This is a genomic window from Roseomonas sp. BN140053, assembly GCF_047690175.1.
Lineage (GTDB): Bacteria > Pseudomonadota > Alphaproteobacteria > Acetobacterales > Acetobacteraceae > Roseomonas.
Window position 1 is genome coordinate 55,631 of the sequence record NZ_JBLLEB010000011.1, and the last position, 86,628, is coordinate 142,258.

Genomic DNA, 86,628 nt, shown 5'->3' on the forward strand with positions numbered 1-86,628 from the left:
TGCTGCTGGAACTGCTGGTGTTCCGCCGTTTGCGCGGCAGCGTGCAGATGCAGATCGTCGCCTCGCTGGGGCTGATCCTGGTGATCCAGAACGGCATCGTCGCCGCCTTCGGGCCGAGCGGGCTGCAGATGCGGGTGCCCACGGTGGACACGCTGGTGCGGCTGGGGCCGCTGAGCTTCACGCTGCAGCACGTGCTGATCCTGGGCATCGTGGCGGTGTCGGTGACGCTGCTGTTCCTGTTCCTGCACCGCACGCGCCTGGGCACGGCGCTGCGCGCCACCAGCCAGCACCCGGAGGCCGCGCGCGTGGTGGGGATCAACCCCGACCGCATTTACCTGCTGACCTTCGCCATCGCCAGCGCGCTGGCGGCGCTGGGCGGGGCGCTGCTGGGGCCGCTGTTCCTGATCTTCCCGCAGATGGGCGACCTGCCGCTGCTCAAGGCGCTGGCGGCGATCGTGCTGGGCGGCATGGCCAGCGTGCCCGGTGCCATCGTCGGCGGGCTGGCGATCGGCATCGTGGAGGCGGTGTCCACGCTGTTCATCCCCACCGACTACCGCGACACGGTGGTGTTCGCGCTGCTGGTGATCGTGCTGCTGCTGCGCCCCTGGGGGCTGTTCGGCGTGCGCGTGCGGGGCGAGGCGTGAGCGCGGGGCACCCGGCGTGAGCGGGGCGGTGGAGCAGGGCCCGGCGCCGCTGGGCGCGCGGGTGCCGGTGGCACGCAGCGCGGCGCCGCGTAGCTTCGCCTGGCTGGGCATCCTGGCGGTGTTCGCCGCGGCCTGCGCCGTGCCGGTGCTGCTGCCCGGGCAGCCCTATCTGCTGCAGATCCTGACGCTGGCGCTGTGCTACGCCGTGCCGGCGATGGGGCTGAACCTGCTGTTCGGCTACGCCGGGCTGGTGTCGCTGGGGCAGATGGGCTTCGCGGGGGTGGGCGCCTACACCGCCGCCCTGCTGCTGAAGGGCGGCGTCCCCTTCCTGCCGGCGCTGGGATGCGCGGCGGTGGCGGGCGGGCTGGTGGGGCTGCTGGTGGGCATCCCCTGCCTGCGGCTGCGCAGCCACTTCTTCATCATCGTGACCCTCGCGGTCGGGATGATCCTGTTCTCGCTGTTCAACAACCTGGACGGGCTGACGGGCGGGGCCGAGGGGCTGCCGGGCATCCCGCGCCCGCAGCCGCTGGACCTCGGCTTCGCCGTGCTGGATTTCCGCCGGCCGCTGGGCTTCTACTGGCTGGCGCTGGCGGTGTTCGCCGCGGTGTTCCTGCTGCAGGCGGCGGTGGTGCGGTCCGATTTCGGACGGGTGCTGGCGGCGATCCGGCAGGACGAGGCGCTGGCGGCGGCGCGAGGCGTCAACGTCTTCGCGCACAAGCTGGCGGTATTCGCCCTGTCCGCCGCCATCGCCGGCATCGGCGGCGCGCTGAAGGTGGTGTTGCTGCGCGCCGCGGCACCGCTCTCCTTCGAGCTGGGCGAGAGCATCAACCTCGTGCTGATCGTGCTGCTGGGCGGGCCGGGCTTCCTGCTCGGGCCGTTGCTGGGATCGCTGCTGTTCGTGGCGCTGCCGGAGTTCCTGCGCGCGGCCAACGAGTGGCGGCTGATCGTGTTCGGGCTGGTGCTGGTGGTGCTGGCGCTCGGCGCGCCCAAGGGGATCTCGGGCCTGCTCGCCGGACTGCTGCGGCGCGTGCGAAGGGCGGCGTGACGGCGCCCATCCTGGAGGTTTCCGGCCTGGCGCGCGCCTTCGGCGGCATCCGGGCCGTGGACGGGGTGGACCTGCGCTTCGCAGAACCCGGGATCGTCGGGCTGATCGGTCCCAACGGCGCCGGCAAGACCACGCTGTTCGACCTGATCACCGGCCGGCAATCCGCCGACAGCGGCGAGATCCGCTTCGAGGGGCGGCGCATCGACGGGCTGCCCGTGCACCGCCGGGCGCGGCTGGGTTTCGCGCGCACCTTCCAGGAATGCCGCGTGCTGGTGGAGGAGAGCTGCCTCGATAACCTGCTCTTCGCCGCGCAGGACCAGCGGCTGGGCGGGGCGCTGGGGCGCGTGTTCTCCGGCCGGCGCAGCGCCGGGCGGGAGGCGCTGGAGGACGCCTGGCGGCTGCTGGAGATGGTGAACCTGCCGCAGTTCGCCCATCGGCCGGCCGGCGACCTGTCTTACGGCCAGCGGCGGCTGCTGGAGATCGCCTCCACGCTGATGGCGCGGCCCGGCGTGCTGCTGCTGGACGAGCCGGCGGCGGGGGTGAACCCCTCGCTGCTCAACACCGTGCACGACGTGCTGCTGCGGGTCGCGGCGGAGCGGCGCATCCTGCTGGTGGTGGTGGAGCACAACATGCCCTTCATCATGTCGCTAGCGGCCCACGTCGTGGTGCTGCACCAGGGTCGCGTGCTGGAACAGGGCAGCCCGGCCGCGGTGCAGAACAGCCCGCGCGTGGTGGAGGCCTACCTGGGTTGAGCGCGATGCTGGAAGTGCGCGGGTTGCGCGCGGGCTACGGCGGCGGCCGGATGATCGTGGACGGGGTGGACCTGCGCGTGTCCGCCGGCGAGATCGTCACGGTGATCGGCCAGAACGGTGCGGGCAAGTCCACGCTGCTGAAGGGCATCTTCAACCTGCTGCCGACCCGCCAGGGTGAGGTGCTGTTGGACGGCGCGCCGGTGGGGCGCTTCGCGTCGCACCAGATGCTCAGCGCCGGGCTGGCCTACGTGCCGCAGCACCACAGCGTGTTTCCCAAGCTCAGCATCGCCGAGAACCTGCGCATGGGCGGCTTCCTGCTGCGCGACCGGGCGCTGCTGGCCCGCCGCGTCGCCGCGGTGGAGGAAATGTTTCCCGTGCTGGCGCAGCGCCGCGATCAGTATGCCGCCAGCCTGTCGGGCGGCGAGCAGCGCATGCTGGAGATCGCCCGCACGCTGGTGATGGACCCCAAGGTGATCATGCTGGACGAGCCCTCCATCGGCCTCGCCCCCCGCATGGTGGACCTGGTGTTCGACACGGCGCGGCAGCTGACGCGGCTCGGCAAGGCCGTGCTGATGGTGGAGCAGAACGTGCGCAAGGCTCTGCTCGCCTCCGACCGCGGCGTGGTGCTGGAACTCGGCCGCGTCCGGCTGGAAGACACCGCCCGCGCCCTGGTGGACGACGCCCGCGTGGCGCAACTCTACATGGGCGTCCGCCAGGACGCCTGACCCGCTCTGCTCGGTGCGGTGGTGGCGTTGGGAGTGCGCTGGTGGTCGGGGGTGGTTCTCGGGTGTTCGGGCCTGGGCCAGAGGGGCTCTGCCCCTCTGGACACCCCGCGAGGAGCTTAGGCTCCTCGACCTCATGAGTGCCTCCGGCGGGGGCGGGATGGCCAACGTCGGTCATGGTGGACAATGCTGTCCAACCCGCCCCCGCCGGAGGCACTCAACGTGGGGTCCGGGGAGTTTAAACTCCCCGGCGGGGTCCAGGGGCAGCGCCCCTGGCCACGGTCAGACCACCGAAGAACCGCCCCCGACCACCAGCGGCCTCCTCAGCATCACCACCGTGCCGTGCAGGGCCGGGTCAGGGCGTGCGGAGGTCCAGGAGGGGTTTGGCTTTCCAGCCGCGGCCGGCGAGGAGGGTGTCGGCGGGGGTGGTCCATTGCACGGTGGGGGTGACGCCGCAGGCGCGGCGGACGCGGTCGGCGACGCGGCGGGCGGTGTCGGGATCGGGCGCGGCGGTGGGGACGGCGTGCAGGACGAGGCGGTCCATGGAGAGCGGGTCGCCCGGCACGTCCTTGTCTACCACGGCCTGGAACTCCGCCAGGGCGGGCTCGGCCATCAGCGCGTCCACCAGGGCCTGCGGGTTCACCAGCATGCCCTTGATCTTCACCAGCCCGTCCACGCGGTGAGGGATGCTGGTCAGGCGTTCCGTCAGCGCGCCGCAGTGCGGGCAGCGGGCGCGGGTCAGGCGGGCCACGTCGCCCAGGGCGTAGCGCAGCATCACCGTGCCGCGGCGGTCGAGGTGGGTGAGGAGGACCAGGCCCTCCTCGCCGTCGGGCACGGGGGCGTGGGTGTCGGGGTCCACCGCCTCGAACAGGAACTGGTCGGGGGAGGGGTTGTGATAGCCCGAGCCGGCCGTGCACTCGACCATGCCGCCCTGCATCTCGGTGCTGCCGTAGGACACGCTGACGCGCGGGTCCGGCGCGCCGAGGCGGCGCAGGCGGTCCAGCAGGTCGGCGCGGGCGTCCTCGCCGAAGCCCTCGCCGGTGACGAAGAGCAGGCGCGTGGCGGGGAGGGTGGCGCCGAGATCCTCGGCGCGGGCGGCGAGCTTGCGGAGGTAGCTGGGCACGCCCCAGAGGATCGTGGCCCGGGTACGGGCGGCGATGGCCACCACCTCGTCCAGCCGGTGGCCGATGCCGGGCTGGCGCGGGCTGACCTGGCCGGGCAGGGCTGCGGTGACGGGGATGCCGAAGGCGGCGGCGGCGTTCATGGCGCGGGCGAAGGCACCGTGCGGGTGCCGCGTCAGCGGGAACAGGTTGAGGATGCTGTCATCGGCGGTGACGCCGCGCAGGCGCAGCATGTTCCGCTGCAGCGCCAGGATGTTGAGGAAGTCGTAGCCGGTGGACACGAAGGGGGTCGGGCTGCCGGAGGAGCCCGTGGTGTACATGCTGTCCCAGACCACCGTTTCTTCCGGCTCCGCGGCGCCCTCGGGGCCGAGGCGGAAGGCGTCGGGCTCGGCCATGTAGTCGGCCTTGGTGGTGACCGGCAGTCGCGCGAGGTCGGCGAGGCCGCGGATGTGTTCGCGCCGCAGCCCGGCGGCGGCGAAGCGGCGGCGGTAATGCGGGTGGGCGGCGAAGATGCGGTCCAGCGTGGCGGCGAAGCGCGCGTCGCGCAGCGCGGCGAGGCCCGCCTCGTCGAGGTCGAAGAGCGGGTCGGGCGCGCTCACGCCACGGCCGCCGCGGCGCGTAGGCCGGTGATCATGGAGGAGCGCAGCAGGTGGGCGCGCGCCAGTTCCGGGTCGCCGGCGGTGCGCTGCAACTCGGCCAGCATGGCGCGGCGGCGGGCGGGGTCGCGCTCGCGCATGCGGGCGCGGTTGCGGTCGGCCTGGGCCAGGATCTCGCGCTCCGCCACGGGACGGCGGCGGCGGGTGTAGCGGTCGAGGGTGGATTCCTCCGCCTCGGCGCGCAGCACGGGCAACAGGGTGGCGGCGAGTTCCGCGGCGTCGTGCAGTCCGCCGTTCATGCCCATGCCGCCGGAGGGGGAGTTGAGGTGCGCCGCGTCGCCGGCGAGCAGCAACCGGCCGCGGCGGTAGTCGGCCACGATGCGCTGGTGGATGCGGTAGGGGCGCAGGTCCTCGACCTCGTAGGGTTCGGGGCGGGGCAGGATGGCCTGCAGCTTGCGCTGTACGGCCTCGGGCGTGGCGGCGTCCTCGGGGTTCTCGTCGGGGGCGGTGTGCAGGCTGGCACGCCATTTCCCGGGGACGCGGAGGAGGGAGAAGGTGCCGGAAAAGGCCGGGTGCTCGGTCCAGAGGTAGTTCACGTTGCTCAGGCCGGGCAGGTACTCGTGGAACGGAAAGCGCGTGGTGGCGAGGATGGTGGTTTCCGGATAGGTTTCGCCGCTGAAGCCGACCTCCATGGCGCGGCGCACGACGCTGCGGGCGCCGTCGCAGCCCACCACCCAGTTCGCGTGCAGCGGCTCGAAACCCTCACCGGTCAGGGTGGCGCCGTCGGCGTCCTGCGACACGCTATCCACCCGCGCGCCGAAGCGCACTGTGCCCGGCGGCAGGGCCGCCAGCAGCAGGCGCGACAGGCGGTGCTGCTCCACCTGCAACCGGTAGGGATGGGCGGTGTCGTCGCGCAGCACGGACAGGTCGAACAGGGCGCGCTCGCCGGTCTCGTGCAGGCGGATCTGCCAGTCCGGCGTTTTCAGCCCTTGCGCGATCAGCGGGGCCGCGAGGTCCAGCGTGTCCAGCAGGTCCAGGGTGGGCGGGTGGAAGGTGGAGGCGCGCAGTTCCTCGGCAATGTCGGGTCCGGCTTCCAGCACCGTTGCCGTGGCGCCGCCCCGGCACAGCAGCAGCGCCAGGCAGAGCCCGACCGGCCCCGCGCCCACGATCGCGACCTCGACCCGCATCTCTTCGCCGCTGCTCCTGTTTGCCGGTGCCAAGCGGCGCAGTATTGCGTCCGCCGGCCAAGCTGTTCAACCTGTCCGCAGGATATAACAAGTGGCGATCCGCGCGGGGCGTGCCGCTTTTCCCTGGCCGGCTGCCCGGATCGGCGGCAGGCTGCACCGCCCCGCAGCGCCGGCCCGGTTCGCCCGGCCGCGGTGCGGCGGCCCGGATCGTGCAGGTGCCGCAGCCTGCGCGCGCGGGACGCGGCCAGTGATCGGGATGAGGAGAATGGGCATGCCGGGTGAGGGTGGATCGGCCGGGGTGGCGGTTCTGCGACGGCGCGTGGCGCTGGGCCTGCTGGCGGCGCCGGCGCTGCTGGCCTCGCGCGGCGCGCGGGCCCAGGCGGGCGAGAAGCTGACGCTGATCACGCCCTTCGGCTTCATCGTCGATTTTCTGGAGATGATGAACGCCGTGGCGGGCGAGCACCTGAAGCGGCAGGGCTTCGACCCCGTGCTGCTGGGCGGCAGCGGCTCGGCGCAGGCGATCCAGCAGGTGGTGACGGGGCAGGCCAGGATGCTGCGCATTTCCGGTATCGACATGATGAAGGCGGTGTCGCAGGCCAATCTGCCGTTGATCTCGGTGGCCACCATCTACCAGGCCGGCGGGTTCTACCTGATCTCGCACAAGGATAAGCCGCTGCCGGACATCGCGGCGGTGAACGGCAAGCGGATCGGCGTGGTGTCGGTGGGTGGTTCCACCGAGAACTTTCTGGACCTGATGCTGCGCAAGGGCGGCTTCGACCCCACCGCCACGCGGCGCGAGGTGGTGGGCAACAACCCCGCCGCGCTGGGGCTGGTGCAGGCCGGGCGCATCGACGGCTTCATCGCCAGCACCAACGTGGTGGAAGCGCTGACGGAGCAGAAGGCCGCCTTCGAGGCCTGGCCGACCGATCGCTACGCCCCCATGCCTGGTCAGTGCTACGTCGTGCGGCGCGACACCGCCGAGCGGGAAGGGCCGCTGCTGGTGCGCACGCTCAAGGCCATGCGCGGCAGTGCCGAGGAGCTGCTGGCCCCGGACGTGTCGCCGATGATCCGTCGCGCGTCGCGGGAGTTCGAGATCCCCGGAATCCGCAACCTGCCGGCCACGGTGCGCACCTTCGAGGCGTCACGCCGCGCCTGGCTGACGGAAGGGCGGGAGAACCTGCTGCGCAACGTGCCGGCGCTGTTCGCCAACGGCGCCGCCGAGCTGACGGATGCCGGCATCGCCCGGCTGCCCGATCCCACGATCCTCTACACCAACCGCTTCGTGGACGAGGCGTTGGCGTGAGCGCCGCCGCGGCCGCCGAGATCGAGCTGAGCGGCGTCGAGAAGCGGTTTGCCGTGCCCGGCGGGGCGGCGGTGCACGCCCTGTCGCGCACCGACCTTTCCATCCGCAAGGGCGAGTTCCTGGTGCTGCTGGGTCCGTCCGGCTGCGGCAAGACCACGCTGCTGCGCATGGTGGGCGGGTTGCTGCCGCCCAGCGGTGGGGAAATCCGCATCGCCGGGCGGTCGCTGTGGCGCGAGGCGTCACGCGACCCGGAAGCACTGCGCGAGCTGGGCGTGGTGTTCCAGGATGCCAACCTATTTCCCTGGCGCTCGATCGAGCGCAACGTCGCCCTGCCCCTGGAACTGCGCGGCGTGCCCCGTGCGCGCCGGCTGGAACGCGCCCGGGCGCTGTGCCGCAGCGTCGGGCTGGCGGGGTTCGAGCGGCGCTGGCCGCGGGAGCTGTCGGGCGGGATGCGGCAGCGCGCCGCCATCGCGCGGGCGCTGGCCGGCGACCCGCAGATCCTGCTGATGGACGAGCCCTTCGGCGCGCTGGATGCCATGACGCGCGAGGCGATGAACCTGGAGGTGCAGCGCATCTGGATGGAAACCGGCAAGACGGTGATCCTGGTGACGCATTCCATCAGCGAGGCGGTGTTCCTGGCCGACCGCGTGGTGCTGCTCTCGCCGCGGCCCGGGCGGATCGACAGCGTGCACGCCATCGACCTGCCGCGCCCGCGCACGCCCGAAACCCAGACATTGCCGGAGTTCCAGGACCACGTGCGCGTGCTGCGGCGCCGCTTGGAGGCGGTGTCGTGAGCGAGACGGTGCTTCCCGCGGCGCCCGCCCCGGCGCGGCGCCGGGTGCGGCTGCCGATCGCGCTGGTCACCACGCCGCTGCTGGCCGCGCTGCTGATCGGCCTGTGGCAGTTCTACGTAACGTGGTCGGGGGTGTCGGCCTTCATCCTGCCCTCCCCGCTGTCGGTGTGGGACGGGTTCGTGGAGCTGCTGGCGACCCCGTCCACCTGGCGGCACACGCTGGCCACGGTGCAGGCGACGCTGTCGGGGTTCCTGATCGCGCTGGTGCTGGGCGTCGCCATGGGCGCGGTGCTGGCCAAGGTGCCCTGGCTGGAGCAGACGATGAACCCCTTCATCGTGGCGTCGCAGGTGGTGCCCAAGGTGGCGCTGGTGCCGCTCTTCGTGGTGTGGTTCGGCTTCGGCATGACCAGCAAGGTGGTGATCGCCGCGGTGATCGCCTTTTTCCCGATCTTCACCGGCACGCTGCGCGGGGTGAAGTCGGTGGATCTCGGGCACCGGGACGTGATGACGGCCTTCAACGCCAATCCCTGGCAGCGCGCCATGCTGCTGGAGCTGCCCTCGGCACTGCCCTACATCCTCGTCGGCGCGGAGGTCGGGATCGTGCTGGCCATCATCGGTGCGGTGATCGGGGAATATCTCGGCGGCAATCTCGGGCTTGGCTACCTGCTGATCGCCAAAATGAACGCCTACGAGACCGACATGCTGTTCGCGGTGATCCTGCTGCTGACGCTGGTGGGCTTCCTGTTCTACCTCGTCACCGTGCTGCTGCGGCGCGCGGTGATCCCATGGCACGAGAGCGTGGCGGGGCCGACGCGATGAGCGTGGAGTATGCCCCGCGCGGGTTGGTCGGCGTGCTGACGCCGCAGGCCAACACTACGGTGGAGCCGGAGTTCGGCATCCTGTGGCCGGCCGGCGTGGCCATGGTGAACGCCCGGCTGACCAGCCCGAAGTCCAGCATGGTGGACCGGTTGCTGGACTACCTCGGCTCGCTGGACGTCGCGGTGGCGCAGTTCGCCAATGCGCCGATCGGGGCCGTGGCCTTTGCCTGCACCGGCGCATCCTATTTCGCCGGGCCGGCGGAGGAGGACGCGCTGGTGGCACGGATCGAGGACGCGCGCGGCGTGCCGGTGATCACCGCCGCCCGCGCGGTGCGCGATGCCTTCGCCGTGCTGGGCGCGCGGGATGTCGGGCTCGTTTCGCCCTATCCGCCCGACCTGACGGAAGCTTCGGCGCGCTACTGGACGGCGCGGGGCTTCCGGGTGGCGCGGGTGGCGGGGGCGGAACTGCAGGGCGGCGCCTTCCACCCGATCTACGCCATGGCTGGCGCCACCGCCGAGAAGGCACTGACCGCCCTGGACCCTGCCGGGCTGGACGCGGTGGTGCTGCTGGGCACCGGCATGCCGACGCTGCGCCCCATCCTGGCACATCCGCAGGTCGGCCGCGCCCCCGTGCTGTCCTGCATGCTGGCCCTGGCCTGGCGCACCACCCTGGCCCTGGAAGGCCGCACCCCCGATGCCGCCAGCCTGCTGCACTGGATCAGTGCCGCCGAGTGGGGCCCCCGCTACCGCGACCGCCAGCGCCTTCCGGCGGCCTGACGCATCGCCCGGCTTGGCGCGTCGGCTCGGGGGCGGTGTTGCCGGGGGCTGGTGGTGCAGTTGGTTCCTGGATGAACTGGCCGTGGCCAGGGCAGAGCCCCTCTGGCCAAGGCCGGGGCACCCAGGACCAGCAGCACCACCAGAGCCCAGCAACCCCGCCTCCCAGGCCGAAACGTCAGGCCGGGCGGGTCGGCAGGGTCCAGGGGTGGGCGGCGGCGCGGGCCGTGGCGAAGGCTTCGATGGCGGCGCGGTGGCTGAGGGTGAGGTCGATGTCGTCCCAGCCGTTGAGCAGCTTGGTGCGCCAGGTGGGGGCCACGGTGAAGGGGAGGACCTCGTTGCCGGCGGTCACGGTGCAGGTTTCGAGGTCCACGGTCAGCTCGCGCAGGCCGGCGGCGAGGAGGTCCAGCAGGTGCTCTGCCTCCGCCTCGCCGATGCGGGCAGGGAGGAGGCCGTTGTTGACGGCGTTAGAGGAGAAGATGTCGCCGAAGCTGGGGGCCAGCACGCAGCGGAAGCCGCCATCCACCAGCGCGTAGGCCGCAGCCTCGCGTGAGGAGCCGCCGCCGAAGTTGCGGCGCGCCACCAGGATCTGCGCGCCTGATCGGGCGGGGTCGTTGGGCGGGAAGTCGGTGCGCAGCGTGCCGTCGGGGTTGCGGCGCAGGTCGTGCATCAGTTGCTCGCCGTAACCCTGGGCGCGGGTGCGCTTCATGAAGCGGGCCGGGATCAACTGATCGGTGTCCACGTTGGGCAGCGGCAGCGGGCAGACGAGGGCGGAAAGGCGGGTGAAGGGCTGCATCAGCCGCGCCCCTGCAGCAGCGGGCGCACGTCGGTCAGGTGGCCGGTGACGGCGGCGGCGGCGGCCATGGCGGGGGACATCAGGTGGGTGCGCGATCCCTGCCCCTGGCGGCCCTTGAAGTTGCGGTTGGTGGTGGAGGCGCAGCGCTCGCCGGGGCGGAGGAGGTCGCCATTCATGCCGACGCACATGGAGCAGCCGGATTCCGCCCATTCCAGCCCGGCGGCGGTGAAGATGCGGTCCAGCCCTTCCTGCTCCGCCTGCTGCTTCACCGGGGTGGAGCCGGGGGACACCAGCCCGGGCACCCGCGCCGTGCGGCCCTGCAGCACCGCGGCGGCGGCGCGCAGGTCCTCGATCCGGCTGTTGGTGCAGGAGCCGATGAAGACGCGGTCGATGCGGATATCCTCCAGCTTCTGGCCGGGGCGGAGGTCCATATAGGCCAGGGCTTCGCGCAGCTGGGTGGCGCGGGCGGGGTCGGCAGCCCGCTCGGGGTCGGGGATGCTGGCGGTGACAGGCAGCGCGTCCTCGGGGCTGATGCCCCAGGTGACGATCGGCACCACCTCGTTGCCGTCCAGAGAGACTTCGCGGTCGAAGACGGCGTCGGCGTCGCTGGGCAGGGTGAGCCATTCTTCCGCGGCGCGGTCGAAGGCGTCTCCGGCGGGGGCGAAGGGGCGGCCGCGCAGGAAGCGCAGCGTGACCTCGTCGGGCGCCACCAGGCCGCAGCGGGCGCCGCATTCGATGGACAGGTTGCACAGGGTCAGGCGGCCCTCGACGCTCAGGGCTCGCACGGCAGGGCCGGCATATTCCACGGCGCAGCCCTGGCCGCCATCGGCGCCGAGCTTGGCGATGATCGTCAGCGCCAGGTCCTTGGCCCCGGTGCCCACGGGCAGGGTGCCGGACACATGGACGCGCAAGCGCCGGGAGCGGCGCTGCCACAGGGTCTGCGTCATCAGCACATGCGCGACCTCCGAGGCGCCGATACCGAAGGCGAGCGCCCCCAGCGCGCCGTGGGTGGAGGTGTGGCTGTCGCCGCAGACCACCGTCAGCCCGGGCAGGGTGAGGCCCTGTTCCGGGCCCACGACGTGCACGATGCCCTGCCGCGGGTCGTGCAGACCGAAGAGCTGCACACCGAAATCCCCGGTGTTGCGCTCCACCCGTCCCACCACGTCGCGGATGGCGGGGTCGGCGATGGCGGCGCCGCGGTTGCGGGTGGGGACGTAGTGGTCGGCGACGCCGAAGGTCAGGTCCGGGCGCGCCACGCGGCTGCCGCGCGCGCGCAGCTTGTCGAAGCCGTGGAACGAGCCCTCGTGCACGTAGTGCCGGTCGATCCAGAGGAGGTCCTGCCCGTCCTCGCCGGCCACCACGCGGTGCGCGTCCCAGAGCTTGTCGAACAGCGTCCGCGGTTCGCCGGTTGCCTGTTGCATGAGCCTCCCTCGCCCGTACTCCGCCACGGCCGGGATCATCCCAGCATGCGGGGCGGAACTCAATGAGTTGTCCTCTCGAACATACAAATGGCGATGACCGGCCCGGTGTTGAACCCCCAGCGCCCAGCGCCAGTCCGAGCGCGCGGGCACTGTGCAGCAGCGGGGCGCGGAGCTTGGCGAGGAACTCCGCGATCCCCATGCGCGGCGATGCTGAGGGCGGCCGCCGGATAGCCCGAGGAGCAAAAGGCCGGGGGAGTGAACTCCCCCAGACCCCCTCCTTCTTTCGGGAGTTTGGGGGAGCACGACTGGCCAAGGCGCGCCCAAAGACTCCCGAAAATAGAAGGGGGTTCCGGGGGGATACTTCCCCCCGGCTTGCTGGCTTCACCACGTCCATACGAAGGCTCGATGGCGTGAGGGGCGAGCCCCCGCTTCGGGGCATCGCCCCCGGCATTCAGCCGGAGGTGGGGCGGCTGCCCTTGAACAACGGGCGGGTGGTGCGGGCGGCGTAGCGCCAGCGTCCATCCGCGCCACGCACGCATTCATCCGTCACCGCGCCGATCAGGATGGGCGGCTCCGACAGCAGCGGCGCTTCCCCGTCCTCGGCGTAGAGGCACATGGTCCATTCCGCGGTGGCGTGGTCCGCGTCGTGCACCGTGACGTGGAAGTTGTGGATCAGGTGCCGCGCCACGCGCGGGCCGCGGGATTCGCGTTCCGAATAGAAGCCGCGGATGGCCTCGCGGCCTTGGCGGGCCTTGTGGCTGGTGGTGTAGACGCCGTCCTCGGTGAAGAACTCGTGGGCGCGCTCGCCCCAGTTGGTGTCCACGTCGTGCCAGAAGGCGACGTTGAGGATCTCCAGCTCCTGCCGGATGCGCAGCTCGTCCATCGGTGTTGTTCCTGGCCTAGAGGTAGTCGGTGAAGCGGGCGGGGTCGACCGGCTCGCCCTCGTGCAACCCGCGCAGGGCGGCTTCCACCATGGCGATCCGGGCTTCCCGCGTGCTGGCCCCGGCATGCGGGGTGGAGAGCAGGTTGGGGTGGCGCAGCAGCCGGTCGTTGTCCGGCGGCTCCTGCGCGAAGACGTCCAGGCAGGCGGCCACCAGAGCGCCGCTTTCCAGCCGGTCGAGCAGGGCGTCCTCGTTGACGATGCCGCCGCGGCAGGTGTTCACCAGCACGCAGTCCGGCCGCAGCCGGGCCAGGGTGGCGGCGTCGTAGAGGTTCTCCGTGGCACGGCCGCGCGGGATGTGCAGCGACAGCACCTCCGAGCGACGCAGTAACTCGTCGAAGGAGACCGGGGTGACGCCGTGGGCGCGGTAGAAATCCGGGTAGTCGCGGATGTCGTGGGTGATGACCGTGCAGCCGAAGGGCTGGAGGAGGCGCACCACCTCCTTGCCGATATGGCCGCAGCCGTGCAGCCCGACCACGCGGCCGGTCAGGGAGCGGCCGACGCGGGTGCGAGGCCGCTCGCCCTGCCGCATCGCCAGGCTGAGCGGCGCCACCCAGCGCAGCCCGGCGATCATGAAGCACAGCGCCAGCTCCGCCACCGCCAGGCGGTTGACGCCGGGGGTGAAGCCAAGCCGCACGCCGTGGCGCTGGCAGGCCAGCAGGTCCACCGTGTTCAGACCGACGCCGAAGATGCCGATGTTGCGGATATCAGGCAGCGCTTCCAGCACGCGGTCGTTCACCACGTCACCGCCCATGATCGCGCAGTCGCAATCCGACAGGAAGGCGATGATCTCCGCCTCCGTCATCCGGTGGCGGATGTTCTCGTTGAACTTGGCGTCCGGGTACTGCGCCAGGATGAGGTCGCGCATGTAGGGGACGCTGCCGATGGCGCCGTTGGTGACGCCGGGGCGCCGGAAGGGGGTGGGCATCCGCGCAGCTTATTCCACCGTGATGTTGGCGGACCGGATCACCGGCCGCCACAGCTCGACCTCCGCGGTCATGCGGCGGGTGAGGTCGGCGGGCTCACCGCCCAGCGGCGTCAGGCCGAGCGGCGGCAGCAGCGCCTTGGTGTCGTTCAGCGCGAGGTACTCGTTGCAGGCGTCGTTCAGCTTGGCCGCGATCTCCGCCGACAGGCGCGCCGGGCCGAGGAGGGCGATCCAGCCGGTGGCCTGGTAGTCCGCCACCCCCTGCGCCTGCACCGGCGGCACGTTGGGCAGCTGCGGCACTGCCGCCGCGGCGGTGATGCCCAGGGCGCGGATGGAGTTGGCCTCGATATGCGGCAGGTAGGTGGTGACGAGGTCGAGCGCGATGTCCACCGAACCCGCCAGCAGGTCGTTGGTCAGGGGTGCGGAGCCGCGATAGGGCACGACGTTCATGCGGATGCCTGTACGGTACATCAGCAGCTCCGCCGCCAGGTGCGCCACGGCGCCGATCGGCGGCGTGCCGCAGTTCACCTTGTCCGGGTTCGCCTTGGCGTAGGCCACCAGCTCCTGCACCGTGCGGTAGGGCAGGCCGTTGCGCGCCACGATCACGATCGGCAGCTCCGCCAGCAGCGAGACCGGCGTGAAGTCCTTGAACGGATCGAAGGGCATCGACCGGAACAGCAGCGTGTTGTTGGTGATCGGGCCGTTGGTGGTGACCATCAGCGTGTGCCCGTCCGGCGCCGCGCGCGCCACGGTGGCGGCGCCGATGTTGCCGCTGGCGCCGGAGCGGTTGTCCACCACGAAGGGCTGGCCGAAGCGGTTTTCCAGGTTGCGCGACACCGAGCGCGCCAGCACGTCGGTGGAGCCGCCAGCCGGCCAGGGCACGATCACAGTGACGGGGCGGTTGGGCCAGGATTGCGCCGCGGCCGGGCGCGCGGCGGCGAGGCCGGCGCCGAGCGCCAGGGAGCCGAGTCCGGTGCCGATCCGGCGGCGGGTGATGCTGGGCATGGTGTGTGTTCCCTATCTGCCGTCAGGCGCCGAAATACAGGCGCATCGGCGTGTCGGCGGTGATCAGCCGGCGCGTCGCGGCGTCCGGCACCCAGTCGTGCAGGTCGGCAATCGTCTGGCCGTAGGTGACGCCGCTCTCGAAGGCGGCGAAGGGCCAGTCGCTGCCCCACATCAGCCGCTCGCCGCCCGAAACGCGCAGCAGCGCCTGGGCGTAGGAGCGCGCCGCTTCGCGCGAGGGCATGCGGAAGCCGGCCGAGAGCTTGACCCAGGTGCGGCCGCGCTCCACCGCCGCCAGCAGCGCCTTGAAGCCCGGGCAGTCCACGCCGAGCCGCTCGTCCGGCTTGCCGAAATGGTCGATCACCAGCTTGACGCCGGCCTCCTCCACCGCGCGGATCACCTCCGGCAGGGCGGGGCTGCTGACCAGCGTGTGCACGTGCCAGTCCAGGTCGCGCACGCGGCGCAGCAGCAGCTTGTACTCAGGGGAGTTGAGGTCGGGCGGGTCGGGCACGCGGCGGAAGAACAGCCGGATGCCCACGATGCCGTCGGCCTTCATGCGCTCCAGCGTGTACATGTCGGTGTCCGGCCGCACGAAGGCGGTGCCGCGCAGGCGCGGGTATTTCCGGCAGCAGCGGATCACGTAGTCGTTGTACTGGCCGTAGAGGCTGGCCGCCGCGACCACGCCGTAGCCGACCCCGTGCTGGTCCATCAGCGCCAGGAACTGCTCGGCCGAGGCGTCCTCCGGCGGGTGGTGCCAAGCCCAGGAGGTGATGGGCATGTCGCGCGTGTAAAGGTGGAAATGCGTGTCCACGAGCGGCGTGTCGGTAGCAACTGTCATTCGCGAGGGATCCCGGCGCGTTCGGCGATGGTTTTCCAGAGTGGCACTTCGGCGCGCATGCGCGCGGCCAGCGCCTCGGGCCCGTCCAGCAGGACGTCCGCGCCCAGCTCCGCCATGCGGTCGGACAGCACGGAGCCGCTGCGCAGCGGTGCCAGCTGGCGCATCAGGGTCGCTGAAACCTCGGGCGGCAGGTTGCGCGGGCCGAACAGCGCGAACCACAGCTCGATGCCGTCGTAGTTCGGCACGGCCTCGGTGATGGTGGGGGCCTCGGGCGCCAGGGCGGTGCGGCTGCGCGCGGCGGTGGCCAGCACCCGCAGCCGGCCGGCGCGGATATGCGGCAGCACCTCGATCGGGCTGAGGAAGCCGGAATCCGCCTCGCCCGCCAGCACCGCCGTGGCGGAGGGGGCGGAGCCGCGATAGGGCACGTGCAGCAGGTCCACCCCGGCGCGCGCGCGCAGCAACTCGCCGGCCAGATGCACGGTGGTGCCGATGCCGGAGGAGGAGAAGCTGACCTTGCCCGGCGCTTCCCGCGCCCGCGCCAGGTAGCTGCGCAGGTTGGGAAAGGGCGAGTCGGCCCGCACGATCAGCAGGATGGGCGAGGCGGTGGTCAGGGTGATCGGCTGCAGGTCGGCCAGCGGGTCGAAGCCGGGGTCGCGCTGCAGCGCCGGCAGGATCGCCACGGCGGAGGTGGTGTGCAGCAGCGTGTGGCCGTCCGTGGCCTGCGCCACGGCGCGGATGCCCACCGCGCCGCCGGCGCCGGAGCGGTTCTCCACCACGAAGGCCTGGCCGAGGTGCCGCGCCAGGTGGTCGGCGGTGATTCGCGCGGGGATGTCGGTGGTGCCGCCGGGGGCGAAGGGCACGATGATGCGCACGGTGCGGCCCGGCCAGGCGCCCTGCGCCGCGGCGGGGCGCGCGAGCGCCGCGGCGCCGGCCGCCAGGAAGGCGCCGCGCCGGGTGAGGCCGCGCGAGGGATGGGCAGCCGATGGCAGGCCGGGCGGCATGGGTTTCCTCCCCGGCGCGTGGTGTCCGCACCGTTGCGCGGCAGCCTATCAGGCCCGCCGGGGGCAGCCAGCGCTCAAGTGAGGCGTTCCGTCTGCCGGAATGGCGGCGCGCGGCGCCGTGCCGGTTCGCCCGGCCGTGCTAGGGGGCGAGCCCTTCGGAGGAACACGGCGGATGCGGGCGATCGAGATCAGGGGCCAGGGCGGGCCCGAGGTGCTGGCGCTGTGCGAGCGGCCGATCCCCGCGCCCGGCCCGGGCGAGGTGCTGGTGCGCGTGGCCGCCGCCGGGGTGAACCGGCCGGACGTGCAGCAGCGCAAGGGCCTGTACCCGCCGCCGCCGGGGGTGACGGACATCCCCGGCCTGGACGTGGCGGGGGTGGTGGAGGCGGTGGCACCCGGCGTGTCCTGGCCGCTGCCGGGGGACGCGGTCTGCGCCCTGGTGGCGGGCGGCGGCTACGCGGAATACTGCGTGGTGCCGGCGCCGCAATGCATGCCCGTGCCGCGCGGCTTCTCCTTCCTGCAGGCGGCGACCTTGCCGGAGGTGTTCTTCACCGCCTGGAACAACGTGGTCTGGCTCGGCCGGCTGGCGGAGGGCGAAACGCTGCTGGTGCAGGGCGGCACCAGCGGCGTGGGCTTGGCGGCGATGCAGATCGGCCGGCAGTTGCGGGACGCCACGGTGCTGGCCACCAGCAGCTCGGCGGAAAAGCGCGCGGTCTGCCTGGAGATGGGGGCGGCGGGCGTGGTGGATTACCGCGAGGCGGACTGGCCGGACCAGGTGCGCGCGCTGACCGGTGGCCGCGGCGTGGACGTGATCCTGGACGGGCAGGGGGGCGACTACACGCCGCTGGAGCTGGGGCTGCTGGCGCCGGACGGGCGGCTGGTGCTGATCGCCAGCCATCGCGCCCCGAAGGCGGAGATCAGCACGCGCGAGATCTATATCCGGCGCCTGACCCTGACCGGCTCCACCCTGCGGTCGCGGCCGCCGGCCTACAAGGGCCGCATCGCGCGGGAACTGGTGGCGCAGGTCTGGCCGCTGCTGGAGGATGGGCGCATCCGGACCCGCATCTGCGGCGTGCACGCGCTGGCCGACGCGGCGGCGGCGCAGGAAGTGCTGGACGCCAACGCCCAAGTCGGCAAGCTGGTGCTGACCGTCTCCGACCTCGCGGAGCGGGTGCCGGAGCCCCTGCGCTGAGCGAGCCCCCCGTCCAGTCCGTGCTGCGCGCCCTGGCCATCCTGCGGGAGCTGAACCGGCAGCGGAACACCACCGTGGACGCGCTGCATCGCGCCACCCGGCTGCCCAAGCCGACGGTGGTGCGGCTGCTGGACACGCTGATCGCGGCCGGGCTGATCAAGAAGGGGGACCGCGGCATCGGCTACCACGTCACCTCCGACGTGATGTCGCTCAGCGCCGGGTTCCACGGCGGGCCGCTGGTGGCGGAAGCCGGGCGGCCCTGGGCGGCGGAGCTGACGCAGCGGCTGAAATGGCCGGCGGCGATCGGGGTGCAGGATGGCGGGCGCATCGCCGTCAGCCTCAGTACCACCGCGGACAGCGCGGTGTCGCCCTTCCACGCCACGGTGGGGGTGCGCTTCTCCCTGCTCACCCGCGCCATCGGGCGGGCCTATCTCGCCTTCTGCCCGGCCTCCGAGCGGCATATCCTGATGCGGATGCTGGCGGCTTCCGCCGATCCCGAGGACAACCCGCCCAACCTGGAGCAGGTGGCGCGGGCGATGATCGCCACGGTGCGGCGCCAGGGCTACGCGCTGCGCGACCCCAAGGTGGAGCCGCGCTCCTCCAACACGGTGGCGGTGCCGATCTTCCTGGGCGAGGCGGTCGCCGGCACCATCGGGCTGAGCTACTTCCGCTCCGCGGTGAGCCATCAGGTGCTGACGGGGGACCTGATCCCGGCACTGAAGGAGGCCAGCCGCGAGATCACGGTGTCCATGGAGCGGCTGCAGCAGCGCCGGGCGCCGGGACCCGCGGCCGACGCGGCCTGAGGTGGCAAGGAAGGTCGGGGGAGTGAACTCCCCCGATCCCCCTCCTTCTTTCGGGAGTTTGAGGGGTGCCCTGAAAGGCACCCCTCAAACTCCCGAAAATAGAAGGGGGTCCGGGGGATACTTCCCCCCGGCTTGCTGCTGCACCGGAAGCCCGCGCACTCAGCCGCGGGAAGGCGCCTCGCCGGACAGGTCGCGGCCGAGCCGACAGGCCAGGATCGCCAGCACGGCGGGGTTCTGCCCGATCCCGACATGCGGCCCGGGCACCTCGAAGCAGTCCTCGGGCCGGGACGGCTCGATGCAGCTTTCCCAGGCCACGATGCCGTCGGTGCGGCTGAACAGGAAGGTGCCCGGCACCGGCAGGGGCCGCGACGCCTCTGCCGCCAAGTCGGGCAGGTCCGGGGTGCCCCAGGCCCGGAGGAAAGGGCGCAGCGGCAGGAAGGCGCTGTCCACGATCTCGCGGAACGGGCTGCACACGGTGGCGACCTGCCGGACCTTGTCGGGATGCCGGTGCGCCAGCAGCCGGGCGAAGACGCCGCCCAGGCTGAAGCCCACCAGGTCCAGCGGCCCGTGCTCCGCGTGCAGCGCCAGCAGGCGGTGCTCGACGCCCGCCAGCAGCCGCGGGGTCGGGCCGGCATTGGTGCCCAGCCCCCAGCCGAAGGGGCGGTAGCCGAGCCGCTCCAGCGCCCCCCGCATCGGCACCGTGTGCCGGTCCCCGCGCCCGAGCACGGGCAGCACCAGCACCGGCCGCCCCTGGCCGCGGGGCAGGGCGGGGTCGTCGGCCAGGACCGAGCGCTGCCGGAGAAAGGCCACCGCTTCCGCCGCCGTGCGCCGGATCGGCGGGCGGACGGGGGCATAGGCCGTCAGCGGCGCCGCGGGGCCCACCGAAGCGCCGGACGCGCCGCTGGCCCGGCCGTGCAACTCACCGCGCGCCATAGGGCGCCTGCCGGTGGTGGCGGGGATGCCGCCCCTTGCCCGGGGTGGCGAGGCCATCGGCCGCGCCGCTCCGTTCCGACGGTGTCGCGTCCGTGCGGCCGCCCCTGTCCTTCAGCTTCGCCATGTCCCGCTTCAAACCCGCCTGCCGCCGCACCCGGCGGGAGCCATCGAACAAGGGGCAGGAGACGGCCCGGCGGTGCCGGGCTTTCCACCCCTGCGCGCGGGGCGCGGGCCGGATGGCGTTCCGGCATGCGGAACGTATCGAAATACCGCTCGGGCCGGGGCTGCGCCATTCCCTAACGTCCCGCCACTGACCCGGGGGGAACGGATGTCCGACGGAGATCACGGGGCGGCGCCGGGGGCGCCGGGCTTCCCCTTGCCGCGCCGCGCCTGCGACGCGCATTGCCACGTGTTCGGCCCGGCCGACCGCTTCCCCTACGCAGCCTCGCGCCGCTACACGCCCGAGGACCGGCCCAAGGAGGTGCTGGCGGCGCTGCACGCCCGCCTGGGGCTGGAGCGCGCGGTGATCGTGCAGGCGAGCTGCCACGGCACCGACAACCGGGCCATGCTGGACGCGCTGCGCTGGGCGCCCGAGCGGTGCCGCGGCGTGGCGATGATCGACGACGAGACCTCCGACGCCGAACTGGGGGAGATGCAGGCGGCCGGGGTGCGCGGCATCCGCTTCAACTTCATCGGCTCGCTCGGCGGCGCCCCGGACATGGCCGTGTTTCACCGCGCCGCCGACCGCGTCCGCGACCTGGGCTGGCACATGGTGCTGCAGTTGCAGGGCGAGGGCGTGCGGGACATGGCGCCGGTGATCCGCGACCTGCGGATGCCCGTGGTGATCGACCACATGGGCCGCGTCGACCCGGCCCAGGGCACCGGGGGGGCGGCCTTCCGCACGCTGCTGGAACTGCTGGGCGACCCGCGGATCTGGGTGAAGCTGAGCGGCATCGAGCGCATGTGTCGCGCCCCCTTCACCGCGGCGCTGCCCTTCGCGCGCGCCCTGCTGCGGGCGGCGCCGGACCGGGTGCTGTGGGGCACCGACTTCCCGCATCCCAACCTCGCCACGCCGGTGGACGAGATGGAGCTGCTGAGCCTCCTCCCCGCCTTCGCGCCGGAGCCGGCCGACCGGCAAAGACTGCTGGTGGACAACCCGGCCGCGCTCTACGGCTTCGGAACGGGCTGAGGCGGCGCCTCGACAGCGGGGGCGCCCCTCACCGGGCGGCACCGGCCGCAGCGCCTTGCGGGCGAGTACGCGGGGACGGAACCCGGCCCAGCTTGGAAGGAGCGCGACGCTGCAGCCGCTCCGCCCAACAATTCAAAGCAACACGAGGAACACGCCATGCCCGCCGTCGACTCTCACGCCCATGCCTTCGACCTGCAGCGCCAGGGCTGGGGCAGCGACCGCGGCTTCGACATCCAGCCCAACGAGATGGGCACTGCCGACCAGTTCCTGCACATGCTGGCCTGCCACGGCTTCACGCACGGCGTGCTGATCAACCCGCTGGGCGGCTACGGCGCCGACAACACCTACATGCTGGAAGCCATCGCCGCGAGCGCGGGCCGGCTGAAGGGGGTCGCCCTGCTGCCGGACGGCACGGCGGAGGCGGAACTGCGCCGCATGAAGGAAGGCGGCATCGTCGGCATCCGCTTCAACCTGGACTTCCCCACCAGCCCGCCGCTGCTGGGTGAGGCCGGGCAGCGCGCCCTGGCCCGTGCCCGCGAGATGGGCTGGGTGATCCAGGTGCACTACCACCACGGCGATTCCCTGGTCGCCGCGCTGCCGGTGCTGCGGGCGGCGGGGCTGCCGGTGATCATCGACCACAGCGGCCGTCCGGACCTGGAACAGGGGCTGGAGCAGCCGGGCTTCCGGGCGCTGCTGGAGCTGGGCCGCAGCACGGATGCCACCATCAAGCTGTCCGGCCTGTTCCGCATGACCCGCAGCGGCTCGCCCTACGCGGACACCGATCCCTTCGTCGCCGCGCTGATCGAGGCCTTCACGCTGGACCGCTGCATCTGGGGCTCCGACTGGCCCTTCCTGCGCGCCCGGGAGCGCACCGACTTCGCCCCGCTGCTGGCCGCCCTGGCGCGCACCGTGCCGGAGGCCGCCGACCGCGAGCGGGTGCTGTGGACCAACCCGGCGCGGCTCTTCGGCTTCACGGCCTGAGCGGGCGACGAAACCAGGGGGAGGACGGAAGCATGGTGATCTCCAGGCGCGGCGCGCTGCTCGCGGCCGGCACGGTGCTGGGGGCGGGCGGGGCCCGGGCGCAGTCCTATCCGGACCGGCCGATCCGCGTGATCGTGCCCTACGCCGCCGGCGGGGCGGACCAGTATATCCGCCCCATCCAGAACCGGCTGATGGCGGCGCTGGGGCAGGCGATCGTGATCGAATCCGTCACCGGCGGCGGCGGGGCGATCGGCGCCAACCGCGTCCGCAACGCCGCCCCCGACGGCTACACGCTGCTGTTCGCCGGGACCGGGGCGCTGACCGCGGTGCCGCGGCTGCAGAACCTGTCCTACGCCGTCGGCGATTTCGCGCCGATCGCCAACCTGATCGCCATCCCCTACGTGCTGGCCGGGCGACGCGACGCCCGCTTCCGCGACTTCGCCGGGCTGCTGGAACTGGCGCGCTCGCGGCCGGAAGGGCTGAGCTACGGCACCCCCGGCGCCGGCAGCACGCCGCACCTGGCGGCCGAGGCGATGGCCAAGGCCGCCGGGATCCGGCTGCTGCACGTGCCCTATTCCGGCGTGGCGACCGCGGTGGTGGCATTGCTGGCCGGCGACATCGACCTGGTGATGGGCGCGCCCAGCAACATCATGCCGCTGGTGGAGCGCGGCGTGGTGCCATTGGTACAGACCGGCGCCACCCGCATCGGCCCGTTGCCGGAGGTGCCGACGCTGCGGGAATCCGGGCTGGCGGTGGAACTGGTGACCCGCTTCGGTTTCTTCGCGCCCAAGGGCACCGCGCCCGCCATCCTGGACCGGCTGTCGCGGCTGGTGCTGGAGGCCGGTGCCGACCCCACCTACGCCGAGGCCATGCACCGAGCCTTCAACGAGGTGGAGCTGCTCGAACCCCGCCGCTTCGGCGAGTTCCTCCTGGCGGAGGATCAGGCCACGGCACGGATGCTGGTCGAGCTGAAGCTGCAGTGAGGAGCCGCGCGGCGGTGCGAGAACAAGGCGCAGGGTGCCGGCCGGGAGGGTGCCGCGGCACCCTCCCGGACGCGGTGCCCCGCGGCCGGCGGCGCTCAGGCGCTGGGCGGCATCGGGTAGTCGTCGGCGTTCAGCACCCAGCCCGGCTTGAGCGAGAAGTCCATCCGCGGCGGGCAGAAGATGTCCACCATCTGCCCGGCTTCCTCGGCGCGGGAGGTGTGGATGGAGGGCGGCGGGATCACGGTGATGGAGGGCGCGCCGCAGAGCACGTGCTCGTCCTCGCGCCAGGCGGTCTGGTCGGTCGTCCAGGGCCAGCGGATGTGGTGCGTGTAGGAACCGTTCAGCACCAGCGAGCCCTGCTCGAAATCGTCGTGGTGGTGCGGCGACAGCTTGCGCACGTCGCGCGGACCCATGGCGGTGTCGAGGTAGTTCACCATGAAGGTGGTGCAGCGCCAGATGCGCCCGAAGCGGCCGGGGGTCTTGGGCACGTCCAGCGTATAGGCACGGATGCGGAAGCCGTAGGGCGGCGTCGGCCAGTTCTGCAGCGGCGGGATGCGCGGGTCGTCTTCCGTGAAGGAGGCGGCGTTGCTGCACTTCGCCGCGAGATCGGCCGAGCGCGGTGTGAACAGCCGCACCAGGCGGCCATTGGCCTGCACGGTGATCTGGCTGTCACCGGGCGGCAGGAACACGACCGAGTTGCCCTCGATGGTCTTGCGCTCGCCGTTGGCGGTGATCTCCACGCTCGTGCCGGCTTCCGGCAGCAGCAGGACATATTCGTCCGGCTGGTCGCTGCGCGACAGCACGGTGCCGGCGGACACTTCGGAAAAGGCGACGATGAAGTTGCGGCCGCGCGCGTACCAGTGGCGGGCGCCGTCCGCTTCTTCCTGCGGCGCCGTCTCGTAGAACTTGGCGTACTGCGCCGCCGTGAAGTGGCCGGTCACCGCCGCCGGGGCGCCGGCGGGCGCGGCCAGGGCGGCGCGGGGATCGGAAGGGTCGTAGGCCATCGGGCGTCTCCGGGCGGGACCGGCGTGTTCCGTTGTGCAGAACATCGTTCCGGCAGATGCCCGATGCTGTTGTCAGGCACCGGCCGTGTCAACAGCGCTGCCGGGCGCGTGGCCGAGCCGGGCCGAGATGCGCCCGGCGGTGTCCAGCACGTGGCGGACCTGCTCCGCCGAAGGCTCGGCCTCGATGAACTGGATGGAGCCCAGGATCGCCACCGCGCCCACCATGTGGCCGCCGCCCTCGAACACCGGTGCGGCCAGGGCGTTGACGCCCAGCAGGCTTTCCCCCGGCGCCGTGGCCCAGCCGCGGGCGCGGACGCGCTCCAGCTCCTCGCGCAGCACGGTGGCGCTGGTGATGGTGTGCGGGGTGCGCATGTCCAGCCGCGACAGCAGCACGCGGTCGCGGATCGCGGGTTCCGCGAAGGCCAGTGTGACCTTGCCCTGCGCGGTGCAGTGCAGCGCCATCAGCGAGCCGGGCTTCACCGCGATCTCGATCGCCTCGTGCCCGGGAAGCGTGGCCAGCACGACGCCCCCGGCCGCCTCGGCGCGGCTGAGCACCACGGAATGGCCCAGCGCGTCGCGCAGCGCCCGCACCTCCTCGCGTGCCACGGTGGCGAGGTCGAAATTCTCGGCCACCGCCTGGCCCAGCGTGACCAGCCGGCTGCCGATCCGGTACTTCTCGGACTCCGCGGACTGCACGATGTAGCCGCTCTCCACCAGGGTGCGGAGGTGGCGGTGCATGCGGCTCTTGGTGGTGCCCAGCGCGCGTGCCAGGGCGGTGACGCCGACGCCGCCCCGCTGCTTGGCCAGGTATTCCAGGATCTGAAAGGCCATGGCCACCGCCTGCAGCCCTTCGCCCCGTGGGGGGCCGTCGATGCGCGACATGGTTTGGGGTTCTCCCTCGGGCGGCGATGGTCCTTGACATCGGCGGGGACCAGATGGATGTTCCCGTTGAGCAGAAACCTGTCTCTCCTACCAGAACAATGGCCGCATGGTCAAACGACCCGGCCGGTGCCGGGAGTGTCCCCCATGCCGCCTGTTCCCGCCGTTTCGGATTTCCGCGCCCGCCTTCGTGCCGGTGAACTGCTGGTCGGCAGCTTCCTGAAGACGCCCACCCTGCACGGGGCCGAGATCCTGGGCGGCATCGGCTACGACTTCGTGGTGGTGGACGAGGAGCATTCGCCCTTCGACCGCCAGGCCACGGACGCCGCGCTGTTCGCCGCCCGCGCCACCGGCACGGCCGGGCTGGTGCGGGTGCCCAGCCCGGCGCCGCACCACCTGCTCTCCGTGCTGGATTGCGGCGCCGCCGGCGTGCTGGTGCCGCATGTCGCCACCGCGGCCCTGGCGGCGCAGGTGGCGGCGGCCTGCCGCTATCGCGGCGGCAAGCGGGGCTATTCCGGCTCCGTGCGGGCGGCGAATTACGGCGGCGGCGGGATGTGGAACTACATCGACGCGGCGGATGCCGGCATCGCCGTGATCGCGCAGATCGAGGACCCCGAGGCGCTGGACGAGATCGACGCCATCGCCGCCACGGAGGGGATCGACGCGCTGTTCATCGGCCGCGGCGACCTGACCGCGGCCATGGGCGCGCCCACCAACGACGCCCCGCCGATCCGCGACGCGGTGGAGCGGATCGCCGCCGCCGCCAGGCGCGTGAACAAGCCCGTCGCGGTGTTCGTGGGCGGCATGAAGGAGGCGGAATGGCTGCGCGGCGTTGGCGCCACGGCCTTCGTCTACTCCTCCGACCAGGGCTTCATGAAGCAGGCGGCCAACAAGGCCCTGTCCGACATCCGTGCGCTCGGCACCGCCGGGCAGCCCGACTGAATCCCAGCACTCCCGAGGGAAGCACGAGCATGAGCACCGCGTTGAACACCGATCCCGGTCTGGTCGAGCAGCTGATGCAGGGCGCGATCGACCTGCACTGCCACAGCGGCCCTTCCGTGATGGCCCGCGCCCTGAACCATGAGGAAGCGCTGGCCCAGGCCGCGGAGGCCGGCATGCGCGCCGTGCTGTTCAAGGACCACTACTACCCCACCGGCCCCTTCGTGGAGGTGCTGAAGGAAGCCGGCAAGGCGACCCGGGCGGAGCCGATCGGCAGCATCGTGCTCAACAACTCCGTGGGCGGCATCAACCCCTTCGCGGTGGAGCCGGCGCTGAAGACCGGCGCCAAGGTGGTGTGGATGCCCACGGTGTCGGCGGCCAACCACATCCGCGAAGGGCACCGCAAGTCGCTGCTGCCGACCAAGGGCAAGATGCTGAAGCAGGTGGCGATCTCCGCCGTGGATGCGCACGGCGACCTGCTGGACGAGGTCAAGCACGTGCTGGATCTGATCGCCGAGCACGATGCCGTGCTGTCCTGCGGCCACCTGCACATCAGCGAGGTCTGGCCGCTGTTCGACGAGGCCAAGAAGCGCGGCGTCAACCGGCTGCTGGTCAACCACCCCAGCTACACCGTGGGCGCGTCTCTGAGCGACGTGAAGGAACTGGTGTCGATGGGGGCGTGGATCGAGCACTCGATCTGCATGTTCATCCCCAACCGCATGAAGGTCTACGACGAGAACTTCCTCAAGGCGCTGATCGAGGCGGCCGGCGTGGACCGGACCTTCTTCGGTTCCGACCTCGGCCAGACCAATGCGCCGCTGCCGGTGGAAGGCTTCCGGCAGATCATCGGCCTGTGCCTGTCCCTCGGCTATTCGGAGGAGGACGTACGCAAGATGGTCAGCACCAATGCGGCCCAGCTCGCCGGCCTCGGGGCGAATGATGCCTGAAGGCGTCGGGCAGCCCCGCGCTGCCCGGCTGCTTCCCGTGCCGGCAGGACCGGCACGGTGCTTTCCGTCAAAGGTGCCGCCCGCCATCCACCAGCAGCGTGGTCCCGGTGGACAGGCGCAGATGCGTGACCGCGGCCACCACGGCCAGGGCCACGTCGTCGGGCTGGCAGATCACCTTCAGCGGCGTCGCGGCGGCCGCGTTCAGCACGGCGTCGCGGCCGCGGCCGGGCACGAACTCCGTATCCACCGCGGCGGGCGAAACGGTGATCACGCGGATCTCCGGCGCCAGCACGCGCGCCAGGGACAGGCCCATCGTGTCCAGCGCCGCCTTGGACGCGCAGTAGGCGATGCTGCTGCCCAGGCCGTTGATCGCCGCCAGGGAGGAGATGTTCACCACGACCGCGTCGCCGCCCCGGCGCAGCAGCGGCGCGAAGGCGCGGATGGTGGAATAGGGGCCGCGCACGTTGGTGACGAGGATGCGGTCGAAGGTCTCGTCGTCCAGCGCGTCGAGGTCGGCGTGCCGGACGGCGCGCGTGGTGCCGGCGGAGTTCACCAGCACGTCGGCACGGCCGAGCTTCGCCTCTACCTCGGCCGCCGCGGCGCGCAGCGCGGCGCTGTCGGCCATCGGCATGTGCAGCGGCATGTGTCCGCTGCCCGGCAGTTCGGCGGCCAGCGCCTCCGCACGGTCGCGGCCGGCGTTGTAGCCGATCGCGACGGTGGCGCCGAGTTCCGCCAGGCGACGTGCCGTCGCCGCGCCGATGCCGCTGCTGCCGCCGGTGATCACGGCGACGCGGCCCGCGAGCCCGTAGGGGCCCAGGGCGCCGTTCCTGGCTTCGCTCATCTCGATCCTCCCTTGCCGCGCGCCGGCCGCCGTGTCCGGCCGCCGGTTCCGCCTCCGGCGCTCGGCCGTGTCCGCCGGATGCGGGCTTCTTCGCGGGTGCGCCGATGATGCGGCAAATCGTTTCCTGCCGCCAGCAGCCGGTCTTCGCGCAGGCCGATCCCGCGGCGGCTGTTGATTGCGCGCGGAGGTCTGTAAAGATGCGATCCGAATCAGAACAACGCGGAGAGGAAACGCCATGCCTGGGACGACACGCTGCCGGATAAAGGCGGCAAGGTTCGCGCAGGACGCAGGGCGGCTCGCCGCTGCGCTGCCCGTTGCCCTGGCGCTGCTGCTCGGGGCTGCCGGCGCGCAGGAAACGGGGCCTCTCACGATCGAGCGTTTCGGCTCCTTCCATGTCGGCGGCCGCAACGTGGAGATTTCCGGCCAGCCCATCCGCGAATACATGCCCACCACCGGGGGCGCGCTGAACCGGATCGATCCCAACGGCGCCTACATCGTCGGCGCCATGTACGCCCAGTACATGATCCCCGCCGCGCAGCGCGGCACGGCGCCGCTGATGCTCTGGCACGGTGCCTACCTGACCGGCGCGACCTGGGAAACCACGCCGGACGGGCGCGAGGGCTGGGACCACTTCTTCCTGCGCCGTGGCTGGGCGACCTATGTTACGGATGCGGTGGAGCGCGGCCGCAGCGGCTGGGCCATGGTGCCGGAGATTTTCCGCGAGCCCGTTTTCCTGCCGCTGCAGAACCCGTGGGAGCGCTTCCGCATCGGCGACGGCCCCGGCTCCTTCGCGCGCAACACCACCGCGCCGGGGACGCAGTTCCCGACCGACCGGGCGAGCTACATGAATTTCATGCGGCAGGTGGTGCCGCGCTTCCTCAGCACCGATGAGGACGTGACGGCCGGCTACATCGCGCTGCTGGAGCGGGTGGGCCCCAGCGTGGTGGTCGCGCACAGCCAGGGCGCCGCCTTTGCCTGGCAGGTGGCGCAGCGGCGGCCCGAGCTGTTCCGCGCGCTGGTGCTGGTGGAGCCGGCGGGCACCGGCGACATGGCGCAGGCGGCGCGGCTGAAGGACATCCCGCAGGTCTTCGTCTACGGCGACAACATGGACTCCCGCTGGACGGCGATCCGCGAGAATGCCCGCGGCTTCGCCGCCGCCATCCGCACCGCCGGCGGGCAGGTGGACGAGATCGACCTGCCCGCGCGTGGCATCCGCGGCAACAGCCACATGGTGATGATGGACCGCAACGGCGACCAGGTGGCGCAGCTGCTGCAGGACTGGCTGGCGGCGCATGGCTTCTGGCGCTAAGCCGGGCGCGAAAGCCGTGCAACGGGCAGCGAGGGGGAGAAACGGGTGAGCGAGGTTCTGCGCCGCGACGACACCGTGCGCACCGTGGATGGTGTCAACATCGCCATCCGCGAGGTCATGCCGGCTGGCGGCATACGGGACGGGGCCGTGCCGCTCGTACTGCTGCACGGCACGCGCATCCCGGGGCTGAGCGAGTACGACCTGCCCGTGGCGGGCGGCTCGCTGGTGGAGGATCTCGGCCGTGCCGGGCATGCCAGCGTGATCCTGGACGCGCGCGGCTTCGGCCGCTCCGACCGGCCCGCGCTGATGGAGCGGCCGCCGGGGGAGTCGAGGCCCTATGCCCGCTGCATGGAGATCCTGCGCGACGTGGACGCGGCGGTGGCGGCGACGCCGACCGCGCCGGGCGGCCGGGTGGCCCTGATGGGCTGGGGCATCGGCGCCACGGTGATGCTGAACTACGCCGCGCTCTGGCCGGAAAAGGTGAGCCACCTCATCCTCTACAACGTGCTCTATGGCGGCGGCACGGCGCATGGGCGGTACAAGGGGCACCCGCTGGAGGACCCGCAGCATCCCGGCCGGTTCAACGTCGCCCATTACGGCGGCTACAGCTTCAACTCGCCCGAGATGCTGATGCGCAAATGGGAGGAAAGCATCCCGGTCGCCGACAAGGATGCGTGGCGCGACCCGGCGGTGGCGCAGGCCTTCGCCCAGGCGCTGCTCGACGGCGATCCCACCGCGATGGATCGCGACCCGCCGAGCTACCGCAGCCCCAACGGCATGCTGGAAGACAGCTTCTACATCGGCAAGGGCCGCAAGCTGGTGGACGCCTGCCTGGTGCAGGCCAAGGTGCTGATCATGCGGCCGGGGCTGGACTACTTTTCGCGCCCGGACGACATCGCGGCGCTGCGCGCGGATCTCGTGAACGCGGAGCGCGTGGAACTCTGGGAGCCGCCGGACGCGACGCATTTCGTGATCCTCGACCGCCCCGAACGGGGGCGCGCGGAGGCGATCGCGACGATCACGCGCTTCCTCGACAGTTAGTGGCCGCGCGCTGCCCGGTACGGATGGCGTGCCTGCGGGATTTCGGAACGGTGCGGCCGGTGTGCGGAACTCCGCCGCGGCCAGATGCAGTCAGGGCGCGGCGGAGTTCCGCGAGGAGGAAACGAGCGATGACGCTTTCCAGGCGGGCCGCGACGCGGGCCCTGTGTGCCGCCCCGGCGCTGCTGCTGGCCGGGCAGCAGATCGCCGGGGCGCAGGAAGTCTGGCCGAACCGGCCGCTGCGCGTCATCCTGCCCTATACGCCGGGTGGCGGCACGGATGGGCTGGCCCGGACCCTCGCCACCTTTCTGCAGGGGCGGCTCGGGCAGCCCGTGGTGGTGGAGAACCGCCCGGGTGCGGGTGGCAACCTCGCCACCGAGTTCGTCGCCAATGCGCGGCCCGACGGCTACACGCTGCTGATCGGCAACCAGGGGCCGATGTCGGTCAACCCGACCCTGTTCCGCGACACCCTCACCGTGGACCCCGCCACCGCCCTGGTGCCGATCGCCATGGTGGCGGAAACGCAGCTGGTGGTGGTGGCCGGGCCCGGCAGCCGGGCGGCGAACCTGCAGGCGCTGCTGGACGAGGCGCGCGCCAGGGGCGGCCAGCTCACCTATGCCGCGCCCAGCGTCGGGGCGGCGGGGCACCTGGCCATGGCGCTGCTGTTCCAGCGCGCCGGCGTGGAAGCGACGGGCGTGCCTTATCGCGGCGCCGCCCCCGCCCTGACCGACGTGGCGGCGGGGCATGTCGCGGTGACGGCCAGCACCCTGCCCTCGGTGCTGAGCCTGGTGCAGGCGGGTTCGCTGCGGGCGCTGGCCGTCACCGGCAGCCAGCGCGCCGCCTCGCTGCCCGACGTGCCCACGGTGGCGGAAACCCTGCCGGATTACCGCGTCACCGCCTGGTACGGGCTGCTCGCGCCGCGCGGCACGCCCGCGCCGGTGGTGGAGCGGCTGGCGACGGAAGTGCGCGCCGCGGTGGCCTCGCCGGAGCTGGTGGAGCGGCTGCGCGTGGACGGCACGGACCCGTACAGCATGGATGGCGCCGCCTTCGGCCGGTTCATGCGGGAAGAGCGCGAGCGCTGGGCCGAGGTCATCCGCACGGCGAAGATCGTGCCGGAATGAGGGACGGGGATGCGGGGAAGGATGAGGGTTCCATGCCGGTGATCGCGGAACAGCTGGGCCGGCGCCGGTTGCTGCGCGGCCTCGCCGCCACGCCGCTGGCCCTGGCGGCGCCGGCCCTGGCGCAGAACGCGCCCGGCGGGCCGCTGCGGGTGATCGTCGGCTTCGCGGCCGGCGGGCTGGCCGACATCACCATCCGGCTGGTGGCGGAGCAGCTGTCGCAGCGGCTCGGCCAGCCCGTGGTGGTGGACAACCGTCCGGGCGCCGGCGGCTCGCTCGCCGCGCGCGCCGCGGCGGCGGCCGAGCCGGACGGGCGGACGCTGACGGTGCTGACCACCGGCAACGCCATCTACAAGTGGTTGTTCCGCTCGCTGCCCTACGACCCCGTGACGGATTTCACCGCCATCTCGGGGCTGGCCGCCTTCGACCTGCTGCTGCTGACCGGCGCCAATTCCCCGCTGCGCAGCTTCGCGGACGTGAAGGGACGCGCGGGTTCCGGTATGGCCATCGCCACGATCGGCGCCGGCAGCACGCAGAACATCGCCGGCGAATGGCTGAAGCTGGCCGCCGGGCTGGACGCCACCGTGGTGCCCTATCGCGCGACGGCGGAGGTGCTGACCTCCCTGCAGCGCGGCGATGCCCAGCTGGGCTTCGAATCCTTCGCCGCGGCGCGCGGCGCGATTGAGGGCGGGCTGGTGCGCGCCATCGCCAGCACCGGCGAGCGCCGGTCGCAGCTGCTGCCCGACCTGCCGACGCTGCGCGAGGCGGGGCTGGCGGACTACGCGGTGACGGGGTGGAACGCGCTCTTCGCGCCTGCCGGAACGCCGGCCGCCACGGTGGCGCTGCTGAACCGGCACGTCACCGCCATCCTGGCCACGCCGGAGATGCGCGCGCGGCTGCTGGAACTGGGGGTCGAGCCCTTGCCCAACACGCCGCAGCAGATGGGGGACACGCTGCGCCGGGACGTGGAGGTCTGGGGCGAGGTGATCCGCCGCACCGGCATCCCGCCGCAGTAGCGGCATCGCCGCGGCGCGGTTTCCGCCCGGAGGGGACTGGGCCGGCCGCGGCATCGGAGACCAACGCGAGCGCGGGCAGCGCCAGCCGCCCCGCCGCCCAGCAACGGAGAAGCGCCCTGCCCATCGTCACGGCCGAACTGCGCCCCTGCACCCAGCGCCAGGCGGATGCGGGCTGGACTTTTGCCCGCGCCACCGTGCCGGAGCTGCAGGGCTGGGTGCTCGTGCTCACGGATGAGGACGGGGTCACCGGGCTCGGCTACGCCCATGCCATTCCCGCCATCACCACCAACGGGGCCGGGGCGGAAGCGGCGCTGCGCTTTCTGCAGCCGCTGCTGGTCGGCCGTGAGCCGGAGGATCTCGCCGCCATCCTCGACCTCGCGGAAGGGTCGCTGGCGGGCAGCCGCTCGGCCAAGGCGGCGGTGGACATGGCGCTGCACGACCTGGTGGCGCGGCGGGCCGGCTTGCCGCTCTCGGCGCTGATGGGCGGGCACTTCCGCGACCGCATCCCGCAATCGCGCATCCTGTCGATCAAGGCGCCGGTGGAGATGGCCGCGTCGGCGGCGGCGCTGACGGCCAAGGGCTACCGCACGCTGAAGCTCAAGCTGGCGGGCGACGCGGCGCTGGATGCGCGGCGGGTGGCGGAGGTGCGTGCCGCGGTCGGGCCGGAGGTCACGCTGACGCTGGACCCCAACCAGTCCTACAGCGCCAAGGGCTTCATCGCGGCCTGGCGCGCGCTGGAACCGCACGGTATCGCGCTGGTGGAACAGCCGGTGCCGGCGGCGGACTGGAAGGGGCTGGCGCTGGTCACCCGCAGCCTGCCCGTGCCGGTGGAGGCGGACGAGACGGTGGAAAGCGTGGCCGACGTGCTTCGCGTGGTGGAAGGGCGGGTGGCGGACGTGGTGAACCTCAAGCTCACTAAGCTCGGCGGCGTGCGCAACTTTGTCACCGCCGCCCGTATCCTGGAGGGCGGGCAGGTTGCCGCCCGGGTGGGCGCCGCCTTCGGGCCGGCGCTGATCCAGGCGGCCGCCGCGCATGCCGCGGCCTCGCTGCGCCAGTTGCCCTTCGCCTGCGAGCTGTCGGAGCACGACCACATCCTGGACGACCCCTTCACCCCCCTGCCGATCGAGGAGGGCGTGATCGCCGTGCCGCCCGGTCCGGGCTGCGGCGTTACCTACGCATGAGGCTGGTGATCTGAGGTGGGGGAAAGGCTGGGGGAGTGAACTCCCCCGGACCCCCTCCTTCTTTCGGGAGTTTAAGGTGCTGCCCGTGTCACGGGCGCGCGCCAAAACTCCCGAAAATAGAAGGGGGTCCGGGGGCATACTTCCCCCCGGCTTAGCTCCCCGGCCTGGCCCCTAGCGCAGGCCGAGTTCCTCGATCAGCCGGGCGCTGGCGCGATCCTCGACGGCGAGGGCTTCGCCGAACTGCGCCGCGTCGAGCAGCAGGACCTCGTTGAAGGCGCGGCGCATGGTGGCCGCGTAGTCCGGCGCGGCGGCGGCGTCCAGGAAGGCGCGGCCCAGGCGGTCCACCACCGCGGCCGGCGTGCCGGGCGGCGCGAAGAAGCCGAAGCGGGTGACGAGGTCCACGTCCAGCCCGACCTCGCGCAGCGTGGTAAGGTCGGGCAGGGCGGCGATCCGCGTCGCGCCGGTCTGGGCCAGCGGCACGACGCCCTGGCTTTCCACCACGGGCATGATGATGCCGGGCGCGCCCACCACCAGGTCCACGTCGCCCGCCAGCAGCGCCGCCATCGCCGGCGCGATGCCGGAATAGGGCACATGCAGCAGCTTCACACCGGCGGCCCGCGCCATCACCTCGCCCGCCAGGTGCGGCGAGCTGCCGATGCCGGGGGAGCCGAAGGTCACGCTTTCCGGCCTGCTCCGCGCCTGGGCGAGCATTTCCCCCAGGGTGCGGAAAGGCGCGCCGCGCCGGGCGGCCACCATGATCGGGATGGAAACGAGATTGCACACCGGGGCGAAATCCGCGGCGGTGTAGGGCAGCCCCTGGATCCGCGGCACCACCGTCAGCGCCGCCGTGCCGGCGAAGAGCAGCGTGTAGCCGTCCGGGGTGCTGGTCCGCACCCGGTTGGCGCCGACGCCGCCACCGCCGCCCACCACGGAGTCGATCACCACGGGCTGTCCCAGCCGCTCGGCGAAGGCCTGCTGCAGGGGGCGGATATACTGGTCCGTGCCGCCGGCGGCGTAGGGCACGATCACGCGGATGGCGTGGCTGGAGAAGCCCTGGCCGCGGGCAGGGGCGGCGGCCAGCAGCGTTCCGCCCGCGATCAGCGCGTGGCGGCGGGAAATCGGCATGGTGTTCCTCGGGTTGTTGAGGCGGCCTGCCCGCATCATCGCCGCAGCGCTTCGAAGACCGGCGCGACGTCGTCCAGCTGGTCCAGCCGCAGCAGGGCTTCCGCCGTGGCTTCGGCCGCGGCCGGGGACAGCGCGTCGCGCGTGTTGGCGCGGAACTTCGCCACGATGTCGTCCGCCGACATCGGGTTGCGCGGCGTGCCGCGCATGTCGTCGATGCGGTGGGACAGCTCCCGCCCGTCGCGCAGCCGCACCCGCACCGTGCCGCCGGAGCGCGTCGGCTCCGTGTCGGGGTCGTCCAGGTAGGTCACGCGGTCGGCCAGCGCGTTGATGACCGGATCGCGCAGGCTCTCGGTCGCGTAGGCGTCCTTGTCCATGCGGCCGCGCACCAGCGCTTCCGCCACGGTGTGCTGCAGGCTGATCCGGCCGTGCCAGGTGGTGGCGGGGCGGCGCTTGTCCGCCACCGGCTCGCACATCGTGGCGAAGGAGCGCTGGCCGATGTGGCAGATCACCTCCTCCACCTCCTCCGGCCGGATGCCGTGCGTCGCGCGCAGCGTCAGGGCTGCCTCGATGTGCGGCATCATGGTGAAGGCGCAGGGATACACCTTGGAGGCGACCTTGAGCGCTTCCCAGCTCTCGCCCAGCCCGTCGGTGAGGCGGGACAGGCGCAGGCCGTCGCGGCCCTGCACGTGCGAGCGGAACCAGCCGAAGCGGCCCTCGAACACCGGGCGCGGGCCGGAAATGCCGGCGGTGGCGAGGTCCACCGCCCGCATCCCTCCGGTGGCGGCCATGCCGACGTGGAGCATCTTGGTGGAGGTGCCGTCCTCGAAGGACGCGTTCAGCCCGGCCGACAGGCTGCCGGCGGCGCCGAGCGCGTCGGCGATCACGGGGGCCGACAGGCCGCGCAGCTTGGCCAGCGCGGCGGCCGCCCCGAAGACGCCGAACACGGCGGTGGGATGGAAGCCCAGCGTGTGCAACCGCACCGGCGTGACCAGGCCGAGGCGGCAGGTAAGCTCGATGCCCACCAGCACCGCCTCGATCAACGACCGGCCGGAGCGGTGCTCGCGGGTGCATTCCGGAAAGGCCACGGCGACCGCCGGGGCGGTGGGATGGACGAAGCTCTCGATATGCGTGTCGTCGAATTCCAGCGTCGCCGTCAGGACGCCATTCACGAAGGCGGCGGTCAGCGGCGACACCTCCTCCGGGTCGCCCAGGATGGCGCTGCCGGTGCCGCCATCCGTGGCGCGGGAGGCGCGCTTGGCGGCGGCCACCAGTTCCAGCGGCTGCGCCGCCAGCATCACCCCGACCAGGTCCAGGATGCGCAGCTTGGTGCTCTCCACCACCGCGGCCGGCACGCGGTCCAGCGACAGTTCGGCGGCCCAGGTGGCGATCTGCTCGCTGATGCTCATGTCACTCATTCCGCTGTGATCCCGTTGTCGCGGATCACCGCGCCGAACTGCCGGTGGTCCTCCCGCAGGTCCGCTTCCAGCCGGGCCGGGTCGCGATAGCTCGGCACCACGCCGATCTGGCCGAGGCGTTCCACCACCGCCGCGTCGCGCAGCATGGCCTCGACCCCGGTGCTCAGCGCTGCCACCACCGGCTGCGGCAGGCCGGCCGGTCCCAGCAGCGCCTGCCAGCCGGAGGTGCGGACGCCGGGATAGCCGAGCTCGGCCAGGGTGGGGATGTCCGGCAGCTCGGGCAGGCGCTGGTCGCCCACCGCGGCCAGCCCGCGCAGGCGCCCCTGCCGGACGTGCTGGATCACGCCGGTGTCGATCATGAAGTCCAGGTCGCCGGACAGCATCGCCTGGATCGCTGGGGCCGAGCCGCGGAAGGGGATGTGCACGGCCTCGACTCCCGCTTCCCGGCGAAACATCTCGGTCATCACGTGCAGGGTGGAGCCGATGCCCGAGGAGCCGTAGTTCAGCTTGCCCGGATGGCTGCGGCCGTAGCGGACCAGCTCCGGCAGGGTGGTGACCGGCAGCGTCAGCCGCGCGGCGAGCAGGCGCTGCGATTCGCTGATGTTGGCGATGGCGGCGAAGTCGCGCAGCGCGTCGTATTCCACCCGCGCCATGTGCGGCAGGATGGCGAAGATGGCGTTGCCCGCCAGCAGGATCGTGTAGCCGTCCGGTGCGGCGCGGGCCACGGCGCGGGCCGCGATGGCGCCGCCGGCGCCGCCCTGGTTCTCCACCACCACGGGCGCGCCCAGGCGCGACGACAGGGCTTCCGCCACCACCCGTCCCACGAGGTCGCCCGTGCCGCCGGGCGGATAGGCGACGATCATGCGGATGGGCCGGTCGGGATAGGCGGCCGATGCGGCCCGCGGCAGCGCGAGGCCGGCAAGGAGGGCGAAGAACAGCAGCAGGCAGCGCCTGCCTGCCGGCTTGGCCCGGGTCGCGGTGATGCTCATCGGCGTTTCTCCCCCGGCTGCGGTTCCGCGACCGCTCGGCCCTCGGGGCATCCTGCCACAAGGGCCGCCGGGCACACGGGCAAACTGCCGGCGTTCCGGGGTACGGAACGGCCCCCTCGGGCAAGGCGCCGTGGCAGCGGTGCCGGGACGGGCCGGATCGCCGGGCCTCAGCCTTTCGCGGCCGAGCCCTCGCCGCCGGGCGGCTTCTGCAGCATCGGCCGATGGATGATCTCGCCCAGCGCCGCGTAGTAGGGGCCGCCCAGCCGGGCGATGGGGCGCATCTTGACGCTGTCCACGCGCGAGCCGTCGAAGATGTCGCGCGACAGGTGGAAGGCTACCACCTCACCGATGAACAGCGTGTTCACCCCGCGCCCGAGCGTGACCACCTGGTCCAGGCGGCATTCCATCTGCACGGGGGAGGCGGCGATGCGCGGCGGCTTCACCTTGCGGCTGGGCAGCAGCGCGATGCCCAGCGCTTCCGCCTCGCTCACCTCCGGCGGGAATTCCTGGGCGGAGCCGTGCATCGCCTCCATCGTGGCCTCGGTCGCCACGTTCACGACGAATTCGCCGTTGCTGCGCAGGTTGCGCGCGGTGTCCTTGATGGCGCCGTCCCCGGCGCGGGCGGCGATGTTGACCGCCAGCATGGGCGGGCTGGTGGCGACGTAGTTGTAGGAGGAGAAGGGCGCGGCATTGACCCGGCCGGTGTCGTCGACGGTGGTGATCCAGGCCACGGGGCGCGGCACCACGCAGCCGACGATCAGCCGGTAGGCCGTTGCCGTGTCCAGGCCTTCGCCGTCGATGAAGCTGAAGGTGTCGTCCGTGGTCATGTCGCGTGCTCCCGGCGAGCCGGGATGCCGGCGGCCGTGTGGGGTGGCGCCCGGCCTCGGGCGGGCTTGGTCGGGTTCAGGATAGGCCCCCGCCGCGGCGCGGGTAGGGGCGCGTCAGGCGCCCGGCAGGGCCGCGGTCGCGCGGCGTTCGGCGAACTCCCGCTCCAGCAGCGGGATGGTTCCCCCGGCCTGCCAGATCTCCACCATGCGGGGGGAGAAGGGGCGGGACTGCAGCACCTGGCCGCTGGCGGTGCGGATGATGCCCGTGGCGGGGTCTGCTTCCAGCACCTCGCCGTCCTCCACCGCCGCGGTGATGCCGGGACAGGTCATGATGGGCAGGCCGACATTGAGCGCGCGGCGGATGATGCCGGACTCGCAGGACTCCACGATGACCACGGAAATGCCGGAGACCTTGATCGCGACGCTGACCTCCACGTGGTTGTGGTGGCCGAAATTGGTGCCGCCGACCACGATGTCGCCGGGCTTCACCTCGGCCGGGAATTCCGGGCGCAGGCTGCGGAAGCACATGGCGCGCAGCGTGTCCTCGTCGAAGGCTTTGCCGAAGCCCTCGCGCACCACGGAGAACTCGATGATCCCGTCGTCGCCGCTGACGTTGTCGCCGAATTTCCAGACCCGGCCGCGCCGCGTGGTGTCGCTCATGCTGCTCCTCCGGCCGATCCGTCCAGCAACTCGCGCGGGTCGATGATCTGGCCCGCCACCGCCGCGGCAGCCACCGCGTAGGGGCCGGCCAGGTAGATCTCCGCGGAACGGCTGCCGTTGCGGCCCGTGTAGTTGAACTGGTTGCTGGAAATCAGCACCTCGCCATCTGCGAGCTGCCCCTGGTAGCCCCAGCAGGTCGTGCAGCCCGGGGCCAGCACGGTGGCCCCGGCCTCGGCGAAGGTTTCCAGCAGGCCTTCGCGTGCGGCGTTGGCGTAGACCTCGCGGCTGCCGGGGGTGATGTAGAGGGTCACGCCTTCCGCCACCCGCCGGCCGCGCAGCACCGCGGCGGCGGCGCGCATGTCGTCCAGCCGGTTGCCGGCGCAGGAGCCGATGGTGGCCTGGTTGATGGGGCGCCCCGCCACGGCGCCGACCTCCACACCGCCATGCACTTCCGGCGGCACCGTCACCATCGGCGACAGGGCGGAGAGGTCGTAGGTGACCTCCACCGCGTATTCCGCGTCCGCGTCGGCCTCCACGGCGGTGAAGGGACAGCCGGCGGCGCGTTCCCGCACGTAGTCCAGCGCCGCCGCGTCCAGCGCCATCAGCGCGGTGTCGGCGCCGGCGTGGTAGAGGCAGGCGAGCACGCCCTGGCGCTCGTCCAGGCTCAGGGCGGACACGCCCTCGCCGACGAACTCCGCGGCGCATTGCAGGAGGCGGTCGGTGGGGCCGAAGTCGCGCAGGATCACCTGCGCCAGGTCGCGGCCCGAAACGCCGAAGGGCAGGCGCCCCGTCAGGGTGAAGCGGGCGCCACGCGGCACCTGCACCCAGCTCTCGTCGCACAGCAGCGGGATCAGCACCTCCCGCGAGATGGGGATGCAGAGCGCGCCCAGGGCACCGATGCTGGCGATGTTCTGCTCGTCGCCGAAGATCAGCGTGCCCGGGCGGGCGATGCCGCGCTCGGCCAGCAGCAGGTGGCGCATGCCGGTGCCGGGGCCGAAGAAGTTCATGATGCCCTGCTCGGCGCAGAATTCCCGCATCCGCTTGTGCGACTGATGGTGGGCGGAGCCCATGGCGGCGGAGGTGGTGTGGTCCACCACGATCACTGCCTTGTCCGGCCGCGGCAGCCGGGCGATGCCGGTGCGCGCCATGTCGGCCATCTGCACGGGCCAGTTCAGCTCCATGCTGACCGTGGCGTCGGGCGTGACCGTGACGTATTCGCCCGCCTCCACCCGGGCGCGGCCGGCGGCGCGGGCGATGATCTTCTGCGCGGCGGTCTGGCCGCGCGGCGCGCCGGTCGCGCTCATTCCGGCTTCACCTCGGCCAGCCGGACCACCTCGCCCCATTTCGCCGTTTCCGCCCGCAGGTGGGCGGCGAAGGCGGCGGGGGCGTCGCCGATGCCGCGGGCGCCCTGGTCGGCCAGCAGGCGCTGCGTGTCCGGCTGCGCCAGCGTGGCCAGCAGGGCGGCGTGCAGGGTTTCCAGTCGGTCGGCAGGCAGGCCGGCGGGGGCCACCAGCCCGTACCAGCTTTCCGCCTCGATGCCGGGGATGCCGGCCTCGGCCAGGGTGGGCAGGTCGGGCAGGGCGGCGAAGCGCGTGCTGCTGGCGACGCCCAGCGGCACCAGCGTGCCGTCGCGGATCTGCGGCAGCACCACGGGGGCGTCCACGAACATCAGCTGCACCCGGCCGGCCACGAGGTCCGTCACCGCCGGCGCCGCGCCGCGATAGGGGACGTGCACGATCTCGATCCCCGTGCGCAGCCGGAACAGCTCCGCCGCCAGGTGCGGAAAGGTGCCGTTGCCGGCGGAGGCGAAGTTCAGCCCGCCCGGCCGCGCCTTGGCCAGGGCCACCAGCGCCCGCACGTCGCGGGCCGGCACGTCCTTGTTCACCACCAGCAGTTCCGGCACGCCCACGGCCTGCGCGACCGGCGTCAGGTCGCGCAGCGGGTCGAAGGGCATGCGCGGCAGCAGGCTGGGCGCCACCGCCAGGGCGCCCGGGCCGCCGAGGCCGATCGTGTAGCCGTCCGGCGCGGCCTTCGCCACGACGTCCATGCCCACCAGCCCGCCCGCGCCGGGACGGTTGTCCAGCACCACGGGCTGCCGCAGCTGGTCGGACAGGCCGCGCGCCAGGATGCGGCCGAAGATGTCCACCGGCCCGCCGGGCGCGAAAGGCACGATCAGGCGCACCGGCTGTGCCGGGAAGCCTTGCGCCGCCGCGAAACCGGGAAGGGCGGCCAGCGCGGCGGCCCCGAGGAAATGCCGGCGTCGCATGGTCATGCCGCCTCCCGCACGGGTTGCGGCAGCAGGGGTCGCGGATCGGTGATCTCGCCCGCCACCGCCGCGGCGGCCACGGCGTAGGGGCCGGCGAGGAAGACCTCCGCCGAGCGGCTGCCGTTGCGGCCCTGGTAGTTGAATTGCTGGGTGGAGATCAGCACCTCGTTGTTGTTGAGCTGCCCCTGGTAGCCCCAGCAGGTCGTGCAGCCCGGTGCCAGCACAGTGCCGCCGGCGTCGGAGATCACCTCCAGCAGACCTTCCCGCGCCGCGGCCGAATAAACCTCACGGCTGCCGGGCGTGACGTAGAGGGTGACGTGCCGCGCCACCCGGCGGCCGCGCAGCACCGCGGCGGCGGCGCGCATGTCCTCCAGCCGGTTGCCGGCGCAGGAGCCGATGGTGGCCTGGTCGATGCGGCGGCCGCTGACCTCCGCCACCGGCACGCCGCCATGCAGCTCCGGCGGGCGCGTCACCATGGGCACGATCGCCGACAGGTCGTAGTGCGCTTCCAGCACGTAGGCGGCGTCCGGATCGGCCTCGGTCACCTGGAAGGGCCGGCCGGCGGCGCGTGCCTCGACGTAGTGCCGCGCGGTGTCGTCCACCGGCATCACGCCGGTATAGGCGCCGGCGTGGAACAGCGAGGCGAGGATCGTCTGGCGGTCATCCATGAAGAGCCCGGCGATGGCGGGGCCGCAGAACTCCACGCAGGTGCCGAGCAGCCGGTCGGTGGCGCCGAAGTCGCGGATCATCGTCTGGATCAGGTCGCGCGCGGTGACGCCGAAGGGCAGGCTGCCGGTGAGCGTGATGCGCGCGGAAGGCGGCACGGCGAGCCAGTTGCGGTCCTCGATCAGCGACACGATCACCTCGGTCGAGATCGGGATGTTGAGCGCCCCTACCGCGCCGATGCTGGCGATGTTGCCCTCGTCGGAGAAGACCAGCATGCCCGGCCGCGCCAGGCCGCGTTCCACCATCACCAGGTGGCGCAAGCCGCTGCCGGGGCCGAAGAAGTTCTCGATGCCCTGCTCCTCGCACCAGTCGCGCAGCGTGCGGTGCGTCTGGTAGTGGTGCGATCCCATGGCGGCGGAGGTGGAATGGTCGATCACCATCACCGCCTTGTCCGGGCGGGGGATGCGCTCCACGCCGATGCGCTGCAGGTTACGGAGGTGGCCGGGCCAGAACAGCTCCTGGCAGACGGTGTGGTCGGCCGAGACGGTGACGTATTCCCCCACCTCCACCGCGTCGCGCCCCAGCGCCCGGGCGATGATCTTCTGCGCCACCGTCTGGCCGGCCACGCTCGCCGCGCCCCTCAGCTCGGCCGCGTATTGGCGGCGCGGGACACTTCCGCCCAGCGGGCAATCTCCCGCCGGATGTGGTCCATCAGCGCTTCCGGCGTGCCCGGGGCGGCGGTGGCGCCCTGGGAGGCGATGATCTGCTTCACCTCCGGCTCGCCCAGCACCTCCACCACCGTGCGGCGCAGGATGGCCAAGCGATCCGGCGGCGTGGCGGCGGGGGCCAGCAGGCAGTACCAGTTCTCCAGCTCCATGTCGGGCACGCCGGCCTCGGCCAGGGTGGGGACCTCGGGCAGGGCGGGCATGCGGCGGCCGGTGGTCACCGCCAGGGCGCGCAGCTCGCCGGACTGGATAAAGGGCAGCATGGCCGGGCCCTCGCCGATCATCATCTGGATCTGGCCGGACACGAGGTCGGTGGTGGCGGGTGCCGCGCCGCGATAGGGCACGTGCACGATGTCGATCCCCGTGCGCAGCCGCAGCAGCTCCCCCGCCAGATGCGGGCCGGTGCCGTTGCCGCCGGAACCGTAGGACAAGGTGCCAGGGCTGCTCCTGGCCAGGGCCACCAGCTCGGCGACGGTGCGAGCCGGCACCTTGGGGTTCACCGCCAGGATTTCCGGCACCAGGGTCAGCATGGTGATGGCCGCGAAATCCTTCAGCGGCTCGTAGGGCGTCTGCACCATCAGGCTGAGCGCGCCCGCGAGCGATCCGGTGCCGCCAACGCCCAGCGTGTAGCCGTCGGCCGGGGCCTTGGCGACGATCTCCATCCCCAGCACGCCGCCGGCGCCGCCGCGGCTGTCCACCACCACCGGCTGCTTCAGCCGCTCCGTGATACTGCGGCCGATGGCGCGGCTGAAGGCGTCCGCCGGGCCGCCGGGGGCATAGGGCAGCACCCAGCGGATCGGACGGTTGGGGAAGGGTTCGGCCTGGGCGAGAGCGGGGCGGCCGAGGCCGGCGGCGAGCAGGCCGAGGCCCGCGAGTTGTCGGCGATGCATCCGTTTCCTTCCCCCTGCAGGACCCGTTGGCCGGGTTCCACGCCGGCGCACTCAAGCACGGCGCAGCAGAATAGAGAATAAGCTGATTGAATGACCTTTTGCCATTCTTCGGGTCGCGGTGAGGCCGGGGCCGCGCTGCCGCTCAGTCCGCCTTGATGTTGGCCACGCGGATCACCTCGCCCCACTTGGTCGTTTCCGAGCGCAGAAAGGTGGCGAGCTCGGCCGGCGTGCCGCCGACCACCAGCCCGCCCTGGTCCGCGAGGCTTTGCCGCACCGAGGTCTCGCCCAGTGCCGAGACGGCGGCATCGTGCAGCACGGCGATGCGGTCGGGCGGCGTGCCGGCCGGGGCGAACAGGGCGTACCAGGTTTCCGAGATCACCTCCGGCGCCCCGGCTTCCCGCATCGTGGGCAGGTCGGGCAGCACGGCCAGACGCGCCTCGGCCGTCACCGCCAGGCCCAGCAGCGCGCCGCCGCGCAGGTGGGAGATCACCACGGGCACGTCGGCCAGGATCATGTCGATGGTGCCGCCCAGCAGGTCCGTCACCGCCGGCGCCGCGCCGCGATAGGGCACGTGCACGATGTCGGTGCCGGTGCGCAGCTTGAACAGCTCCCCCGCCAGGTGCAGCGAGCTGCCGTTGCCGGCGGAAGCGTAGGTCAGCTTGCCCGGTTGGCGCTTGGCCAGGGCCACGAGCTCCGCCAGCGTCTTCACCCCCAGCAGGGGGTTCACCACCAGGATCTGCGGCACCGACAGCACGTGGGTGATCGGCGCCAGGTCCTTGTTCACGTCATAGGCCATGCGCGGCATCAGCTGCGGCAGCACCACCAGCGCGCCGGTGGAGGCCAGCACCGCCGTCAGCCCGTCCGGCCGGCTGCGCGCCGCGGCTTCCACCCCCACCATGCCGCCGGCGCCGGAGCGGCTGTCCACCACCACGGGCTGGCGCAGCCGCGTGCCCATCGCCTGGCCGAGGATGCGGGCGATGATGTCGGCCGGACCGCCCGCGGCGAAGGGCACGATCAGCCGCACCGGCTGGTCCGGGAAGCCCGTCTGCGCCGCTACGGGAAAGGCCGGCGCCGCGGCGAGTGCCGTCAGCAGGCCGAGGCTCCGACGTCGGGTGAGCACGGTGGTGTTCCTCCTCATGCGCCCGCGTCGCGGGTCTCTTCCTTACAGCTGCACTATCGGCCTTTCTTGTCGTGTTCCGGCCGCCCTGCCAGGCGCGCGCTCAGCGCCCCTGGAACACCGGCTTTCGCTTCTCGGCAAAGGCGCGCTGGGCTTCTCGCGTGTCCTCCGTACGCGCCAGCGCTACGGTTTGCGTCTGCTCGAAGCGGTAGCCGTCGCGCAGCGGCATCTCCTCCGTCAGGTTGAAGGAGCGCTTGGCGGCCTGCACGGCCAGCGGCGCCTTGCCGGCGATCTGCCGGGCAATGGCGGTGGCTTCGGCCAGCAGCGCCTCGCGCGGGACGCAGAGGGAGGCGGCGTTCATCCGGAACAGCTCCGGCCCGGTGATGCGCTTGGCCGTGTAGATCATCAGCCGCGCGTCGGACTGGCCGAAGAAGCGCAGCACGTGGCGCACGCCGCCGGCCAGGCCGACATCCACCTCGGTCATCGACAGGAAGCTTTCTTCCGCCACCACGAGGATGTCGCAGCACAGGGCCAGCACGCAGCCGGCGCCGATGGCCGGGCCGTTCACCGCGGCGACGATGGGCTTGCCGCATTCCATCACTGCGTCGAAGGAGGCGCGCACGAGACGGTTGTGCCGGGGATAGGCGCCGGCTTCCTCCGCCAGGTTGGGCCGTTCCCGCAGGTCCGCGCCGGCGGAAAAGGCGCGGCCCTCGCCGGTGAGCACCACGGCGCGCACGTCGGCGGTGTCGTGGATCACGTCGAAGACGCGCACGATCTCCTCGCGGAAGCGGCGGTCCTGGGCGTTCACGGGCGGCGCGGTGATGGTGACAGTGGCGACGTGCTCCGCCAGTTCGACGCGGAAGCGTTCCAGCCCGTCCAGTCCGGAGATCATCGCGGTGTCTTCCTCGCTGGGGCTCAAACGGTATCGGCAACGCGGGCGGGCGGCAGCGGCGCCAAGCCGTGCTCGGGCGGCTGCAGCGGCGCCGGGACGCCCTCGGGCAGCGGGATCTCGTGCACGTTCAGCGTCATCGAGACCATGGTGTAGTAGCCGATCACCGCGGTCAGCTCGACGGCGCCGCGGGCGCCCCAGCGTTCGCAAACGGCGTCGTAGATCGGCGTCGGCACCTGGCCGCCCAGTTGCAGCGCGCGGGTGAACTCGTAGACCAGCGCCTCGTCGGGATCGGTGAAGATTGGCGCCTCGCCGCGCGCCATGGCATCCAGCGCGGATTGCGCAATGCCGGCCTCCGCCGCCGCGCGGGCATGCACCCACCATTCCACCTGGCTGGACCAGCGTCGGCCGGTGACCACGATGGCCAGCTCGTTCAGCCGCTTGGGCAGGCATGTGCCGTAGCGCAGGAACTCGCCCAGATGCGACCAGCGCTGCGCCAGCTCGGGGCTGTGGATCACCGCGCGCAGCGGGCCGATCATCTGCCCGCGCGGGCCGGCCACCACGCCGTCATACACGCGGCGCTGCTCGGGCGACATTTCCTCGGGCGAGGGGAGGGGGATACGGGCCATGGAGCGAGACTCCCTCAGATGACGCCGGAGGCGGCGAGGCCGTCGATCTCCGACGCCTCCAGCCCGAGCTCGCGCAGCACCTCGGCGGTGTGCTGGCCCAACGTCGGCGGCGCGCGGTCGAAGCGCAGTGGGCTCTCGGCGAAGCGCAGCGGGCTGACCACCTGCGGCACGCTGCCGGCCACAGGATGCGGCAGGTGCCGCAGCATCTCGCGATGGCGGATCTGCGGGTCGTCGAAGACTTGCGGCACGTCGTTGATCGGCGCGCAGGGCACGCCGGCCGCGTCCAGCGCCCGCATCAGCGCGTCGCGACCGAATTCGCGGAAGCGGTCCGCCAGCAGCGGCGTCAGTGCGGGATTGTTGCGCACGCGGCCAGCGTTGGTGGCGAAGCGTTCGTCCGTCGCCCAGTCCGGGCGCTCGATCGCCTCGCACAGCTTGCGGAACTGGCCGTCATTGCCGACGGCCAGCACGAAAAAGCCGTCGGCGCAGGGGAACACGTCCTGCGGCTGGATGTTAGGGTGGCGATTGCCGCCGCGCTTCGGCGGACGGCCGGAGAGCAGCCAGTTGGTCGCCTGGTTGGCCAGGAAGGCCGCCTGCACGTCCAGCATGGCGAGGTCGATGGTGTCGCCCACCCCCGTCTCGTTCCGCCGCGCCAGGGCGGCAAGCACGGCCACCGCGGCGTACATGCCGGTCATCAGGTCCACGATGGGCACGCCGACCTTTTGCGGCCCGCCACCGGGCGCGTCGTCGCGCTCGCCGGTGATGCTCATCAGCCCGCCCATCGCCTGGATGGCGAAGTCGTAGGCGGCCTGGTCGGCGCGCGGCCCGTCCTGGCCGAAGCCGGTGACGGAGCAGTAGATCAGCCGCGGGTTGATCGCGCGCAGCGAGGCCGCGTCCAGCCCGTATTTCGCCAGCGCGCCGGCCTTGAAGTTCTCCAGCACGAGGTCGGCACCCTGCGCGAGCTGGCGGATTACCGCTTGGCCCTCGGGCTTGGCCATGTCGATGGTGACGGAGCGCTTGCCGCGGTTCACCGCCAGGAAGTAGCCGGCATCGCGCGTCGGCTCGCCCGCCGCGTCCTTCAGGAAGGGCGGGCCCCAGGCGCGCGTGTCGTCGCCGACGCCGGGGCGTTCCACCTTGATCACGTCGGCGCCGAGATCGGCCAGGATCTGCGTCGCCCAGGGCGCGGCCATGATGCGGCTGAGGTCCAGCACCCGCACATGCGAGAGCGGACCCTGCCGCGGTGCCGGCGCGGTTTCAGCCATCGATCGCCTCCGTGGCGCGGGCAGAAGGGCGCGCGCTGAAGCTGGCGTGCCAAGCCGCCAGCGCCGGCCGGCCGTCGCGCCAGCCGAGGTCGGCGAAGCGGAAATCCAGGTAGGACAGGGCGCAGCCCAGGGACACGTGGCCGATATCGAAGGGCGCCGCCGCCAGCCTCGGCGCGTCGCGTTCCAGCTTGTCCAGCGTGGCGCGGTACTTGGTGGCGAAGCTGTCCAGAAAATTCTGCAGCTGGGCCGCGGGGGGCTTCTCGCGCTCGTTGCGCCAGAGGATGAGCAGGTCGAGCAAGCCGTTGCCCAGCGCCTGCCGCGTCAGTGCGTCCCAGCGCGCTTCGCCGCGCGGGAACAGGCGGCCGCCACCGGCCAGGTCGTCGAGGTATTCGCAGATGGTCAGGCTGTCGAAGAGCACGCGGCCATCCGCCAGCACCAGGGTGGGGATCTTGCTCAGCGGGTTGTCGTGCAGCAGCTCGGCATTCGGCATGCCCATGCTGACCAGGGTGCGCACCGTCTCGAAGCGCTCGGCCAGGCCCAGTTCGTGCGCCGCCACCATCACCTTGCGCACAAAGGGCGAACGCGGGGACCAGTGCAGCTTCATGCGGCGTTCCGCCGGGCGCGGTCCGGGTGGAGCATGGCGTTCCCATTCAACCTTTTAGCCAGTCTTATGGCCTTTATGGCGGAGCCGATCCGGCGCGTCCAGCCCGATCGCTGGCTATTTCAGCTTGATGTCGATCCGCACCACGTCGCCGCGATAGATGCCGTCGGCCACCAGCACCAGCGTGCCGTGCTCGTCCACGGCGGCGCGGTGCACGAAGGCGACCGGCGCGTTCAGCGGCAGTTGCAGCGCGTCGGCGGTTTCCACATCGGCCACGCCGACGGTCAGGGTTTGCCGTGCGTCCACGATGCGCACGCCCTTCAAGCCGGACACCAGCCGCAGCGCGGTCTTGCTGCTCAGGTCCGCGTCGCTCACCAGCGGCGAGAGGCGCTGGTCGAGATAAACATCGGCCAGCAGGAAGGGCTGCCCGTCGCGCCAATGGCGGCGGCGGATGTGGCGGTAGAGCGGCGCCGGCTCCCCGATGCTGTCGGGAACAGTGGTGCCGGGCAGCCCATCGCGGTCACCGAGAATTTCGATTTCGGCGCCCTCGCGGGAACGCAGCAGTCCGTTCCAATCCGCTTCCACGTCGCACCATAGCCGGTTGGCCGGCGTTTTGCGGACAAAGGTGCCCTTGGCGCGGAAGCGCTCGATCAGCCCGTCGTCTTCCAACTGGTCCAGCGCCTGCCGGATGGTGGCGCGGGCCACGCTGCATTCCGCCGCCAACTCGTCCACCGTCGGGATTTGCTGGCCAAGCTTCCAGGCGCCCTGCTCGATCCGTCGCCGGAACAGCGTAGCGAGCTGGAGGTAGCGCGGCACGGCGCTACGGCTGAGGTCGAGCTTGCCCGGGGACGCGTTCATGCCTTCTTGTCGCACATCCCATGGCCGACCGGCGAGCGCCGGCGCTCAGGCCGCGGCGTTGAAGAAGGGTTGTCCGTCGCGAAAGGCCGTGATGTCGCGCAAGAGGCGCCCAACGATGGCTTCCCGGGTTTCCCGTGTCAGGGAGGCGTAGTGCGGGGCCAGCACGGCGTTCTCCAGCCGCAGGAAGCGCGGGTCCAGGGCCGGCTCGCTCGCGAAAACGTCCAGCCCGGCGCCGGCGATGGTGCCGCCTTCCAGCGCGGCCAGCAGCGCCGGCTCATCCACCACCGAACCGCGCGCGATGTTCACCAGGATGCCCCGCGGGCCGAGTGCCGACAGCACCTCCGCATCCACCATGCCCTGCGTGTCGCTGCCCCCCGGCATGGCCAGGATCAGCGCGTCCGACTGGGCGGCGAGGGCGCGGATCTCCGGCACGAAGGGCCAGGGCGCTTCCGGCTTGGGGCGGGGCCCGGTCCAGGCCACGCGCATGCCGATGCCCGTCAGCCGCTGCGCGATGGCGGCACCGATGCGGCCGAGGCCCACGACACCGGCCGCCTTGCGGTGCAGGCTGCTGCTCGGCGACATGCGTTCCCCCGCCCAGCGGCCGGCGCGCACGAAGCGGTCCGCCTCGGCGATGCGGCGGGACGCGGCGTAGAGCAGGCCCACGGCGAAGTCGGCCACGTCCTCCGTCAGCTCGTCGGGGGTGTGGCACACGGCGATGCCGCACGCCCGCGCTGTGGCGAGGTCGATGCGGTCCAGCCCGACGCCCATGGAGGCGAGCAGGCGCAGCGCCGGCCGGGATTGCAGCACCCCCGCGTCCGCCCCGACCATGCCGGTGGTCACGGCGATGCGCGCGTCCCGCGCCGCCGGGTCGTCGCGCTCGACCACGTCGAAATCGGCGGACAGGGCGTCGCGCAGATCCTTGGGCAGGGTGGCCAGGGCCAGGATGGTTTCGCGGCTCACGCGGCATCTCCGGGAGTGTTCTGGGCGGCGTCGCGGGCGCGGTTGAGCTCCGCCATGATGGCCGGCAGGCGGTTCTCCGCTTCCTCGCTGAGGCTGCCGTAGAGGCTGTTGCCGTGGGCGTCGATGCCCACCGTCACGGGACCCAGCGCTTCCACCCGCAGCGTCACCAGGCGGTAATGCGCGACCAGGTCGTTCCAGTGCACCGACACCACCTCCTGGATCGCGTCCGACAGCAGCGGCGAGCCGCCGCCCACGAAGGAGAAGTACACGCCGCCCACCTCGCGCAGCGCCTCCACGCAACTCGCGTCCAGCCCGCCCTTGCCGCCCACCGCGCGCAGCTGGAACTGCCGGATCAGCCCGGGCATCAGCGGGTTGAAGCGGGTGGAGGTGGTGGGGTTCATGTACAACACCTCGAAGCCGCCACCCGGCACTTCCCGCGAATAGGAGCCGAGGTGGAACAGCCCTTCGCCCTGCAGCGGCCTCGGCGCCTCTCGTTTGCCTTCCGCGACTTCCACCAGGCGGCCGTGGGTGGGCAGGCCGGCGGTGATCACCATCTCCCCGTCCAGCAGCACCATGTCGCCGGCGCGCAGCGACAGCGCATCCTCGCGCGACAGGGGCAGCCGCAGCCGCCGGATCTCCTCGCTCATCGTTTATTCGACCCGTTCCAGGCGCCCGTCCTCATACAGCCGGGCGCGGGTGCGGCGGTTGATCCAGCAGTTGAAGGCCACCGCCACGGGGGTGAAGCCGTGGCCGGCGCTGTACTCGACGTGCACGCCCAGTGCCGTGGTGTCGCCGCCCGTGCCCATCGGGCCGAAGCCGGTGGCGTTCACCGCCTTCAGCAGCCGCTCCTCCATCGCCGCCAGGATGGGCTCCGGGTTGACTGTGCCGTAGTGGCGCAGGGTCGCCTTGGCGGCGAGCTTGGCGCAATGGTCGAAGGAACCGCCGATGCCGACGCCGATGTTGACGGGCGGACAGTGCTGCGAGCCGGCCTTGAGCACGCATTCCATCACGTAGCGCTCGATCTGTTCCAGCGTCGGGAAGGTGAAGATTTCCATCGCCGCCCAGCGGCCGGAGCCCAGCGCCTTGGGCTGGCACACGATGTCCACATGGTCGGCGCCGTCGGCCACGTCCCAGCTCACCAGCGGCATGTCCTTGCCGCGATAGGAGCGCTCGTTGGTCAGCGGGTTGGTGACGTGCTTGAGGAGCGGCGGGCTGGTGGTGGCCACCAGCTCGTCGAAGCCGTCGGAGATGGCGCGCTTGATGTCGCCCTCCAGCCGCACCCCGGTGCCGACGGTGATGAAATAGGTCGGCACGCCGGAATCCGAGCACACCAGCCGGTCCTGGGTTTCCGCCATCTCGGCCGAGCGCAGCAGGATGCCCAGGGTGCGCTGCGCCACCGGGTTGCTCTCGCTCTCGCGGGCGCGGCGCAGCGCGTCCAGCGTGTCGTCGGGCACCTTGCGCAGCGACCATTCGTAGAGCTGCGCGGTGGCGCGCTTCATCATGTCGTAGGTGATCGGCAAGCCGCCTTCGCCTCCTCCCCGTCCCGGGCTCCGCCCGGGTTCGCTTCGCCCAGCAACCTGCCGCGCTGGTTCCATTAAGTCAATGTTATGGACTTTTGACAGGAGCCGACCGGGATGGCAGCGTTCCGGCCGGAAACGGGAGGGGGAAACACACCATGCAACGTCGCGCGGTTCTCGCAGCCCTGCCGGCCGCCCTGGCGGCGAACGGCGCCCGGGGCGCGACGGAGCACACGGCGCTGGACCGCCCCGGCGGCAGGATCACGGTGCTGCGCGACGGGGAAGGCCCCACGATTGTGCTGATCCCCTCCCTCGGCCGGGCGCAGGAGGATTTCGACGCGGTGGTGCCGCGCCTCACCGCCGCGGGCTTTCGCGTTCTGCGGCCGGAACCGCGCGGCATCGGCGGCTCGGCGCCGCTGCAGCCCGGCGCCACGCTGCACGACATGGCCGCCGACGTCGCCGCCGTCATCGAGGCGCAGGGCGGGGCGCCGGTCTTCGTGGCCGGCCACGCGGCGGGCAACTGGGTGGCCCGCGTGCTGGCCTTCGACCGGCCGGAGCTGGTGCGCGCCGTGGCCATGCTGGCCGCGGTGACCGGCACCGACGTGGACCCGGAGATCCGTCGCTCCATCACCGCCAGCTTCACCCTGACGCTGCCGGACGAGGAGCGCCTGCAACACCTGCGCCGCGCCTATTTCGCGCCGGGCAACGACGCGCGGGTCTGGCTGCCGGGCTGGCACCCCGACGTGTCGATGGCCCAACGCGCCGCCGTGGCCGCCACCCGCGACACCGCCTGGCAGCGCGCGGCGGAGCGGCACCCGCTGCTCTACGTTGCCGCCGCGCAGGACGCCATCGCCGCCCCGCCTTCCGAGGCCGCGCTGCGCGAGGCGCTGGGGCCGCGGGTGACGCGGGTGGTGATCGAGAATGCCGGCCACGCCCTGATCCCCGAACAGCCGGCGGCGGTGGCCGAGGCGCTGATCGGCTACGCGCGGGGGCTGGCGTGACCCGGCGGCGCGCACTGCTCGGCACCGGGCTGGCGGCGGGCCTGCTGGGCCACGCGCTGCCGGCCCGCGCCGAGTTTCCCGGCCGCGCGCCGCGGCTGATCGTGCCCTATCCACCCGGCGGCATCACCGACCTCGTGGCGCGCAAGGTGGCGGACGGGCTCGGCACGCAGTGGGAACGCGCGGTGGTGGTGGACAACCGGCCCGGCGCCGGCGGCAACATCGCGGCGCAACTGGCCGCCCGCGCACAGCCCGACGGCAACACGCTGTATGTCGGCTTCGCCGGCACGCACGCGATGAATGTCAGCCTGTACCGCGACCTCGGCTACGACCCGGTGGCGGATTTCACGCCGATCTCGCTGCTGATAGAGGGACCGCTGGCGCTGACGCTGCACCCCTCGGTGCCGGCCACCACCTTGGCGGAGCTGACCGCCTATGCCCGCGCCAACCCCGGGCGCCTCGCCTTCGGCTCCTCCGGCAATGGCGGGGCGTCGCACCGCGCGCTGGAAATCTACAAGGCGCAGGCCGGGCTGGACATCCTGCACGTCCCCTATCGCGGCGCCGCGCAGTCCAACACCGACCTGCTGGGCGGCAAGATCCAGGGCATGTTCGACACGCTGATCACCGCCACGCCCAACATCCGTTCGGGCGGCGTGCGCGCCCTGGCGGTGACCGGCCGCGAGCGCGCCGCGCTGCTGCCCGAGTTGCCTACCATGGCCGAGGCGGGACTGCCCGGCTACCTGTTCCTGACTTGGCTCGGCCTGCTGGCACCCGCCGGCCTGCCGGTGGAGCTCCGCGACCGGCTGAACCGGGATGTCCGGGCCGTGCTGGCGCGCGACGAGCTGCGGCGCTGGTGCGCGGAGAACGGGCTGGAGCCGGCGGCGTCCTCGCCGGAGGATTTCGCGCGGCACATGGCGGACGAAACGGCCCGCTTCGCCGCCTTCGTGCGCGAAACCGGGATGCGGGCGGAATAGGGGGTGCGAAGCGTGAACACGGCGACGGAGCCGGCGGTGGTGCAGGTGCGCGTGAACGGGCTGGGGTTCCGCTGCCGCCTGGACGGACCGGCTGGCGCGCCCTGGATGGTGTTCAGCAACTCGCTGCTCACGGACCTTTCGGTCTGGGATGCGCAGGTGGCGGCGCTGTCCGGCCGGTTCCGCATCCTGCGCTACGACCAGCGCGGCCATGGCGGCACGGAAGTTCCCGCGAAGCCCGCCACGCTGGACGCGCTGATCGAAGATGCCGCGGCGCTGCTGCGGCATTTCGGCGTGTCCGGCGCCGTGGTGGCCGGGGTTTCCATGGGCGCAGCCACCGCGATCGGGCTGGCGGCGCGGCATCCGGCGCTGGTGTCGGCCGTGGTCGCCTCCGACGGGCAGGTGGCCACCGCGCCGGGCGGGGCCGCGGCTTGGCAGGAGCGGATCGACATGGCGCGGGCGCAGGGCATGCCGGCCTTCGCGGAAGCGACGCTGCGGCGCTGGTTCTCGCCGGCATCCCTGGCCACCGCGAACCCGGCCATCCCTCGCGTCCGCGCCATGGTGCTGGCAACGCCGGAGGCCGGCTTCGTCGCCTGCGCGCGGGCCCTGCAGAACTACGACCTGCGCGAGGACCTGCCGCGGGTGCGGCAACCCGCCCTGCTGGTGGCCGGCGCCACGGACGGCGCCATGCCGCGCAGCATGCGCGAGCTGGCCGCGAGCCTTCCGGATGCGCGCTTCGCGGAAATCCCCGATGCCGGCCACCTGCCCTGCATCGAGGCGCCGGACGCATTCAACCGGGTGCTGCGCGATTTCCTGGCCGCCAAGGTGCGGATGGCAGGGAACCAGGCCGAGATCCCTGCCGTGGGCGGTTCCGGCGATGGTGGCTGAGGGTCCGAGGCGGACGGCTGCCGCCCTGGTCACGGCCGCCCGGCAGCGCTGAACGGCCGTGGGACATGCGGCCCAGGAGGCTGCCGGCGGCGACGATCGGTGTTGCGCTTCCTGCGGCCGGCGCCTGTCACGATGCCTCTGCCGTCGTCATGCCGGGCCAGGGTGGTTCAGGTGGAGGGCAGGGCGCGGGTGGCCGCCGTCACTGCCGCCACGACGTTTCGCACCGTCACGCCGCGGCAGGGGCGGAGCGGGCGAGGACGAACCCGTAGGGAATGGCGGGAGGGGGAGCGGCCGCACCGCCACCCAGGCCGGGGCCGGCGCGGGGCGGCCCCGGGTTCACACCGGGGGCGGCGCTGGCGCCTTGCGCTGGAAGGGATACAGGAACTGCCGCCAGATCCCCTTGGGCAGCGGGTCGCCCACCACGCCGTAATGCTCCGGCCAGCGATCGGGGGGCATGTGGTAGGTGCCGAAAATGCGGTCGATCACCGGCAGGTGGGCGGCGTAGTTGATGTCGATCGCCTCCTTGTCGCTGCCGTGGTGCCAGTGGTGGAACAGCGGCGTGGCCACGAGGTATTTCAGCGGCCCGAATTCCAGCCCGAAATTGGAATGCACCAGCCCGGCCTGGAACCCCGCCCAGACGATGTAGCACAGCAGCGGCGTGTCGCTGGCGCCCAGCACGAAGGCCGGCAGCATCACCGCCGTGCGGGTCACCAGCGGTTCCAGGAAGTGCAGGCGGGAACCGGCCATCCAGTCCATCCGCTCCACGCTGTGGTGCACGGCGTGGAAGCGCCACAGGGCCGGCACCTCGTGCATGGCGCGGTGCGTGGCGTATTCCATCAGGTCGGCCGTCACCAGGATGACGGCGAACTGCACGAGGCCGGGCAGGGAGCGGAACCAGCCCTGCAGGTCCGCATTCACGCTCCAGGAAAACAGCGACGGCACGGCGCGGACGCTGACGAACAGGAAGATGCCGATGGCGAGGTGGTTGAAGATGAAGTAGCGGCTGTCGTGCCAGAAGTCGGGCCGCAGGATCGGCTGGTCGCGCCGGTGCGGCACGATCTTCTCCAGCGCGATAAAGGTGATGGCCGAGGCGAGGAGGTCCAGGATGAACCAGTCCAGGCCGATGAAGCCCGGCGCGTCGTAGCGCGGCCCGACCTGCACCGAACTGCCGCCCAGGTACATGGCCAGGCAGGTCAGCAGCAGCCCCAGCGCGCCGAGGCGTTTCTGCCGGTTCAGGGCAAAGGTCAGCAGGCCGAAGGCGGCCGAGAACACCATGCCCGCCGCCAACAGGGTCCGCAGCACCGACAGGTCGTAGCCGGCCCGCAGGGAGGGCGTGGTCAGGAAGTCGGGGAACATGAAGCACAGCACGGCCAGCACGCTGAGCGTCCCCAGCCCCACCGACAGGTAGCCGCTGATCCGGCCCTCGCCCAGGCGCAGGGGGCGGTTTCTCCCGTCCAGCTTCATGTGCCTCCTCCCGACGCGTGCGAGCGACGTTTTCCCTTATACCGGCGAGCCTCGTTTCGACCCAGAGGAAGCAGGAAACCGGGGAGAGGCATCCCCCGACCCCCTTCTGTTTTCGGAATTCGGGGTGCGCCCGTGGCCAGCGGCGCTCTTTGAACCCCTGAAAAAAGGAGGGGGCCCGGGGGAGTTCACTCCCCCGGCCTTCCCTACCCCGTCAGATCAGGACAGGTGCATCACCGCCTTGCGCGGCCGGGTGTCGTGCTTGATGATCGCCCCGTCCTGCATGATCAGCCGCAGCCGCGCCGGGTCTTCCAGCACCCGGATGTCCTGCAGCGGGTCGCCATCCACCAGCAGCAGGTCGGCCAGCATCCCCGGCCGCAGCCGGCCGACCCGGTCGCCCAGGCCGATGCAGTCCGCCGCGGCACCGGTGCCCGCGACAATCGCCTGCATCGGCGTCATGCCGCCTTCCACCATGTGGCCGAACTCCACCGCGTTGCGATTGTGCTGGAAGGGGCCCAGATCGGTGCCGAGGGCGATCTTCAGCCCCGCCGCCACCGCCTTGGGGAAACTCTCGGCTTGGCGCTCCAGCAGGTCGCGGGCCTTGCGCGCGACGTAGTCGGGCAGGGCGGCCGGGTCCGCCGCCTGGATCGCCAGCACCTTGCGGAACACCGCGAAGGTGGGCACCAGCCAGGTGCCCTGCGCCGCCATGCGCTCGATCTGCGCCTCGGTCAGCGCGGCGCCATGCTCGATGCTGTCCACCCCCGCTTCCAGGGCGATGTCCACGCCCTCGCCGCCATAGGCGTGCACCATGGCCGGCTTGCCGGCAGTGTGGGCGGTATCCACGATGGCGCGCACCTCCTCCCGCGAGAACTGGCACACCAGCGGGCCACCCGTGCGCGAGGAGATGCCGCCGGTGGTGCAGAACTTCACCCAGTCGGCGCCGGCGAAGATCATCTCCCGCGTCTTGCGGCGGCAGGCATCGGGGCCGTCGCAGATGCCGTCGGGCAGATAGGGCAGCTTGGGGAAGTCGCGGTCGATGCCGGCGGGCTCGATGTGGTGGTTGTGGCCGCCGGTCTGGCACAGCAGGTTCACGCTGATCTGCAGGCGCGGCCCCGGAATCATGCCGCGCTCCACTGCCTGCTTCATGCCGGCATCCAGCCCGCCCGCGTCGCGCACGGAGGTGAAGCCGGTGAGCAGCATCTCGTGCAGCGTTTGGGCCACGGTGAGCACGCCCAGGGTGGGCGAGATCTGCGCCCGCTGGCCCCAGCTGCCGCCGATGGCCGCCAGGTGGTCGTGGCAGTCGATCATGCCCGGCATCAGCGTCAGGCCCGCCGCGTCCAGCCGCACCGCGTCGGCCGGGCAGTCCAGCTCGGCCTCCGGCGCCACCGCCGCGATCCGCTGCCCGTCGGTCAGCAGCGCGGAGGGGCGGTCGCCGTGGTCCGTGCCGGTGCCGTCGAGGAGCCGGGCCCCGGCGATGTAATGGCGCTTGCCGCTGTCGGGCATGGGCGGGCTCCTCGCAGGCCGGTGGGTGGTCAGGTATGGCCGTCGGGGCCGGCGTGGTCGTGCTGCTCGCCCAGGGCGTAGTGCCCGGCCATGGTGCCGCCATCCACCAGGAACTGCTGCCCGGTGATCCAGTCCGCCTCGGACGACGCCAGGAACAGCACGGTGCGGGCGACCTCCTCCGTTTCGCCCATGCGGCCGAGCGGGATCATGCGGACGTAGCTGTCGCGATAGGCCAGGGACAGGGTCTGCTCGTCGCGCTGGGCGGGCACGTCGATCAGCCCGGGCGCGACGGCGTTGACGTTGATGCGGTGCTGCGCGAGCTCCATGGCCAGGACCTTGGTGAGCATCACCAGCCCCGCCTTGGAGGCGCAGTGCGCTGCGCCGCGCACGCGCCCCATCATGGCCGAGAGGGAGGAGATGTTGACCATCTTGCCCCCCTGGCCGCGCTCGGTCATGTGCCGCGCGACGTGCTTGGACACCAGGAAGGGGCCGGTCAGCTGCACGTCGACCTGCCGGTCCCATTCCGCGCGGCTCATGTCCACCACCAGCTTGTGCAGCACGACGCCGGCGTTGTTCACCAGGATGTCGATGCCGCCCAGCCGCTCGCGCACCTCCGCCACCATGCGCTCCACCTGCGCCTCGTCCGACACGTCCACGGTGACCGCGATGGCCTGGCCGCCCGCCGCCACCAGCCCGGCGCAGCTGCGCTGCGCGGCTTCGGCGTGGATGTCGGCCACCACCACCGTCGCACCCTCGGCGGCGAAGGCTTCCGCGATGGCGAGGCCGATGCCGTTGCCGGCGCCGGTCACCACCGCGACCTTGCCGGAAAAACGCTGCGGGCGGGCGGGCTGCTCTGCCATCTCGGGGAAACCTCCTGGTGGGTGCGGCGGCGGGCCCGGACGGGCGGCGCGGCGATCGGGCACGGCACGCGGCGCCACCGGGACCGCGCCGATCCGCGGCGTTCCCTGCGGCCGCGGCGCGCGACGCCCCCGGGCGATCGGCCGGTCGCAGTGCCCCGCGCCGCGGAGCCAAGCACGCCGCCGCGCGGGCGGGCAACGGCGAAGAATTCCTCATGGTGCAAGACCGGCCCGCGGCCGCTTCCCCCGCCGGGGGAAGTGTTCGATGCTTTTCCGCATGACGGCATCCGGGACATCCGCATCGCCCGCAGCACCCGCCTGCGCCGGCGACACCCCGCATCGGGACGGTGCGGCATGGTCCTGAACTTCCTGGCGCGGCGCACCCTGGCGCTGGTGCCGCTGCTGTTCGGCATCTCCCTGGTGCTGTTCTCGGTGATCCACCTGGCGCCCGGTGGGCCGCTGGATTTCTACGCCGACAATCCCGGCGTGACGCCCGAGGCGCTGGCGGAGATGAAGGCGGCGCTCGGCCTCGATCAGCCCCTGCCCGTGCAGTACCTCCGCTGGGTGTCCTCCTTCCTGCAGGGCCACTGGGGCTATTCCATCCGCACCTCGCGGCCCGTGCTGCTGGAGATCACCGAGCGCCTGCCCGCGACGCTGCGCCTGGGCGGCACGGCGCTGCTGGTGGCCTTCCTGGTGGCCCTGCCGCTGGGTATCATCTCGGCCGTGAAGCGCTACAGCACGCTGGACTACGTGCTGACGGTGATCAGCTTCTCCGGCATCGCGCTGCCGGTGTTCTGGCTGGGCATGATGCTGCAGCTGGTTTTCGCCGTGACGCTGCGTTGGCTGCCCTCGGGCGGGTCCGAGACCATCGGCGACGGCTCCTTCACCGACCGGCTGCTGTACATGGTGATGCCGGTCTCCATCCTGGCCTTCGCCACCATCGCCAAATGGGCGCGCTACATGCGGGCCAGCATGATCGAGGTGATGCGGCAGGACTATATCCGCACCGCCCGGGCCAAGGGGCAGTCGCCGCGGGGCGTGGTGGTGCGCCACGCGCTGCGCAACGCCCTGCTGCCCTTCGTCACGGTGGTGGCGCTGGACCTGGTGAACATCTTCACCGGCACGGTGATCACCGAGGCGGTGTTCACCTGGCCGGGGATCGGCAGCCTGTTCATCCAGTCCATGAACGCGCGCGACTATCCCGTGCTGATGGGCATCATGATGATCGGCTCGCTGACCCTGGTGCTGGGCAACCTGCTCGCCGACCTCGCCTACAGCCTGATCGACCCGCGCATCCAGCTGCGCTGAACCGGCGGTCTCAGACGAACGGCTCGGGGTCCAGGAAGCGGCGCAGCACGTTGCCGGTGAGGCGGGCGAGGGGACTGCCGTAGCCGTCCACCGGCAGGCTGCCCGCGAAGGTCATGGAGCCCACGGAGAACACCGCCCCGCCGGCCGGCGTTTCGAAGAACAGCATGTCGGCGCAGGACCAGTCCTCCTGCGCCTTGGGCAGCCGCGTCGCGAGCCGGTCCTCGTTGACGATGTGGTAGTCCGGGTGGATCACCACGCCCTTGGCCACCACCAGCGTGTGCGGCGGGGTGCCGAGGCGGGGATCGACGCTGTCCAGCTCGAAGCCCACTGCGCCGCCGCCCATGAAGCCGCGCTCGCCGAATTCCTGCCCCGGCGCGGCGTCCAGCCCCGCCGTCATGAAGGCCACGCGGGGATCGCGGATCGCCGGGGTGAAACGGTAAGGGAAGCCGAGCTGCCTCCCCTGCGCGGAGAAGCCGTTGCCCACCAGCCGGTGCGCCGGGCGGCCGATGCGCCGCCACAGCCCGCCGAAGCCGCCGCCGAAGGCGTGGTGGTTCTCGCCGGGCTCGGTGGCCCAGACGCGGATGCCGCCCTCGGCCCGGCGGATTTCCAGCGCGTCCGGCTCGGCTTCCGAGGGTTCGGCGCGCCAGTAGAAGCCGTTGCCGCCCAGGTACATCAGCCGCCCGCCGGCTTCGAGATAGCCTTCCACGGCGTCCATCATCCGCGCCGACAGGTATTCCGGGTGCTGGGCGGCGATCACCGTGCGATAGGGGGCGAGCAGCGCGCCGCCCTCCTCGTGCAGGTCGTGGTCGGTGATCACGTCGTGCTCGACGCCGAGATGGATCAGCCAGCGCAGGATGTAGCTGTCGCTGCAGATACGCGAGGTGCCGGACGCGTTCTCCCCGGGGTCCAGCATCACGATCTGCCGCGGCCGGGTGTCCAGCATCGGCCGCAGCATGGTGGCGAAGGCCACGCCGGAACCGTCGGAATGCGAGTTGTACATCGACAGGCCGAATTGCGGGTTGCCGTCCGGCGTTTCCGTCAGCGCCCCCCAGGCTTCCGCCCGCGCGCGGATCTCGGCGCCGCGGCCGGGTAGGGCGTGGTTGCCGTAGACTTGGTAGGTATAGGTCGGCACCAGGAAGGCCAGAGCCGCCCGGGGCGTTACCGGGCGGACGAAGAAGGGGATCATGTCCTCCCCCGCGCCGTTGCGGATGCGGGCGGCGTAGAAGCCGCTCGGCCAGTCAGCCGGGATGTCCAGGGCGAAGCTTTCTTCCCAGCCGAGATTCCCCAGGTCGTCGTCGTGGAAGTGCACGGCGCCGTACTGGTCCGGCGCCAGGGTCCAGTCGTGCACCTCGCCGGTCCAGGACGCGCCCGTCACGGCCCGTGCCGGCAGGTTGTGCAGCCGGACCGGCACGCCGCCCGGCCGCAACTCGGGGATGTGGTTGCCGGGGATGTCGCGCGACGCGTTCCAGCAGAACAGGAGGTCGGGGTTGCCGGGATAGGGCAGGGCACCGCGCTGCCGTTCCAGCACGGCCTCCAGCCCGGTGCGGGGTTGCCACAGGCAGGGACGTTCCAGCTTGCCGTTGAAGCAGTCCGCGACGGGACCGCCGGCGTCCCGCGGCGGCGCGGCGGCCAGGATGACGTCGCAGGGACCGGTCGGACGGGACGCCGGAGCTGCGGCGCTGGCCTCCCCCGCATCCACGATCGTGCCGTAGGGCCGCCGCGGCCGCTGCACGACGCGCAGCCCCGCCACCGGGTCGAAGCTGGCGGCGATGTCGTACCAGCAGCGTTCCAGCATCGGCACCGGCACGGCGGCGCGCGTCACCGTGCCGTCGGGTCCAGAGAATTCCAGGCAGGCGCCCCCGGCCGCATCGATGCCGAGCCCGAGCCGCCAACCCTCGCCGGCCAGGGACACGAGGCCCTGCTTCCCCTTGCGGGGCGTGGTGGGCCAGAGCGTCACGGCGAGGATCACGCCCTCCGCCAGCGCCAGCGGCACCCGCCGCGCCATGCCGTAGCTGCCGGGATGGGCGGGCTGGAACCGGCCGTCCCGCTCGCCGTCCAGCGACGAGGGCATGGCGATCTCCTCGTAGCCCGGCCCGTGCGGGTTGGGGTCGGCGCAGAGCAGGCGCACGAAGCGCAGGTCGAAGGCGCGGCCGTCGGCACTGCTGACCATGAAGCTCAGTCGGGCACCTGGCTTTACGCTCCAGCGGTCGCAGTAGCCGGTAAGGGGGTGCATGCTGTCTCCTGCGCCTTCGCGGGGCGCGCGCCGGCGCGGCCGGACGGGTTGGCTGCGACAAGGTAGCGCGCCCCGTTCCCGGGTCCGGAACTTCCTCTCTCATATCGTGCAAGGCCGGGGGCTTCGGCTTGTCGCGGCGTTTCGCCCGCCCCTATCGTGGTCGTGAGAACGGGCGCTCCGGGCTGGCGCGCCTCGGCGCTGCAGCGGCGGAAGGTGAAGCCTCATGGATCCTCGTTCCAACGACATGTCGCGGCCGGCGACGGCGATCGGGCGGCGCATCCTCTGGCAGGGGGCGCTGGGCCTCGGCGCCGCCGGGCTGCTGCGGTTCAACCCGGCACTGGCGCAGGGCGCGCGGCGCGGTGGCACGCTGACGGTGGCGCTGCCCTATGACAGCGATACGCTCAACCCCTACGCCACGGGCTTCCTGGGCGACGTGCAGGCGACCGTGCTGGAAGGGCTGATCGCGCCCAACGAGAAGACGGAATACGTCCCGGTCCTGGCGCTGCAGGTGCCCACCGTGGAGAACGGGTTGATCAAGCTGTCGCCGGACGGGCAGCGCATGTCCATCACCTACAAGCTGCGCCCGGACGTGAAGTGGCATGACGGCCACCCCTTCACCTCGGCCGACGTGCGCTTTACCTGGGAAGCCATCAAGGACCCCAACTTCATCGGCGAGTCCAAGGACGGCACGCAGGACGTGGAATCCGTGGACACGCCGGACCCGCTGACGGCGGTGGTGAACTACAACACGGTGACCCCGACCTTTCCCTCCGCCCTGTTCTCCATCGGCATCCTGCCCGAGCACATCCTGAAAGGGCAGGACCTCAACTCCAGCCCCTGGGCGGACAAGCCCGTGGGCACCGGCCCCTTCGTGGTGAAGGAGTTCCGGCGCGGGCAGCACGTGATCGTGGAGCGCAACCCGAACTACTGGCGCAAGGACGAGGCGGGCAATCCGTTGCCCTATCTCGACCGTATCATCTTCAAGCCGATGCCCGACCAGAACGCGATGGTGACGCAGCTCAAGGCCGGGGAGGTGCAGTTCGCCTACACCGTGCCCTATCCGCAGGCGCCGCAGATCGCCGCCCTGCCGAACATGGAGATCATCCAGAACCGCTTCCTGTCTTGGCAGTACCTGGCTTTCAACTTCCGCAACGAGATCCTGCGCGAGCTGCCGGTGCGGCAGGCCGTGGCGCACGCGATCAACAAGCAGGCCATCGCCCGCGCGCTGGGCGGCTATCCCTTCCCGGTAAAGTCGGTGGTGGTGCCGGCATTCCCCTATTACGACCCGGACGCCCCCGATCATCCCTTCGATGCCGCCCGGGCGCGGGCCGTGCTGGACGCGGCGGGCTTCGTCCCCGGCCGCGACGGCGTGCGCGCCAAGGGTGGCCAGCGGCTGAGCTTCCGCATCGTCTGCCAGGCCGGCCTGACCGCCGACGAACTGGCCGAGCAGGTGATGATCGCCAACCTCAAGGCGGTGGGCATCGAGGCGATCCCCGACAACAAGGGCGGCGTGGCCTTCCGCGAGGCGCGCTACAAGGGTGGCTACGACCTGCTCTACGGCCGCTGGCTGACCTCGGCCAGCCCGAACTACAGCGTGTTCTATCGCTCCAACGGTCCCAACAACGGCATGGGCTATAACAACCCCGAGCTGGACGCGGTGCTGGACAAGGTCGAGCACACGCTGGACGAGGCGGAGCGCAAGACGCTGTTCAAGGAGATGCAGCGCATCATGGGCACCGACCTGCCCGTCGTGCCGATCACCAGCAATGTCAACCTGATCGCGGTGACCAAGAAGCTGAAGAACTTCGTGTCCAACCCCACCAACCGCACCAACTTCATCGACACCAGCCGCTGGTACCTGGAGCCCTGAGATCGCCGCCCGTCCCATGATCGCCGGCGTGGTGCTAGCGCCGCCGCGGCCGCAAAGCCTGCCGCGGCGCATCTGGCAGCGCTTCCGGCGCAACCGCCTGGCGGTGGCGAGCCTGGGCTTCCTGGTGGTGCTAGCCTTGCTGGTGGGCTTCTCGCCCTTCCTGGCACCTTACGACTTCGACGCGCAGGACATCGAGCTGTTCGGACAGCCCGGCCCGCCCACGGCGGAACACTGGCTGGGCACCGACCAGCTCGGCCGCGACGCGCTGTCGCGCCTGCTCTATGGCGGGCGGGTGTCGCTGGCAGTGGGGCTGGCCTCCGCGCTGGTGGCCACGGCGCTGGGAACGCTGGTGGGGGCGGTGTCGGGCTTCTACCGGGGCTGGGTGGACACGGTGCTGATGCGCGGCACCGACGTGGTGCTGTCCATCCCGGCGCTGCCGCTGATCCTGCTGATCGCCGGGCTGATCCGGCCCACCATGCCGGTGCTGATCGTGATCATCGGCGCGCTGGGCTGGATGAGCACGGCCCGGCTGGTGCGCGGCCAGTTCCTCAGCCTGCGGGAGCGGGAGTTCGTGGAAGCCGCCCGCGCCCTGGGCGGCACCGACCGGCGGCTGATCTGGCGGCACATCCTGCCCAATGCCGTGGCGCCGATCACCGTGTCGGCGACGCTGACGGTGGGGCAGGCGATCCTGCTGGAATCCGCCATGTCCTTTTTCGGCTTCGGCGTGCAGCCGCCGACGCCGACCTGGGGCAACCTGCTGAACGAGGCCAGCCAGTGGCTGGACAGCGCGCCCTGGCTGGCGATCCCGCCGGGGCTGATGATCTTTCTCACCGTGCTGGCGGTGAACTCGCTGGGCGACGGGTTGCGCGACGCGGTGGACGCCCGGGCCTGAGGGCAGCACCCTTGGCCCGGGAGGGAGAAGGAATTCTCCCTCCCGTACCCTCCTTCATCTTCTTTCGGGAACTGCCGGGTCTGGGTGGACACCTTCGCCGCCCTGCGGCCCAGGAAATTCCGATCTATGCAGTGCGCGCTGGTGCCGTAGTCGCCGGAGGGCATAGCCCTCCGGCGCGACCGACGTTCCAGCCCTGACCGCGGCAGCGTCCCGAAAAAAGATGAGGGGGAGGGTCCGGGAGGGGGAGAATTCCTTCTCCCCTTCCCGGGACGCGCCCCACCGGATCAGGACACGTCGTCGCGGATGCAGGCCTTGAAGTGGCCGGGCGCCACTTCCGCCAGGGGCGGCACGACCTCCGCGCAGGCTGGGATGACGTGCGGGCAGCGGGTGCGGAACACGCAGCCGGAGGGCGGGTTCAGCGGGCTGGGGATGTCGCCGCGCAGCACGATGCGCTCCCGCTTCGCCAGCGGGTCCGGCGTGGGGGCGGCGGAAAGCAGCGCCGCGGTATAGGGGTGGCGCGGGTTGCCGTAGAGCGCCTCGCTCGGCGCCATCTCCATGATGCGGCCGAGATACATCACGATCACTCGGTTGGCGATGTGCTCCACCACGGCGAGGTCGTGGGCGATGAACAGCATCGCCAGTCCCAGCTGTTCCTGCAGGTCCTGCAGCAGGTTGATGACCTGCGCCTGCACCGACACGTCCAGGGCGGAAACCGGCTCGTCCGCCACCACCAAGCTGGGCTCCACGGCCAGGGCACGGGCGATGCCGATGCGCTGCCGTTGGCCGCCGGAAAATTCGTGCGGGTAGCGGCCCATCGCCTCGGGCGGCAGGCCGACGCGGTCCAGCAGGGCGGCCACGTGCTCCGTGCGCTCCCGCCCGCGGGCGAGGCCGTGGATGTCGAAGGCCTCGCCCACGATGGCGCCCACGGTCATGCAAGGGTTCAGGCTGCCGAGCGGGTCCTGGAAGATGATCTGCATGCGCCGGCGCAGGCCGCGCAGCGTGTCGGCATCCGCGGCCAGCAGGTCGGTGCCGTTGAAGTGCAGGCTGCCGGCAGTGGGCTCGATCAGTCGCAGCACCATGCGGCCCACCGTGGTCTTACCCGAGCCGGATTCCCCCACCAGCCCCACCACCTCGCCTGCACTGACGGAGAAGCTGACCTCCTCCACCGCGCGCACCAGCCCGCCGCGGTTCCAGAATCCCCCGCCGCCCACGGGGAAGTGCTTGCGCAGGCCGCGCACCTCCAGCAGCGGCGCGGTCATGCCGGCAGTTCCCGCCAGCGCAGGCAGCGCGTCAGGTGTTCGTCGCCGCAGGCTTCCAGCTCCGGCAGGGCAGCGTCGCATTCGGCCACGCGATGGGCGCAGCGCGGCGCGAAGGGGCATCCCGGCGGCAGGCGGAAGGGGCTGGGCACGCTGCCGGGAATGGCGGCCAGCCGTTCCCGGCGCCCGGCCCGGCGGCCTTCCAGGCGCGGCAGGCTGGCCAGCAGGCCGCGCGTGTAGGGGTGCTTCGGCCGTTGGAAGATCTCCACCACCCCGCCCTGTTCCAGCACCCGGCCGGCATACATCACCACCACCCGCTGCGCGACCTCCGCCACCACGCCGAGGTTGTGGGTGATGAACAGGATGCCCATGCCTTCCTCGGCCTGCAGGCGGCGCAGCAGCGCCAGCACCTGGGCCTGCACGGTGACGTCCAGCGCGGTGGTCGGCTCGTCCGCGATCAGCAGGGCCGGGTTGCAGGCCAGGGCCATGGCGATCACCACGCGCTGCCGCATGCCGCCGGACATCTGGTGCGGGTAGTCCAGCATTCGCCGCGCCGGGTCGGGGATATCCACCCGGCGCAGCAGCTCCTGCGCGCGGGCGGCGGCGGCGCGCTGGCCGATCCGCTCGTGCAGGGTGATGGCCTCGATGATCTGGTCGCCGACCCGCTGCACGGGGTTCAGGCTGGTCATCGGCTCCTGGAAGATCATGGCGACGTCGTTGCCGCGGATGCGCCGCAGCGCGGGCTCCGGCAGCCGGGCCAGGTCCACCACCTGCCCGTCCTTGCCGCGCAGCAGGATCTCGCCGGCGGTGATGCGGCCGGGGGGCGAGGGTACCAGCCCCATGATCGACAGGCTGGTGACCGACTTGCCGGAGCCGCTCTCGCCCACCACGGCCAGGGTTTCGCCGCGGCGCACGGCGAAGCTGACGCCGTCCACGGGATGGATCGCGCCGCCTTCCACGGCGAAGCTGGTGCGCAGTCCGCGCAGGTCCAGCAGGTCGGTGACGGCAGGGGAGGTCACGACGCGCTCAACCGGCCGCCGTCACGGCAGGGCCTTGCCGATGGCGGCGACGTAGCGCTCCATCTCGTCCAGGTTGCCGAAGCCCAGCGGCCGGCGGCCTTCCTCGATCTCGTAGATCATCTGACAGAGCTTGGTGTTCAGGCGCGTGTCGGCGCCGGTGGCGTCGCCGTAGGCGACCAGCTTGCCCTGCATCGCCTCCACCTCCGACTTGCGCTTGCGGTACACGATGTCCCACCACATGCCGGAACCCTGCTTGCGGAAGCGGTGCTCGGTCGGCTTCTGGTCCTTGCGCAGCAGCCAGATGGCCTTGTTGATGTTGTCCAGCAGACGGCGCGTGTCGGCGGGGGTTTCGGGCTGATAGACAGCGGGGTCGAAGAAGTCGAAGGGCTGCAGCGTGATGCCGTTGGCCGCGGCGATGCCCACGCCTTCCCGCACGATGGCGCCGGCGACCCGGGCGTAGCGTTCCACTCCCAGCGTGTCGTGGATCGGCGCGTCCACCAGGGCGGTGAAGACGATCTGGCCGAAATACACCTCCTTGGCCCAGATCTGCCCCCAGATGTTGTCGGATAGCTGCACGGTGGTCAGGCTTGCCAGCATGGCCGTCAGCGCGCGCAGCCGCGGCGTGTCGCGGCCGTCCATCTCGCCAAGCTGGATCGGTCCCTCATGCACGAATTCCAGGTGGCCCGGGTCCACCAGCGCGCCGCCGTAGTTCGGGATGGAGCCGATCACCCGCTCCATGCCGCCCAGGCCGTGCCGCGTCAGCGCCTCGGCGATCAGGGGCTCGTTGAAACCGTTCTGGAAGGAGACGATGAAGCCGTCCGGGGCGAGGCGCGGCAGCACCAGTTCCAGGGCTTCCGCCGTGTGCTGCGACTTGGTAGCGATCAGCACCGCTTCCAGCGGGCCTTCCAGCCGGTCGGGCGTTACGGCGGCGACGGGGATGCGCATCTCGCCGCGGATGCCATCGATGAAGAGCCCGTCGCGGTTCATGGCCGCCACGTGCTCCGCCCAGCGGTCCACCAGCAGCACCTCGTGCCCGGCCTGCGTCATGTAGGCGCCGGCCAAGCCGCCGATCGCGCCGGCCCCGATGATCGTCACCCGCATGGCCTGCCACCCCGATCCTGCGCCCACCATCCGGGTGGGAGCCCGGTGTCACCGGCCACGCCGGGAACCGCACCCCTGCCATCCCTGGGACGGCGAACACATCACGCGGCCGGACGGGGCACAATCCGGCAAGCCGGGCGCGGGAGGAGATTGTCTCTCACCCCGTGCAAGACTGGGGCGGGGCAACCCCCGACACTTCCTGCCCGGGCCCTAGGGAGCGGCCCGGAACTGCCGCCCGGTCTTGAGGTGGGCGGCGTGGCCGTGCAGGACTGTGCGCACCCAGTCCGAACGGCGCCGCGGCGCCCAGCCTGCCAGGAGTGTTGCCATGACCGTCGCGAGCACCGTTTTCATCACCTCTCCCCTGGAGCCCGAACACGTGGAACGCATCCGCGCGGTGGACCCCCGGATCGAGGTGATCTTCGAGCCGGAGCTGCTGCCGGAAACGCGCTACATCGCCGACCACAAGGGCAAGCCGATCACCCGCACGGGCGAGGCGCTGGCGCGCTGGCAGGCCGGGATCGCGCGCGCCGACATCCTGTGGGACCTGCCGGCGGCGGAGGACCTCGCGCGGGCGGAGCGGCTGCGCTGGGTGCAGACCACCAGCACCGGCGTCGGCCAGGCGGTGGCCAGGCTCGGGCTGCGCGAGAAGGGCGTGATCGTCACCACGGCCCGCGGCGTGCACGCGCGGCCGCTGGCAGAATTCGTGTTCATGGCGCTGCTGGCGCATTTCCGCGGGCTCCGGCACCTGGAGGAGGAGCAGCGCGCCCGCCGCTGGGAGCGCGTGTGCAACGAGGAGATCGCCGGCCGCACCCTGGTGCTGCTGGGCGCGGGCGACCTGGCGCGCGGCTGCGCCCGGGTGGCCAAGGCGCTGGACATGCGCGTGGTGGCGGTGGCGCGCGATGCCGGCAAGCCGCGGGCGCAGGCGGAGCTGTTCGACGCCGTGATGCCCGTGGCGCAGCTGCACGAGGCCCTGGCCGCGGCGGATGCCTTCGTGGTCACCGTGCCGCACACCGCGGAAACGGAAGGGCTGGTGGATGCGGCGGCCTTCGCGGCGATGCGGCCGGGCATCGCCTTCGTCAACATCGGCCGCGGCCAGGTGGTGGACGAGGCCGCGCTGATCGCCGCGCTGCGCGAGGGCCGCGTCGGCTACGCGGCGCTGGATGTCGCCCTGGTGGAGCCGCTGCCCGCCGAGAGCCCGCTCTGGTCCATGCCCAACGTGCTGATCAGCCCGCATTCCGCCAGCACGGTGCGCGGCGAGAATGCCCGGATCACCGAGGTATTCTGCGGCAACCTGCGCTGCTGGCTGGACGGTCGGCCCGAGGCGATGCGCAACCGGCTGGACCCCGCGCTGCTGTACTGAGCGCCGCCGCGGCCGGCCGGGTCAGCCGGCCGGCCCGGCATCCAGTGCTGCGGCGATCTCGCGGGCCGTGCTGCGCATCTCCGCCAGCACGCGCTCCATCGAGCCGGAGCCAAGGCTGGGCCCGACCACGCCGAGCGCCAGGGTCGGCATGCCCGTGCAGGCGGGCAGCACCATGCCCAGGGCGCTGGTGCCGGGGCGGAAGAAGCTTTCCGTGACGGCGAAGCCGTTGCTCCGGGCCTGGGCCAGGCGGCCGCGCAGGATGGCGGAGGTGTTGCGGCCGAAGCGGCGGTACTGCTTCTCGTTGGACAGCAGGATGGCCTCGGCCTCCTCCGGCGGCATGGCGGCCAGCAGGGCGATCCCGCCGGCGCCGATCCCGATCGGCAACCGCGTGCCGACGGTGCCGTGCAGCTTGTCCACCGGCTCCGGCGACTGGATGCGGTTCAGGTACACCGTTTCGCCGGAACTGCGCAGGTTGAGGATGGCGACCGCTTCGATCCGGGCGGCCAGGCGTTCGAGCGGCAGCTGCGCCCGGCGGTTCTCGCCGAACAGGCTTTCCGCGGCGAGGCCGAGCTCGAACACGCGCCGGCCGAGCCGGTAGCGCTTCCGCTCATCCTTCTGCAGGAAGTTCTCGGCCACCATGCAGGCCATCATGCGGTGCGCCGTGGAGGGGTCGAGGCCGGTGCGGCCGACCACCTCGGTGAGGCGCAAACCGTCCTCTCCCGCGCTCGCGAGCTCGGACATCAGGCGCAGGGCCTTTCTCAGGCTGCCCGTCCCTGGGCCCGCAGGCACCGCGCCGTGCCGCCGCTCCACCGGTGTTGCCGCGCGCGAACCTGCCATCTCCCGCCCTGTCGAACCGTGTTGCCCGTCCGAATGCCTGCAAGATCCGGACCGGGAAGGAAGAGTGTGGCGCGGCAACGTGGCTCGCAAGCACGGGTTCATGGGCGGCCGGGGTCGACACGGCCGGAGAACGCGAACGGCCGCGGCGCTGGCCGCCCGCTATTCCGCCGCGGTGTCCTGCAGCTCCGCCGCGGCATCCTCGCGCATCAGTTTTTCCAGCACGCGCCGGTAGCGCACCGGGCCCGCATCGATGGACAGCATGACCGGGCGCAGGGGTGCGCGCGCGGCATCCATCGCCCGCTGCTGCGCCTCGATCACCGGCGCATCCTGTTCCTCGAAGGCGAAGCGACGGGTCCTGGTGAGGTGGTCGCGGATCTGCGCGTTCACCTCGTCGCCGTCGGTGAGCACGTTCCAGCGGACCGCCGCGAAATGGTAGTGCGTCGTGCGGTCGGTTTCCGGCGTCAGGATATGCGCGCCGAAGAAGCCGGTGCCGCTTTCCGGGGCAGCGCCGGTTTCGCAAACGCCGACATCCACCATCAGGCAGCCGGGCACGTCCCAGCGGATGGAGTTCCACTTCTGCCCGCGCTCCACCGGATGCGGCAGCAGCGGCTTGAACATGCCCAGCGCCGGGGTTTCCGTGGCGGAGCGCCGGACGATGATGGTGTTGCCCTCCTGCTCCACGCTCACCTCCGCCGCGACGGTTTCCTGGCTGCCCAGGATGCCCTCGTGCACGTAGGTGGTGTGGCTGAGGTCGAGCAGGTTGTCCGTGATCAGCTCGTAGTTCGCCGCCATCCGCAGGTAGTCGCGCTTGGACACGTGCAGCGGATCGGCGCGGTCGAAGCAGCCGTAGTCCGGGATCAGCTCCGGCTTGGGTGCTGCGAAGCCCATCCAGATCCACAGCATGGAATGCTTCTCCACCACCGGGAAGGAGCGCACGCGGGCGGCCGACGGGATGGTGCCGTTACCGTGCGGGTTGCGCACGCAGGCGCCGTCGGGGGCGAATTCCAGCCCGTGATAGGGGCACATGATCCGATCGCCGGGCAGGATCTTGCCCATGCTCAGCGGGGCGAAGCGGTGCGGGCACAGGTCGGCCAGGGCCGCGACGCCGCCATCCTCGCGGCGAAAGAAGACCAGCGGCTCGTTGCAGATGGTGCGGGCCTTGGGCGTCCCGGCCGGCAGGTCCTCCGACCACATCGCGACGTACCAGGTGTTGCGCAGAAAGGAGGCGCGCGGAACGACGAGGGAGGCGGGGTCCCGCTGCGGCGACCTGGCTGCAATCTCCGGCATGCTGCGACGTCCTCTTCCCTGGTGTTCTTGTTGTGCCGGGCGAAGTTCCGCGCCGCCCGTGCGGCCCCGTCGCTGCCGGGGGTAGGGCGCCCGAGCGATCCTTGACTTGACATCTATTCTACCGGGCGATTTCCTCGTGGACAACAAGAAGCCGTTTGATGGCTGGAGGAAGCGGAGTGAAACGCAGGCCGTTGCTGCTCGGCGTCGTGGCCGCTTCGGCCGCGCGCGGGAATGCCGCCCTTGCCCAGCGCGTGGCGGCCGACTACCCGAACCGGCCGGTCCGGGTCATCGTTCCCTATCCGCCCGGCGGCACCACGGATGCGATCGCGCGCATCGTGGCCGAACGCATGTCCGCGGCCTGGGGCAAGCCGCTGGTGATCGAGAACCGGGCAGGGGCCGGGGCGAATATCGGCGCCAAGGCCGCGGCGATGGCAGAGCCGGACGGCTACACGCTGATGGCGAGCGCGCCCGGGCCCCTGGCGGTGAACGCCACGCTGTACCGCAGCCTGAACTACGACCCCGCCGCCTTCGCGCCGATCTCGCTGCTCGCCACGATGCCCAACGGGCTGGTGGTCCGCCCGGGCCTGGCCAATGCCTCGGTGCGTGAGCTGATCGCGATGGCGCAGAGCAAGCCGAACGGCATGAGCTACGCGTCCCAGGGCAATGGCTCGACCTCCCACCTGACCGCGCACATGTTCCAGATGCGCACGGGCGCCCGGATGGTCCACGTGCCCTACAGCGGCACCGCGCCCGCGCTGGCCGACATCATGAGCGACCGGGCCGACCTGATGTTCGACAACGTCACCTCCTCCGTCGCGCAGCACCGGGCCGGCAACGTGCGGATCCTGGGGATCGCGGCGGAGGGGCGGGTCGCCGGGCTGCCCGAGATCCCCACGCTCGGGGAGGCGGGCCTGCCCGACTTCCTGGCGAGCACCTGGGTGGCCTTCGTGGCCCCCGGCGGCACCCCGAACGCCGTGATCAAGGCGGTCCAGCACGCCGCGGCCGAGGCGGTGCGGCAGGAAGGAGTGGTGCGCAAGTTCACGGAACTGGCCGCGCAACCCGTCGGCGGCACGGCGGCCGAGCTTGCCCGCTTCCTGCGAGCCGAAACCGCCAAGTGGAGCGAGGTCATCCGGTCCGCCGGCGTGGCCATCGAGTGATCCTGCAACCCCTGCCGCGACGTCCCCGGGCTGCCGCCGGGGCGTGCGGCGCAGGGCCACTGCTTCAGAGCCGGGCGGAAAGCCGCGCCGCGCCCTCCAGCACCAGTGGCAGCAGGTCGCGCCCCAGCTCGGCGAGGCTGCGCCGGCTGGGGGCCGTGCTGACGGCCATGGCCGCGACCACCGCGCCGGACAGGTCCCGCACCGGCACGGCGGCGGACAGCAGGCCCAGCTCCAGCTCCTCGTCGCACAGGGCAAAGCCGGATTGCCGCGCCTCCTCGATCCGCGCCAGCACCGCGGCGGGCGCGACCGCCGTTCGCAGCGTGAGCGCGCGGAACTCGATGCCCTGCAACCGGGCTGCCGCGGCCTCGGCCGGCAGCCCGGACAGCAGCACGCGGCCGGTGGCAGAACACCAGGCCGGCAGCCGGGAGCCGACGCCGGGACCCACCGACACCATCCGCTGCGGCGCGGCCCGGGCCACGAACACCGTTTCCGCCCCGTCCAGGATCGCGAGGGAGACCGCTTCCCCGGTCGCCGCCTGCACCGCTTCCAGCACCGGCTGTGCGAGGCGCGGCAGCGGCGTGGCGGACAGGAACGCGTAGCCCAGGCGCAGCATCCGCGGCTGCGGAGTGAAGTGCCGCCCATCCTGCGCGACGTAGCCGAGTTCCAGCAGGGTCAGCAGGCAACGGCGGGCCGCCGGGCGGGACAGGCCGGCCCGGCGCGCCGCTTCCGCCAGGGTAAGCTGCGCCGTGCCCGCGCCGAAACATTCCAGGATGGCGAGGCCCTTCGCCAGCCCGGCCATCGCTTCCCGGCGTTCGCCATCGGCCATCGAGAAACCCCCTGTGGCCGGGCGGAGCGCGTGTTGACGCCTGGCGACCCGCGGGGCAAAAGTTCGCAAATCAAGAGTATTGTTCGGTATCCGAACACAACGCGGGCGGTCAAGCCCGGATGGGAAGGAAACCTGCCCGTGGACAGCATCGCGCGCCGCCGGATGTTCCTGCTGCCCCTGGCGGCGTCCCTGCCGGCGCGGGCGGCCCTGGCGCAGCCCGCGGCCGGGCCGTTTCCGTCCCGGCCCGTGCGCGTGGTGGTGCCCTTTCCCGCCGGCGGGTCCAACGACATCTCGGCCCGGATCGCGGCGGATCACCTGCGGCCGATCTGGGGCCAGCCGGTGGTGGTGGAGAACATCTCGGGAGCCGGCGGCAATATCGGCGCCGCGGCCGTCGCCCGGGCGGAGCCGGACGGGCACACGCTGCTGGTCACGCCGGCCGGACCGCTCTCGATCAACCAGTTCCTGTTCCGCAACCTCGGCTACGACCCCGAGGGCTTCGTGCCCGTGACGGTGCTGTGCAAGACGCCCAACGTCGCCATCGTTTCGCCCGCCAGCGGCATCCGTACCCTGGGCGAGCTGATCGCGCGGGCCAAGGAACGGCCGGACAGCATGACCTTCGCGTCCCAGGGCGTGGGCACCACTTCCCACCTCACCGGGGCGCTGTTCCAGGACCTGACGGGCACCAAGCTGGTCCATGTTCCCTATCGCGGCGAGGCGCCGGCCCTGACCGACATCGTCGGTGGCCGGGTGGACATGATCTTCTCCAACGTCACCGGCGCCCTGGCGCAGCACCAGGCGGGGCGCGTCCGCATGATCGTGGTGGCCGACACCGAGCGCGCCCCGGAAATCCCGGACGTGCCGACCGCGGCCGAGGCCGGCTTGCCGGAGTTCCAGTCTTACGCCTGGTTCGGGGCCGCGGCGCCGCCGGGGACGCCGGCCGCGGCCGTGTCGCGCATCGCCGCGGGCTTCGCACAGGTGTTGCGCGACCCCGAGGTGCAGCGCCGCTTCCGCGAGCTGGGCGCCACCACGGTGGGCGGCACGCCGGAGGAAACCGCCGCCTTCGTGGTGGCTGAGCGCGCCCGCTGGGGCGCCCTGGTCCGCCGCGCCAACGTGTCCGTCGAATAAAGCACGGGAGAGCCTCCGCCATGCCCGACCACAACCTGCCCGGCCCGGCCGCCCTGCTCACGCCGCCCCCCGAAGTTTCCTGGCCGGAAGGGCTGACCCGCGTCCCCTACTGGGTGTTCCAGCGCGACGACGTGGCCGCGCTGGAACAGACCCACGTGTTCCGCGGCGATACCTGGAACTACCTTTGCCTGGAAGCCGAGATCCGCGAGCCCGGCGACTACCGCGCCACCACCCTGGGCGGCGTGCCGATCCTGGCGGTGCGCGACCACGACGGTGAGATCTACGCCTTCGAGAACCGCTGCGTGCACCGCGGCGCGCTGATCGCGCTGGAGGATTTCGGCAAGACGCGGGAGTTCACCTGCGTCTACCACGCCTGGAGCTACGACCTGCAGGGCAACCTCAAGGGCGTGGCCTTCAAGGACGGCATCAACGGCCAGGGCGGCATGCCCGAGTGCTTTCGCATGGGCGACCATTCCCCGCGCAAGCTGCGCACGGCGGTGGTGCACGGGCTGGTCTTCGCGTCCGCCTCCGACACCGTGCCGCCAATCGAGGAATACCTGGGCGAGGAGATCCTGGACCGGATCGACCGCGTGCTGGGCGGGCGCGAGGTGGAGGTGATCGGCCGCTTCACCCAGGCGCTGCCCAACAACTGGAAGCTCTACGTGGAGAACGTGCGCGACAGCTACCATGCCTCGCTGCTGCACCTGTTCTTCACCACCTTCGAGCTGAACAAGCTGAACATGAAGGGCGGGCTGATCGTCTCGGAATCCGGCGGCAACCACGTGTCCTTTTCCGCCATCGACCGCGAGGCGGAAGCCAAGGCCAAGGCGGCCAGCGACTACGCCGCGCAGAACATCCGCTCGGAAAGCGACTACCGCCTGAAGGACCCCAGCGTACTGGAAGGCCAGGACGAGTTCGGCGACGGCGTGACGCTGCAGATCCTCTCGGTGTTTCCCGGCTTCGTGCTGCAGCAGATCCAGAACGCGCTGGCGATCCGCCAGGTGGTGCCGCGCGGCGTGGGCCGCACGGACCTGCACTGGACCTATATCGGCTTCAAGGACGACACGCCGGCGCTGCGCAAGATGCGGCTCAAGCAGGGCAACCTCGTGGGCCCCGCCGGCTACGTTTCGATGGAGGATGGCTGCGTCGGCGGCTTCGTGCAGCGCGGCGTGGTCGGCGCCTCCGACCGGCACGCGGTGCTGGAGATGGGCGGCACGGACGCGGAGAGCACCCGCACCCGCGCCACCGAGGCCTCCGTGCGCGGCTTCTGGAAGGCCTACCGGGAGCATACCGGGCTGTGAGCGACGCGGTGCAGCTGCTGGACATCATGGCGGTGCAGGCGCGCTACGCCCGCTGCATCGACACGGACCAGCTGGAAGCCTGGCCCGGCTTCTTCACCGAGGATTGCGCGTACCGCATCACCACGGCGGAGAACCACCGCCTCGGCTTCGCCGCCGGCATCATCTGGGCCGACAGCCGCGGCATGCTGGAAGACCGCGTGGCGGCGCTGCGGGAAGCCAACATCTACGAGCGGCATTCCTATCGGCACGTGCTCGGCCTGCCGCTGCTGGAAGGGCAAGGGCCGGAGGGGGTGCGCAGCGAAACGCCCTTCCTGGTGGCGCGCATCATGCGCGACGGCGCCACGGACCTCTTCGCCACCGGCCGCTACCTCGACCTGTGGCGCGACGACGGGACGGGCACGCCCAAGCTGGCGGAGCGGATCGTGGTCTGCGACAGCTCGCGCGTCGACACGCTGCTGGCGCTGCCGCTCTAGCGCCGTGGCCTGGACCATCCAGGTCGCGCACAGCGACCACCGCTTCCCCTGCGGGCCGGAGGAAACCGTCCTGGAAGCCGCGCAGCGCGCCGGCTTCGAGATCCCCTATTCCTGCCGCAAGGGCGTCTGCATCACCTGCCAGGGCAAGGTGTCGGCCGGGGCGGTGGAAGCTTCCGGCAGCGTCCGTTCCGCGGCGGAGGGCGCCTTCGACGCGCTGTTCTGCACGGCACGGCCGCGCTCGGACCTGACCATCGCGCCGCGCCGCATTTCCCGCCCGCTCGGGATCGGGCAGCCGCGGGAGATTTCGGCGCGGGTGTTCCGCAAGCAGTCCGTGGCCCCCGGCGTGACGCGGCTGCACCTGCGCTTCCCCATCGGCCAGCGCGTCGCCTTTCGCGCCGGCCAGTACGCGGAAGTGCTGCTGCCCGACGGCGAGCGGCGGTCCTATTCCCTGGCGAACTCCCCGGCCGAGAGCGACGGGGTGCAGCTGCATGTCCGCGAGCATCCCGGCGGCGCCTTTTCCGACGGGGTGCTGCGCGCGCTGCAGCCCGGGGACGTGCTGCGCCTGCGCCTGCCCTTCGGCGAGGTGGAGCCCGGTGGGCAGGACCCGCGGCCGCTGGTCCTGCTCGCGACGGGAACCGGCTTCGCGCCCGTCGCTTCCATCCTGGAGGAAGCGGTGCGGCGCCGCTGGACGCGGCCGATGGCCCTGTATCGCGGCGGTCGTCGGGCGGAGGATCTCTACCTGCCCGAGCTGCCGGCGCGCTGGGCCCGGCGCCTCCCCGGGTTCCGCTACGAACCCGTGCTGTCGCGACCGGACCCGTCCTGGCCGGGCCGCACGGGCCGGGTCCAGGCCGTGGCGGCGGCGGACCATCCGGACATGTCGGGGATGCAGGTCTACGCCTCCGGCAGCCCCGCCATGGTGGCCTCCGCCCGCGAATCCCTCACGCGCCTGCACGGACTGCCGGCGGCCGACTTCTTCGCCGACGCCTTCGTCGCCTCGGGCTAGGGGCGCGGAACGGGGCCGGGAACCGGTGGCGGCGCGCTGCCCCGGTGCTGGCCTGGCCAGGGCATTGCCCGCACACTGGCGCCGGACGAAGGAGCTTCGCATGGACGAGTTTTCCGAACAGGCCAGCCGCTACATCGAGCTGGTCTACGGGATCGCGCCGCCCAACGACGCGGCGCTGGGCTTCCTCGGCGGGCTCGCGGCCGCGATCGAGCAGACGCGCGCGCTGCGGGACCGCCTGCGCTTCGAGGACGAGCCGGCCGGCTTCGAAGTGGCCCTGCGTGACCTGAAGGAAGACCCGTGACCGCGCTGCACACGCTGTCCCTGGCCGAGGTCGCGTCGGCCATCCGCACGAAGCGCGCGAGTTCGGCCGAGGTGCTGGACGCCTGCCTGGCGGCGGTGGACCGGCACGGCGCGCGGCTGAACGCGCTGACCTGGATCGACCGCGACGGCGCCCAGGCTGCCGCGCGGGAAGCCGATGCCGCGCTCGCCGCCGGCGGCCCGACCGGGCCCCTGCACGGCGTGCCGCTGGCGCACAAGGACATGTACTACCAGGCAGGGCGGCCCGCCACCTGCGGCTCCGCCATCCTGCGCGACCACGTGCCGGCGGTGACGGCCACGGTGCTGCAACGCCTCCGGGCGGCCGGGTCCTTCGCCTTCGCCGGGCTCAACATGGCGGAGTTCGCGCAGAACCCCACCGGCCACAACGCGCATTTCGGCCATACCCGCAATCCCTGGAACCTCGACTACATCCCCAGCGGTTCGTCCAGCGGTGCGGGGGCGGGGGTGGCGGCCTGCATGACGTATGCCGCCCTCGGCTCGGACACCGGGGGTTCCGTGCGCCTGCCGGCCTCGGCCTGCGGCGTGACCGGCCTGAAGCCCACCCAGGGCCGCATCAGCCGCGCCGGCGTGATGCCGCTCTCCTTCTCGGCCGACAATGTCGGCCCGCTCGCGCGGACGGCGCGGGACTGCGCGCTGGTGCTGCGCATCATCGCCGGCGCCGACCCCGCCGACCCGACGGCCAGCGCCGAGCCGGTGCCGGACTACGAGGCCGCCCTGGATGGCGACCTGCGCGGCCTGCGCGTCGGCGTGCCGACCAACGGCTTCCTGGGCGAAGGCACGCCGGTGGAGGCCGCCGTGCACGCCGCCACCGCGGTTCTGGCCGCCCGCGGCGCCCGGCTGGTGCCCATCCTCCTGCCCTACGCCGCCGCGGCGACCGCCTACCTGATCGTGATCATGCGGTCCGAAGGGGCCGCGGTGCACGAGCGCTGGATGCGGACCCGCCCCGCCGATTACGGCCCCTCGCTCAGCGGCAAGATCTACTGCGGCTACGCGATCCCGGCGCCGCTCTACGTCGAGGCGCTGCGCGCCCGCGGGCCGATCCTGCGCGCCTTCGCGGCCGAGGTCTTCGACGCGGTGGACGTGATCGCCATGCCGACGATCCCCGGCTGCCTGCCGACCCTGGCGGCCACGGACGTGGATGCGGGCGGGGCCGGCACCCCGGCGGCCACCGAGGCGCTGGGCGTGAACACGCGCCTGTTCAACTATCTCGGCCTGCCGGCCGTCAGCCTGCCGATTGGCTTCGACCCCAACGGGCTGCCGATCGGCCTGCAGATCGCCGGCAGGCCCTTCGCGGAAGGCCGGGTGCTCAAGGTCGCGGACGCTTATCAGCGGGACACCGACTGGCACCGGCGCCGGCCGCCGCTGGCGTGATGGCGGCGCCCCCATGCGGATAGCCTCCATCGACGCGTGGCGCTGCGTGCTGCCGCGGCGCGACCACGCCGCGGCGGCGCGACGCCCGAGCTATCTCGGCAGCGCGCCGCACGCCTTTCCCCTGGCCCGCTACCCGGAATTCCCGCGCCTCGTGCACCAGGTGCCGGGCGCGCTGCATCCGGAAATCTGGGTGCGCGTCACGGCGGAAGACGGCAGCTGGGGCATCGGCCAGTCGCACTGGGGCAACCTGGTCGCGCCGATCGTGGCGCAGCACTTCGCGCTGCTGCTGGTGGGGCGCGACTGCTTCGCGACGGAGCTGCACAACGACCTGATGTGGCGCTACGCGCAGCGCTTCGGGGCGGGCGGGCTGGCCGCGGCGGCGCAGAGCGCGGTGGACCAGGCGCTGTGGGACCTCAAGGGCAAGCTGCTGGAACAGCCCGTGTACCGCCTGCTCGGCGGTCCCTGCCGCGATGCGGTGGAACTCTACGCCACCACCGACGACCTGGACTGGGCGGTGGAACTGGGTTTCCGCGCCTTCAAGATCAGCAATCCCGTCCACTACGACGACGGCCTCGCCGGCCTCAACCGGCTGGAGGAGAAGGTCGCCGCGGCGCGCGAAGCGGTAGGGCCGGATGCCGAGCTGATGCTGAACCCCAACATGTCGTTCAACGTGGAATTCGCCCTCCGCGCGATGGAGCGGCTGCACCCTTACCGGCTGCGCTGGTTCGAGGAGCCGCTGCCGCCGCACGATCTGGAGGGCTACGCGCAGCTCAAGCGCGCCTGCCCGACCCTGCCGATCGCCGCCGGCGAGGACCATCGCGGCCGCCACGCCTTTCGCCAGCTGGTGGAGCACCGCGGCGTCGACGTGCTGCAGCCCGACCTGCGCTGGTGCGGCGGCCTGACCGAAGGGCTGAAGATCTACGCGATCGCCGAGGCCGCGGGGCTGGCCACCGTACCGCATGCCGGCGGCAGCACGCCGGCGGGGCTGCACTTCGCCTTCGCCATGCCGGAATCCACGGTCGCCGAGTACTGGCTGCCCTCGGCGCCCGGCGTGCCGCTGGCGCAGGCCAACCCGTTTCCGGGCCTGCCCGCGCCGGTGAACGGGCGCATCGCGCCCACGGACGCGCCGGGCTTCGGGCTGGAGTTCCTTCCGGAGCATTTCGTCCCCTGGAGCTGAGCGCGGCCACGCCGCGACACCCCCAACCGAAGCAGGAGCCTGCACGCCCGATGCGGATCACCGACGTTTCCGTCACCCTGTTCTCCTGGGACGACATCCCCGCGGTGATCTATTCGCCCAACGTGCACGGCGCCGCCGGGTCGAGCCAGCTGGGGCTGGTGGAGATCCACACGGATGCGGGGATCACCGGCCAGTCCTTTCTCGGCGCCTCCTACGCCAGCGCGACCATCGACGCCCAGCGGCTGATCACCGTGCTCAAGCCGCTGGTGATGGGCGAGAACCCGCTGGACCGCGAACTGCTGTACCGCCGCATGTGGGGCCGCAACCGCGCCGCTTCCGTGCGCGCGGTGGGGGCGATGGATGTGGCGCTGTGGGACCTGGCGGGCAAGGCGGCCGGCATGCCGGTGCACCAGCTGATCGGCACCTTTCGCCGCTCCCTGCCGGCCTATGCCAGCTCGCCCGCGCATTCCAGCGTCGAGGGCTACTGCGAGGAAGCGCTGTTCTTCCAGTCGCGCGGCGTGTCCGCCTACAAGATCCACGCCCCGCATCCCTGGGCGCAGGACATCGCCACCTGCACGGTGGTGCGGCGCGCGGTCGGTGACGCGCACGTGCTGATGCTCGACGCCAGCTGGAGCTACGACTACCCCGTAGCACTTCGGGTCGGCCGCGTGCTGGAGGAGCTGCGCTTCCACTGGCTGGAGGACCCGCTGGGCGAATGGTCCATCCCCAACTACGTCAAGCTGCGGCAGAAGCTGGACATCCCACTGATGGCCACCGAGCTGCCCTTCGCCGGCTTCGACACCTACGCGCCCTGGATCATGGCCCAGGCCACCGATTTCCTGCGCGGCGACGTGGCCTTCAAGGGCGGCATCACCACCATGCTGAAGACCGCGCACTTGGCCGAGGCCTTCGGCATGAACTACGAGATCCACCACGGCAGCAACTCGCTGAACAACGTGGCCAACCTGCACGTCGCCATGGCCATCCGGAACTGCGAGTTCTTCGAGGTGCTGCTGCCCGACACCAACAACAAGTACGGGCTGGAACGCGACATCGAGATCGATGCGGGCGGCCTGGTGCACGCGCCCGAGGAGCCCGGGCTGGGCATGCCGATCGACCACGCGCTGATCCGGCGCAAGCAGGTCGCCGTGCTGCGCTGACCGCCGGCCCCGCGCGGCCGCTGGGCCCGCGGCGGCGCCCGCGGCCGGGCCGGCGGGCCAGACCCGGGGCACCGGCCGGGACGGCGGCGCACCGGCCGGGTTGCCGGAACCGGACCGGGCATGCGTAGCATGGCGGCCAAGAAGGGGTTCTGGGAGGAACACGCCATGCACCACCGTCGCCATGTCCTGGCCGCGGGCCTCGCCGCCGCGGCGGCGCTGCCGGCCCCGCGCCTGGCCCGCGCGCAGCCGGCCGCCGCGGTGCGGCAGCTCTCGCTGGTGGTGCCCTTTCCGCCCGGCGGCGGCGCCGACGCGGCGGCGCGGGTGGTCGCGGAAGCCCTGCGCGGCACCTTCGCCACCGTCTGCATCGTGGAGAACCGCCCCGGCGCGGCCGGCCGCGTCGGCGCCGAGCACGTCAAGCGGGCGCCGGCGGACGGCAGCGTGATGCTCTACACCCCCGCGCACCCGCTGGTGATCTTTCCGCACGTTTATTCCCGCATGCCCTACGACACGTTGACCGACTTCGTGCCGGTGGCACTGACCACCCGCGGCGTGATGGCGGTCGCCGTCGGCCCGGCCGTGCCGGCCGCGGTGCGGACGCTGCCGGATTTCGTGGGCTGGTGCCGCGCCAACCCGGACAAGGCGACCTATGGCGCCCCGGCCGGCTCCGCCCAGCATTTCGCCGGCGCGATGCTGGCGCGCGGCGCCGGGATCACGCTGACCCTGGTGCCCTATTCCGGCGGCGCGCCCTCGGTCGCCGACCTGGTGGGCGGCCACATCGCCGCCACGGTGAACCCGCTGTCGGAGGTGACGCCGCTGGCCGGCACGGGCGAGCTCCGCATCCTCGGCACCACCGGGGCGCAGCGCAGCCGCTTCCTGCCCGAGGTGCCGACGCTGGCGGAATCCGGCATCCGCGACGTGCTGTTCCAGGACTGGGTGGGGATCGTGGCGCCGGCCGGCACGCCCGCGGCGCTGGTGAACCGCGCCAACGCCGTGATCAACGCCTTCCTGGTGTCGCCCCGCGCCGCGGAGGCTTTCGAGCGCTTCGGGATCGAGCCCGACCCGCAAACCCCGGAACGCTTCGCCGCCGCCGTGCGGGCGGACTGGGAACGCTACCGCGAGATCGTCCGCTCCACCGGCTTCCGGGCCGAGGATTGAGCGCGACCGGAACCCATGGGGAAAGAACACCGATGCTGCTTCGACGAACCGCGCTCCTCGGCGGCCTGTTCGGCGCGCTGGGCAGCGCCGACGCGCGGGCCCAGGCCGGCCCCTACCCGTCGCGGCCGATCCGGCTGGTGCTGCCCTACGCCACCGGCGGCGCCGCGGACGCGCTGGCCCGCGCGGTGGGGGAACACCTGCGCGAGCAGCTCGGCCAGCCCGTGGTGGTGGACAGCCGTCCCGGCGCCAACTCGCAGCTCGGGGCGGAACTCGTCGCGCGCGCGCCCAAGGACGGCTACACGCTGCTCTACGTCGGCTGGCCGACCATCTCCATCAACACGGTGCTGAACCGCAACCCGCCCTACCGGCCGGAAGATTTCCAGCCGATCACGCCGCTGTTCCGCACCCCCACGGCGCTGGCGGTGAAGCCGGATTCCGCGATCCGCGACTTCGACGGCGTGGTGGCGGCCGCCCGCGCCGCGGGCAGCCTGGCCTACGGCACCACCGGCATCGGCTCCTCCTCCCACCTGCTGATGGCGCGGCAGGGCGAGCGGGCCGGCGTCACGCTGCAGAACGTGCCCTATCGCGGCGAGGCGCCGATCATGACCGACGTGATCGCCGGGCACCTGCCGCTCTACGTCGGCAGCGTGTCCACCGCGCTGGAACAGCACCGCGCCGGCACGCTGCGCATCATCGGCACCACCGCGCCGGAGCGGCTGCCGGTGCTGCCCGACGTGTCCACGTTTCGCGAACAGGGCCACGGCGAGATGGTGTTCACCTACTGGCACGGCGTGGTCGCCCCCGCCGGCGTGCCGGCCCCCGTGCTCGCGGCGCTGCACGCGGGCTTCACCTCGGCCATGCGCGCGCCGGGCGTGCTGGCGCGGCTGAGCCCGGATTTCACGCCCTTCACGCTGGAGCCGGACGCCTTCGCCGCGCTGATCCGCGACGACATCGCCACCTGGGAGCCGGTGATCCGCGCCAACCGGATGATGCTGGAGTGAGGCCGGCACCGATCCCGGCCCGCGCGCCAGTGCCGGAGTTTCCGGGAGGCTGCGGAGCCTTGCGATGAACCGGGCCGCGGCCGTGCCGGCTCTGCCCCGAAACGGAGGACACGACGCGCCATGATCCTGCGCAGCGAGAAGGACCTGACCCCCGCCGTCCTGGCGGTGATGGAGCGCACCGACGATCCGCGCCTGCGCGAGATCATGCTGTCGCTGATCCGCCACCTGCACGGCTTCGTGCGCGACGTGCGGCTGACCGAGGCCGAGTTCCGCCAGGCGGCCGCCCTGGTGGTCGAACTCGGCCAGGCCAGCACCGACACGCACAACGAGGTGATGCTGATGGCCGGCTCGCTCGGCGTCTCGTCGCTGGTGTGCCTGCTGAACAACGGCGACGGCGGCAACACCGAAACCTCGCAGTCGCTGCTCGGCCCGTTCTGGCGCCTGCACTCGCCGCGGATGGAGAACGGCGCCTCCATCCTGCGCTCGCCTACCCCGGGGCCGGCGCTGTTCATGACCGGCCGGGTGCAGGATGCGGCGGGCCAGCCCATCGCCGGCGCGGAGGTGGATGTGTGGCATTCCTCGCCGGTCGGCTTCTACGAGAACCAGGACCCCGACCAGGCCGAGATGAACCTGCGCGGCAAGTTCACCACCGACGTCTCGGGCCGCTTCTGGTTCCGCTCGGTGAAGCCGGCCGGTTACCCGATCCCCACGGACGGCCCGGTGGGCCGGCTGCTGGCGGTGCAGCACCGGCATCCCTTCCGCCCCGCCCATGTCCACGCGCTGATCTTCCGGGACGGATTCAAGACCCTGACCTCGCAGGTCTATGCCGACGACGATCCCAACCTGGAAACGGACGTGCAGTTCGGCGTCACCCGTGCCCTGACCAGCCATTTCCAGCGCCACGAGGAGCCGCACCCGACCGCGCCGGACGTGGAAGGGCCCTGGTACACGCTGGACTACACCTTCGTGATGGAGCCGGGCCGGGCGGAACTGCCCCGCCCACCGATCCGCTAGTCGCGGGTTCCCGTCCGGCGGCAGGCAGGCCCGCACGGGACGCGCAGGGTCCCGTTCTAGGCGCTTCGCTCCAGGTGGCGCCGGAGCAGGGCCATGTTGCGCAGGTTGGCACGGAAGAACACGTCGGCGACGGAGCCCGCCACCGGAACGGCGCTGATCACGGCATCCAGGCCGACATTGCCGACCATGCGCAGCAGCGTGCCGGTCGAAACCCCGAGCCGGCGCGCTTCCCAGATCAGGTAGGCGGACAGCGCCGTGGACACCACGGGCCCGAGGCCCGGCAGCAGGCTCAGGATCGCGTCCGCCCCGAACCGGACCCCGAGGCCCGGGATCCGCCAGCGGCTGTCGAGCAGGCGCGCGATCGTCTCCAGCCGGGCGCGCCCCGCTTGCCCGTCGGCCTTGCTGCCCGGCGGGGCGGTGGTCAGATCGGTGCGGCTGCGCATGGCGGTTCCCTGGCGGGGCGGGGTGAAGCGGGTCAGGGGTAGCAACGTTTGTGCCTTGGAATGGATGGATCGCGTCACGCGGGCGGCGCGAAGAACGGCCCGTGGCGGGGACGGACCCCCGGGACGCGGGACACTGCTCCCGGCCGTCGGGCATCACGGAGAACACGCAGGATGCAGGGAATGCCGCGCTTGAAATATCCGGAGGAAAGCCTGCTGGCGGCCATGCTCGGCGAGCACGCGCCGGTCGACCTCCGGCGCGCAGCCCGGCGCCTGCGGGCGGAGGGCGCCCCCGCCGTGGCGATCAGCAACGACATCGCCGGCCTGGCTCATGGGCTGGTCTCCTCCGCGGTGTCGCGCTCCCCCGCGGTGCTGGACGCGCTGCCGCCGCTGTTCTGGATCGAGGCGCAGCGCGAAACCGGGACCGGTGCCGGCGGCATCCGCGGCTGGGTGGTCGAGAAGAAGCGGGACGGGCTGGCGGCGCGAGGCTTCAGCGTGGCCCTGGCGCGCGCGGCCATTCCCGAGCCGGAGGGAACCGCGGCCGTGCCGTTCGGCGCGGGCACGCCGGAGGAGGACGAGGAAATCCGCACCGTCCGGGGACTGGTGGCCGCCATTAGCCTGCCCGAGATGATGTCGCAGATGGGCGAGGCTTCCCCCATCCTGCTGATGCCGGCCGACGCCTCCGACCAGGACACGACCATCCTGCGCGGCTTCCGGCTGTCGGTAGCAATTTCGCCGGACGCGGCGCCGGGCTGAGCCCGCACCGTCATGCGCGGGCAGAAACGGAAACGGGATCGGGAATGTGCGCGGCGATGACGGGCGAACCGAAGGAGATCCGGGTCAATCGCGCACCGGTCCTGACACTCTGGGCCGCGGTGGTGGCCGAGCGCCTGGGGCTGGAACCGGATGCGGCGATGACCCTGGGACGCGCCGTGGCCGGTTCCAGTGCCCGCGCCAAGGCAAAGGCCATCGGCATCGAGGAGGAAGACCGGAAGCCGGCTGCCCCCCACGACGATGCCCGCCGGCAGGAACCGAAGCCGCGGGCCCGGACGGTTCACCTGCTCGGCCGTGACGTGCCCGTGGTCGAGGAGAAAGGGCGCCTCCGGGCCCTGGACGGCGGCGAGCCCGGATCGGCCCGGGCGGCGCTGGGCTATGTCCAGCGCGCCTTCGGCGGTGACCTGCCGGCGGTCCGGCAGGCGATGGAAGCACTCGCTCGGTCGCTGGAGCCCGAGGAGCTGAACCGGGTCGGCTTCCGGCTGTACGAGCATTTCCGGCCCGAGGTGGCGCCCGGCGCCAAGGGCTGGGGGGCCAAGGGCATCCTGGACCTCGACAGGATTCGCGGCGCGGCTGGCTGAGGTGCCCGGGCGCGCGCTGTACCGGCACGGCCGTCCGCCATACGGTGCCGGCAAAGCCGGGAAGGATCGGGTGTGAGCACAGGGCTGCTGGCGCTGCTGGACGATGTTGCCGGGCTGGCAAGAGTCGCGGCGGCCTCGCTGGACGACATTTCCGCCCAGGCCATGCGCGCCGGCGGCAAGGCGATGGGCGTGGTGATCGACGATGCCGCGGTCACGCCCCGCTACGTCGTAGGCTTCGCGGCGTCGCGCGAACTGCCGATCGTGTGGAAGATCGCTGTCGGCTCGGTCAAGAACAAGCTGCTCTACCTGCTGCCGGCGGCGCTGGCACTCAGCGTCTTCGCGCCCTGGAGCATCACGCCGCTGCTGATGCTGGGCGGTGCCTATCTCTGCTACGAGGGGGCCGAGAAGCTCTGGCACGCGATCCGGCCGCACGACGCCCACGCGCACGAGGTCGCCGCCGGATCGGCGGCCCAGACGTCGCAGTCGCTGGAGGATGCCAAGGTCCGTGGCGCCATCCAGACCGACTTCATCCTGTCAGCCGAGATCATGGCGCTGACCCTGGCCTCGCTTTCCACCTCCTCCACCGTGGCGCAGGCCGCGATCCTCGCCGTGGTCGGCATCGGCATCACCGCCCTGGTCTATGGCGGCGTGGCGCTGATCGTGAAGGCAGACGATGTCGGCGTGGCGCTCGCCGCCAACAACAGGCCCGTGTCGTCCTTGCTGGGTCTGCGGAGCGTGCTGACGGGCAGTCCCGAAACCGGGGCCGACCGCCTCCTGCGACCGCTCCTCCGCGGCATCGGGCGGGGCCTGGTGATCGGCATGCCCTACTTCCTGCGTGTGCTGGGCGTCGTGGGCACGGCGGCGATGCTGTGGGTGGGGGGAGGCATCGTACTGCACGGGATCGAGGAGTTCGGTCTGACGGGACCAGGACATGTCGTGCACGAGGCCGCCGCGGGAGCCGCCACGCTTGTCCCGGCAATCGGTGGCGCCGCGGAGTGGCTGACCACCGCGGCGCTGTCCGGGATCCTCGGCCTGGCGCTGGGGGCTGCGCTGATCCCTTTCGTGCAGTATCTGGGCGCGCCCATGATCGGCAAGCTCAAGGCCATGCTCGGCCGGGGCGGAAGGGTGGGCAGAACCGGCAACGCCGGCCACTGAAGGTGGCCGCACGCCGCAACTCCATGCGGCCCGTGTCGCGGGTCGGACCTATCAAGAAGCTGGCCCGTTTGGGACTGCACTAGCCGCCAAACGGGATTCATCCGCCGCAACGCAACCCGCCCGCAGATCACCGGCCCGGACGGCCACGGCGACCATCGGCCGAGCGGGCCGCTGGCGCCGTTTCAGCATAGCTAGTGGTCTGAGTTAGAAGTTCTTTGGCAGAATCGTCCGACGCTGGCGAGGATGTCATCGGCGGTCTTGGTCCAGATGAAGGGCTTCGGCGCGGCGTTGGTCTGGGCAATGTAGCCCTGGAT

Annotated in this window: 84 protein-coding genes and 1 pseudogene (1 of these 85 running past the window's edge); 42 read left to right on the plus strand and 43 right to left on the minus strand. The window is 72.0% G+C overall.

The features are described 5' to 3' along the window. The 4 genes in view from ACLIBK_RS12610 to ACLIBK_RS12625 are tightly spaced (at most 16 nt apart) and all read left to right on the plus strand, a layout consistent with a single transcriptional unit that may run on beyond the window. A protein-coding gene (locus tag ACLIBK_RS12610; RefSeq protein ID WP_415387612.1) for a branched-chain amino acid ABC transporter permease crosses the window boundary here: on the plus strand, window positions 1–644 show its 3' portion. It extends 232 nt beyond the left edge of the window; only the last 644 of its 876 coding nucleotides appear in the window; the start codon falls outside the window, past its left edge; its stop codon occupies window positions 642–644. A 16-nt stretch (window positions 645–660) separates the two neighbouring features. After that, window positions 661–1,689: a branched-chain amino acid ABC transporter permease gene (locus ACLIBK_RS12615; RefSeq protein ID WP_415387613.1), complete on the plus strand. Its 1,029-nt coding sequence runs from the start codon at window positions 661–663 to the stop codon at window positions 1,687–1,689. Beyond that, the gene (locus ACLIBK_RS12620) at window positions 1,686–2,441 is read left to right on the plus strand and encodes an ABC transporter ATP-binding protein (protein ID WP_415387614.1); all 756 of its coding nucleotides are present in this window, start codon (window positions 1,686–1,688) and stop codon (window positions 2,439–2,441) included. Before ACLIBK_RS12615 ends, ACLIBK_RS12620 begins: the two co-directional genes overlap by 4 nt. Window positions 2,442–2,446: 5 nt before the next feature. Beyond that, window positions 2,447–3,166, plus strand: a complete 720-nt coding sequence (locus ACLIBK_RS12625; RefSeq protein WP_415387695.1) for an ABC transporter ATP-binding protein — start codon at window positions 2,447–2,449, stop codon at window positions 3,164–3,166. Window positions 3,167–3,518: 352 nt separating this feature from the next. Here the strand turns inward: ACLIBK_RS12625 and ACLIBK_RS12630 are convergent, their stop codons facing one another. Both ACLIBK_RS12630 and ACLIBK_RS12635 read right to left on the minus strand, forming a co-directional pair. Next, complete coding sequence (locus ACLIBK_RS12630) at window positions 3,519–4,883, minus strand: phenylacetate--CoA ligase family protein (RefSeq protein WP_415387615.1); 1,365 nt, start codon at window positions 4,881–4,883, stop codon at window positions 3,519–3,521. After that, complete coding sequence (locus ACLIBK_RS12635) at window positions 4,880–6,067, minus strand: FAD-dependent oxidoreductase (protein WP_415387616.1); 1,188 nt, start codon at window positions 6,065–6,067, stop codon at window positions 4,880–4,882. The genes ACLIBK_RS12630 and ACLIBK_RS12635 overlap by 4 nt, the downstream gene beginning before the upstream one ends. Window positions 6,068–6,338: 271 nt before the next feature. On the opposite strand from ACLIBK_RS12635, the gene ACLIBK_RS12640 reads away from it, so the two are divergent. From ACLIBK_RS12640 to ACLIBK_RS12655, 4 genes are read left to right on the plus strand one after another with little or no spacing between them, the layout of a single operon-like run. Then, entirely contained in the window at window positions 6,339–7,370 is a 1,032-nt protein-coding gene (locus ACLIBK_RS12640; protein WP_415387617.1) for an ABC transporter substrate-binding protein, read from the plus strand. Continuing rightward, window positions 7,367–8,164 carry an ABC transporter ATP-binding protein gene (locus ACLIBK_RS12645; protein WP_415387618.1) on the plus strand — a complete coding sequence of 266 codons (798 nt, stop codon included), beginning with the start codon at window positions 7,367–7,369 and terminating at the stop codon, window positions 8,162–8,164. Before ACLIBK_RS12640 ends, ACLIBK_RS12645 begins: the two co-directional genes overlap by 4 nt. After that, complete coding sequence (locus ACLIBK_RS12650; RefSeq protein ID WP_415387619.1) at window positions 8,161–8,982, plus strand: ABC transporter permease; 822 nt, start codon at window positions 8,161–8,163, stop codon at window positions 8,980–8,982. Before ACLIBK_RS12645 ends, ACLIBK_RS12650 begins: the two co-directional genes overlap by 4 nt. Further along, on the plus strand, window positions 8,949–9,758 hold the full coding sequence (locus ACLIBK_RS12655; RefSeq protein ID WP_415387620.1) for a hypothetical protein: 810 nt from the start codon (window positions 8,949–8,951) through the stop codon (window positions 9,756–9,758). The genes ACLIBK_RS12650 and ACLIBK_RS12655 overlap by 34 nt, the downstream gene beginning before the upstream one ends. Window positions 9,759–9,933: 175 nt before the next feature. Here ACLIBK_RS12655 and leuD read toward each other — a convergent pair whose 3' ends face one another. The 7 genes from leuD to ACLIBK_RS12690 all read right to left on the minus strand — a co-directional run bounded on the left by leuD (window position 9,934) and on the right by ACLIBK_RS12690 (window position 16,678). After that, the gene (gene leuD / locus ACLIBK_RS12660; RefSeq protein WP_415387621.1) at window positions 9,934–10,551 is read right to left on the minus strand and encodes a 3-isopropylmalate dehydratase small subunit; all 618 of its coding nucleotides are present in this window, start codon (window positions 10,549–10,551) and stop codon (window positions 9,934–9,936) included. Then, window positions 10,551–11,972 carry a 3-isopropylmalate dehydratase large subunit gene (gene leuC / locus ACLIBK_RS12665; RefSeq protein WP_415387622.1) on the minus strand — a complete coding sequence of 474 codons (1,422 nt, stop codon included), beginning with the start codon at window positions 11,970–11,972 and terminating at the stop codon, window positions 10,551–10,553. The genes leuD and leuC overlap by 1 nt, the downstream gene beginning before the upstream one ends. 451 nt (window positions 11,973–12,423) lie before the next feature. Continuing rightward, window positions 12,424–12,855: a nuclear transport factor 2 family protein gene (locus ACLIBK_RS12670; RefSeq protein ID WP_415387623.1), complete on the minus strand. Its 432-nt coding sequence runs from the start codon at window positions 12,853–12,855 to the stop codon at window positions 12,424–12,426. 16 nt (window positions 12,856–12,871) lie between these two features. Further along, the gene (locus ACLIBK_RS12675) at window positions 12,872–13,840 is read right to left on the minus strand and encodes an NAD(P)-dependent oxidoreductase (protein ID WP_415387624.1); all 969 of its coding nucleotides are present in this window, start codon (window positions 13,838–13,840) and stop codon (window positions 12,872–12,874) included. A gap of 9 nt (window positions 13,841–13,849) precedes the next feature. Beyond that, window positions 13,850–14,842 (minus strand): Bug family tripartite tricarboxylate transporter substrate binding protein, encoded by a 993-nt coding sequence (locus ACLIBK_RS12680; protein WP_415387625.1) that lies wholly within the window; start codon window positions 14,840–14,842, stop codon window positions 13,850–13,852. 22 nt (window positions 14,843–14,864) lie between these two features. Beyond that, window positions 14,865–15,677: an amidohydrolase family protein gene (locus ACLIBK_RS12685; RefSeq protein ID WP_415387626.1), complete on the minus strand. Its 813-nt coding sequence runs from the start codon at window positions 15,675–15,677 to the stop codon at window positions 14,865–14,867. Then, window positions 15,674–16,678, minus strand: coding sequence for a Bug family tripartite tricarboxylate transporter substrate binding protein (locus ACLIBK_RS12690; RefSeq protein WP_415387627.1), 1,005 nt, complete (start codon window positions 16,676–16,678; stop codon window positions 15,674–15,676). The genes ACLIBK_RS12685 and ACLIBK_RS12690 overlap by 4 nt, the downstream gene beginning before the upstream one ends. A gap of 172 nt (window positions 16,679–16,850) precedes the next feature. Here ACLIBK_RS12690 and ACLIBK_RS12695 point away from each other — a divergent pair, with 172 nt between their 5' ends. Beyond that, window positions 16,851–17,867 (plus strand): NAD(P)H-quinone oxidoreductase, encoded by a 1,017-nt coding sequence (locus tag ACLIBK_RS12695; protein ID WP_415387628.1) that lies wholly within the window; start codon window positions 16,851–16,853, stop codon window positions 17,865–17,867. A 20-nt stretch (window positions 17,868–17,887) separates the two neighbouring features. Beyond that, entirely contained in the window at window positions 17,888–18,670 is a 783-nt protein-coding gene (locus ACLIBK_RS12700) for a helix-turn-helix domain-containing protein (RefSeq protein WP_415387629.1), read from the plus strand. 159 nt (window positions 18,671–18,829) lie between these two features. Here the strand turns inward: ACLIBK_RS12700 and ACLIBK_RS12705 are convergent, their stop codons facing one another. After that, a complete protein-coding gene (locus ACLIBK_RS12705) occupies window positions 18,830–19,660 on the minus strand; it encodes an esterase/lipase family protein (RefSeq protein WP_415387630.1) in 831 nt (276 codons plus the stop codon). Window positions 19,661–19,931: 271 nt separating this feature from the next. Here ACLIBK_RS12705 and ACLIBK_RS12710 point away from each other — a divergent pair, with 271 nt between their 5' ends. From ACLIBK_RS12710 to ACLIBK_RS12720, 3 genes are all read left to right on the plus strand, one after another. Next, window positions 19,932–20,792 (plus strand): amidohydrolase family protein, encoded by an 861-nt coding sequence (locus ACLIBK_RS12710; RefSeq protein ID WP_415387631.1) that lies wholly within the window; start codon window positions 19,932–19,934, stop codon window positions 20,790–20,792. A gap of 156 nt (window positions 20,793–20,948) precedes the next feature. Beyond that, the gene (locus ACLIBK_RS12715; RefSeq protein WP_415387632.1) at window positions 20,949–21,773 is read left to right on the plus strand and encodes an amidohydrolase family protein; all 825 of its coding nucleotides are present in this window, start codon (window positions 20,949–20,951) and stop codon (window positions 21,771–21,773) included. A gap of 32 nt (window positions 21,774–21,805) precedes the next feature. Next, window positions 21,806–22,756: a Bug family tripartite tricarboxylate transporter substrate binding protein gene (locus tag ACLIBK_RS12720; protein ID WP_415387633.1), complete on the plus strand. Its 951-nt coding sequence runs from the start codon at window positions 21,806–21,808 to the stop codon at window positions 22,754–22,756. A 95-nt stretch (window positions 22,757–22,851) separates the two neighbouring features. Here ACLIBK_RS12720 and ACLIBK_RS12725 read toward each other — a convergent pair whose 3' ends face one another. Together ACLIBK_RS12725 and ACLIBK_RS12730 are read right to left on the minus strand one after the other, a co-directional pair. Continuing rightward, window positions 22,852–23,760, minus strand: coding sequence for a hypothetical protein (locus ACLIBK_RS12725; RefSeq protein WP_415387634.1), 909 nt, complete (start codon window positions 23,758–23,760; stop codon window positions 22,852–22,854). A gap of 72 nt (window positions 23,761–23,832) precedes the next feature. After that, a complete protein-coding gene (locus ACLIBK_RS12730) occupies window positions 23,833–24,642 on the minus strand; it encodes an IclR family transcriptional regulator (protein WP_415387635.1) in 810 nt (269 codons plus the stop codon). A 144-nt stretch (window positions 24,643–24,786) separates the two neighbouring features. Between ACLIBK_RS12730 and ACLIBK_RS12735 the strand changes: the two genes are divergently transcribed. Both ACLIBK_RS12735 and ACLIBK_RS12740 read left to right on the plus strand, forming a co-directional pair. Then, the gene (locus ACLIBK_RS12735; RefSeq protein WP_415387636.1) at window positions 24,787–25,581 is read left to right on the plus strand and encodes an HpcH/HpaI aldolase family protein; all 795 of its coding nucleotides are present in this window, start codon (window positions 24,787–24,789) and stop codon (window positions 25,579–25,581) included. Window positions 25,582–25,610: 29 nt separating this feature from the next. Continuing rightward, entirely contained in the window at window positions 25,611–26,525 is a 915-nt protein-coding gene (locus tag ACLIBK_RS12740) for a DUF6282 family protein (protein ID WP_415387637.1), read from the plus strand. Between the two features lie 67 nt (window positions 26,526–26,592). Here ACLIBK_RS12740 and ACLIBK_RS12745 read toward each other — a convergent pair whose 3' ends face one another. Further along, window positions 26,593–27,366: an SDR family NAD(P)-dependent oxidoreductase gene (locus ACLIBK_RS12745; protein WP_415387638.1), complete on the minus strand. Its 774-nt coding sequence runs from the start codon at window positions 27,364–27,366 to the stop codon at window positions 26,593–26,595. 235 nt (window positions 27,367–27,601) lie between these two features. Between ACLIBK_RS12745 and ACLIBK_RS12750 the strand changes: the two genes are divergently transcribed. From ACLIBK_RS12750 to ACLIBK_RS12770, 5 genes are all read left to right on the plus strand, one after another. Next, window positions 27,602–28,675 (plus strand): alpha/beta fold hydrolase, encoded by a 1,074-nt coding sequence (locus tag ACLIBK_RS12750; protein WP_415387639.1) that lies wholly within the window; start codon window positions 27,602–27,604, stop codon window positions 28,673–28,675. A 45-nt stretch (window positions 28,676–28,720) separates the two neighbouring features. Beyond that, window positions 28,721–29,716 carry an alpha/beta hydrolase gene (locus ACLIBK_RS12755; protein WP_415387640.1) on the plus strand — a complete coding sequence of 332 codons (996 nt, stop codon included), beginning with the start codon at window positions 28,721–28,723 and terminating at the stop codon, window positions 29,714–29,716. A gap of 128 nt (window positions 29,717–29,844) precedes the next feature. Next, window positions 29,845–30,834, plus strand: coding sequence for a Bug family tripartite tricarboxylate transporter substrate binding protein (locus ACLIBK_RS12760; RefSeq protein ID WP_415387641.1), 990 nt, complete (start codon window positions 29,845–29,847; stop codon window positions 30,832–30,834). Between the two features lie 32 nt (window positions 30,835–30,866). Continuing rightward, the gene (locus ACLIBK_RS12765) at window positions 30,867–31,847 is read left to right on the plus strand and encodes a Bug family tripartite tricarboxylate transporter substrate binding protein (protein WP_415387642.1); all 981 of its coding nucleotides are present in this window, start codon (window positions 30,867–30,869) and stop codon (window positions 31,845–31,847) included. A gap of 137 nt (window positions 31,848–31,984) precedes the next feature. After that, complete coding sequence (locus ACLIBK_RS12770; RefSeq protein WP_415387696.1) at window positions 31,985–33,028, plus strand: mandelate racemase/muconate lactonizing enzyme family protein; 1,044 nt, start codon at window positions 31,985–31,987, stop codon at window positions 33,026–33,028. A gap of 171 nt (window positions 33,029–33,199) precedes the next feature. On the opposite strand, the gene ACLIBK_RS12775 is transcribed toward ACLIBK_RS12770, so the two are convergent. The 18 genes from ACLIBK_RS12775 to ACLIBK_RS12860 form a co-directional block, all read right to left on the minus strand. After that, complete coding sequence (locus ACLIBK_RS12775; protein WP_415387643.1) at window positions 33,200–34,153, minus strand: Bug family tripartite tricarboxylate transporter substrate binding protein; 954 nt, start codon at window positions 34,151–34,153, stop codon at window positions 33,200–33,202. 35 nt (window positions 34,154–34,188) lie between these two features. Then, window positions 34,189–35,568, minus strand: coding sequence for an MmgE/PrpD family protein (locus ACLIBK_RS12780; RefSeq protein ID WP_415387644.1), 1,380 nt, complete (start codon window positions 35,566–35,568; stop codon window positions 34,189–34,191). Further along, window positions 35,565–36,557, minus strand: a complete 993-nt coding sequence (locus tag ACLIBK_RS12785) for a Bug family tripartite tricarboxylate transporter substrate binding protein (RefSeq protein ID WP_415387645.1) — start codon at window positions 36,555–36,557, stop codon at window positions 35,565–35,567. The genes ACLIBK_RS12780 and ACLIBK_RS12785 overlap by 4 nt, the downstream gene beginning before the upstream one ends. A 167-nt stretch (window positions 36,558–36,724) precedes the next feature. Beyond that, window positions 36,725–37,384, minus strand: coding sequence for a flavin reductase family protein (locus tag ACLIBK_RS12790; protein WP_415387646.1), 660 nt, complete (start codon window positions 37,382–37,384; stop codon window positions 36,725–36,727). 114 nt (window positions 37,385–37,498) lie between these two features. Beyond that, on the minus strand, window positions 37,499–38,044 hold the full coding sequence (locus ACLIBK_RS12795) for a hypothetical protein (RefSeq protein WP_415387647.1): 546 nt from the start codon (window positions 38,042–38,044) through the stop codon (window positions 37,499–37,501). Further along, window positions 38,041–39,348, minus strand: coding sequence for an aconitase family protein (locus tag ACLIBK_RS12800; protein ID WP_415387648.1), 1,308 nt, complete (start codon window positions 39,346–39,348; stop codon window positions 38,041–38,043). The genes ACLIBK_RS12795 and ACLIBK_RS12800 overlap by 4 nt, the downstream gene beginning before the upstream one ends. Then, a complete protein-coding gene (locus ACLIBK_RS12805; RefSeq protein WP_415387649.1) occupies window positions 39,345–40,316 on the minus strand; it encodes a Bug family tripartite tricarboxylate transporter substrate binding protein in 972 nt (323 codons plus the stop codon). The genes ACLIBK_RS12800 and ACLIBK_RS12805 overlap by 4 nt, the downstream gene beginning before the upstream one ends. Further along, on the minus strand, window positions 40,313–41,602 hold the full coding sequence (locus ACLIBK_RS12810; RefSeq protein WP_415387650.1) for a 3-isopropylmalate dehydratase large subunit: 1,290 nt from the start codon (window positions 41,600–41,602) through the stop codon (window positions 40,313–40,315). Before ACLIBK_RS12810 ends, ACLIBK_RS12805 begins: the two co-directional genes overlap by 4 nt. A gap of 14 nt (window positions 41,603–41,616) precedes the next feature. Next, window positions 41,617–42,591: a Bug family tripartite tricarboxylate transporter substrate binding protein gene (locus ACLIBK_RS12815; RefSeq protein WP_415387651.1), complete on the minus strand. Its 975-nt coding sequence runs from the start codon at window positions 42,589–42,591 to the stop codon at window positions 41,617–41,619. A gap of 142 nt (window positions 42,592–42,733) precedes the next feature. After that, window positions 42,734–43,711 carry a Bug family tripartite tricarboxylate transporter substrate binding protein gene (locus ACLIBK_RS12820; protein WP_415387652.1) on the minus strand — a complete coding sequence of 326 codons (978 nt, stop codon included), beginning with the start codon at window positions 43,709–43,711 and terminating at the stop codon, window positions 42,734–42,736. Between the two features lie 100 nt (window positions 43,712–43,811). Further along, complete coding sequence (locus ACLIBK_RS12825; protein WP_415387653.1) at window positions 43,812–44,600, minus strand: enoyl-CoA hydratase/isomerase family protein; 789 nt, start codon at window positions 44,598–44,600, stop codon at window positions 43,812–43,814. Window positions 44,601–44,623: 23 nt separating this feature from the next. Continuing rightward, on the minus strand, window positions 44,624–45,226 hold the full coding sequence (locus tag ACLIBK_RS12830) for a carboxymuconolactone decarboxylase family protein (protein ID WP_415387654.1): 603 nt from the start codon (window positions 45,224–45,226) through the stop codon (window positions 44,624–44,626). 14 nt (window positions 45,227–45,240) lie between these two features. Beyond that, a complete protein-coding gene (locus tag ACLIBK_RS12835) occupies window positions 45,241–46,485 on the minus strand; it encodes a CaiB/BaiF CoA transferase family protein (RefSeq protein ID WP_415387655.1) in 1,245 nt (414 codons plus the stop codon). Further along, a complete protein-coding gene (locus ACLIBK_RS12840) occupies window positions 46,478–47,089 on the minus strand; it encodes a glutathione S-transferase family protein (protein WP_415387656.1) in 612 nt (203 codons plus the stop codon). Before ACLIBK_RS12840 ends, ACLIBK_RS12835 begins: the two co-directional genes overlap by 8 nt. A 114-nt stretch (window positions 47,090–47,203) precedes the next feature. Next, window positions 47,204–47,944: a GntR family transcriptional regulator gene (locus ACLIBK_RS12845; protein ID WP_415387657.1), complete on the minus strand. Its 741-nt coding sequence runs from the start codon at window positions 47,942–47,944 to the stop codon at window positions 47,204–47,206. Window positions 47,945–47,989: 45 nt separating this feature from the next. Further along, window positions 47,990–48,904 carry a 2-hydroxyacid dehydrogenase gene (locus ACLIBK_RS12850; protein ID WP_415387658.1) on the minus strand — a complete coding sequence of 305 codons (915 nt, stop codon included), beginning with the start codon at window positions 48,902–48,904 and terminating at the stop codon, window positions 47,990–47,992. Continuing rightward, on the minus strand, window positions 48,901–49,551 hold the full coding sequence (locus ACLIBK_RS12855) for a fumarate hydratase C-terminal domain-containing protein (RefSeq protein WP_415387659.1): 651 nt from the start codon (window positions 49,549–49,551) through the stop codon (window positions 48,901–48,903). The genes ACLIBK_RS12850 and ACLIBK_RS12855 overlap by 4 nt, the downstream gene beginning before the upstream one ends. 3 nt (window positions 49,552–49,554) lie before the next feature. Continuing rightward, window positions 49,555–50,424 carry a fumarate hydratase gene (locus ACLIBK_RS12860; RefSeq protein WP_415387660.1) on the minus strand — a complete coding sequence of 290 codons (870 nt, stop codon included), beginning with the start codon at window positions 50,422–50,424 and terminating at the stop codon, window positions 49,555–49,557. Between the two features lie 155 nt (window positions 50,425–50,579). Between ACLIBK_RS12860 and ACLIBK_RS12865 the strand changes: the two genes are divergently transcribed. The 3 genes from ACLIBK_RS12865 to ACLIBK_RS12875 are packed head-to-tail and all read left to right on the plus strand — an operon-like array spanning window position 50,580 to window position 53,278. After that, complete coding sequence (locus tag ACLIBK_RS12865) at window positions 50,580–51,422, plus strand: alpha/beta fold hydrolase (protein WP_415387661.1); 843 nt, start codon at window positions 50,580–50,582, stop codon at window positions 51,420–51,422. Continuing rightward, complete coding sequence (locus ACLIBK_RS12870) at window positions 51,419–52,393, plus strand: Bug family tripartite tricarboxylate transporter substrate binding protein (RefSeq protein ID WP_415387662.1); 975 nt, start codon at window positions 51,419–51,421, stop codon at window positions 52,391–52,393. The genes ACLIBK_RS12865 and ACLIBK_RS12870 overlap by 4 nt, the downstream gene beginning before the upstream one ends. Window positions 52,394–52,405: 12 nt before the next feature. Further along, window positions 52,406–53,278, plus strand: a complete 873-nt coding sequence (locus ACLIBK_RS12875; protein ID WP_415387663.1) for an alpha/beta fold hydrolase — start codon at window positions 52,406–52,408, stop codon at window positions 53,276–53,278. A 336-nt stretch (window positions 53,279–53,614) separates the two neighbouring features. On the opposite strand, the gene ACLIBK_RS12880 is transcribed toward ACLIBK_RS12875, so the two are convergent. The 3 genes from ACLIBK_RS12880 to ACLIBK_RS12890 all read right to left on the minus strand — a co-directional run bounded on the left by ACLIBK_RS12880 (window position 53,615) and on the right by ACLIBK_RS12890 (window position 57,102). After that, window positions 53,615–54,742: a sterol desaturase family protein gene (locus ACLIBK_RS12880; protein WP_415387664.1), complete on the minus strand. Its 1,128-nt coding sequence runs from the start codon at window positions 54,740–54,742 to the stop codon at window positions 53,615–53,617. Between the two features lie 216 nt (window positions 54,743–54,958). Next, on the minus strand, window positions 54,959–56,242 hold the full coding sequence (locus ACLIBK_RS12885; RefSeq protein WP_415387665.1) for an amidohydrolase family protein: 1,284 nt from the start codon (window positions 56,240–56,242) through the stop codon (window positions 54,959–54,961). 29 nt (window positions 56,243–56,271) lie between these two features. Next, window positions 56,272–57,102: an SDR family NAD(P)-dependent oxidoreductase gene (locus tag ACLIBK_RS12890; protein ID WP_415387666.1), complete on the minus strand. Its 831-nt coding sequence runs from the start codon at window positions 57,100–57,102 to the stop codon at window positions 56,272–56,274. Window positions 57,103–57,453: 351 nt separating this feature from the next. Here ACLIBK_RS12890 and ACLIBK_RS12895 point away from each other — a divergent pair, with 351 nt between their 5' ends. Beyond that, the gene (locus tag ACLIBK_RS12895; RefSeq protein ID WP_415387667.1) at window positions 57,454–58,407 is read left to right on the plus strand and encodes an ABC transporter permease; all 954 of its coding nucleotides are present in this window, start codon (window positions 57,454–57,456) and stop codon (window positions 58,405–58,407) included. A 10-nt stretch (window positions 58,408–58,417) separates the two neighbouring features. Here ACLIBK_RS12895 and ACLIBK_RS12900 read toward each other — a convergent pair whose 3' ends face one another. Next, window positions 58,418–60,640, minus strand: coding sequence for a N,N-dimethylformamidase beta subunit family domain-containing protein (locus ACLIBK_RS12900; RefSeq protein ID WP_415387668.1), 2,223 nt, complete (start codon window positions 60,638–60,640; stop codon window positions 58,418–58,420). 223 nt (window positions 60,641–60,863) lie between these two features. Here ACLIBK_RS12900 and ACLIBK_RS12905 point away from each other — a divergent pair, with 223 nt between their 5' ends. After that, complete coding sequence (locus ACLIBK_RS12905; RefSeq protein WP_415387669.1) at window positions 60,864–62,510, plus strand: ABC transporter substrate-binding protein; 1,647 nt, start codon at window positions 60,864–60,866, stop codon at window positions 62,508–62,510. Window positions 62,511–62,526: 16 nt separating this feature from the next. Beyond that, on the plus strand, window positions 62,527–63,402 hold the full coding sequence (opp4C, locus tag ACLIBK_RS12910) for an oligopeptide ABC transporter permease (RefSeq protein ID WP_415387670.1): 876 nt from the start codon (window positions 62,527–62,529) through the stop codon (window positions 63,400–63,402). A gap of 284 nt (window positions 63,403–63,686) precedes the next feature. Here the strand turns inward: opp4C and ACLIBK_RS12915 are convergent, their stop codons facing one another. Genes ACLIBK_RS12915 through ACLIBK_RS12925 form a run of 3 tightly spaced genes read right to left on the minus strand, consistent with a single transcriptional unit; the run spans window position 63,687 to window position 66,778 of the window. Beyond that, window positions 63,687–64,661 carry an ABC transporter ATP-binding protein gene (locus ACLIBK_RS12915; RefSeq protein ID WP_415387671.1) on the minus strand — a complete coding sequence of 325 codons (975 nt, stop codon included), beginning with the start codon at window positions 64,659–64,661 and terminating at the stop codon, window positions 63,687–63,689. Continuing rightward, the gene (locus tag ACLIBK_RS12920) at window positions 64,658–65,677 is read right to left on the minus strand and encodes an ABC transporter ATP-binding protein (protein ID WP_415387672.1); all 1,020 of its coding nucleotides are present in this window, start codon (window positions 65,675–65,677) and stop codon (window positions 64,658–64,660) included. The genes ACLIBK_RS12915 and ACLIBK_RS12920 overlap by 4 nt, the downstream gene beginning before the upstream one ends. A 21-nt stretch (window positions 65,678–65,698) precedes the next feature. Continuing rightward, window positions 65,699–66,778, minus strand: coding sequence for a ketopantoate reductase family protein (locus ACLIBK_RS12925; protein WP_415387673.1), 1,080 nt, complete (start codon window positions 66,776–66,778; stop codon window positions 65,699–65,701). A 325-nt stretch (window positions 66,779–67,103) separates the two neighbouring features. Between ACLIBK_RS12925 and ACLIBK_RS12930 the strand changes: the two genes are divergently transcribed. Next, window positions 67,104–68,138, plus strand: coding sequence for a D-2-hydroxyacid dehydrogenase (locus ACLIBK_RS12930; RefSeq protein ID WP_415387674.1), 1,035 nt, complete (start codon window positions 67,104–67,106; stop codon window positions 68,136–68,138). 21 nt (window positions 68,139–68,159) lie between these two features. Here ACLIBK_RS12930 and ACLIBK_RS12935 read toward each other — a convergent pair whose 3' ends face one another. Both ACLIBK_RS12935 and ACLIBK_RS12940 read right to left on the minus strand, forming a co-directional pair. Then, window positions 68,160–69,077 (minus strand): IclR family transcriptional regulator, encoded by a 918-nt coding sequence (locus tag ACLIBK_RS12935; protein WP_415387675.1) that lies wholly within the window; start codon window positions 69,075–69,077, stop codon window positions 68,160–68,162. 57 nt (window positions 69,078–69,134) lie between these two features. Next, window positions 69,135–70,262 (minus strand): Rieske 2Fe-2S domain-containing protein, encoded by a 1,128-nt coding sequence (locus ACLIBK_RS12940; protein WP_415387676.1) that lies wholly within the window; start codon window positions 70,260–70,262, stop codon window positions 69,135–69,137. A gap of 176 nt (window positions 70,263–70,438) precedes the next feature. On the opposite strand from ACLIBK_RS12940, the gene ACLIBK_RS12945 reads away from it, so the two are divergent. Further along, window positions 70,439–71,419 carry a Bug family tripartite tricarboxylate transporter substrate binding protein gene (locus ACLIBK_RS12945; RefSeq protein ID WP_415387677.1) on the plus strand — a complete coding sequence of 327 codons (981 nt, stop codon included), beginning with the start codon at window positions 70,439–70,441 and terminating at the stop codon, window positions 71,417–71,419. Window positions 71,420–71,483: 64 nt separating this feature from the next. Here ACLIBK_RS12945 and ACLIBK_RS12950 read toward each other — a convergent pair whose 3' ends face one another. Then, entirely contained in the window at window positions 71,484–72,245 is a 762-nt protein-coding gene (locus tag ACLIBK_RS12950; protein WP_415387678.1) for an IclR family transcriptional regulator C-terminal domain-containing protein, read from the minus strand. Window positions 72,246–72,383: 138 nt separating this feature from the next. Between ACLIBK_RS12950 and ACLIBK_RS12955 the strand changes: the two genes are divergently transcribed. The 11 genes from ACLIBK_RS12955 to ACLIBK_RS13005 all read left to right on the plus strand — a co-directional run bounded on the left by ACLIBK_RS12955 (window position 72,384) and on the right by ACLIBK_RS13005 (window position 83,364). After that, window positions 72,384–73,370, plus strand: coding sequence for a Bug family tripartite tricarboxylate transporter substrate binding protein (locus tag ACLIBK_RS12955; protein ID WP_415387679.1), 987 nt, complete (start codon window positions 72,384–72,386; stop codon window positions 73,368–73,370). A 20-nt stretch (window positions 73,371–73,390) separates the two neighbouring features. Next, window positions 73,391–74,671 carry an aromatic ring-hydroxylating dioxygenase subunit alpha gene (locus ACLIBK_RS12960; protein WP_415387680.1) on the plus strand — a complete coding sequence of 427 codons (1,281 nt, stop codon included), beginning with the start codon at window positions 73,391–73,393 and terminating at the stop codon, window positions 74,669–74,671. After that, complete coding sequence (locus tag ACLIBK_RS12965; protein ID WP_415387681.1) at window positions 74,668–75,144, plus strand: aromatic-ring-hydroxylating dioxygenase subunit beta; 477 nt, start codon at window positions 74,668–74,670, stop codon at window positions 75,142–75,144. Before ACLIBK_RS12960 ends, ACLIBK_RS12965 begins: the two co-directional genes overlap by 4 nt. Before the next feature lie 4 nt (window positions 75,145–75,148). Beyond that, a complete protein-coding gene (locus ACLIBK_RS12970) occupies window positions 75,149–76,147 on the plus strand; it encodes a 2Fe-2S iron-sulfur cluster-binding protein (RefSeq protein WP_415387682.1) in 999 nt (332 codons plus the stop codon). A gap of 100 nt (window positions 76,148–76,247) precedes the next feature. After that, window positions 76,248–76,448, plus strand: a complete 201-nt coding sequence (locus tag ACLIBK_RS12975) for a hypothetical protein (RefSeq protein WP_415387683.1) — start codon at window positions 76,248–76,250, stop codon at window positions 76,446–76,448. Continuing rightward, entirely contained in the window at window positions 76,445–77,857 is a 1,413-nt protein-coding gene (locus ACLIBK_RS12980) for an amidase (protein WP_415387684.1), read from the plus strand. Before ACLIBK_RS12975 ends, ACLIBK_RS12980 begins: the two co-directional genes overlap by 4 nt. Before the next feature lie 13 nt (window positions 77,858–77,870). After that, complete coding sequence (locus ACLIBK_RS12985; protein ID WP_415387685.1) at window positions 77,871–79,034, plus strand: enolase C-terminal domain-like protein; 1,164 nt, start codon at window positions 77,871–77,873, stop codon at window positions 79,032–79,034. Window positions 79,035–79,084: 50 nt separating this feature from the next. Further along, window positions 79,085–80,194: an enolase C-terminal domain-like protein gene (locus ACLIBK_RS12990; protein ID WP_415387686.1), complete on the plus strand. Its 1,110-nt coding sequence runs from the start codon at window positions 79,085–79,087 to the stop codon at window positions 80,192–80,194. Window positions 80,195–80,359: 165 nt separating this feature from the next. Continuing rightward, window positions 80,360–81,349, plus strand: coding sequence for a tripartite tricarboxylate transporter substrate-binding protein (locus ACLIBK_RS12995; RefSeq protein WP_415387687.1), 990 nt, complete (start codon window positions 80,360–80,362; stop codon window positions 81,347–81,349). Between the two features lie 32 nt (window positions 81,350–81,381). Continuing rightward, on the plus strand, window positions 81,382–82,350 hold the full coding sequence (locus ACLIBK_RS13000) for a Bug family tripartite tricarboxylate transporter substrate binding protein (RefSeq protein ID WP_415387688.1): 969 nt from the start codon (window positions 81,382–81,384) through the stop codon (window positions 82,348–82,350). A gap of 120 nt (window positions 82,351–82,470) precedes the next feature. Continuing rightward, window positions 82,471–83,364 (plus strand): dioxygenase, encoded by an 894-nt coding sequence (locus ACLIBK_RS13005; protein WP_415387689.1) that lies wholly within the window; start codon window positions 82,471–82,473, stop codon window positions 83,362–83,364. Window positions 83,365–83,420: 56 nt separating this feature from the next. Here ACLIBK_RS13005 and ACLIBK_RS13010 read toward each other — a convergent pair whose 3' ends face one another. Further along, complete coding sequence (locus tag ACLIBK_RS13010) at window positions 83,421–83,807, minus strand: DUF4112 domain-containing protein (protein ID WP_415387690.1); 387 nt, start codon at window positions 83,805–83,807, stop codon at window positions 83,421–83,423. Window positions 83,808–83,987: 180 nt separating this feature from the next. Between ACLIBK_RS13010 and ACLIBK_RS13015 the strand changes: the two genes are divergently transcribed. The 3 genes from ACLIBK_RS13015 (at window position 83,988) to ACLIBK_RS13025 (ending at window position 86,314) form a co-directional block, all read left to right on the plus strand. Continuing rightward, entirely contained in the window at window positions 83,988–84,560 is a 573-nt protein-coding gene (locus ACLIBK_RS13015; protein ID WP_415387691.1) for a hypothetical protein, read from the plus strand. A gap of 56 nt (window positions 84,561–84,616) precedes the next feature. Next, a complete protein-coding gene (locus ACLIBK_RS13020) occupies window positions 84,617–85,159 on the plus strand; it encodes a hypothetical protein (RefSeq protein WP_415387692.1) in 543 nt (180 codons plus the stop codon). 72 nt (window positions 85,160–85,231) lie between these two features. Further along, a complete protein-coding gene (locus tag ACLIBK_RS13025; protein WP_415387693.1) occupies window positions 85,232–86,314 on the plus strand; it encodes a DUF808 domain-containing protein in 1,083 nt (360 codons plus the stop codon). Between the two features lie 191 nt (window positions 86,315–86,505). On the opposite strand, the pseudogene ACLIBK_RS13030 reads toward ACLIBK_RS13025, so the two are convergent. Beyond that, window positions 86,506–86,628 (minus strand): annotated as a pseudogene (locus ACLIBK_RS13030) (IS630 family transposase); the annotation flags it as partial.

What these genes read in the sequence shown, in the direction of transcription:
- ACLIBK_RS13015 (WP_415387691.1), top strand. Translation starts at nt 83,988, where the DNA reads ATGCCGCGCTTGAAATATCCGGAGGAAAGCCTGCTGGCGGCCATGCTC.
- ACLIBK_RS12840 (WP_415387656.1), bottom strand. Translation starts at nt 47,089, where the DNA reads ATGAAGCTGCACTGGTCCCCGCGTTCGCCCTTTGTGCGCAAGGTGATG.
- ACLIBK_RS12815 (WP_415387651.1), bottom strand. Translation starts at nt 42,591, where the DNA reads ATGCATCGCCGACAACTCGCGGGCCTCGGCCTGCTCGCCGCCGGCCTC.
- ACLIBK_RS12990 (WP_415387686.1), top strand. Translation starts at nt 79,085, where the DNA reads ATGCGGATCACCGACGTTTCCGTCACCCTGTTCTCCTGGGACGACATC.
- ACLIBK_RS13000 (WP_415387688.1), top strand. Translation starts at nt 81,382, where the DNA reads ATGCTGCTTCGACGAACCGCGCTCCTCGGCGGCCTGTTCGGCGCGCTG.
- ACLIBK_RS12775 (WP_415387643.1), bottom strand. Translation starts at nt 34,153, where the DNA reads ATGCCGATTTCCCGCCGCCACGCGCTGATCGCGGGCGGAACGCTGCTG.
- ACLIBK_RS12790 (WP_415387646.1), bottom strand. Translation starts at nt 37,384, where the DNA reads ATGACCACGGACGACACCTTCAGCTTCATCGACGGCGAAGGCCTGGAC.
- ACLIBK_RS13010 (WP_415387690.1), bottom strand. Translation starts at nt 83,807, where the DNA reads ATGCGCAGCCGCACCGATCTGACCACCGCCCCGCCGGGCAGCAAGGCC.
- ACLIBK_RS12760 (WP_415387641.1), top strand. Translation starts at nt 29,845, where the DNA reads ATGACGCTTTCCAGGCGGGCCGCGACGCGGGCCCTGTGTGCCGCCCCG.
- ACLIBK_RS12670 (WP_415387623.1), bottom strand. Translation starts at nt 12,855, where the DNA reads ATGGACGAGCTGCGCATCCGGCAGGAGCTGGAGATCCTCAACGTCGCC.
- ACLIBK_RS12915 (WP_415387671.1), bottom strand. Translation starts at nt 64,661, where the DNA reads ATGACCGCGCCGCTGCTGGAGGTGCGCGGCCTGCGCAAGCACTTCCCC.
- ACLIBK_RS12865 (WP_415387661.1), top strand. Translation starts at nt 50,580, where the DNA reads ATGCAACGTCGCGCGGTTCTCGCAGCCCTGCCGGCCGCCCTGGCGGCG.
- ACLIBK_RS12735 (WP_415387636.1), top strand. Translation starts at nt 24,787, where the DNA reads ATGCCGCCTGTTCCCGCCGTTTCGGATTTCCGCGCCCGCCTTCGTGCC.
- ACLIBK_RS12935 (WP_415387675.1), bottom strand. Translation starts at nt 69,077, where the DNA reads ATGAACCCGTGCTTGCGAGCCACGTTGCCGCGCCACACTCTTCCTTCC.
- ACLIBK_RS12695 (WP_415387628.1), top strand. Translation starts at nt 16,851, where the DNA reads ATGCGGGCGATCGAGATCAGGGGCCAGGGCGGGCCCGAGGTGCTGGCG.
- ACLIBK_RS13020 (WP_415387692.1), top strand. Translation starts at nt 84,617, where the DNA reads ATGACGGGCGAACCGAAGGAGATCCGGGTCAATCGCGCACCGGTCCTG.
- ACLIBK_RS12715 (WP_415387632.1), top strand. Translation starts at nt 20,949, where the DNA reads ATGCCCGCCGTCGACTCTCACGCCCATGCCTTCGACCTGCAGCGCCAG.
- leuC (WP_415387622.1), bottom strand. Translation starts at nt 11,972, where the DNA reads ATGCAACAGGCAACCGGCGAACCGCGGACGCTGTTCGACAAGCTCTGG.
- ACLIBK_RS12950 (WP_415387678.1), bottom strand. Translation starts at nt 72,245, where the DNA reads ATGGCCGATGGCGAACGCCGGGAAGCGATGGCCGGGCTGGCGAAGGGC.
- ACLIBK_RS12725 (WP_415387634.1), bottom strand. Translation starts at nt 23,760, where the DNA reads ATGGCCTACGACCCTTCCGATCCCCGCGCCGCCCTGGCCGCGCCCGCC.
- ACLIBK_RS12940 (WP_415387676.1), bottom strand. Translation starts at nt 70,262, where the DNA reads ATGCCGGAGATTGCAGCCAGGTCGCCGCAGCGGGACCCCGCCTCCCTC.
- ACLIBK_RS12880 (WP_415387664.1), bottom strand. Translation starts at nt 54,742, where the DNA reads ATGAAGCTGGACGGGAGAAACCGCCCCCTGCGCCTGGGCGAGGGCCGG.
- ACLIBK_RS12805 (WP_415387649.1), bottom strand. Translation starts at nt 40,316, where the DNA reads ATGACCATGCGACGCCGGCATTTCCTCGGGGCCGCCGCGCTGGCCGCC.
- ACLIBK_RS12740 (WP_415387637.1), top strand. Translation starts at nt 25,611, where the DNA reads ATGAGCACCGCGTTGAACACCGATCCCGGTCTGGTCGAGCAGCTGATG.
- ACLIBK_RS12635 (WP_415387616.1), bottom strand. Translation starts at nt 6,067, where the DNA reads ATGCGGGTCGAGGTCGCGATCGTGGGCGCGGGGCCGGTCGGGCTCTGC.
- ACLIBK_RS12730 (WP_415387635.1), bottom strand. Translation starts at nt 24,642, where the DNA reads ATGTCGCGCATCGACGGCCCCCCACGGGGCGAAGGGCTGCAGGCGGTG.
- ACLIBK_RS12835 (WP_415387655.1), bottom strand. Translation starts at nt 46,485, where the DNA reads ATGGCTGAAACCGCGCCGGCACCGCGGCAGGGTCCGCTCTCGCATGTG.
- ACLIBK_RS12680 (WP_415387625.1), bottom strand. Translation starts at nt 14,842, where the DNA reads ATGCCCAGCATCACCCGCCGCCGGATCGGCACCGGACTCGGCTCCCTG.
- ACLIBK_RS12625 (WP_415387695.1), top strand. Translation starts at nt 2,447, where the DNA reads ATGCTGGAAGTGCGCGGGTTGCGCGCGGGCTACGGCGGCGGCCGGATG.
- ACLIBK_RS12825 (WP_415387653.1), bottom strand. Translation starts at nt 44,600, where the DNA reads ATGATCTCCGGACTGGACGGGCTGGAACGCTTCCGCGTCGAACTGGCG.
- ACLIBK_RS12690 (WP_415387627.1), bottom strand. Translation starts at nt 16,678, where the DNA reads ATGCCGCCCGGCCTGCCATCGGCTGCCCATCCCTCGCGCGGCCTCACC.
- ACLIBK_RS12830 (WP_415387654.1), bottom strand. Translation starts at nt 45,226, where the DNA reads ATGGCCCGTATCCCCCTCCCCTCGCCCGAGGAAATGTCGCCCGAGCAG.
- ACLIBK_RS12705 (WP_415387630.1), bottom strand. Translation starts at nt 19,660, where the DNA reads ATGGCCTCGCCACCCCGGGCAAGGGGCGGCATCCCCGCCACCACCGGC.
- ACLIBK_RS12800 (WP_415387648.1), bottom strand. Translation starts at nt 39,348, where the DNA reads ATGAGCGCGACCGGCGCGCCGCGCGGCCAGACCGCCGCGCAGAAGATC.
- ACLIBK_RS12995 (WP_415387687.1), top strand. Translation starts at nt 80,360, where the DNA reads ATGCACCACCGTCGCCATGTCCTGGCCGCGGGCCTCGCCGCCGCGGCG.
- ACLIBK_RS12785 (WP_415387645.1), bottom strand. Translation starts at nt 36,557, where the DNA reads ATGAGCATCACCGCGACCCGGGCCAAGCCGGCAGGCAGGCGCTGCCTG.
- ACLIBK_RS12765 (WP_415387642.1), top strand. Translation starts at nt 30,867, where the DNA reads ATGCCGGTGATCGCGGAACAGCTGGGCCGGCGCCGGTTGCTGCGCGGC.
- ACLIBK_RS12985 (WP_415387685.1), top strand. Translation starts at nt 77,871, where the DNA reads ATGCGGATAGCCTCCATCGACGCGTGGCGCTGCGTGCTGCCGCGGCGC.
- ACLIBK_RS12640 (WP_415387617.1), top strand. Translation starts at nt 6,339, where the DNA reads ATGCCGGGTGAGGGTGGATCGGCCGGGGTGGCGGTTCTGCGACGGCGC.
- ACLIBK_RS12845 (WP_415387657.1), bottom strand. Translation starts at nt 47,944, where the DNA reads ATGAACGCGTCCCCGGGCAAGCTCGACCTCAGCCGTAGCGCCGTGCCG.
- ACLIBK_RS12925 (WP_415387673.1), bottom strand. Translation starts at nt 66,778, where the DNA reads ATGCGGGTGACGATCATCGGGGCCGGCGCGATCGGCGGCTTGGCCGGC.
- ACLIBK_RS12855 (WP_415387659.1), bottom strand. Translation starts at nt 49,551, where the DNA reads ATGAGCGAGGAGATCCGGCGGCTGCGGCTGCCCCTGTCGCGCGAGGAT.
- ACLIBK_RS12750 (WP_415387639.1), top strand. Translation starts at nt 27,602, where the DNA reads ATGCCTGGGACGACACGCTGCCGGATAAAGGCGGCAAGGTTCGCGCAG.
- ACLIBK_RS12720 (WP_415387633.1), top strand. Translation starts at nt 21,806, where the DNA reads ATGGTGATCTCCAGGCGCGGCGCGCTGCTCGCGGCCGGCACGGTGCTG.
- ACLIBK_RS12675 (WP_415387624.1), bottom strand. Translation starts at nt 13,840, where the DNA reads ATGCCCACCCCCTTCCGGCGCCCCGGCGTCACCAACGGCGCCATCGGC.
- ACLIBK_RS12930 (WP_415387674.1), top strand. Translation starts at nt 67,104, where the DNA reads ATGACCGTCGCGAGCACCGTTTTCATCACCTCTCCCCTGGAGCCCGAA.
- ACLIBK_RS12890 (WP_415387666.1), bottom strand. Translation starts at nt 57,102, where the DNA reads ATGGCAGAGCAGCCCGCCCGCCCGCAGCGTTTTTCCGGCAAGGTCGCG.
- ACLIBK_RS12895 (WP_415387667.1), top strand. Translation starts at nt 57,454, where the DNA reads ATGGTCCTGAACTTCCTGGCGCGGCGCACCCTGGCGCTGGTGCCGCTG.
- opp4C (WP_415387670.1), top strand. Translation starts at nt 62,527, where the DNA reads ATGATCGCCGGCGTGGTGCTAGCGCCGCCGCGGCCGCAAAGCCTGCCG.
- ACLIBK_RS12885 (WP_415387665.1), bottom strand. Translation starts at nt 56,242, where the DNA reads ATGCCCGACAGCGGCAAGCGCCATTACATCGCCGGGGCCCGGCTCCTC.
- ACLIBK_RS12745 (WP_415387638.1), bottom strand. Translation starts at nt 27,366, where the DNA reads ATGAGCGAAGCCAGGAACGGCGCCCTGGGCCCCTACGGGCTCGCGGGC.
- ACLIBK_RS12905 (WP_415387669.1), top strand. Translation starts at nt 60,864, where the DNA reads ATGGATCCTCGTTCCAACGACATGTCGCGGCCGGCGACGGCGATCGGG.
- ACLIBK_RS12960 (WP_415387680.1), top strand. Translation starts at nt 73,391, where the DNA reads ATGCCCGACCACAACCTGCCCGGCCCGGCCGCCCTGCTCACGCCGCCC.
- ACLIBK_RS12795 (WP_415387647.1), bottom strand. Translation starts at nt 38,044, where the DNA reads ATGAGCGACACCACGCGGCGCGGCCGGGTCTGGAAATTCGGCGACAAC.
- ACLIBK_RS12655 (WP_415387620.1), top strand. Translation starts at nt 8,949, where the DNA reads ATGGCACGAGAGCGTGGCGGGGCCGACGCGATGAGCGTGGAGTATGCC.
- ACLIBK_RS12780 (WP_415387644.1), bottom strand. Translation starts at nt 35,568, where the DNA reads ATGAGTGACATGAGCATCAGCGAGCAGATCGCCACCTGGGCCGCCGAA.
- ACLIBK_RS12685 (WP_415387626.1), bottom strand. Translation starts at nt 15,677, where the DNA reads ATGACAGTTGCTACCGACACGCCGCTCGTGGACACGCATTTCCACCTT.
- ACLIBK_RS12900 (WP_415387668.1), bottom strand. Translation starts at nt 60,640, where the DNA reads ATGCACCCCCTTACCGGCTACTGCGACCGCTGGAGCGTAAAGCCAGGT.
- ACLIBK_RS12710 (WP_415387631.1), top strand. Translation starts at nt 19,932, where the DNA reads ATGTCCGACGGAGATCACGGGGCGGCGCCGGGGGCGCCGGGCTTCCCC.
- ACLIBK_RS13005 (WP_415387689.1), top strand. Translation starts at nt 82,471, where the DNA reads ATGATCCTGCGCAGCGAGAAGGACCTGACCCCCGCCGTCCTGGCGGTG.
- leuD (WP_415387621.1), bottom strand. Translation starts at nt 10,551, where the DNA reads ATGCAGCCCTTCACCCGCCTTTCCGCCCTCGTCTGCCCGCTGCCGCTG.
- ACLIBK_RS12975 (WP_415387683.1), top strand. Translation starts at nt 76,248, where the DNA reads ATGGACGAGTTTTCCGAACAGGCCAGCCGCTACATCGAGCTGGTCTAC.